Consider the following 115343-nt stretch of genomic DNA (forward strand, 5'->3'; position numbering starts at 1 on the left):
AACCCGCCAGAGAGTCATCGATCTTCACGTACAGTGCAAGCGCGAGGGTTTCGAGGTCTGTCGTCACAAACGGACCAACGAGACCCTCGCTTCATGCACACGACCACGACTTCGGACTTACTCATCTAGGACGGGATACGCGTGAAACGGCCCGCGATGTGCAGGTCGGCCTCGATCGCGGCGGCCGTGGCGCGTAGCTCGGGCAGCAGGTCGCGCACGCACTCCTCGACCGTGCGGCGGCTGCTGTGCATGGCGACGTTGAGGGCCGCGACCGCGCGGCCGGTGCCGTCGCGGACCGGTACCGCGAGGGAGCGCAGGCCTTCTTCCAGTTCCTCGTCGACGAGGGCGTAGCCCTGCTCGGCGACCTGGTCGAGGAGTGCGGTGAGCTGTGCGGGGTCGGTTGTCGTGCGCGGGGTGAGGGGCTTCAGTTCGATGGCCGGAAGGCGGTGTCCGGGCTCGCGGTCGGCGAGCAGGACCCGGCCCATCGAGGCGGCGTAGGCCGGGAATCTGGTGCCGAGGGAGATGTTGACGCTCATGATCCGCGTCGTGGCCACGCGTGCCGTGTACTGGATGTCCTCACCCACCGGGACCGCGAGAGACGCCGAGTCGTGGACTCGCCGCACAAGAGCGGCCAGATGCGGTGTGGCGATCTCGGGCAGGGTCGTGCGGGAGAGCGCGGGGTAGCCGAGGGCGAGGACCCGTGGGGTGAGTCGGAAGGTGCGCCCGGTCGAGGTGACATGGCCCAGGTGCTCCAGGGTGATGAGGGCTCGTCGGGCGGTGGCTCGGGCGAGGCCGGTCGCGTCGGCGACGGCGGTCAGCGTGAGTTCGGGGCGGTGCTCCCCGAAGGCCGTCAGCACGGTGAGGCCACGGGCCAGGGATTCGACGAACCCCGCGCCGAGTTCCTGTTTCGTGGCCGATGTCCAGTCGGCGAGGCCCGCCGCGGGCGCCCCGGCCGGGCTCCGGTCCGCAGGAGCCTGTCGAAGCACTCGCTCCATCTCCCCCGCGGCCTCCCGCACGCGTGACAGCAAGGCCTTCCGCAAGGAAGCCGCGCTGTGGCGGCTGGTGTGGCTCACCGCGCTCAGTGCGCAGGCGATCGTGCCGTCGGGGGCCCTCACCGGTACGGCGAGAGCGAGAAGACCCGGCTCGATCAGCTGGTCGTCGATGCCCACGCCCCGCTTGCCTTCGTCGGCCACGCGCTCCTCAAGGTCGGGCACCTCGTCAACTCGCGGCGGCGCCGCGGGAAAACACGTCCCGGAGGGGTCGGCCGCGCGGCGCTCGCGCCAGCGCGCCCAGGCCGAGGCGTCCCAGTCGGCGGCGAACAGCGGTCCGGGGGCGGTGCGTTCGGCGGGGAGCAGGTCGCCGATGCGGAAGACGAGGGACATCGTGCGGCGCCGGGTGGTCTGGTGGACGAAGCGGATCCCGTCGCCGTCGGGCACGGCCAGGGAGACCGACTCGTCCAGTTCCTCGGCCAGTCGCTCGGCGAGCGGGCCGAGCAGGGCGGGCAGCCGGAGGGCCGCGAGATAGGCGTTGCCCACTTCCATCAACCGGGGGGCGAGGGTGAGCCAGTGGCCGTCCACACGGACGTAACCCATGCGCGCGAAGGTCGCCGCGATCCGGTCGACGGTGGAGCGGGCCAGACCGGTGGAGCGGACCAGGTCACTCAGGGACACCCGGCCGCCCGCGTCACCGGCCTCGCGCAGCACGGCGATGCCGCGCATCAGCGGGCCGACGGCCTCGGGGGGCACCGCCGGACCAGGTGCCGAGGTCTTCTCTTCGGGCGCCCAGGTCTTCTCGTCGGGCATCGGAGTCTCCTCGGGGCAGCGGACCGGGACCTGGAAGCTTCCCGGAAGGCGTTGACACCCTTCACCGGCGAACCGCACACTCAGGTCGAGCAATAAATGAACTGTAGTTCATCTGGCGAACAAGTGGAAGCCGAGCGTTTCCTGAGACCCGCCGGCGCCCTGCGAGGAGTCCCATGGACAAAGTCAGCCCGTCCGCCGCCGAGGCGGTCGGCGACATCCCCGACCACGCCTCGATCGCCGTCGGCGGCTTCGGGCTCAGCGGCGTGCCGAACACGCTGATCGACGCGCTACTCACCCTCGGCGCCGACGGCCTGAGCATCGTCTCGAACAACTGCGGTCTGGACGGCGAAGGCCTCGGCAGGCTGCTCGCGGCCGGCCGGATCGCCCGTGTCACCGGGTCGTACATCGGCCGGAACAAGGAATTCGCCCGCCGGTATCTGGGCGGCGAGATCGAGGTCGAGCTGGTCCCCCAGGGCACGCTCGCCGAACGGCTGCGGGCCGGCGGCTGCGGGTTTCCCGCCTTCTACACGCCCGCCGGCGTCGGCACGCTCGTCGCCGACGGCGGGCTGCCCTGGCGGTACGGGCCTGACGGCGAGGTGGTGAAGGCCTCGCCCGCCAAGGAGGCCCGCGTCTTCGACGGCGAGGAGCACATCCTTGAGTACGGCATCATGACGGACTTCGCGCTGGTGCGGGCCGCCCGCGGCGACCGGCACGGCAATCTCGTCTTCCACAAGGCCGCCCGCAACTTCAACCCCCTTGCCGCGATGGCGGGTCGCGTCACCGTCGCCGAGGTGGAGGAGCTGGTCGAACCGGGCGCGCTCGATCCGGACACCGTGCACCTGCCCGGTGTCTTCGTACGGCGCGTGGTGCCGCTCAGCCCCGCCGAAGCCGCCGACAAGCGCATCGAGAAAAGGACGGTACGCGGCTGATGGTCTGGTCACGCCATGAGATGGCGGCCCGTGCGGCTGCCGAGCTGACTCCGGGGACGTACGTCAATCTCGGCATCGGACTCCCCACCCTGATCCCCGGTTTCCTGCCCGAGGACGCCGATGTGGTCCTGCATTCGGAGAACGGACTGCTCGGGGTGGGGCCCTATCCCACGGACGAGCAGGTCGACCCCGATCTCATCAACGCCGGCAAGGAGACGGTGACCCTGCTCCCCGGAGCCGCGTCGTTCGATTCCGCGCTGTCCTTCGGAATGATCCGGGGCGGCCACATCGATGTCGCCGTACTCGGCGCGATGCAGGTGTCGGCGGCCGGCGATCTGGCCAACTGGTCGGTACCCGGACGGATGATCACCGGGATGGGCGGGGCGATGGATCTGGTGCACGGGGCCCGGCGCGTGATCGTACTGACCGAGCACACCGCCAAGGACGGCTCGCCGAAGATCGTCGAGGAGTGCTCGCTGCCGCTCACCGGGCGGGCGTGTGTGGGGCGCGTCATCACGGATCTCGCGGTGCTCGACATCACGCCGGACGGGCTCGTTCTGGTCGAGACCGCCGACGGGGTCACGGCAGCCGAGGTCCGGCGGCGGACGGGTGCCCCGGTCCGCTTCAACCAGGCTTCCTTCGTGAGGAGTTGACATGCGAGACACGCGGGACGTGATGGCCCTGACCCAGGACGAGATCAGCGCGGAGATCGCCGCCGCGCGGAAGTCGACCGCGCAGGCCGTGGCGCACGGCGGCGACCCGCCGCTGCATCCCGGACGCGACTATCCGCCGTATCGCAGCAGTGCCCTGCGCCATCCGCGCCGGCCGCTGCTGCGGGTCGGTGCCGACCCGGAGGCCGCGGAGTGGCACGGTCCCGTCTTCGGGGTCACCGACATCACCGCGCTGGACGCGGATCTGACCCGGCAGCACCAGGGCGAACCGCTCGGCGAGCGGATCACCGTGACGGGGCGGGTCCTCGACCGCGCCGGGCGGCCGGTGCGCGGGCAGCTGGTGGAGATGTGGCAGGCCAACGCCTCGGGGCGGTACGCGCATCAGCTCGATCAGCACCCGGCGCCGCTGGATCCCAACTTCACCGGCGTGGGACGGTGTCTGACGGATGATCAGGGCTGCTACTCGTTCACCACGGTGAGGCCGGGCGCGTACCCCTGGCGCAATCACACCAACGCCTGGCGGCCCGCGCACATCCACTTCTCGCTGTTCGGGACGGCGTTCACGGAGCGCCTGGTGACCCAGATGTACTTCCCCGGCGACCCGCTCTTCCCGTACGACCCGATCCTTCAGTCCGTCACCGATGCCGCGGCGCGGGCCCGTCTGGTCGCGGCGTACGACCATCGGCTGTCCACTCCGGAACGGTCGTTGGGGTACCGCTGGGACATCGTGCTGGACGGGCCGGCCGCCACGCTCCCGGGCCCGGATCCCGAGGAGGACCACTGATGCCCGCGCCGACCCCCTCGCAGACGATCGGCCCGTTCTACGGGTACGCCCTGCCGTTCCCCGGCGGCGGCGAGGTCGCGCCTCCGGAGCATCCGGAGGCGATCACCGTGCACGGACACGTGTACGACGGCGCGGGCTCGCCCGTGCCGGACGCGCTGCTGGAGACCTGGCAGGCTGCGCCCGACGGGTCGCTCGCCGGACATCCCGGATCGCTTCGGCGTAACCCGGTGACCGGCGGATTCCTCGGCCGCAACGGGGTCGACTTCACGGGGTTCGCACGGGTCGCCACGGACGCGGACGGGCACTGGGGGGTGCGGACGCTGCCGCCACCGGCCGCGCTGCCCTATCTGTCGGTGTGTCTCTTCGCCCGCGGGCTCACGCACCACCTGTTCACGCGGGCCTACGTCGACGGGCGCACCCTGGACGGACGCGCCGTTGACGACGCGGTGCTGTCCGCGCTGCCCGAGCAGCGGCGGGCCACGCTCGTCGCGCGTGAGGAGGGCCCGCGCAGGTACCGGTTCGACATCCGGCTGCAAGGGCCGGGCGAGACCGTGTTCCTCGATTTCGGGTCCGGCGATGACGCGCGCTGACGAGGGGCCGCCCGCCACGCGCCGACAGCCCGCACTCACGGAGCGGGAGCTGGAGCTGTGATGCTTCACCACCGGATCGACGGTCCCGCCGACGCGCCCGTGCTGATGCTCGGACCGTCCCTGGGGACCTCCCTCGCCGTCTGGGATCGTCAAGTACCCGCGCTGGCACAGCACTTCAGGGTGGTCCGCTGGGACATCCCCGGCCACGGCGGCTCCCCTGCCGGGCTGCTGTCCGCCGGGGCGGCCGTATCCGATCTCGGGCGGCTCGTACTCGATCTGGCCGACTCCCTGGGGGCCGGCCGCATCCGGTACGCGGGGATCTCGCTCGGGGGTGCCGTGGGCAGCTGGCTGGCCGCCCAGCATCCGGAGCGGGTCGACTCGCTGGCGCTCGTCTGCTCCTCGGCGTACTTCGGCGGGCCCGACATGTGGCTGGAGCGGGCCGGGACGGTCCGCTCGAAGGGTGCCGGGCCGATTGCCGACTCCGCTCCCGAGCGCTGGTTCACGCCGGGCTTCGCGAACGGTGGACACGCCGCGGTGGCCGAACTCGCGGGCGATCAGCGCTCGGTGGACCCGGAGGCGTACGCCGTCTGCTGCGAACTGCTCGCCGCGCTCGACCTGCGGGACGAACTCGCCCGGATCACCGCCCCGACGCTCGTCGTCGCGGGCCGCGAGGACCGGGCCACGCCGCCCGCGCACGCCCGCGCCCTCGCCGACGGCATCGCGCACGCCCAACTCGTCGAGCTCCCGCGCGCCGCGCACCTGGCCCCGGTCGAGCAGCCGCGCGCCGTCCTCGACGCACTGCTCTCCCATCTGGGCTCGGCATCCGGCCTTGAGCGAGCGGGCATGCTGGTACGCCGCCAGGTGCTCGGGGACGAACATGTGGACCGTGCCATCGACCGCACGACACCATTCACCGCCCGCTTCCAGGACTTCATCACCCGCTACGCCTGGGGTGAGGTGTGGTCCGGCGGCACGCTCGACCGGCGTACCCGCAGCTGCGTCACCCTGACCGCGCTGGTCGCGGGCGGGCACCTGAGCGAGCTGGCGATGCACGTACGGGCCGCCGTACGCAACGGCCTCACCCCGGAGGAGATCGGCGACGTGCTGCTCCAGTCGGCCGTGTACTGCGGAGTGCCGGCCGCCAACTCGGCGTTCGCCGTGGCCGACAAGGTACTTCAGCAGATGACCCGTGAGACGAGGGATGAGTCCTGATGCGTACCACCGTCGGCATTGTCGGAGGCGGGCCCGCGGGGCTGCTGCTCGCCCGGCTGCTGCACAACGCGGGTGTCGGGAGCGTGGTACTGGAACGCCGCGACCGCGCGCCTACGTCGAGCGCCGTCAGCGCGCCGGAATCCTGGAACAGGCCACGGTGGACGCGCTGCGCGCCGCCGGAGCCGGGGAGCGGATGGACCACGAGGGAATCCCGCACGACGGGATCGAGCTGCGGTTCGCAGGCCGCGCCCACCGTATCGACTTCCCCGCGCTCACCGGCGGTCGACGGGTGATGGTCTACGCGCAGACCGAGGTCGTCAAGGACCTGATCGCGCTCCAACTCGCCGAGGGCGGACCGCTGTTGTTCGACGCGGACGTGCTCGAAGTCATCGGCGCGGACACCTCGCGACCGTCGATCCGATATCTGCACGAGGGCCGCGAACAGACTCTGACCTGTTCGTACGTGGTGGGGTGCGACGGTTTCCACGGGGTGGCCCGCGATGCCGTCCCCGCGTCGGTCCGGACGGACTTCGAGCGCACGTATCCCTTCTCCTGGCTGGCATCCTCGCCGAAGCGCCCCCCGTCCACGATGAGTTGATCTACGCCCACTCCCCACGTGGCTTCGCTCTCGCCAGCATGCGCTCGCCCTCGGTGAGCCGTCTCTACCTCCAGGTCCCGAACGGCACCGACACCGCCGCATGGCCGTCCGACCGGATCTGGAACGAGCTGGACGCCCGCTTCGCGATCGACGCCGACCCCGGCTGGAAGCTGGAGCGCGGGCCCGTGCTCTCCACGGCGGTCCTGCCGATGCGCAGCCATGTCACCGAACCCATGCGCTTCGGCCGGCTGTTCCTCGCGGGCGACGCCGCCCACATCGTTCCGCCGACCGGCGCGAAGGGCCTCAATCGAGGTGGCGGGGCGGGCTGTCAATGGACGCGCTCCGCATCTCACACATGAGGCGCCGGGCACAGGACTCCGCGCCGCCCCCACTCTGGACATGACTCGGACGTCGTGCTGTGATGCCAACTGCCGCCCTTTCCAACGTTGTACAGACCCTTCGTCGATGCTCGTGGACGGGAGACCCGATGACGCTCGACCGACGACACTTCCTCGGCGCCGGCGCCTTCGCGATCGGTGGTGCGGGCCTGCTGGGGCCACTGGCACCGACGGCCGCGGCCGTACCCCCGGCGCGCGGCGGCTGGTACACGCCGAACGCCGCGCCGCTCGCCCCCACCGCGTTCCAGAAGCTGCCCCTGGGCAGCGTCACCCCGCGCGGCTGGCTCACCGGTCAGCTGCGCCTGCTGCTCGACGGACTGTTCGGCCGGTACGCCGAGGTCTCGCACTATCTGCGGTTCGACGACTCCGGCTGGGTGCACCCCGAGAAGAACGGCTGGGAGGAAGTCACCTACTGGCTGCGCGGTTACGTGGACCTGGCCGCCCTCACCGGCGACCCGGCGGCCCTCGCCACCGCCCGCCGCTGGATCGACGCGATCCTCGCCACCCGGCAGCCCGACGGTTTCTTCGGCCCCACCCGGCTCCGTACGGCGTTGAACGGCGGGCCGGACTTCTGGCCGTATCTGCCGCTCCTTCAGGCGCTGCGCTCACACGAGGAGTTCACCGGCGACGAGCGCATCGTGCCGTTCACCGTCCCGTTCCTGCGCTACATGAACGCGCAGGGGCCCGGCGCCTTCAACTCCAGCTGGGTGTCCAAGCGTTGGGGCGACGGACTCGACATCGTCTTCTGGCTCTACAACCGCACCGGCGAGTCCTTCCTGCTCGACCTCGCCGACAAGATGCACAGCCACGGCGCCAACTGGGTCGACAACTTCCCCGATCTGCACAACGTCAACATCGCGCAGGGCTTCCGCGAGCCCGCCCAGTACGCGCTGCGGTCGGGCTCGGCGGAGCTGACCCGTGCCACGTACCGGAGTTACGCCGCCGTCATGGGCGGATACGGTCAGTTCCCCGGCGGCGGTTTCGCCGGCGACGAGAACTCCCGCCCCGGCTTCGACGATCCCCGGCAGGGCTTCGAGACCTGCGGCACGGTCGAGTTCATGGCCAGCCATGAACTGCTGACCCGGATCACCGGCGACCCGGTGTGGGCCGACCGGTGCGAGGAGCTGGCCTTCAATCTGCTGCCCGCCGCCACCGACCCGCAAGGAAGGGGCATCCACTACATCACCAGCGCGAACAGCGTCGAACTCGACAACACCGCCAAGAACCAGGGCCAGTTCCAGAACGGCTTCGCCATGCAGGCGTACAAGCCGGGCATCGACACGTATCGCTGCTGTCCGCACAACTACGGCATGGGCTGGCCGTACTTCACCGAGGAGCTGTGGCTGGCCACGCCCGACCGGGGGCTCGCGGCGGCGATGTACGCGCCGAGTCAGGTGCGCGCGAAGGTCGCCGACGGCACGGAGATCACCGTCACCGAGGACACCGACTACCCGTTCAAGGAGACCGTCACCCTCACCGTCACCACTCCCCGGCTGGTGCGCGGACCCCCGACTCACCGTCGCCGGGCGGCGCGTGACGGTGCGGGGCGGGCCGCGGTTCGTCAAGGTCGAGCGCGAGTGGCGCGACGGCGAACGGGTCAGTCTGCGGCTGCCGCAGCGCACCACCGTGCGGACCTGGGACGACAACCACGGCAGCGTGAGCGTGGACCACGGACCGCTGACGTACTCCCTCAAGATCGGCGAACGGTACGAACGGTTCGCGGGCACCGAGGACTTCCCGGAACTGTCGGTGCACCCCACCACCGCGTGGAACGTCGGCCTGGCGCCGGACCCGCTGCGCGGGCTGCGCTTCACCGCGGACCGCGGACCGCTCGCCGCGAACCCCTTCACCCACGAGGGATCGCCCGTCCGGATCACCACGTCGGCGCGCCGCATCGAGGAGTGGGTGGCCGACGACCAGCGTGTGGTCGCTCCCCTCCAGGACAGTCCGGCCCGCAGCACGGCGCCGCCGGAGCCGGTGACGCTGATCCCGATGGGCGCGGCCCGGCTGCGGATCACCGCCTTCCCGACCGCGTCACCCGGCGGGCGGGCCTGGACGGCGGAGCCGCCGTACCGCCGTGTACGGAACAAGCACAGCGGCAAGGTCCTCGCCGTGGACCGGATGTCGCTGGACGCGGGTGGGCGGGTCGTGCAGTTCGACAACACCGGAACGGCCGACCACGCCTGGCAGTTGGCCCCGGCAGGCGGCGGCTGGTTCCTGATCCGCAACGGCAACAGCGGGAAGATCATCGGGGCCGAGGGCAGGTCGACGGAGAACAGCGCGCGCGTCGTCCAGTTCGACGACGACGGGAGCGGCGGCCATCTCTGGCAGCTGGTGGACCGGGGCGAGGGCTGGTCGCTGATCCTCAATCGGCACAGCGGGAAGGTGCTGGGCGTGGACGGGATGTCGACGGCCAACAGCGCGCAGGTGGTCCAGTTCGAGGACAACGGCACGGACGACCATCTCTGGCAGCTGCTCTGATCCACGGGCAGGGCCCGGCCTCGTCATGACGTGAGGCCGGGCCCTGTCGTGTGCGTCTGCCGTGTGCGCCTGTCGGCGTGCTCTGCGCCGGGTCAGCGCCTGCCGCCGCGCAGTTTGCCGAACAGCCGGCGCGCCTGCTCGCGCTTCCTCGGGTCCCGCGACGCCGCGCGTGCTTGACCGATCACGCGCTGCCCCTGCGGGCTACGGGTGAAAGCCTTGATGCGGTCGATGATTCCGGCCATGCCGTCTCCTGCGCTTCGATGACACCGACGGCCCCACCGCGGGGCCTCGGACTGCGTCTACCCCTCCAACGCTCGGCGACTCCCATTACGTTCCCATTACCTCTCCTTTACCTTCGAGGGCGACGCACTGGGCGGCGCGCGGGGCAGCACGCTGCCCCGCATGCGCTCCCCCGATGGCGTCCCCGCGCGACCCCGCACAGACTGACGTGATGTCAGGGAAGCGAAGCGCCGGACTCCTCCTGTACCGGGTCACGGCCACCGGCACCGAAGTGCTCATCGGGCACATGGGCGGCCCGTTCTGGGCGGGGCGCTCGCGGGCCGCGTGGTCGATCCCCAAGGGGGAGTACGGCCCCGACGAGACACCCGAAGCCGCGGCCGACCGGGAGTTCGAGGAGGAAGTGGGGCATCCGCCGCCCGAGGGGCGCCGGGAGCCGCTGGGCGAGACCCGTCAGTCGAGCGGCAAGACGGTCACCGTATGGGCGATCGAGGCGGACTTCGATCCCGCCGTCGCCGTACCGGGCACGTTCACGATGGAGTGGCCCCGCGGGTCGGGCGTCGAGCGGGAGTTCCCGGAGCTGGACCGGCTCGACTGGGTGCCCCTGGGGGACGCTGTGGAACTGCTGGTGACGGGGCAGCGGATCTTCCTCGGGCGGCTGGCCCTGCACATAGAAGACCGTGCGGGCGACAAGGGCGGCACGGGCGCCGAGGGCGCCTTCGAGAAGTAGCGTCCGCCGCGCCGGGACTCGGGGAAGTCCATGAGAGATCCGTCCGGAAAGAGACACGCCTCCGTGCACCACAGATCGCACCTCCACGCCGCCGTCGGCGCGGTACTGCTCACCGCTTCGGCCCTGCCCGCCACCGCACACCCCGCGGCTGCGCTCGACACGGCGCCGCTGCCGCCACCCCCCGCACCACTGAGCGGGGCGCCCGGCCCACCTGCCGCCGCCGGCTCGCTCCGCACGGACGGTCCGGTCACGGCGGACGCCCTGCGGGCGAAGGTCAAGGGCTGCGTACGCGTCTCGAAGGGCCTGTACCGGAGCGACCAGGGCAGGCCCGCCGACATCCCCGTGTGCGGCAAGAAGGGCGCCGTGTACTGGAAGGGCGACCTGGACGTCGACTGCGACGGCCAGGTCACCGCCCGCTGCAACAAGCGGACGGACCCCTGGTTCCACGGGGACACGGCCTTCCACCAGTCGAACGGCAAGCCGCTGAACGCCGAGAAACTGCCGTACGTCGTGGTGCCCGCACCGAGCGAGATCTGGGACCACAGCTCGTCGGGCATCCAGGGCGGCGGTGTCGTGGCCGTCGTATACAAGGACCGGGTGGAGTACGCGGTGGTGGGCGACACCGGACCCGTCGCTCTGGTCGGGGAGGCGTCGTACGCCACCGCGCGCTCGCTCGGGATCGACCCGGATCCCTCGCGCGGCGGAGCCGCCTCGGGGGTGACGTACATCCTGTTCAAGAACTCGAAGGCCGCGCCGATCGAGAGCCGGTCCTCGGCGGTGAAGCTGGGCAGCGAGCACGCCCGGAAGTTCCTCCGGGAGAACTGACGGACCGACGGTCGTCCTCGGTACGGAGGCGAAGTCGGCGCCGCCTCCGTACCGAGAACGTTCCGAGGACGTGCCGCTAGGTCCTGTCTAGACGATCCCCTCGGAAATCTCCGACTGCTCGCGGGCGCTGCCGTACGACTGCGGGGTGCTGTACGAGCCCCGCGCCGCGTACCACCAGGCCGTGGCCAGGGCCAGCACGACGGCCAGCGCGATCACCGCGTAGTTCATGGTGTCGGTGGTGACCGGGTTCTTCTGCGGCAGACAGAAGATCACGGTGACGACCGCGACCCACACGACAGCGATCCAGCCGATCGGCTTGCTCCAGCGGCCCAGCGTCCAGGGGCCGGGCTGGAAGCGGTCGCCGGCGCGCAGCTTGAGATAGATCGGGATCGCGTAGGCGGGCGTGATGCCGATGACGTTGATCGCCGTCACGGCGCCGTACGCGGTCGGCGAGTACAGCGAGGGCACGGCCAGCAGACAGGCGAAACCGACGGACAGCCACACCGCGGGCACCGGGGTCTGGGTGCGGCTACTGACGCGCCGCCACAGGGCCGATCCGGGCAGGGCGTTGTCACGGCTGAAGGCGAACACCATGCGGCTGGCGGCGGCCACTTCCGCGTTTCCGCAGAACAATTGCGCCATGATCACGACAAGCAGAAGTGCGCTGGCGCCGTTGGTCCCCAGGACGTCGATGAAGATCTGCGCCGGTGGCACGGCCGCACCGCTCGTGGCCGCGTAGTCCTGGATGGCGAACGTCAGACCGGCGAGGAGGGCGAAGCCGGCGATCCAGGAGACCCAGATGGCGCGCACGATGCCGCGCGCGGCGGAGACGGAGGCGTTGGACGTCTCCTCGGAGAGGTGCGCCGACGCGTCGTAGCCGCAGAAGGTGTACTGGGCGAGCAGCAGACCGATCGCGGCGACGTAGAGCGGGTTCTCCCAGCCGGTCTCGTTGACGAACTGCGTGAAGACGAACTCGGGCGACTGGTGGTTCTTGGGGACGATCGCGAGAATGCCGACGATCACCGCGACACCGGTGAGGTGCCACCAGACGCTGATCGAGTTGAGCACACTGACCAGCCGGACGCCGAAGAGATTCAGCGTCGCGTGCAGCAGCAGGATGCACATGAAGATGACCATGGTCCAGCCCGGCGTGGCTTCGAATCCCCACTGGAGATTCAGGAACGCGCCGGTGAACAGGGCCGCGCCGTAGTCGATTCCGGCGATCGCGCCGAGCAGTCCGAGCAGATTCAACCAGCCGGTGTACCAGCCCCACTTGCGTCCGCCGAGGCGGTCGGCCATGTAGTAGAGGGCGCCCGACGTGGGATAGGCGCTGGTCACCTCCGCCAGAGCCATGCCTATGCAGAGCACGAAGAGGCCGACGCCCACCCAGCCCCACAACATCACGGTGGGGCCGCCGGTGATGAGCCCGAAGCCGTACAGGGTCATACATCCCGACAGGATCGAGATCACCGAGAAGCTGATGGCGAAGTTCCCGAAACCGCCCATCCGGCGGGCGAGTACCGGCTGATAGCCGAGTTCCCTCAGCCGTTCTTCTTCATCCTGCTGCGGAACTGGTTCCGACTTCGACCAGACCGGTGGGGAGACGGACATGGAAGTACCTCCGGGTACGGAGAAATCAAGGAGAAAGGGGGACGTACGGTGGGGGCCCGGCGTTTCCGGCGGGAGAGCCGATTCGCGGGCGGGGCCTAGGAATCGGGCTTCCGGTCACGGGCGGCGGCGAGACAGCGGGCGCGGGCGCGGGCGAACACCTCCTCGACTTGTCCGGTGTCGTTCGGACTTCGGGCCCGATAGGCCCACGGCAGTGGGGTGTAGTACGGCCCCAGGGCCTCGAACACCCGTGCCGCCTCGGCCAGTTGGAGCGAACCCCAGAGGGCGTGCGCCAGATAGCTGAGGTCCAGCAGCGAGGCCTCGGTGGGCACGGACCGGTCGAACCAGATGTGCAGTGCCCGCAGCGCGTCCCTGGTGGCGTCCTCGGTGACCCAGTGCAGGTCCAGCGCCTTCTTGTTTCCGCCCTCCCTGCGGTACCGCTCGACCCGCACGAAAAGCGGAAGGGCCTGTAGGGCCGACCCCTCGGGCGCGGACGAGGCCGCCCACTGGACGAAGTTGACGGCCTCCGACAGGGATCCGTCGGACCGGCGGGCGTAGACGAACTGGAGCATCCGGTGGTACGCCTCGCGGTTGCCCGGATCGCGCTTGTCGGCCTCGGCGAGCAGGGCCCACGGGCCGGGGAAGAGCATCGGCCCCGGCGGCGACAGCCGGTTCTCCTCCATCCGCTGCTTGCCGTCGAGTTGGGCGAGTGCGAGCAGACAGACCCAGGGGACGGGGTCGGCCGGCACCAGCCGCGCGGTTTCCCCGCACGCCTCCCACGCCTGCTGCCACAGGTCGTTCGTGCGCGCGTGGCCCTCGCGGTGCGCGCGCAGGGCGCGCTCCACCGTGACACGTGTCTGCATGACCACGGCCGCCGTGCTGTCCGGCTCCTCGGTCAGCCAGGTGTGCACGGTGTCCGAGCCCGCGGCTACGGTGGCGAGTACCTGCGTGCGCTGGGTCCACTGGGCCCAGCCGTGGGTGCCGGCGAGCATGTCACGCATCGACAGCCAGCGGCCGGTGCGCAATTCCTGTACGGCCGCTCGGAGTTCACTGTCGTGACCGGCTGGATGGTAGAGCGGACGAAAGCGATCGCTCACGGACCTTCCGCCCGATTCTCGCGCAACTCCGCCTCTTTCCGGTGTAGTTCACATACCAACACCTGAGAATCACACTACTCAGTGACACTCCGCTGTTACTCGGCGATCAGTGTAGGGGCCCGCACACCGAGCTTTGAACACTTTGCTGATCTCAGACAACCCCGAGTGCATCTCGTGACCTTGACGGCGCAGGCGGGCTGCACCACCCTTTCGCTCAGTGATCGGACGATCACCGCACTCCGAGCGAAACATGTGACATGCCGCCCCTTCAGCACTCCCCCGGAAGCGCCGTGGACCCGGCCGCACGGCCGGTCCTCGCCGTCGACCAAGGCACCTCGTCCACCAAGGCCCTGGTGATCTGTCCGGAACGCGGGGTGATCGGCAGCGGTTCGGCTCCGGCGCCTCCCCGCTACGGGTCCGGCGGCCTGGTCGAGGCCGACCCCGCCCTGCTGCTCTCCTCGGTCGTCGACGCGGGGCGCCAAGCGCTCGCCGCCGCCGGTGAAGGCGTCGCGGCGGTCGGCCTGGCGAACCAGGGGGAGACCGTCCTCGCCTGGGACCCGGACACCGGCGCGCCGCTCACCGACGCGGTGGTCTGGCAGGACCGGCGCGCCGCGTCCGTCTGCGCCGAACTCGCCCCGCACGCGGAGATGTTGCGGGAGCTGACGGGGCTGCCGCTGGAGCCGTACTTCGCCGCGCCGAAGATGGCGTGGATCCGCCGGAACCTGACCCGCGAAGGCGTCGTCACGACCTCCGACTCCTGGCTCGTCCACCAGCTGACCGGCGCGTTCGTCACCGACGCGGCGACGGCCGGGCGCACCCAGCTGCTGGATCTCGACACCGCCGAATGGTCCCGCGCCGCGCTCGACGTCTTCGGGATGGGCGACGAGAGGCTGCCTCAGGTCGTGGACGCGGCAGGGCAGTTCGGTGTCACGACCGCCTTCGGCGACCCGATTCCGCTGACGGGCCTGCTCGTCGACCAGCAGGCCGCGCTGCTCGCCCAGCGGGTGACCGAGCCGGGGACGGCCAAGTGCACCTACGGCACAGGGGCGTTCCTCCTCGCGCAGACCGGCGCGCGCCCGCTGCGCAGCCGGGCCGGCCTGGTCGGCTGTGTGGCCTGGCGGCTCGGCGGCCGTACCAGCTACTGCCTGGACGGGCAGGTCTACACGGCGGCTTCGGCCGTGCGATGGCTGACCGATCTCGGCGTGCTCTCCGGCGCCGACGATCTCGACCGGGTGGGCTCGTCCGTCACCGACAGCGGAGGCGTCACCTTCGTACCGTCGCTCGCCGGGCTCGCCGCACCGTGGTGGCGCGGAGAGGCGAAGGGGTCGATGACCGGGCTCAGCCTGGAGACGGGCCCCGGACATCTCGTGCGGGCGCTGTGCGAGGGCATCGCGGCGCAGGTCGTCGGGCTGGCGGACGCGGTGGCCGAGGACACCGGCACGCCCCTGGAGTCACTGCGTGTCGACGGCGGGCTGACCGGGTCGGACCTGCTGATGCAGACTCAGGCGGATCTCCTCCAACTGCCCGTGGAGATCTCCCCGTTGCCCGATGCCACCGCGCTGGGGGTGGGGGCCGTCGCCCGGCTCGGGCTCGACCCCGGCATGACGGTGGAGCGGGCCGCACCCACGTGGCGGCCGAGGAAGGTCTTCGAGCCGGGGATCGGTGCGGCCGAGGCGGCCGAGCGGCTGGGCGTCTTCCGTACGGAGGTGGCGGCGCTCGTCGCCCGTACGGCACCCGCCGAGCAGCGGCCGGCCACCGTGGGCACGGGCGCCGCGTGAGCGTCACCGTGTCCGGGCGGCTGCCGGACGAGGTGTACGACGTGGTGGTCGTCGGCGCCGGGGTCGTCGGCGCGGCGATCGCCCGCGAGCTGGCCCGCTACCCGCTGCGTACCGCCCTGGTGGAGGCGTCCGCCGACGTCGGCGACGGTACGTCGAAGGCCAACACGGCCATCCTGCACACCGGTTTCGACGCCGTGCCGGGATCGCTGGAGGCCCGGCTCGTACGTGAGGGCCGGGATCGGCTCGCCGCGTACGCCGAGGAGTGCGGCATCCCCGTCGAGCCGATCGGCGCCCTGCTCGTCGCCTGGGACGAGGAGCAGCTCGCCGCTCTCCCCGCGCTCGCCCGCAAGGCCGCGCACAACGGTTACCGGCGTACCCGGACCGTGACCGCCGCCGAACTCCGCGAACGCGAGCCGCATCTGGCACCGGGAGCACGGGGCGCGCTCGAAGTCCCCGACGAGAGCACCGTCTGCCCGTGGACGACGACGCTCGCGTACGCGACCCAGGCGGTACGAAGCGGGGTCGACCTGCATCTCAACTGCCGGGTGCGCGAGGTGACCGAGGGTTCCGCGCAGACGCGGCCCCGGACGCGGAAGCAGGCGCAAAAGCAGACGCAAAAGCAGACGCCGCATCTGCTCGCCACCACGCGCGGGCGGCTGCGCGCCCGGTGGCTGGTCAACGCGGCGGGGCTGTACGCCGACGCGTTCGACCGGCTGCTCGGCCACACCGATTTCACGGTGACGCCCCGGCGCGGTCAGCTCATCGTCTTCGACAAGGCGGCGCGCTCGTTGGTCGGTCATATCCTGCTGCCGGTGCCCACGGCGCTCGGCAAGGGAGTCCTGGTGTCGCCGACCGTGTACGGCAACGTGGTGCTCGGCCCGACCGCCGAGGACCTGGACGACAAGCACGCGACCGGTTCGACGGCCGACGGCCTGGCGTTCCTCCGTAAGAAGGGCCGGCGGATCATGCCGGAACTCCTCGAAGAGGAGGTCACCGCCGTGTACGCGGGGCTGCGCGCGGCCACCGAGCACGACGACTACGCGATCCGCTCGCACCCCGAGCAGCGGTACGTCACGGTGGGCGGGATCCGGTCGACCGGACTGACGGCGTCGATGGCGATCGCCGCCCATGTGGTGGAGCTGCTGACGGAGGCCGGCGCCGAGGTGGGGACGGCGGCGGACCTCGTACCGGTGACGATGCCGAACCTCGGTGAGGCCTTCCCCCGCCCGTATCAGCGCGCCGAACTGATCGCGGCCGATCCCGCGTACGGGGCGCTCGTGTGCCACTGCGAGCGGGTCTCACGGGGCGAGATCCGTGACGCGCTCGCCGCCGACATCCCGCCGTCGTCGCCCGAGGGGCTGCGGCGGCGCACCCGCGCGCTGGGCGGCCGGTGCCAGGGGTTCTACTGCGGGGCGGACGTGCGCGCCCTGTTCGACACGCCGGGCGCCGACGCCCCGGCCCCCGGCGCGGAGGCCGCACGGTGAACACCGAACTCTCGAAACCCGTCCACGAGCGACGGGAGCGCGCCGTCGACGTCCTCGTGATCGGCGCGGGCCCGGCCGGGCTGGCGCTGGCGTCCCGGCTGGCCGCCACCGGCGCCGCCGGCGGCCTCGCTGTCGAGGTCGTCGACCGCGAGGACGAGCCGGGCGGTGCCCCCCGGCTCTGCTCGCACTCGGGATTCGGACTGCGGGATCTGCGGCGGCCGATGACGGGCCCGGCGTACGCACGCCACTGGGCGGACGCGGCGGTCCGGGCCGGAGCGACCCTGCGTACGGGCGTCACGGTCACCGGATGGAGCGACATCGACCTCCTACAGAGGCACGCGCCCGCCGTCGACGTCACCAGCCCGGCGGGTCTGGAACGGATCACGGCGCGCGCCGTCGTCCTGGCCACCGGTGCGCGGGAACGCCCCCGCAGCGCGCGCCTGGTGCCGGGCACCAGGCCCGCCGGGGTGTTCACCACCGGCGAGTTGCAGCGGACGGTGCGTCTGCGCCACCGGCCTGTCGGGCGGCGCGCCGTCGTCGTGGGCGCCGAGCCGGTCAGTTACTCGGCCGTGCGGACGCTGCGCGAGGCCGGTGTCGACGTGGTGGCCATGGTCACGGAGCTGCCGTACCACCAGGCGTCCCCCGCCACGGCGCTCGACGCCCGGCTCCGGCACGGCGTCCCGCTGCTCGTCGCCGCGCGGGTGAGTGAACTGCTGGGCCGGGGACGCCTCTCGGGCGTGGCGCTGCGGCACCGGGACGGCCGGAGGGCGATCGTCACCTGCGACACGGTGGTGTTCACCGGCGACTGGATCCCCGACCACGACCTGGTCCGGCGGGGCGGCATCACGCTCGACCGCGGCACCCTGGGTCCGGCCGTCGACGGCTCGTTCCGCACGGACCGGCCGGGGGTCTTCGCCGTCGGCAATCTGCTGCACGCGGTCGAGCCGGCGAGTACGGCGGCGCGGGAGGGGCTGCTGGCCGCCAGGCCCGTACTGCGCCATCTGACGGACGGCACACACCCGGCCGCGTGGGTGCCGGTCCAGGTCGACGCGCCGCTGAAGTGGATCGCGCCCGGCCGGATCGACCCGGCGGACCCGCGCGTCGCGGCGGGCGGCTTCATCCTCCGTACGGAGAACCTGCTCGCCCCTTGGGCGTCACTGGTCGTGAGCGTGGGCGGGCAGGTCGTGCACCGGCAGCGGCTCGTACGGGGCGCTGTGCCGAACCGGACGCTGCGCCTGTCCGCCGACTGGACGGCGAAGGTGCGCGGCGACGGGCCCGTACGGATCTCCGTGGAGCGGTGAGCGACCCGGAAGAAGGAGCGGCCCCACCGGCAGGGGGTGGACCGGTGGGGCCGTTGGAACTCTGCGGCGGGGGAAGCCGCAGGCTCGGGTCGAGAGGCATGTGCCCCCTTGGCGCGTGACTTACTCTCCCCGCGACATCACTTCTTCTTGGGCACGAGCATCTTGATGTCCGTCAGGCTCGCGCTGCCCTCGTACACGTTCGTGTACAGGTCTCCGATGACGAAGGAGTCCGGGTAGGCGGATCCGGCGGGCCACTGGTCGGGCCAGCTCGCGCTGCCGTGGGGCGATGCTGGCGCACGCCCTTTAGTTCGTCAATACGTCTTACAAAATCGGTAAGCGCTTTCCCGGCGATCGGCTCAGAGGCCGGATCAACCACTCCCCCGCGTCCCGTCATGGGCATGTGAACAGCGGATGAGCGGATTCCACACCCCGCGAGAGGGGCCGGAGAACGTTTGCGGTTGCGAGTGATCCCTGTGCGGTGTTCGGCGCCGCACGTTGCGGCCTCGTTCATTCGCGGGTCACGCCGGGTGCCCAGCATCGGTAGGAGGCCGGCGTCTGTGACCGGCGTCCTTGCTGTCGCGACGTACGCACTCGGGGAGAGCGCACCATGTCACGCATCCGCTCCGCTGTCACCGCTGTCGACCGCCGTTCCTTCCTCGCCGCCGCCGGAGCCGTGGGCCTGTCCGCCGGTATCGGCGTGGCGGTCGGTTCGGGCGGTGGCTCCGGCAGTGCCTCGGCCGCCCCCGCGCCCACGGCACCCACCACCGCACCCACCCCCACGACCACCCCGGCCCCCACACCCACCGGCCCGTCGGCCGGCCGCACCACGCTCCACTCGCTCGCCACGCCGCGCGACGCGAGCGCCGTCTTCCGGCGACTCGGGGACGGACCCGGCTGGCGCCGGGTCGTACGGGAGCAGTTCGCTTCCGCCAAGTCGGGTCGCGAGGACCGCCGTACGGTACTCAGCTCCTTCGTCCAGCTCACCGACCTCCATGTGACGGACGTCCAGCACCCGGTACGCACCGAGTACGTGCGCAGCGAGTCGTCCGGCGCCTGGCGCCCCCACGAGGCGCTGTCGGTCGCCGGAGCCGTATCGCTCATCGAGCAGGTCAACGCGCTCGGGACCGGGCCCGCGACCGGCGCGCCGCTGACGTTCGCCATGACGACCGGCGACAACACGGACAACAACTCGCTGTGCGAACTCGACTGGTACCTCACCCTGATGAGCGGCGGGCTCGTCACCCCCAACAGCGGTGACCCGCAGGCGTACGAGGGCGTGCAGAACTCGGGCGTGCGGATGTACTGGCACCCGGAGGACGGCGCGCCCGACTCCGACAAGCGCCTGGGCTACCCCCGTATCGAGGGATTCCTCGAAGCGGCCCTGCGCCCGGTCCGCAGTCCCGGTCTGGCCCTCCCCTGGTACTCGACCGTCGGCAACCACGACAGCCTCACCAGCGGCGCCTACGCCGACCGGACCGGCTTCCTCGCCGAATTCGCCGTCGGCAGCCGCAAGCTGTACGACCTCCCGGACGCGGACGCGGCGGCGCTGCTCGCCCAGATCTCCGAGGGCGAGACCGCCCACGGCGGCGCCCTGATCTCGCTGCTGCGCCGCGAGAAGCGGCGCCTGCGGACGGTCACGGCCGACCCGCGCCGTGCGCCGTTCACCCCGCTGCAGTATCTGACGGCGCATCTGAACTCCGCGCACACCGGTGCGGGGCCGGTCGGCCACGGCTACACGTCGGCCAACCTGGCGGACGCGAGCCTCGACTACACGTTCCCCATGGGGGAGAACGTGACCGGGGTCAGCCTCGACACCACGGACCACGGCGGGCACTTCACCGGCTCCGTCGGTACGGGGCAGCTCGACTGGCTGGAGCGGATCCTCAAGGAGCACCGCGACGGATACGTGGTGCTGTTCACACACCACAACAGCTGGACGATGGGCAACAAGCGGCCCGACCCCGCCCGGCCCGGCGAGACGCGGCACGACGGGAACGAGGTCGTGGCGCTGCTGCGGCGCCACCGCTCCGCGGTGGCGTGGATCAACGGGCACAGCCACCGCAACGTGGTGCTGCCGCACGGTTCGTTCTGGGAGATCTCCACCGCCTCGCACATCGACTTCCCGCAGCTCGCGCGGGTCATCGAGATCGCGGACAACAAGGACGGCACCCTCTCGCTGTTCACCACGCTGATCGAGTCCGCGGCGCCGCGCGAGACCGACTTCACAGATCTCTCCCAGTCGGGCCTGGCGTCGCTCTACCGGGAGCTGGCGCTCAACGCGCCGGGAAGCCGGCAGGATCTGGCGGGCCTGACGGACGCGCGCAACACCGAGCTGCTACTGCGACGCTAAGAAATCACATAATCCAAGGATTATTGGTTTTCTAGCCTTTCAACCAAACCGTCAACCAGCGACACAGGCTCCGAAACAATCACTTTCGGCCCAACCCGCCACACGCCCCACACAGGCCCGGACCAGGTCGTTCCGAACACACAGTGCGATCAAAACGACACGCGGAGCGACAAAAACCGGTCATGGAACGGGCGCGACACCCCTGGCGTGAGCAAGACTCACGTCCGTTGTCCGAGACATCGACCCAGGGAGTGTTCGAAATGCGGAGCATCGCAAGGGCTGCGGCCTGTGGAGCCGTACTGGCGCTCAGCAGCCTGTCCTTCACCGGCGCGGCCGGCGCCGCCACGACGGGAGCGCCCGCCGGCGGCGCACCCATCGGAGGCGTGCCGTCCCCGGCCACCACCCCGCCCACCGGAACGGAGAGCCTGTACGCACCGTCGGCGCTGGTACTGACCGTCACTGACGGTGCCGACCGCACGACCGGCGCGGTGCGGCGCGCGGTCACGCTCAGTTGCGCCCCCACCCCGTCGGGCAGCCACCCCGACGCGGCCGGGGCCTGCTCCGAACTGAAGAAGAACGGCGCCAAGTTCGACGCCATCACCACCTCGGGCACGAGCCGCGTCTGCACGAAGGAGTGGGAGCCGGTCACGGTGACGGCCGACGGCGTGTGGGAGGGGAAGCGTGTCGAGTACGTCCACACCTTCTCCAACTCGTGTGCCATGAACGGGGGCAGAGGCATCGTCTTCACCTTCTGAGGCGCCCTGGAGCGGCCGGGAGCGGCCGAGGGCGGCCGGGGCCGGGGACTCTCCCCCGCCCCGGCCGTCCGGCGTCATGGGCTCCGGAAGTGAAGACCATGAGCGGAATCCGGTCAGGATGTCGCAATACCGGCTGTCGGATTCACCGAACTCGACTTCCTTACAACGGACTTGAGGCCTTCTCCCGACGCCTGCGCCGTCGGCCGTAACGCTGTCCCCCCAGGTCCGGAGGACGGCAGGTCACCCTGCACCTGACGGTTCGTCACTTATGACTTTCCGTACTGAGACCATTACATCTTCGCCACGTATTGTTACCTCCGTGACCGAAACAGACTCGTGGGGCAGTGGAGGAGAATCATGCGACCGTTCGCGCTGAACTACGCATTCCCGGCGGAGAACTCTCCGGTCGTCGGACCTTTCACCTACGACTCCACGCTCCAGCTGAACGTCCTGCCCGACGGACGTCCCGCGATAGCCGACCGTGCGCTGCTGCTGGCCGCGGGGTCCACGACCTCGACTGCCGGCTCCAAGACGCACTTCGACGACTGACCGCCCCGGGTACCCGATGACTGTGCTGATCCTCACCGCCGAGCAGGACGTCACCGCCGACCTGGTCGTGTCGGAGCTGCACCGGCGCGGCACACCGCTGGTGCGCTTCGACCCCGCCGATCTGCCCGGCGAGGCGTCGATGTCCGCCGAGTACGTCAGCGGCGACTTCCGCGGCCATCTGTCCGCGGGCGGGCGCCTGTTGAGCATGGACGGGCTGCGCTCGATATGGGTGCGCCGACCGGGCGCGAGCGCGGCGCACGCGCCGAACCCCTCGCCCTGGCTCACCGCCGAGTCCGCGCATGCCTTCTTCGGCATGCTGTACTCCACGACGGCCCGCTGGATGAACCATCCGCAGGCGGCGGCACAGGCGCGCCTCAAGCCCTGGCAGTTGCGGGTCGCGCACCAGAGCGGGTTCGCCGTACCGCCCACCCTCGTCACCACCTTCCCGCGCATCGCCCGGCTGTTCGCCGCCGAGCACCGGGACATCGTGGTGAAGTCGATCACCGGCCCGCCCCCCGGCGATCCCCCGGTCTCACTGCCGACCACCCGAGTGGGTCCCGGCGCCGACTTCGAATCGGTCGCCGCCGGGCCCACCCTGCTCCAGCGCTACATCTCCAAGCGGGCCGACATCCGGCTCACCTGTGTCGGGCACCAGCAGTTCGCCGCGCGGAAGGTCGCCGCCCCCGGTCAGGTGGACGGCCGGTACGGCCGGACGGGCCACCCCTGGGAGCCAGTCGAGGTGCCCGACCGCATCACCCGCGCCGTGTACAACTATCTGCGCGTCGCCCATCTCGCCTACGGGGCCTTCGACTTCGCCGAGGACACCGACGGCACCTGGTGGTTTCTCGAATGCAACCAGGGCGGCCAGTTCGGCTTCGTGGAGCTGGAGACGCGGCAGCCGATCGCCGAGGCGGTGGCCGACTGGCTGGCCGCACCGCCACCCGTCTAGACCTCTGTGCGGCGAATTGCCGCAGGCCCGGCGGGTGTCGGGGTGTCCGGCCGGTGGGAGCCGGGTTCCCCTTCGGCCGGGCCCCGTCGGCGGCTCTGGCGTTGCCGAGACGATGCGACTGCGAAGTTCCTGGTACGGCGCGGCCCTTCGGGGTCTGGTCAGCGACCCCATTGGTCGGATACCTGAGGTATTTCTCCTGATCGGAATTGGACCGCCGCGGTACAAATCCTGACCCATCCCGTTCTTCAACGGCGCATCGAATAGCCGCAGTTGGAGATCCCTTGTTTCCCATGCACGGGCTGTGCAATGGTGAACGCGCTCAGTCGGCAGCAATACCGAGAGCGCTCAACCGTTCGATTCGGCGACGGTACGGCCGCGCGGAATGAACCCTCCGGCCGTTGCTGTCCGCCGCTCTCCGCCCACGGTCGCTTTCCTGGAGGCTTCACACCGCCCAAAGGTACGCACCAATCGGGCCACCCCCCTTTCAGTCGGCCCGAAATCACTGCCGCCACCCTCGCGTCAAGGGACTGGACACCCCCCACTCAGTGCCCTGGAAGGCAGGACCTCTGTGCAGGATCCTCGTACGTCCAGAACCACCCCGCCCCCTCCGGCCGCCCGGCCGGGCCCCCGCTCCGAAGGCTCGGACGCGGATCTCGTCGCCGCGCTGAGGACCGGCGAGAGCGACGAAGAGGACCACGCCACCGCGCTGTTGCTCGCCCGGCACTGGCCGGCCCTGCTCGACTACGCCGAGATCCGCTCGCCGTCGGCGGACGCCGCGTCGATGCTCGCCACGGCTGCCTTCGGCAACGTCCTCGACACCCTGCGCCGCCCCGGCCCCGTCCCGGCCCTGCGGCCCGAATTCCTCATGGCCGCCCGGCATCTCGCCACCATCTGGGCGGCCGGAGGACAGCGGACCGACACGGTCTGGGAGCACCGGGACCGGCCGTCGGGCGCCGGCTGGGGACCCGACGGCCCGGAGCCCCCCGACAATCGGCGACTGGCCTTCCACGCCTTCCGGACAATGCCCGCAGCCGCGCGGTGCCTCCTCTGGCATACGGATGTCGAGGCGGAGCCCATATCCGTACCGGCCGGTCTGCTCGGCATTGATCCGGAAAGCGCGCTCTCCGAACGGGAACACGCGGGTGAGCTCTTCCGGTCCGGCTGTGTGCGCGCCCATATCCAACTCGCGCCGGACAAGGAATGCCGCCACTACAACCGTCTGCTCGACGTGTCACTGCTGCGCGGCGGTGCTTTGCTCCCGGACATCCAGCAGCATCTGGCGGTCTGCGCGCACTGCGCGTACGCCACCGAACAGTTCGTCCACTTCGAGGGCCGGCCGGCCGTCCTGCTCGCCGAGGCGCTCCTCGGCCCGCACGCCCGGCGCTACCTCGACACCCGGCCGGGCAGACGCGGCGGGGCGCGGGCCGCGGGCGGCGCGGGCGCGCGGCGCGGCGGACGGCACTCGCTGGGCGGACGCCCGCGGGTACTGCCCCGCGTGACCGTCCTGGGCAAGCGGGTGATGACCACACCGGGCCGACCGAGGACCGTCCTGCTCAGCGGTCTGGGCCTGGTGACGGTCGGTCTGCTCGCCGTGACGGTCTCCACCCTCACCGCCGGCGACAGCGGCGGTGAGGCGATGGGACCGGCCGCCCCTATCGGTACGGGCACCGCGACGACCTCCCCCGATCCTGGCTCGCAGGGCGTCTCCGGACCCGGCCAGAAGCCGCCGACGGGCTCGGGCGGCATCCCGCCCGGTGCGCTGCACACGGCGCTGCGCAGCGCGGACGCCGACCTCTGCCTCGACCTACGGGACACCCGGCCCACCGCCGGTTCCGAGGCGACACTGGCGATTTGCTCGTCGTCCGCGGAGACACAGCGGTGGCTGTACGAGGAGGACGGGCTGCTGCGGAACGGCGCCGACCAGGAGCTGTGCCTCAACTCCCGTACGGTCGACGGCTCCGCGGTCCTCGGAACGTGCACCGAGCCGACGGCCGAGAACGCCGCCGACGTGCGCTACGACGTGACGGTCCAGGGGCATGTGATCCCCCGGTGGGACGACTCACTGGCCGTCGTCCCGACAACTCCCGTGGCGGGTACCTCCGTCGTGGCGAAGCTGCGCGACGAGTCCACTCTCCAGAACTGGTTGACCGACACGGCACCGGACAGTCCCCGGTCCCTGCCGATCGCGGGCGGCGGTCGGGCGACGGTGCCGGCGGAGCGGGACAAGGGGCGCCACGCCGGGGGCCGTGGCTGTGGGAAGCCCGAGCGCGGGGACAACGATGTCCGCGACCGTGGCCGCCACAAGGCGAAGGGCAACCCTCACCAGGACCGCGACGGCGACGAGGACCGTGACCGGCGGGCGCGCTGCGACGACGTGCGCGTCGACGGCTGAAGGGCGCCGGGACGGGTCTTCGCCGGGACGCCCCGGAGTTCACGCGAAGCCGGTGCCGTGTGCCATCAACAGCCCCACGTCCAGCGCCGCCACGGCGACCGCCCCGACGAAGGGAGCCTTCTCCCGGCGGCGGCCGAGCAGCAGGCTCCCGACCGCGATCGCCCCGGCGGCCAGCGGGACGAGCACGGCACCGGCCCCGGCAGGACCCTGCGGGCCCAGCGTCAGCACCACCGACGCCGCGACCAGCGGAACGGGAAGCAGCAACCGGCTCCCGGTGGCGCCGAGTCGGTGCGGCAGCCCTCGTACACCGGTGGCCACGTCACCACGGATGTCGGGCAGGACATCGGCCAGGTGCGCGCCGACACCGAGCAACGCGCCGCCGGTGACGGCCCACCACGCCGGCCAGGGGCTGCCCGGCAGGCTCAGCGAGACGAGGGTCGGCAAGCCGGCGAATCCGATCGCGTACGGCAGCCAGGACAGCGGGGTGGCCTTGAGCCACAGGTTGTACGCCCAGGCTGCGGCCACCGCGATCAGATGCGCGGTGCCGGCGAGCGCGCCGCAAGCCACGGAGAGCGGCACACAGAGCGCGAGCGCCCCGAACGCCGCCCGCCAGACCGTCCTTTGGCCGATCGTGCCGACGGCGACGGGCTTGTCGCCACGGCCGTTGACGATGTCACGCCGGGCGTCGTACGCGTCGTTGCACCACCCCACGGAGAGCTGACCCGTCAGCACCGCGGCGGTGAGCAGCAGGCAACGGCCGCCGCCGTGGCCCGCGGTGACGGCGAGCGCGAGAGTGAGCGTGGTGACCGCGACCACCGGTCCCGGATGACAGGACAGCGCCAGGGCCCGTCCGGTGCTCAGCAGCCGTACGGGGCGCGGGGTTTGGGCGGTGTCCGCTCCGGCCTCGCGGGTGCTCGTTCCCAGGTTCACATCGGCGTCCACCCGCCGATCGTAGGCGCGTCGGCCTCGTTGACCTGGCAGCCGGACGGGCGACTTATGGTGTCTCATCCATTCCTACGGGTGTTGGGAGGTTTATGACATCCTCAGGCCGGAATCGATGACCCGAATCGCCGCCGTGCACGGCGTCCTCGCTCCGTACCGCCACACCCAGTCCGAGATCACCGACATGGTGGCGCACACCTGTCTGCCGGCGGGGGCCGACCGGCGCGTTCTGGACCGGGTGCACGCGGGCACGCGGGTCCGCTCGCGCCATATGGCCCTGCCGCTCGACGACTACGTCAAGATCGACGGGTTCGGCGCCGCCAACGACGTCTTCGTCGAGGTCGCCGGTGATCTGGGCGCCGAGGCGGTGCGCGGAGCGCTCCGTACGGCGGGGCTCCGGCCCGAGGACGTGGACCTGCTGCTGTTCACCTCCGTCACCGGCATCGCCGCTCCCTCCGTGGACGCCCGCCTCGTCGGGCGGTTGGGGCTGCGTCCGGATGTGAAACGCCTGCCGTCATTCGGACTGGGCTGCGTCGCGGGCGCGGCGGGTGTCGCGCGGCTCCACGACTATCTGCGGGGCTGGCCCGAGCAGGTGGCCGTGCTGCTGTCGGTCGAGCTGTGCTCGCTCACCTTCCAGCGGGACGACGCCTCGACGGCGAATCTGGTGGCGACCGGGCTGTTCGGTGACGGGGCGGCGGCGGTCGTGGCGGTGGGCGAACATTTTCCGGGGACGGCGGCGCTGCCGGTGGCCGGTCCCTCGGTCGTCGCCACGCGCAGCCGGATGTACCCGGACACCGGCCATGTCCTGGGCTGGTCCGTCACCGGCTCCGGCTTCCGGATCGTCCTCGATCCGGCGGTGCCCGACATCGTCCGCCGATTTCTCGCCGACGACGTGCGCGCCTTCCTCGCGGAGAACGGTCTGACGCCCGAGGAGATCACCGCGTGGGTCTGCCACCCCGGCGGCCCCAAGGTCCTGGAAGCGGTGAGCGAGGTGCTGGACCTGCCCGACGGCACCCTCGACATCACCTGGCGGTCCCTGTCCGAGGTGGGGAACCTGTCGTCGTCGTCGGTCCTGCACATCCTGCGCGACACCGTCGCCCGGCGCCCCCCGGAGCCGGGCAGTCCCGGCCTGATGATCGCGATGGGCCCTGGCTTCTGCTGTGAACTCGTTCTGCTTCGCTGGTGAGTTGGAGAAACACATGTGGTGGTACACGGCATTGGTGCTGGCTGTCGCCGGTGAGCGGATCGCCGAACTCGTCGTCGCCCGGCGCAACGCCCGCTGGAGCCTGGAGCGCGGCGGCAGGGAGACCGGGCGCGGGCACTACCCGGCGATGGTCGTCCTGCACACCGGTCTGCTGGCCGGCGCGCTCGCCGAAACGGCCCTGGCCGGACGGCCGTTCGCACCCGCCTTCGGCTGGACGATGGTGGGTGTCGTCGTCGCGGCCCAGGCGCTGCGCTGGTGGTGCGTCCGCACTCTGGGGCCGCGCTGGAACACGCGGGTGATCGTCGTGCCCGCTCTGCCCCTGGTGTCCGGCGGGCCCTACCGGCTGCTGCGCCATCCCAACTATGTCGCCGTCGTCGCGGAGGGACTGGCGCTTCCGCTGGTCCACGGGGCGTGGATGACGGCCGTCGTCTTCACGGGCCTCAACGCCGTCCTGCTGGCGGTCCGCGTCCGGTGCGAGAACGCGGCGCTCGGTGCCGCGCCGGCCGGGGTCCCCGCGTGATCGACGTACTGATCGCCGGTGGTGGCCCCGCCGGTCTGGCCGCCGGGATCCACGCCGCCCTCGCGGGGCTGCGGGCCGTGGTGGTGGAGCCGCGCAGCACCCCGGTGGACAAGGCGTGCGGCGAGGGCATCATGCCGGGCGGTGTGGCGGCGCTGCGCGCCCTGGGTGTCGAGGTGCCGGGACGTGACCTGCGCGGTATCCGCTACCGGGACGGTGCGCGCGGCGCCGAGGCGTGCTTCCGGCACGGTACGGGTCTGGGTGTGCGCCGTACGGAGCTGCACGCCGCGCTGCACCGGCGTGCGGACGCCCTCGGCGTGGAGACGGTCCGGGGCAAGGTCGGTGAGGTGCGGCAGGGCGCCGACCGGGTCAGCGCCGGGGGCAGGACCGCGCGCTGGCTGATCGCCGCCGACGGGCTCCACTCACCGATCCGACGTGGTCTCGGACTGGATCGGCCGGACCGCGCGCCGTCCCGCTACGGGCTGCGGCGGCACTTCCGCGTCGCGCCGTGGTCGGACTTCGTGGAGGTCCACTGGTCGCGGCACGGCGAGGCGTATGTGACACCGGTGGGGGACGATCTCGTCGGCGTGGCGGTGCTGAGCCGTGAGCGGCGGGGCTACGACGAACACCTCGCCCGATTCCCCGACTTGGCCCCTCTGCTGGACGAGCGTCCGGCGAGCGGCGTACGGGGCGCGGGCCCGCTGCGGCAGCGGGTGTGCCGGCCGCTGGCCGGTCGGGTGCTGCTCGTCGGCGACGCCGCCGGCTATGTGGACGCGTTGACCGGGGAAGGGATCGCGCTGGCGCTGTCGACGGCCGGGGCGGCGGTGCGCGCGCTGGCCGAGGGCCGGCCGAAGGCGTATCCGGCAGCCTGGTCGAAACTGACCAGGCGTCACCGTCTGCTCACGGAAGGCCTGTTGTGCGCCACGCGCAGCCCGCGCGCGGCCCGCCTGATCGTGCCCGCCGCGGCCCGGCTCCCGTCCGTCTTCACCGCGGCGGTCCACGCGCTCCAGTAGCGGCGCGGACCGTGCGACCCCGTGCGTGATCCGCTCAGCCGCCCGTGCCCGGCTGGAACCAGGTGGGCGCGTCCTCAAGTGACTGCTTGATACGGAACCGGGCGAACTCCCGCAGCTCGGGCAGCGCGTCCACGGGGAACCAGGCGACCTCCAGCGACTCGTCGTCGTTGACCCTGGCCTCCCCGCCGATCGCGCGGCAGCGCATCGTGATGTCCAGGTACTGGCACTGGTCCCCGTTGGGGTACGTGACGGGCTTCGGCAGCGCCTGGACGAGGACGACGCGCTCGGCCCTGCAGCGCACGGCGGTCTCCTCGTACACCTCGCGCTCCGCCGTCACCGCGGGCTGCTCGCCGGGCTCCGAGATCCCCCCGATGGTCGACCAGTTGCCGGTGTCGGCCCGTCTGCCCAGCAGCACGCGCCCTTCGTCGTCGAAGACGACCGCGCTGATTCCGGGCAGCAGCAGCAACTGGTGCCCGGCGGACTCACGGATCTCTCGGATGAAGTCTGGCGTTCCCATGCCATGACCCTATGCGCCGGCCCGCCGACTCCCGGCCGGTGGTCGACGGGGCGCGTCCCATGTCAGCTCGCGTCGTCGGCGGGGCTCGCGTCGGGGCGCCGGCGGGCACGTACGGCCCGTACGCCGACCCAGCCGAGACCGCCGACGGCGATGGCCACCAGCAGCGCCTCGGGCAGGGTGCCCATCCTGGTGGCGGGAGTCTGCGAGGAGCGCAGCGGCATCTCACGGACGAGGGCGTCCGGGGTGAACATCTTCGTCCGGTCGACGACCTCGCCGTCCGGCATGATCATCGCGCTGACGCCGCTGGTGACGGGGACGACGACGGCCCGGCTGTGCTCGACGGCCCGCACACGGGACATCGCCAGCTGCTGGTAGGTCATCTCGCTGCGCCCGAAGGTCGCGTTGTTGCTCGGCACGGTGATGAGCTGCGCCCCGTGCGTGACGGTGTCGCGCACCGCCCAGTCGAAGGCGGCCTCGTAGCAGGTGGCGAGACCGACCTTGGTCCCCGCCAGGTCGAACACGCCCACCTTGTCGCCGGGGCCGAAGTCGCGTCGCACCCGGTCGACGTCGGAGCTGAAGATCCGTACGAAGGAGCGCATCGGGATGTACTCGCCGAACGGCTGGACATGGCGCTTGTCGTACGTCGCGACGGGCCCGCTTCCGGGCTCCCACTTGATCAGGGAGTTGCGGAGCTTGCCGGTGTCGGGCGAGAGCACCGAGCCGATCACCGTGGGCACACCGATCGCCTTGACCGCGTCGTCGATGACGAGGCGCGCGTCGCCGTTGCGGTAGGGGTCGAGATCCGAGGAGTTCTCGGGCCACAGGACGAAGTCCGGCCGTGGTTCCTTGCCGGCCTTGACGTCGGCCGCGAGCTGCTCGGTGCGCTTGGCGTGGTTGTCGAGTACGGCGCGGCGCTGGGCGTTGAAGTCGAGCCCCAGGCGCGGCACATTTCCCTGGATCGCGGCGACGGTCGCGGTGCCGTCCTCGGCGGAGGCATCCACGAGGGGCAGCGCCGCGAGAGCGCCCGCGACGGGGACGAGCACGGACAGCGCGGCGACGGCCACGGCGGCGCGCGGCACCGGCCGCGGCGATCGCTCCGCGCGCGCGGCACGGTGAGCGCGGTGGGCCTGGACCTGGCGGACCGCCTCGTACAGGCCGAAGCCGCACAGCACGACGGCGAAGCCCAGGACCGGCGTGCCGCCCACCGCGGCGAGCGGCAGGAACATGCCGTCCGCCTGACCGAAGGCGATCTTGCCCCAGGGGAAGCCGCCGAACGGCACACGGGCACGGGTGGCCTCGCCCAGGATCCACACGGCGGCGGCGAACACCGGCCACGCGGGCAGCCGGGACACGGCGGCGATCCCCACGCCTACAGCGCCGATGAACAGCGCGGACACGGCGGCCAGCGCGACCCACGGCAGCGGGCCGACCTCTTCGCCCGTCCACTTCAGGAGCGGCAGCAGAAAGCCGAGACCGGCGAGGAATCCGAGCCCGAACCCGGCACGCGGCCGGCGGTCCCCCAGCGTCCAGCCGAGCAGCGCGAATCCGGGCAGCGCCAGCCACCACAGCGGGCGGGGCGGGAAGCTCGCGAAGAGCAGCAGTCCGGACAGTGCCGCGGCGCCGGGCCGTACGAACCGGCGCGGCCACCGCCTGCCGGCGGGCGCGGGTGCGGGCTCGGCGGAGCCGACGGGGGTGATGGTGGTGCTCACCCGGCGGAGTCTACGGTGGCGCGCCCACGGGGCGGCAGTCCGGCCTGTGTTCCCGGGCTCGGCCGGGAGTCAGCCGGCACGTCCTGGCGGGGCCACGCCTCGGCCCTGCCGATCATGGGTGTGAACCGATCTTGGGCGTGAACCGCCCGGCAGGTCAGGCCTCGGCCGAGCCGCCGATGACCGTTCTGCCGCCCGTGGCCTTGCCGAGAACCACCTTCCCGCCGGCCGCCCCGCGCAGCCGGTCGCGGATGACGCGGACCGCGGCCTCGGCGTCGTCCACCGTCACCGTGAACGTCCTGCCGTCGCCGAGGCTCAGCACCACACCCTCGCCGCGCCGTACCACCACGGCCGTCCCCTGCTCGGGCCGCCAGCGGTAGCCCCAGCCGCCCCACTGGCGGGGCGTGACGCTGGGGACGAAGTCGGCGCCGGTCACCTGTGTGAGCGGGATACGGCGGCGTGGCAGCCCGACGTGGCCACAGCGGACCTCCAGGTGCTCGTGGTCGACCTTGACCGCCACGTGCACGAAGGCGAGCGTGCCGAAGAGAATCAGGAGTCCGGCGGCGACACAGCCGACCACCGACGCGGCCAGCGCGACGACGCCGGTCTCCCAGGAGGACTGGATCGCCAGCTCGATGCCGAGCGCGAGGCAGGCGACGCCCACCACGGCGAACAGCCACTGAATGCGGTTGGTCGCTCGGCCGGTCCAGACTTCGGGGAGGGGCACTGTGCCAGGCCCCCCTCGTCGGGGGTGCTCCGTCATGGTTGCAGCGTACTCACGAACCGCGCGGGGAGCACCGCCGCGACGGTACGCGGAGCGGTGACATGTCCGGGGGTAACCCTTGACTCGCCCGTCCGGGGGACCCACCGTGACGGTCCCCACAGGGGTCCCACCGACCAGGAGCCCCGTTAGTGCGCGTGGGTGACGGCGGTGAGCAGTCGGCCCTCGGCGTAGGTGAGGGCCGCGTCGGGCAGCGTGGGGGCGCGGTGGCCCGCCAGCAGGACGGTCAGGTCGCCGGGCGCTGCGCCCGGCGGCGGCGCCGGTATGTCGCCGAGGCGGCGCAGCGCCTGCGCGGCGACGGCGTCGGCCGAGCCGTAGAGCGTCACCTCCGGCAGACCGGGCTGCCGGAGGGCCGCCCGGATGCGTTCGGCGACCAGTTCGTAATGGGTGCAGCCCAGGACGACGGTCCTTACCTCACGCGGGGTGAGGAGCGCCGCCGCCGCGATGGCGGCGGCGATGCCCGCCTCGTCGGCGTGCTCCAGCGCGTCGGCGAGACCGGGGCACGGCACCTCGGTGACGTCGACCGAGGCGGCGTGTGTACGGATGAGGTCGCGCTGGTAGGGGCTGCCCGTGGTGGCCGGGGTGGCCCAGATGGCGACAGGCCCGCCCCCGGCAGCGGCCGGCTTGATCGCGGGGACCGTGCCGATGACGGGCAGACCGGGCTCCAGCGCGGCGCGCAGCGCGGGCAGGGCGTGTACCGAGGCGGTGTTGCAGGCGACGATCAGCGCGTCGGGGCGGTGCGCGGCGGCGGCACGGGCCACCGTGAGCGCGCGCGCCGCGATGTCGTCCGGGGTGCGCGGTCCCCACGGCATGCTGCCGGGGTCGGAGGAGAGTACGAGGCCGGCGTCCGGCCGGAGCCGGCGCGTTGCGGCAGCCGCGGCGAGCAGCCCGAGACCGGAGTCCATCAGCGCGATCTTCACCCGGTCACCATAGACGACGGCCCTTGCGGTCCCGCCGTTGTGGGGCAGACTGCGGCGAATGAGCGCCATCGCCTGGATCGCCGCGGCCTCGCTGGCCGCCTGGGGCTTCCTGTTGCTGGGTCAGGGATTCTTCTGGCGTACGGATCAGCGGCTGCCGCCGCGTGAGGCCCCGCCCCGGTGGCCGTCCGTCGCCGTGGTCGTGCCCGCGCGGGACGAGGCGCGGATGCTGCCGGTGAGCCTGCCGGCGCTGCTGGCTCAGGACTATCCGGGGCGGGCGGAGATCTTCCTCGTCGACGATTCGAGCACCGACGGTACGGGCGCCCTGGCCAGGGAGTTGGCCGACCGGTTCGGCGGGCTGCCGTTGACGGTGGTCTCCGCGCCGGAGCCGGCGCCCGGCTGGACGGGGAAGCTGTGGGCGCTGCGTCATGGCATCGCACTGGCGCGGGAGGGCCGGCCCGACTATCTCCTCCTTACGGATGCCGACATCGCCCATGAGCCGGACAGTCTGCGTGAACTGGTCTCCGCCGCGCGGACGAACGGGCTCGACCTGGTCTCGCAGATGGCCCGGCTTCGGGTGTCCACCGCGTGGGAGCGGCTGATCGTGCCGGCTTTCGTCTACTTCTTCGCGCAGCTGTATCCGTTCCGCCGGGTCAACAAGCCGGGGGCTCGTACGGCGGCAGCCGCCGGCGGCTGCGTGCTGCTGCGGACGGAGACCGCCGAGCGGGCGCGGATTCCCGACTCGATCCGGCAGGCCGTGATCGACGACGTGTCGCTGGCCCGCGCGGTGCGGGACGCCGGGGGCCGGATCTGGCTGGGCCTCGCCGAGCGTGTGGACAGCGTCCGGCCGTATCCGAGGCTGACCGATCTGTGGCGAATGGTGGCGCGCTGCGCGTACGCCCAACTCCTGCACAATCCGCTGCTGTTGGCCGGCACGGTGGCCGGCCTCGCGTTGGTCTATCTGGCGCCGCCCGCCGGCGTGTACGCGGGTCTGGCGGGCGGTGACACCTCGGCCGGTCTGCTGGGTGGCGCCGCGTGGGCGGTGATGTCCGGGACGTACGTACCGGTGCTGCGGTACTACCGGCAGTCGCTCTGGCTCGCTCCCCTGCTCCCGTTCACCGCGCTGCTCTACCTGCTGATGACCGTCGACTCGGCCGTGCGGCACTACCGGGGGCGCGGTGCGGCCTGGAAGGGGCGTACGTACGCCCGTCCGCAGGCCGCACCGGAGCGTTGAGGCGCAGGGCCGACGGGGGCCGGGGCCGAGGCCGGGGCGGGCGTCACTTCCTGCCGGGCGTCCAGTTCATGCCCCAGCCGTAGGCGTAGTCGATGGTGCGCTGCGGGCTGACTCCGCGTTCCGGCACCAGGAAACGCGCTTCGCGCTGGACCAGCAGATCGGAGCCGGTATTGGTGATCAACGCGAGCGAGCAGACCGTGGAGGGAACGGTGCACTCGCCGAGCGAGAAGTCGATCGCGGCGCCGTTCTGCGGCTGGAGTGTGACCGTCGCGTCGAGATCGGCGAAGCTGCGCGCGCCTTCGTAGATCGTCACGAAGATGACGACGCGGCGCAGTTGGTGCTTGTGGTCGAGGTTGATGCTGAGATTCTCGCCGTTGGCCGAACCTCCGGTACGGTCGTCGCCGTCGAGATGGATGAACGGCGGCTGGTGAAGCGCGCCGAACGCATTGCCGAGTGCCTGGACGACGCCTTTGCGGCCGTCGGTCAGTTCGTAGAGCGCGCACAGGTCGAGGTCGAGGTCGCCGTGCATGGCGACGGCCCGGCCGAGCTTCGCGCCCCAGCCCTTGAACTGCTTGCGCACCTGCCAGCTGAGATTGACGCGCATCTCGCCGGAGTTGCCGCCCTGCTTGGACAGCGAGACGGACGGCGCGTCCTTGGTCAGCGTGACCTTGCTGAGCCGTACGGGAGTCGGGGCGGCTGCCGGCGCGGGGCGCGCGGGCGGCGCGGGCGGCGTGTAGGCCGGCGGGGCGGGGGCCGCGACGGGAGCCGGCGGCGCGGGGGTCATCGGTGCCGGGGGCGCCGTGTGCTGCGGCTCGTCGACGCTGATGCCGAAGTCCGTCGCCAGGCCTTCGAGTCCGCTGCTGTACCCCTGACCGACGGAGCGGAACTTCCAGGCGCCCTGCCGCCGGTAGAGCTCGCCGAGCACGAACGCCGTCTCGACGGTGGCGTCCTGGCTGTCGTACCGCGCGATCTCGGCGCCCGACGCCGCGTCGAGGACACGTACGTAGAGTCCCGGCACCCGGCCGAAGTTGCCGCCGTCCGCCGACGCGGCGACGACGATCCGCTCGATGTCGGCCTCCACGCGGGCCAGGTCGACGGAGAGGGTGTCGGTCACACCGCCGGGACCTGTGCCTTTTCCGTCGTACCGTACGGCGCCCGAGGCATGTGCCGGCTGGTTGTAGAAAACGAAGTCCGCGTCCGAGCGGACCTTTCCCGCCTTCAGCAGAAGGGCCGAGGCGTCGACATCCGGCGTCCCGGGCGCCGAACGCCATCCCAATTCGACACGCACACTCGGTGCCGCCACCGGAACATTGGCTCCTTTAAGCATGGACATGCTCGCCCCCATCGAGAGTCGGGTCACCGAAAGTTTTCCGTTGCGCCAAACCTAATCACTGAAGGGGTCTTCGCACCCACGAGGACCCATGAGTAACCCCTCCGGAGCTTGCCCTTTACACGATCACTGCGCCCCCGGACGACCGATTTTTCCCAAGTTCGCTCGCATTGGGGATCCGAAGTCGCCCAGAGCTCCCGAAAGAACCCACTAATCGGACTCCCCAACCGGCACATCGTGGGCTTAACTTATGTTCCATGACCTCCCCCCGCGCCACCTACGGCGGCGGTTACTACACCGCGCCGTCGTTCCCGGACACCCCGATCTACGACTCTCTGGTCGCGGAGCGGGGCACGCCTCAGATCGCCCCGATCCGAGTGCCTTCCGCCTACGACACGGGCAGCAGCTACCAGAGCAACAGCTATCTGCCGGCGCTGCCTTCGGCGCTTCCCGCTCTTCCGGCGGCTCCTTCGCAGCCCACGCCGTCCTACGGTGGCTATCAGCCCCAGCCGGCGCAGCATCCGGTGCCGCTCCAGAACGCCCCGGCGCCCTACATTCCGCAGCAGGCGCCGCCGCCTCGCGGCTATCCGGGCGCTCAGCCCCACCAGCCTCAGCAGCAACAGCAGCCGCCACGTCCCCAGCAGCAGCGCCCCGGGGCGGCGACTGGGTACGAGGCGATGCGCCCCGCCTCACCACGTCCGGCCCCCGCGCCGACGCAGTACGAGGACCCGTACAACCGGCCTTACCAGAGCCGGGGTTACTGATTGCCCCCCGTTCGGACGCACCCGCGATGACGTCGTGGTGAACGTCTTCGGGACCAGGGTTGACGCGTCGTTCGCCCACGTGCGGACGGGCGACCGGTTCGGCCGCCACCTCGGGGTGGAGGTCCGGCCAACCATCGTCACTGTCCCCTGCCCCGGCGCCCTCAACTCCCCGACGGCGCACGGCGATCACGCCGACGAGAGCCCCTATCCGACCCGTCGAACGGAGGGGTGACGTCGCTCTCCCTTCCGCCCTTTTGTGCGTAAGCCGGCCCCCACGGGGCTATACGGACAGGGGAACGGACGGAAGACGGAAGGGGTACGGCGCGATGCGAGCTGTCGTGGGGCTCCGGCGCTGGCGGCACAATCCGCTGCGAAGAAAGACGGATCTGGTGGAGGCATGGGTCGCGCTCGGCGCCCTGCTGCTGATGGTTCTGGCCGTCCCGGCGATCGGCTGGATCTCGGGTGCGCTGACCGACGACGCGTTCCGCCGGACGATCCGGGCCCAGCTCGACGACCGGCACCGCGCGGAAGCCGTCGTGGTCCGCCATGCCACGGGAACCACCCGCGTCGCCTACGACCCGGAGGCCCCGACGGAGCGCGCGGGCGGCCGACCGGTGATCGCCAAGTGGACGGCTCCGGACGGCAGTCGGCACATCGACCTCGTCCGCCCGGCCTCACCGAATCTGCGGGCCGGCGACACCTTCCCGGTCTGGACCGACGACACCGGGCGGCAGGTCAAGCCTCCCATGGACCTCGGCTCGGCCCGTACGCACGCCGTGCTGGCGGGGATCGTGGTGGCCGCGGCCGTCGCCGGTCTGATCGAGGCCGGCCGGCGGCTGGTGGTGTGGCGGCTCAACCAGGTCCGGTACGCGCGGCTCGACCTGGCCTGGGCCCAGGCCGGTCCCGACTGGGGCCGTACGGGCGCCGGCAGCTGAGCGGGTCGCCGGGCGACACTTCGCCGGGCGGCTGAAACCACGCCGGACCACGGCCGGAACCAGCGCCGGAACCGCTCTTGGGTCAACTCAGGGGTGCCGCGCGCGCTACGGTGGTGCGACCCGGTCCTCTGACGCGGCCGGGACTTCCTTGAGTCGATCCCGGAGCGGGTCCGCTCGGCACAGCACGCGCAGGCGCACGAGGTGGGGACAGAACAACACCATGGCACAGGGCACCGTCCAGGTGACGCACACCGGCACCTCGCGTTGGCGCCGCCGCACCGGCGAGTACGCCTCTCTCGCCGCGGCCCTGGAGGCCGCGAGCGACGGCGACACACTCACCGTCGCGCCGGGCACCTACCGCGAGAATCTCGTCGTCATGCGCGCCGTCACGCTGCGCGGGCCCGAGGGCTCCTCGGGCTCGGTGCGGATCGCACCGCCGGAGGGCGTACCGCTGACGGTGCGCGCCTCGGCGACCATCCACGATCTGCATGTGGAGGGCCAGGACACCACCGCGCCCGCACTGCTCGTCGAGGACGGCACCCCGGAGCTGACGGATCTGCGGATCGTCACCCGCTCCGCCGCCGGGATCGAGGTGCGCGGGGCCGCGCGTCCCACCGTCCGCCGCTGCACCGTCGACAATCCGGCCGGTGTCGGTGTCGCCGTACTCGACGGCGCCGGCGGGGTCTTCGAGGACTGCGAGGTCGTCGCGGCCGGGCAGTCGGGCGTCTCCGTGCGCGGCGGGGCGCACCCGCGGCTGGAGCGCTGCCGGATCCACCACGCGTCGGGCGGCGGCCTGACCGTCACCGGCGAGGGCAGCGGTCTGGAGGCCGTCGGCTGCGAGGTGTACGAGATCAAGGGCACCGGCGTGCAGATCGCCGCGCGCGCCGCGGCCCATCTCACCGACTCCAGCGTCCACCGCACGTCGGCCGACGGTGTCACGCTCGACACGGACGCGGTGCTGACGCTCTCGGACTGCGACATCCACGACATCCCGGAGAACGCGGTCGATCTGCGCTCGCGCTCCGTGCTGACGCTGACCCGCTCCACGGTGCGGCGCTTCGGCCGCAACGGTCTCTCGGTCTGGGACCCGGGCACCCGCGTGGACGCCAACCAGTGCGAGATACACGACAGTACGGGCGACTACCCGGCGGTCTGGGTGAGCGACGGGGCGACCGTCGTCCTCGAATCGTGCCGGGTGCACGACGTACCGGACGCGCTGTTCGTCCTCGACCGCGGTTCGCGCGCCGATGTCGTGGACAGCGACCTCTCCCAGGTGCGCAACACGGCCGTGTCGGTGAGCGACGGCGCGACGGCGCAGCTCGACGACTGCCGGATCAGGGAGGCGTCCACCGGCGCCTGGTTCCGTGACCACGGCAGCGGCGGCACGCTCAACTCCTGCACCATCGACGGCGCGCAGACCGGTGTCATCGTCACCAAGGGCGCCGATCCCACCATCGAACGCTGCACGATCACCTCGCCCGCCGAGGCCGGTTTCTATGTCTCCGCCGAGGGCCGCGGCACCTTCCACGACTGCCGGGTGACGGGCAGCGGCGGTTACGGCTTCCATGTGATGGACGGCTGCCGTACGACGCTGACGCGCTGCCGCACCGAGCGCTGCGCGCGCGGCGGTTACGAGTTCCCGGAGGGTGCCGCGGCGGGTCCCGAGGGGTCCGGGGCCGGGCCGACCGTGGAGGACTGCACGAGCGACGAGAGCGGTGTGCTGGCCGTCGTGCCGCAGCCGGCGGCCGTGCTGACGGCCACTCAGACGACCGGGCTGCTGGGCTCGGTGCCGGCCCAGGGCGTGACACCGCCGGACGCGCCGCCGGCGGAGCCGGTCCGCGATCCGGGCACGGTCCTCGGTGAACTCGACGCGCTGGTGGGCCTGGAGAGCGTCAAGCGCGAGGTCCGCGCCCTCACCAACATGATCGAGGTCGGCAGGCGCAGGAAGGAGGCCGGTCTCAAGGCCGCGTCCGCCCGCCGCCATCTGGTCTTCACCGGCTCCCCCGGCACCGGCAAGACGACGGTGGCCCGGCTGTACGGCGAGATCCTGGCCTCGCTCGGGGTGCTGGAGCGCGGACATCTCGTGGAGGTCTCCCGAGTGGATCTGGTGGGCGAGCACATCGGCTCCACCGCGATCCGTACGCAGGAGGCCTTCGACCGGGCCCGTGGCGGCGTGCTGTTCATCGACGAGGCGTACGCGCTGTCGCCGGAGGACTCGGGGCGCGACTTCGGCCGTGAGGCGATCGACACGCTGGTGAAGCTGATGGAGGACCACCGGGAGGCGGTGGTGGTGATCGTCGCCGGGTACACGGTGGAGATGGAGCGCTTCCTCGCGGTCAACCCCGGTGTGGCGTCCCGTTTCTCACGCACCATCACCTTCAGCGACTACGACGCGGACGAACTTCTGCGGATCGTGGAGCAGCAGGCGGAGGAGCACGAGTACCGGCTGGGTACGGGCACGCCCGAGGCACTGCTGAAGTACTTCGCGGTCCTGCCGAAGGGGCCGACCTTCGGCAACGGCCGTACCGCGCGCCAGACGTTCGAGTCGATGGTGGAGCAACACGCGAGCAGGGTCGCCCAGTTGGCGGAGATCAGCACGGACGACCTGACGCTGCTCTACGAGGACGACCTGCCCGAACTGCCCTGACCCCGGCCGCTTTCCAGGCTCCGCGGGTCGGTCGCGGTACCGCCGCGCTGGCCCGGCAGTGCGGGCGGCAGCCGGTCGAGGAGCGCCGCGCGTTCCGACGCGAAGGCGGGATCGGCCTGGTACGCGGAGTGGCCGAGGATCGGCTCGGGGAGCGGGTGGCGCTCCGTACGGCCGTAGGCGAGCGGGTCCTTGAGCGGCCCGTGGTCCACGGCCGGTTCGCCGCCGTCATCGGCGCCGTCGCCGCCCTCGCCGCCCAGCCGGACCGGGCCGCCGATCGGGTCGGTGGAGCGCCACAGATTGCGCCAGCAGTGCACCTCCCTGCCGAGGTCGCCGAGCGGTGCGGCGCCGAAGTAGGCGGGGAACCAGCGGCCGTACAGCCGCTCAAGCGGTGAGCCGTACGTCAGCAGCGCCACTTGGCGGCGGGTGCCCTCGCGCAGCTGCCAGACCGCAGCGGCGGCCAGCACGCTGCCTTGCGAGTGCCCGGAGATGACGAGGCGTCCGCCGGTGCGGGCGGTCCAGGAGGCCATCCGCCAGGTGAGGTCGGGTACGGCGCGTTCCGCGTAACACGGCGGCGCGAAGGGGTGCGAGGCGCGCGGCCAGAAGGTGCCGACGTCCCACAGGATGCCGATGGTCCGCCGGGCGGACGGGTCGCGGTAGGCGCGCCGGCCCCAGGTCACGAACAGTATGAAGCCGAGGCCGATCAGCCAGGAGCCGACCGCCTGCGCGGTGTCGGCGGCCGACTGGATCAGCGCGGGCTCGCCCTCGGCGGCCCGGCCCGGTACGTCCCCGCTCAGCCAGGCCCCGAGGACGGCGCCGACACCGAGCAGGAGTGTCGCGCCGGAGAGGAGTCCGACCAACCAGGGGGCGGTGTCGGTGAGTTCGGCGCGGGCGCGGGCGCCGGCGATCCGGCGGGTACGGATTGAGTCCGGTGTGACGTTCTCCTCCCGTGACCCGTACTCCGCCTCCACGAGCGGTGCGAGACGGCGGGCGGTGCGCACGGTGCGTACGACGAGGAACACGAGCGGGACCAACAGGAGCACGAGCAGGACGGGGATGACGGCCGCCTGCCAGCTCAGCAGCACCGGCGGTCCGGGGATCGAGCCCTCTCCCATGCCGGGCGTCGCGGACCCGTCGAGCCAGTCACCCACGCGCTGGGCCACGCCACCGGTCATCACCCCGGCCAGTGCGCAGGCCAGCATGGCGACGGCGGGGCCGCCGAGGCCGTACAGCGCGATCCTGGCGTGCGGGGCGCGGCGGTGCAGGACGAGTGCCGCCACCGCGAGCGCGACGACGAGGGCGCCCTGGGCGAGGATCAGTACGGGGAACACGACGGAGCCGGGAAGGGTGCCGGAGGAGGTCCAGCCGGGGCGGGACCAGGCCGCGTACACCACCGCGATGCCGAGCAGGACCAGGGAGACGGCGGGCAGCCGGCTGATGAGCGCCTTGTCGAGGGTGCCGTCGCGCCTGCGCTCGCTGCGGCCCCTGCTGCACACCACCCAGAGCACAACGAGCCCTCCGGCGACGAGAGTTGCCTGGAGGAGCCAGCCGACGCTCTCGCGGACGGCGCTCGGCGCGCCGCGGTCGTAGCGGGCGGCGGCGCCGGTGACCGCGCCCGCGACGGTGAGGAATCCGGCGGCGGTGTGCGCGGCGCGCAGCCGGGCGACGAGCCGGCGCCCGTACCAGAAGCCGGGCCTGGCGAGTGCGGGGCGGACGGACGGCGCGCGGTCGGCGGCGCCGTCGGGGGCGCCGTCGGGGGCGGTCCCGGCCGGGCCTTCGTTGGCGTCGGCGGCGTCGGTGGCGTCCGTCGCCTCCGTGAGGTCGGTCGGCGGGCGCTGGGCCTCGTAGGCGCTCCAGGTCCGGTTGGAGAGATACCAGAGGAGGCCGACCAGCGCGGCGGGTACCAGCGCGGCCAGCGCGAGGCGGCGGCCGGGCTGCGCCCACCAGCCGTCCCGTGCGGCGGACAGGAAGCCGAGCCAGGCCCGTTCGTCGGAGCAGCCCGCGGAGCCCGCGCACTGCCAGGCCACCAGGTCCAGCGCGACCTCGCAGGCGGCTGCGGTGAGCAGCACGGTGAGCGTCAGGGCGAGCAGCCGTACCAGCACCCCGTACAACCGCTGGGTCCGGGCGAGCCCGTTGGTCGCCGGGCGCATCCAGTGCGCGAGGTTGACGACCATGAAGGGAAGCAGCAGCAGCCACAGGGCGCGCGTGCCGTTGCCTGAGGTGAGGTTGGACCAGCAGTACGCCTCCGCCACCGGCCCGTCCTCGTACCGCTCGGGGTGGGCCTCCGCCTCCTCGTCGGCGGGACGCCGGTAGATGGCCGCCGTCTCGTCGCCCGTGATCCGCACCGTGTACGGATCGGCGAGCATCTCCTGCGGGGTGGCGCCGCCGACGCCGTGGACCAGCAGTTCGAGCGCGGCGCCGTCGCTCCGGCGGACGGGTGGCTCAGGGGACACGTGGGTGACTCGCTCTCAGACGGCGTCTCGCGGGCGGCGGTTCGCTCTCAGCGACTCTCCCCTTGCCGGGCCGGACCGACACCTGCGTACGGGGCCCAACGCCGTGGGAGGATGAGGGATCGATCCTGTTGATCAGCTGTGTACGGCGCCCGCGTGGACGCCGCCGTGGAAGGACGGCCCCGGTGGTGAGTGACAACCAGAACCTCCTCGCGGAACAGCGGCGGGCCCTGATCCTCGACGAGGTGCGCCGGCGCGGCGGTATCCGCGTCAACGAGCTGACGCGCAAGCTCAACGTCTCCGACATGACGGTCCGCCGGGACCTCGACGCGCTGGCCCGGCTCGGCGTCATCGAGAAGGTGCACGGCGGTGCCGTACCGGTGGTGGAGGCGAGCACCCACGAGCCCGGTTTCGAGGCCAAGTCGGAGCTTGAACTGAGCGCCAAGGAGGACATCGCGCGGACCGCCGCCGCCATGGCCGTGCCGGGCCGGGCGATCGCGCTGTCCGGTGGCACCACCACGTACGCCCTGGCGCACCATCTGGTGGACGTGCCCGATCTGACGGTGGTGACGAACTCGGTGCGGGTGGCCGACGTGTTCCACGCCGCGCAGCCCGCCGGCACGTCGGGAGGTGGGCGCGCGGGCGCGGCCACGGTGGTGCTCACGGGAGGTGTCCGTACACCGTCGGACTCGCTGGTAGGCCCGGTGGCCGATCAGGCGATCCGCTCGCTCCACTTCGACGTGCTCTTCCTGGGTGTGCACGGGATCTCCGCCGAGGCGGGTCTGTCCACGCCGAATCTGGCCGAGGCGGAGACGAACCGCCGGTTCGTGCGCTCCGCGCGGCGGGTGGTGGTCGTGGCCGACCACACCAAGTGGGGGACGGTGGGTCTGAGTTCGTTCGCGACGCTGGACCAGGTCGACACCCTGGTGACGGACGCGGGGCTGTCGGCCGAGGTGCGTGAGGAGATCATGGAGCATCTGCCCGGTCTGGTGGTCGCGGGTGAGCAGGCGTCGGCCGAGCAGTGACCGTCTTCCGTGTCGCACGCCGTACGGAGCTGCCCGCCGACGAGGCCTGGCGGCGTGTCACGGACTGGCCGGCGCACGGGCGCCGGGTGCCGTTGACAGGGATCCGCGTGGAGACGCCGGAGCCGACCGGGACCGGGACGGTGTTCGTGGCACGTACGGGACTCGGACGCGTGCGGTTCGACGACCCGATGGAGATCGTGCGTTGGGAGCCGCCCGAGGCGGGGAGGCCGGGGCGCTGCCGGATGGAGAAGCGTGGCCGCGTGATCACGGGGTGGGCCGAGATCGAGGTGACGGAGGCGGCGCCGGAGAGCGGGGGCCGTACGCTGGTGTGCTGGGCGGAGGAGTTGCGCGTCGCGTTCCTGCCGCGCTTCCTCGACGGGGTGACCGCGAGGACGGGGCGCCTCGTCTTCGGCCGCGTCGTGGACGGCCTGCTGCGAGAGGGCCGTGCCCGCCGCGGAGCGTGATCCCGGCCCTGAGTATGCTCCGGTCTGTACGGCTCCTTCCGCACAGCGCCCTACCGGCACCGCACTTCCGCACACCGCCCTTCCGTCGATCGTGCAGGGACGTGATGTTCATGACCTCTCGTCAGCTCCGTCCCGTGGAAATCGAGTTCGCCCAATCGGCGCCGGTGCGCCTGGTGTTCACGGGTGAGATGAGCGCGTCGCCGACGGCCGTGTACCGGGCGCTGGCCGAGGAGACCGAGGCATGGCCGCAGTGGTTCACGGCCGTGAGCGCGGCGCGCGCGACACCAGGCGGCCGGGAGGTCCGCCTCCGGGTGGGCGGACTGTTCACGGAGACGGTCCTTCTGGCCGAGCCCGATGCCCGCTACGCGTACCGCGTCGACACCTCGTCCGCGCCCGGACCGCGCGCTCTGCTGGAAGAGTGGCGGCTGAGTCCCACCGATACGGGCACGCACGTGAGTTGGACGTTCGCGGCCGACGGCAGCAGGCCCTTTCTCCTCTTCCTGCGGTCGTCCCGCCCGGGAATGGGGCGCACGTTCACGGTGTCCATGCGCCGGCTGGAGCGACGGCTGACGGCTTCGTCCGCCGGCTGACCCGGCGCCCCGCTCCCACCGGCTCGGCGTCGAGCGGGCTCAGTCGGGCCAGGCGCCCGTCCGCAGGAAGTGGTCGATCGTGCCGGTGTACGGCGTGATGTCGATGTCCTGCGCGGTGAGCCAGTCGTCGGAGTAGTACTTGTCGAGGTAGCGGTCGCCCGGGTCGCAGATCAGTGTCACCAGACTCCCCTTGCGGCCCTCGGCCACCATCTCGGCAACGATCTTCAGCGCGCTCCACAGCCCGGTGCCCGTCGAACCGCCCGCCCTGCGGCCGATGGTGCGCTCCAGGACGCGTACGGCGGCGATGCTCGCCGCGTCCGGCACCTTCATCATCCGGTCGATGGCTCCGGTCACGAAGCTCGGCTCCATGCGCGGTCTGCCGATGCCCTCGATCCGGGAGCCCCGGTCACTGTGCGCCTGCGGGTCGCGGTGGGTCCAGCCGTCGAAGAAGCAGGAGTTCTCCGGGTCCGGGACGCAGACCATGGTGTCGTACTGCATGTAGCGCACATAGCGGGAGATCGTCGCCGACGTGCCGCCGGTGCCGGCCGTGGCGACGATCCACGCGGGCACCGGATAGCGCTCCAACCTCAGCTGCTGGTAGATCGATTCGGCGATGTTGTTGTTGCCTCGCCAGTCGGTGGCCCGCTCGGCGTAGGTGAACTGGTCCATGTAGTGTCCGCCGGTCTCGGCGGCGAGGTTGGCCGACTCCTCGTACATCGTGCGCGGGTCGTCCACGAAGTGGCAGCGCCCGCCGTGGAGTTCGATGAGCCGGCACTTGGCGGGGCTGGTGGTGCGCGGCATGACGGCGATGAACGGGACGCCGATCAGCTTGGCGAAGTACGCCTCCGAGACCGCGGTCGAGCCGCTGGACGCCTCGATGACGGGCTTTCCGGGGCGGATCCAGCCGTTGCAGAGCCCGTACAGGAACAGCGAGCGGGCGAGGCGGTGCTTGAGGCTGCCGGTCGGGTGGGTGGACTCGTCCTTGAGATACAGGTCGATGCCCCACCGTTCGGGCAGTGGGAAGAGCAGGAGGTGGGTGTCGGCCGAGCGGTTGGCGTCGGCCTGTACCTTGCGTACGGCGTCCTTGAGCCAGGCCCGGTACGCGGGGTCGCCGCGGTCCACGTCGATGGTGTGCTGCTGCTCCGTCATGCGCGCCGTCCCTCGTCCCGCCGGTGCCCGTATCCGGCGCAACAATAAGCCCTCGACCTGGGCAAACCGTACCTTTGGGTATCCATAGCCGCGCCTTGGAGCGGGGAGTCGCCGGGCGCCCGGCAGTGGTGGTGACGTGTCGTCAGGAGCTGTCGGGGAAGTCGCTCTGGCGTCCACGCGCCGAGTTGTGCAGACTTCCCTAGAGGGAACAGCACGAAGGGGGCGGATCAGCCATGGCGGAGCCGGAGTTCAGCGCGAGCGGCGTCGAGATCGAGCGCTGGCCCCGCTCGCTCACGAAAGCGGGCCGGGTGCTCATCCAGGACGGCAGGCTGGCGCTTCTGACCAGCTACGGACGGGTCATCGACAGCGCGCCGCTGCGGGCGGTGCAGGCGGCCAAGCCGTGGTTCCGGGGTGATGACAGCACGGTGGCGACGGTCAACGGCACGCGCTACCGGCTGACCATGGGCGGGGTCGGCAGACGGCCTGAGGGCAGACTGCTGGCCGGGCGCTTCCTGGAGACCGTACGCAGAGCGGGCACGGCGAAGACCTGATACTGGGCGCCACGCCCCTGGCCCTGTCCGCCGGACAGGGCCAGGGGCGTGGCTTGCCGACCTTGCCCCCGTACCCGTGAGCCGAGGACCGCAAGTCGGGGCCGCGAGTTGCGGTCCCGCAGCACGTGGTTCACTCTGGTGTACATCACTGAGGGTGAACCGGTGGTGACGCCGCTTTTCCAGCCCCCGCCGGGCAAGAACAGCAGCGAGCCTCGCGAGTGAGCTGCTGGATGTGATCCATGCCTTCTTCCGGACCTCAATCGGGGAGTCGCAGCCGTGATCAGCCAGCCAAGCAGGCAGTGCACAGTGCAGCTCCAGGCCCTGCCGTCGCGGATCCGCCAGGTCCGCAGAATCGTTTCTGCGCAATTGCGCTACTGGCAACTCGACCCACTCATCGACCAAGCGGCGCTCGGCGTGACCGAGCTGCTGACCAACGTCCACCGGCACGCTCAGCCGGACAAGACGTGCACCGTCGACATCAAACTCCTTCTCGACCGGCTCACGGTCGCGGTCCATGACCACGACCCGCGCCTGCCGACCGTCAAGGAGGCCGATCCGCTCGACATGTGCGGGCGCGGCCTCGCCCTGATCCAGGCCGTCAGCGAGAGCTGGGGCGTGCGCCCGGAAGGTGACGCGGGAAAGGTCATCTGGTTCACGCTGCCCGCCCCGTCGACCGCCGCTCCGCCCCGCCACCGGCTGTACGGCGCGATGACGGACGGACCCTTCTCGCTCGGACCTCTCACACACGGCTCCTTCGCCGACGGTCCCGTCGGGGGCATCCTGGCCGTGGCCGGGGAGCGCGAACACACCGCCGCCCGGTCAGCCGTCGTCGGCTGACCGGGCGGGGGGGGCGCCACACCCGGACCGTCAGCGCGTCTACTCGGTGGCGATGGCGCGCAGCACATCCAGGCGCGCAGCCCTGCGCGCGGGCCGCCACCCCGCGATCGCGCCGGCCGCCAGCCCGACCACGCCGATGAGCACCAGCTGCACCGGCGGCACGGCGAAGGCGAAGGCCGTGTCTCCCACGCTCTCGGACGCCTTGACGCCGACCCAGCCGAGCAGCCCGCCGAGCACCAGTCCGCCCGCCGTACCGAAGGCCGCCACCAGTACGGACTCCCAGCGGACCATGGACCGCAGCTGCGCCCTGGTCTGGCCGACCGCGCGCAACAGGCCCAGTTCCCTGGTGCGTTCGTGCACGGCGAGGGTGAGGGTGTTGGCGATGCCCAGCAGTGCGATGACCACCGCGAGCCCGAGCAGCGCGTAGATCAGCGTGAGCATCATGTCGATGGCACCGGCGGAGGTTCGCGCGTACTCGTCGCGCGTCTGGACGTCCGGATCGCCGTACGCCGCCGCCGTCTTCTCCACGGCGGCCGTCGCCTCCGCGGCCGGGACGCCGTCCTTGAACGTGACGGAGACAAGGGTGTCGGCGTCCTGGGTACGGTACGGGGCCCAGGCCTCGCGCGTGATGACGTAGTCGCCCGCGAGTTCGGCCTGTTCGTAGACCGCCTTGACCGTGAAGGTCTCCTTCGTGCCGTCGGTGAAGGTGAGTTGTGCCGTGCTGCCCCTCCGCAGATCCCGGTCGTCGGCCTGCGACCGCGACACCGCGATGTCCTGGTCGCCGAATCCGCCGAACGAGCCGTCCACGGAACCGAGTTCGAAGCCCTCGGCGAGCGCGGGCGGGTCGGTGACGGTCAGCTGACGGCCGGCGCCGTCGACCTCGGCCACTCCCCTGCCGAGCCCCACCGCCGAGCCCACTTCGGGGAGTTCGGCCAGGGCGGGCGCGAGCCGGGGGCTCAGCCCGCTGCCCCCGCCGCCGAACGCCGGCACGCTCACCGCCAGGTCGCCGGCGAAGGACCGGGACACCGTCTGGTCCATGGTGGCCTTCAGCGAGGCGCCGAAGACGGTGAACAGGGAGACCACGGCGACACCGATCATCAGCGCGGTGGCGGTCGCCGCCGTGCGCTTGGGGCTGCGCAGCGCGTTGCGCTTGGCCAGGGCGCCCGAGACGCCGCGCAGCCGGTCCAGCGGCCCGCCCAGGAGCCGTACGGCGTAGGAGGAGGCCACCGGGCCGAGCACCACGAAGGCGACGAGGGCGAGAACGGCTCCCGTACCGGCCAGCGGGAGGGACGGTGCGGCGAAGACACCGAGCAGGATCGCGCCGATCCCGGCCAGCCCCACCACCGTACCGACGACGCCTCTGATCCCGGACGCGGCCGAGTCGTCCACGGCTGTCTCGCGCAGCGCGGCCAGCGGCGCGGTGCGCCCGGCCCGTACGGCGGGCAGGAGCGCCGAGCCGAGACAGACGACCACACCGACGGCGAGCGGCAGCAGCATCGAGAGCGGGCTGATCACCAACGCCCCCTCGGGGAACGGGAATCCGATCACCGGGAAGAGGGCCTGGAGGCCCGCGGCGATGCCGATACCGCCGACCTGTCCCCCGGCCGACGCCACGAGCGCGACGACGCTCGCCTCGGCGAGCGTGCCGCCCACGACCTGGCGCCGGGAGGCACCGAGGGCCCGCAACAGCGCGTTCTCGCGGGTGCGTTGGGCGACCACGATGGCGAAGGTGTTGTGGATGGAGAAGGTCGCGACGAGCAGCACGATGCCGGAGAAGACGAGCAGCAGTGTGGTGAACAGGCTGAGGAACTGACCGGAGATCATTTCCTGGTTCTCGTCGGCGGACTCCTGTCCGGTGATCGCCTCCACACCGGACGGCAGGACCGTGCTGAGGGAGTCCACCAGTTCCCGCTGGCCGGTGCCGGGACCGGCGCGCACCTGGATGCTCGCCGCCTCGCCGGGCTCGGGCGTGAGGTACTTCTCCGCGTCGGCCCTGGTCATTCCGGTGTACGTGACCTGGGCCATGCCGTCCTCACCGCCGAAGGTCGCCAGACCGACGACGGTCACCCGCACCGGGTCGGGCGTGCGCAGCACGGTGGTGTCGCCGATCGCCAGCTTGCCGGCCTCGGCCGCACCGCGGTTGAGCACGACCTCGCCGCTCTTCTCCGGCAGCCGGCCGTCGGCGAGCCGGTAGGGGTTGAGCTGGGCGTCGTCGATCCAGTTGCCGGCGACGGTGGGCGGGCCCTGGCCGCCGACGGGTTTGCCGTCGGAGCCGACGAGTTGTCCCGCGCCCTCGATCTTGGGCGCGACGGCGGCGACGCCGGGAACCCGTTCGATCGTCTCGATCAGGTCGGTGCCGACCGGCTCACGGGTGCCGAGCGCGTCGCCGGGCACGGTCACGACGTCGGCGCTGCGGACGACGGCGTCGGTGCCGCCCGCCGCGTCGCCGAACATGGTGTCGAAGCTGCCGCGCAGGGTGTCGCCCATGACGAGGGTGCCCGTCAGGAGGGCCACGCCGAGCAGGACGGCGGTGAAGGTCCCCGCGAAGCGGCGCTTGTGGGCACGGAGCGAGGCGACGCTGATACGCAACGAGGCACGCGTCCCGCTCATGGCCGCACCCCCCGGCCGGCCTGTCCGCCGGGCGTGACGCGGTCGCGGTTGTCCCTGTCGGCGCTGTCGGCGCTGTCGGCGTCGAAGGCTTTCAACCGGTCGAGCACCCGCTCCGCCGTCGGGTCCGGCATCCGGTCCACGAGCCGTCCGTCGGCGAGGAACACGACCTCGTCGGCGTGCGCGGCGGCGACCGGGTCGTGGGTGACCATCACGACCGTGCGGTTCGTACGGCGCACGGTGCTGCCCAGCAGCCGCAGGACCTCCTCGCCGGAGCGGGAGTCGAGATTGCCCGTCGGCTCGTCGGCGAAGACGACGTCGGGGCTGCCCGCGAAGGCGCGGGCGACCGCGACGCGCTGCTGCTGGCCGCCGGACAGCTCGCTGGGGCGGTGGTGGAGACGGTCGCGCAGACCGACGACGTCGACGAGGGCATCGAACCACTCGTCGTCGCGCTCGGCACCCGCGAGGTCCATCGGGAGGGTGATGTTCTCGGCGACGGTGAGGGTCGGAACGAGGTTGAAGGCCTGGAAGACGAAGCCGACGCGCTCGCGGCGCAGCAGCGTGAGTCCGCGGTCGTCCAGTGTGCTCAAGTCGGTGTCGCCGATCAGCGCCGAGCCGGAGGTGAGGGTGTCGAGTCCGGCCGCGCAGTGCAGCAGTGTGGACTTGCCGGAGCCCGAGGGCCCCATGATCGCGGTGAAGCGGCCGACCGGGAAGCCGACGCTCACCCCGTCCAGGGCCCTCACCTCCGTGTCGCCCCTGCCGTAGACCTTCACGGCGTCGACGACACGGGCGGCGTCCGTGGTGACGGTGGTTTTGGTGGAGGTGGTCGCCGTGGAGGTGGCCGCCGTGGGGGTGATCACGCCGGACCGCCCTTGCCCGTACGGCCGAACTGCTCGTCCAGGACGGAGAGTCGGCGCCAGTACTCGTCCTCGTCGATCTCACCGGAGGCGAAACGCCGCCCCAGCATCGCGATCGGCGACTGCGCGTCGTGCGTGTCCCGTACGTCTCGCGCGTCCCGTACGTCGCGCCCGAAGCCGCCGGGCTGCCACGGGGGTCCGCCCCGGCGTCCGCGCCAGACGGTGCGGCGCAGGAGGGTGATGCCGCCGACGATCACGGCTGCCCAGATCAGCGGGAACAGCAGGATCCACGGGCCGGGTCCGCCATTGTTCGCAAGGGTGTTCATCCTGATCAACTCCTCGGTTCGCGACTTCCGCGACTTCTGTCGCTTTCGAGAGTCACGCCGGGAGGGGGTCCGAGTCGTCGTACGGTCAGCGGCAGTGCGGGTACCTCACGGGGAGTACGCGGGCCGCGCACGGCTCCTCCCACGGAGGGCCGCGCGGGTGGCTCAGCCGTCGTCGCGGTCCTTGAGCCGGCGGAACACCCGGCCCTCGTGGGCGAGGCGGCCCACCAGCGCCCCGCCGTACACGACGAATCCGACGCCGACGAGCCAGGACTGCAGGACCAGGACGGTCCCGAACGGGCCGTAGGTGACGGCGCTGGAGGCGATCAGCGGCGAGAAGACGAGCTGCGAGAAGCCGCGCAGGCCGAGCAGGCCGAGGGTGGTGGCCACGGCGCCCGGCACCAGCGCGTTCCAGCGGACCCGTCCGCCGAGCAGCATGCGCTGGGCGAGCCAGAAGAACAGGAACGTGCCGGTGATGTCCAGCAGGACGACCACCAGGGGCCCGAGGACGGGGTCGTCGGGGCTTGGGGTGTTGGTGAAGCCGAGCAGCGCGAGGACCAGCAGCGCGAGGAAGACGACATGGCGCCACATGGTGTGCCAGCGCGCGGTGGGCAGGTCCCAGACCTTCTCGTAGCCGGTCTGGACGGCGGAGCCGAAGGTCAGTCCGAAGACGGCGAGCGCGGCGAGACCGAAGGCGGTGGTGCGCTGGAGCGCCTTGGCCGGCACACCGAACAGCCGCTCCACCTGCGCCTGGGAGTCGTGGGTGACGCCGATGGCCTGGCCGAGCCAGCGCGCGAAGCCCTGGCCGCTGTTGGCTTCGGCCGCCGCGACCAGGACGAGGACCGGGACGAGGGTGAGGAATCCGAGCGCCGCGAAACCCATGGCCCGGTGCATCAGCTCCATCTCGCGCCCGCGCGTCCAGGCGAGCCCGACCGGCGATTCGCGCAGCCACCGGTCGAGGCGCCGGAACCAGCGCGGCGGGGGCGGCGTGGGCTCGGCGCCGGACGGCTCGGTCCCGGACGGCATCTCGGTCATACGGGGTGACCTACCCTCGATGGTGCGGTGACCCGTCCGCAGTGCGTCCGGTCGGGTGGCGGTCGGCCCGGTCCACCGGATCCGACGCCGGAGGGGGCTGCCGGGTACGGCCCCGGCGAGAGGTCGGCCTTGGTCCCGGCGCGGGTCAGGTCAGTGCGGCCAGAGGGTCGTCCAGGACCGGCTGCCAGGCGAGTTCGGCGGCGCCGACGAGACTGTTGTGATCGAGCGTGCACGCGAGGATCGGCACGCTTCCGCTGCGCCCCCACAGACTACGGTCGGCGACGACGGCGCGCAGCCGGGCGGGGTCCGCGTCGAGCAGTTCGCGGTGCAGGCCGCCGAGGATGACGCGGTCCGGGTTGAGGATGTTCACCAGTCCGGCGAGCCCCTGGCCCAGCCGGTCGATCAGCTCCTCGGCCGCCGCCCGTACGGACCGGTCGGCGTACTCCGTACGGAGCAGGTCGCGCGACTGCTGGAGCAGCGACCCCTCGGGGCCGGGGTCCCGGCCGGCCGCGTCGAGGAACGCCAGCGGGTCGGTCTCGACGTCCAGACAGCCCCGGCTGCCGCAATGGCAGGGCCTGCCCTCGGGGTTGACGGTCAGATGGCCGACTTCGAGCGCGAGCCCCGAACTGCCCGTGTGCAGACGGCCGTCCACGACGAGCGCGCCGCCGACGCCGCGATGTCCCGTGGCGACGCAGAGGAGTTGGGCGGCGCCCCGGCCCGCGCCGTGCCGGTGTTCGGCGAGGGCCGCCAGGTTGACGTCGTTGCCGGCGAAGGCGGGGCCCTCGATGCCGGCGGCGCGTACCTGTGCGACGAAGAGGTCGCGTACGGGGGCGCCCGCAGGCCAGGCGAGGTGCAGCGGGTTGAGCGCGGTGCCCTCCGGTTCGGCGACCGCCGACGGGACGGCGAGACCGGCGCCGACGCAGCGCCGCCCGCTCTCGCGCAGCAGCGCGGCGCCTTCGGCGACGACCGCGCCGAGGACCTGGGCGGGGTCGGAGGAGACGGCGACGCAGCCGGGGGCCGTGGCGACCGTACGGCCGCCGAGGGCGACCAGTGCGGCGCGGAATCCGTCGGCGTGGACCTGAGCCGCGAGGACCACCGGGCCGGTGTCGTCCAAGGAGAGGCGGTGCGAGGGGCGGCCCTGGGAACCGGCGGCGGCGCCGGGACGGGAGTCGACCTGGATCAGTCCGAGCGCTTCCAGTTCGGCGGCGACGGCGCCCGCCGTCGCGCGGGTGACGCCCAGTTCCGTGGTGAGCACGGCGCGGGTGGGCGCGCGGCCGGTGTGAACCAGTTCCAGTGCCGGGCCGAGCGCGCTGCGGCCTCTCTCCAGTCGAGTTCTGGTCGTCGTTGCCTTGTCGGCCCTGCCGTTCATGGAGGTGAGTCTCCCATGATCCCGGCGGTTCACCGCCGCATTGTACGGATCGGTCCGGAGCCCCTATCCTTCTTTTGTGCCGAACCTAAACAAACTCCGGGCGGCCATATCGGGGGGTCACGGCGGAGATCCCGCCACCGATGCCGCGATGTCCCGCCTCACCCGCCTCCGTATCACTCTGACCGTGTTCTTCGCCCTGGACGGCTTCCTCTTCGCCGGCTGGGTGGTCCGTATCCCCGCCATCAAGCAGCAGACCGGCTCGTCGGCGAGCGACCTCGGGCTGGCCCTCCTCGGGGTCTCCGCCGGGGCCGTGGTCACGATGATGTTCACGGGGCGGATGTGCGCGCGGTTCGGCAGCCATCCGGTGACCGTGGTCAGTTCGCTGCTGCTGGCGCTGAGCATCGCCCTGCCCGCGCGGACGCACTCGGCGCTGACGCTCGGCCTGGTCCTGCTCGTCTTCGGTGCCGCGTACGGCTCGCTCAACGTCTCGATGAACAGCGCGGCCGTCGATCTCGTCGCCGCGCTGCGTCGTCCCGTGATGTCCAGCTTCCACGCCGCGTTCAGCCTGGGAGGCATGGCGGGCGCGGGACTTGGCGGTCTGGTGGCCGGCAGCCTCTCCGCGTCGGCGCACCTTCTCGCCCTCACCGGCGTCGGTCTGCTCGTCACGGCGCTGGCCGGCCCCTCGCTGCTGCGCCACCAGGTGCCCACGGCCCACAGCCCCCGCCCGGCCGCCGACGCCGATGCCGCGGCGAAGGACGAGAGGACTCCTCGGCGGCCGACCCGGCGTACGCGCCGGCTGGTCGTCCTCTTCGGTGTGATCGCGCTGTGCACCGCGTACGGGGAAGGCGCCCTCGCCGACTGGGGCGCCCTGCATCTCGCCCAGGACCTCGACGCCGGCGCCGGGCTCGCCGCCGCCGGGTACTCGCTGTTCGCCCTCGCCATGACGGTGGGACGGCTGTCCGGTACGGCCCTGCTCGAACGGCTCGGCCAGACGCGCACGTTGGTCGCCGGCGGCGTGCTCGCCGCGCTCGGCATGCTGCTCGGCGCCCTCGCGCCGACGACCTGGCTCGCGCTCGCCGGCTTCGCCGTCACCGGACTCGGCCTGGCCAACATCTTCCCCGTGGCCGTGGCGCGGGCGGGCGCGCTGGCGGGCCCGAGCGGCGTCGCCGCCGCGTCGACGCTGGGGTACGGCGGCATGCTGCTGGGACCGCCCGCGATCGGCTTCCTCGCCGACTGGTTCTCCTTGCCCGTCGCGCTGACCACCGTCGCCCTGCTGGCCGCCGCTGCCGCCCTCATCGCGTACTCGGCGCGCGACGTCTCGGCGCCCGAACCGGCCCCCTCGGACGTCCCGGCCGGTCACGTGCGGGCAGGCGTACCGCCGGAGGTAACGGCGGACGCCCCGGCCCGCGCGGCGCACCAGGAGGGATGAGTAGCCGTACTCAGGCACAGCAGTTCGGCCCGTCCCACGATGGAGGCACCCAACCGATACGGGAGAACGCACCATGAAGTCAGGACGGCTGAACGCACTGGTCCGGCTCGGCCGGGGCCCCGCCCGGCTCGTCTACGGAAACCGGGCCTCGCAGATCTACCTCGCCCTGGTCGCCGCGGCGGCGGTCTTCGTCACCGTGGACACGCTGTTCGTGCACCAGGACGACGCGTCGCTCGCGGGGGTGTGGCTGTTCTTCCTCGCCGCGCCCACCGTCTTCCTCTTCTTCGTCGGCGGATCGCTGGTCGGCGATTCCTTCGCCTCGTCGTCCGGGTTCGGCTATGTGGCGCTCATCGCCTCCGTACTCATCCAGGCGGCGGCCATCGGGGCGTTCGTCCGGGTGCTGGGCGACCGGGCCGGTGACGCCCGTACCCCTCGCGAGGCCTGACGGATCGTCAGCCGAGCCAGCCCGGTCGCACCAGCCCCGACTCATAGGCCCTGACGACCAGTTGGGCCCGGTCACGGGCGCCGAGCTTCACCATCGTGCGGCTCACATGCGTCTTGGCGGTGAGCGGGCTGACGACCAGCCTGCGGGCGATCTCCTCGTTGGAGAGCCCGATCCCGACGAGAGCCATCACCTCCCGCTCCCGCTCGGTGAGTTCGTCGAGACCGCCGGAGGCCGTCGGTGCCTTGGAGCGCGAGGCGAACTCCGCGATCAGCCGTCGCGTCACGCCGGGCGACAGCAGCGCGTCACCGTCCACCACCGCCCTGACGGCGCGCAGCAGTTCCTCCGGCTCGGTGTCCTTGACGAGGAAGCCGGATGCGCCGGAGCGCAGCGCCTCGAAGACGTACTCGTCCAGCTCGAAGGTGGTGAGCATGACCACCTTCACCCCGTCCAGGCCACCGTCCCCGGTGATCCTGCGGGTGGCGTCGAGCCCGTCCATCACCGGCATCCGGATATCCATCAGGACGACGTCCGGGGCGAGTTCGCGTACCTTGCGCAGCGCCTCATCGCCGTCGGCGGCCTCCCCGGCGACCTCGATGTCCGGCTGGGCGTCGAGCAGGGCACGGAAGCCCGCCCGTACCAGTGACTGGTCGTCGGCGAGCAGGACACGGATCACGGTGTCTCCTTGGGCTTCAGGGGAAGGGAGGCCCGTACGCGAAAGCCCCCGTCCGGGCGTGGCCCCGCCTCGATGGTGCCACCGAGGGCGGCTGCGCGTTCCCGCATGCCGACCAGTCCGTTGCCGCTGCCGCCCGCCTCGTCGCCGGTGGCGGGTCCGGCGTCGTCGATGCGCAGGGTGAGTACGTCGGCTCCGTAGCCGAGCTGGACATGCGCGGTACGGGAGCCGGAGTGCCGCACCACGTTGGTCAGGGCTTCCTGGACGATCCGGAAGGCGGCGAGATCGGCGCCGGGCGACAGGGCCACGCGCTCGCCCTCGTCCTCCAGCTCGACGCTCAGGCCCGCCCCCGCCGCCTGCTCGACCAGCTCGGGGAGCCGGTCGAGTCCCGGCGCCGGCGCACGAGGGGCGTCGCCGGAGGTCCTGAGCGTGTCGAGGACCTGCCGTACCTCGCCCAGCGCCTCCTTGCTCGCGGCCTTGATGGTGGTGAGCGCGGTACGGGCCTGCTCCGGGTCGGAGTCGAGGAGCGCGAGCCCCACGCCCGCCTGGACGTTGATGACCGAGATGGAGTGGGCGAGCACGTCGTGGAGTTCGCGCGCGATACGCAGCCGCTCCTCGTCGGCGCGGCGCGCCTCGGCGGCGGCGCGCTCCGCCCGGTCGTGGATCCACTGCTCGCGGCGCACCCTGGCCAGTTCGGAGATGAGGAGAACGGCCACCACCCAGGCGGCGACACCCACTTCGGGCCCCCAGGCCGCGCCGGCGTCGCCGCTCGGCGGCAGGTACGGGTAGAGCAGATGGCCGACGAGCAGATGGCCGACCCACAGCAGACCGATCGCCCACCAGGCCGCCGTGCGGTGTCCGGAGACGATCGCGGCGAAGCAGGCGACCGCGACGGTGAGGAAGATCGGGCCGTAGGGATAGCCCGCGCCGAGGTAGAGCAGGGCCGACAGGGCGACGCCGAAGACGCAGAAGACCGGGTACCGATGGCGCAGCAGGAGCAGCGCGGGGCCGGCGATCAGCAGGACGCGGGCGAACGCGTCGAGCGGTTCCCGGTCCGGCTGGCCCTTCGCGGCGAAGCCCGTACCGACCATGACGAAGACGGCGAGCAGCACGCTGGTGAACCAGGGCAACCGCCACAGCGTGCCGCGGCCGTCCGGGCCGTCGCCGGTTCCGTAACCGCCAGGCAGCGGCCCGCCCCCGAGCCAGGGGGGACCGAATCCGACGCGCCTGATCCGCTCTTCCATACCCGTCACGCTAGACCGGCCGACGGGTGCCGGGCGTCCGCCGGGCGGGGCGACCTGGCCTACTCCTGGTGGAGTACGGAGTGACGCCGCGGGCTCAAGCGGTCAGTGCTCGGGGTGGTCAGGTACTCAGGCCCACGTCGTGGGCGAGGTGTGTCGTCGCGTGCGCGAAGAGTCCGTCGCGGGCCTCGACCACCCGGTTGAACTGGCCGAAGAGTTCGAACGAGATCAGGCCGTAGAGCTGCGCCCAGGCCGCGACGATGGCGACGCCGGTGCCCGGCGGCAGTCCGGGGGCGAACTCGTCGACCAGCCGCCGGTCCTCCTCCCGCAGGTTCGCGGCCGGTGCCGGCGGGGTGAGGACACCGTCCTCGTGGGCGTCGCGGAGTACGGAGATGAGGGTGAGGGCCACGCGGGCGGCGGGTCCGGTGGTGGACATCGGCGCGGTGTAGTCCGGTACGGGCGAGCCGTGGATGAGGGCGTACTCGTGCGGGTTGGCGAGGGCCCAGGCCCGTACCCGCGCGCAGATCGCGACCCAGCGGGTCACATGGTCCGCCGCCCCGCCGTCACCGGAGGGCCCTTCCGCGAGCGCGCTCTCCGCCGCCTCGCCGACCGCGTCGAACGCGTCGATGATGAGAGCGGTCAGCAGATCGTCCCGGCTGGGGAAGTAGCGGTAGAGCGCGGACGAGACCATGCCGAGTTCGCGGGCGACGGCGCGCAGCGACAGCTTGACCGCGCCCTCCTCGGCCAGGCGTCTGCGGGCCTCGTCCTTGATCGCCGCGGTGACCTCGACACGGGCGCGTTCCCTCGCTCCACGGATGGTCGTCATGGGGACAGGGTGACATGCGAGAGAGCGCCGTTCAAATAAGAGAGCAGTGCTCTTGATTTCCCGTATCCCATCGAGGCAGACTGCTCACAAGTAAGAGCACCGCTCTCGCAATCACCTCTGGAGCACACCATGTCGCAGCCGCCCACGACCCCGGAGTCCCAGTCGCAGTCGCAGCCGTACTACGTCAAACCGGGCAAGGGTGACGCCCGGTTCAACAGCGTCATCGCGGCTCTGGCCCGGCGCGGTGTGAGCTTCTTCGGCTCGGCGGAGCTCGCTGTGAAGGGCCGCAAGAGCGGACGGACGCAGCGCATCCCCGTCAACCCCTTCACCTTCGAGGGCAATCAGTATCTGATCTCGGCGCGCGGCCACTCCCACTGGACGCTCAACATGAGGGCGGCCGGGGGCGGCGAACTGCGCGTGGGCCGCCGGGTGCGGGCCTTCACCGCCGTGGAGGTCCCGGACGCGGAGAAGGTCGCCCTGCTGCGCGGCTATCTGCGGCGCTGGGGCTGGGAGGTCTCCGGATACTTCGGCGGGGTCACCGCCAAGTCCTCCGACGAGGAGATCCTGGCGGCGGCCCCCGACCACCCTGTCTTCCGGATCAGCACGGACTCCTGAACGGCTCCGGACCCACCGGAATCAGGTGGTGACCGCGCCGTCCTTCGGGTCCTTGTCCCGGTCGTCGTCGTCCCGTGCCGACTCCCGCCCCTGGTCCCGCGCGTCCTTGTCCGCGTCCTGCGCGGCGCCCGCCCGCTGCCTGTCGAGCACGTCCAGCGCGCGCCGGGCCAGCGGATGTGTCCGTACGAGACCACCCAGGGACGTCACCCCGCGCGTGATGTCGGCGAACGCCTTCCAGGCGGGCCGGAATCCGGTGATCGCCGCGTGCAGCATCCCCGGCCGACGTTCGAAGACCGAGAGCATCCGGCGGCCGACGCTCATCTCCACACCGAGACCCGCCTTGATCGCGAAGGCGTAGTTCAGCGCCTGGCGGCGGGCGTCCACCGCGTCGTGCGCCTCCGCGATCCGTACCGCCCACTCCCCCGCGAGCCGGCCGGACCGCAGCGCGAAGGAGATGCCTTCCCTGGTCCACGGCTCCAGCAGCCCCGCCGCGTCGCCGCACACCAACACCCGGCCGCGCGAGAGCGGCGAGTCGTCGCTGCGGCAGCGCGTCAGATGGCCCGACGAGAGCGCGGGCTCGAACCCGGCCAGCCCCTGCTTGGCGACGAAGTCCTCCAGATAGCGCTTCGTCGCGGCGCCGTCACCGCGCGCCGAGATGACACCGACGGTGAGCGTGTCGCCCTTGGGGAACACCCAGCCGTAACTCCCCGGCAGCGGGCCCCAGTCGATGAGCACCCGGCCCGCCCAGTCCTCGGCGACCGTGGGCGGCACCGGGATCTCCAGCTCAAGACCCAGATCCACCTGGTCGAGCTTCACCCCGACGTGCGCGCCTATCCGGCCCGCGCTGCCGTCGGCGCCGACCACCGCGCGCGCCAGGACCGTCTCGCCGTCGGCGAGGACCACGGCGACCGTACGGCGGTCGGGCACGGCCGGGCCGTGCTGCTGGACGCGTGACACCGAGGCGCCCGTGCGGAGCACGGCGCCCGCCTTCTGGGCGTGCTCCACCAGACTCGCGTCGAACTCGGGCCTGTTGATGAGCCCGAAGAGCATGCGCCGGGAGCGGCGGGTCCGGGCCAGCCGGCCGTTCATCGAGAAGGTGACCGCGTGCACCCGGTCGCGCAGGGGCAGTTCGAAGCCCGGGGGCAGTGCGTCGCGCGAGGGGCCGATGATGCCCCCTCCGCAGGTCTTGTAGCGGGGCAACTCCGCCTTCTCCAGCAGGAGCACCCGCCGGCCCGCGACAGCCGCCGCGTAGGCCGCGGACGCTCCCGCCGGACCCGCGCCGACCACGACGACATCCCACACCGACCGGTCGTCACCCGCCGGACCGGCCTGCGGACCATTCTCGGGCGCGCTTCCAGATTCACTTCCGGCGTCTGCGTTCTCGCTGCTCACGATGTGCTTCTGCTCCTGATCCGACCGGTGGCCCTTGCTGTCGCACGGCATCCTACGGCGCCTTCGGGGCCGGTCCGTTGTGGGAGGATCGGCCCTGTCTTCGACACACACACAAACACACAACGTCGCACCCGCCTGGAGCGTGCCCATGTCCGTCGGTCCGATCGCCGAAACCGTCGCTTCGCTGATGCCGCGCGCACGGGCGGAACTCGCCGAGCTGGTTGCCTTCCGGTCGGTGGCGGATCCCGCGGTGTTCCCCCGGAGCGAGTGCGAGGCCGCCGCCGCGTGGGTGGCGGACGCCCTGCGCACCGAGGGTTTCAGGGATGTCGCGGCGCTCGACACCCCGGACGGCACCCAGTCCGTCTACGGCTATCTGCCCGGCCCCGAAGATGCCCCGACCGTGCTGCTGTACGCGCACTACGACGTGCAGCCGCCGCTCGACGAGAGCGCGTGGCTCACTCCCCCGTTCGAGCTGACCGAGCGCGACGGCCGCTGGTACGGGCGCGGGGCCGCCGACTGCAAGGGCGGCTTCGTGATGCATCTGCTCGCGCTGCGCGCCCTCAAGGCGGCGGGCGGTGTGCCGGTGGGCGTCAAGGTGATCGTGGAGGGCTCGGAGGAGCAGGGCACCGGCGGTCTGGAGCGGTACGCGGAGGAGCACCCGGAGCTGCTGGCCGCCGACACGATCGTCATCGGCGACTCCGGCAACTTCCGGGTGGGGCTGCCGACCGTCACGGCGACGCTGCGCGGCATGACCATGCTGCGCGTCCAGCTCGACACCCTCGAAGGCAACCTGCACTCGGGCCAGTTCGGCGGCGCGGCACCGGACGCCCTCGCGGCGCTGATCCATCTGCTGGCCTCGCTGCGGGCGGACGACGGTTCGACGACGGTGGACGGTCTGGCCGCCGACGCCCACTGGGACGGGCTCGCCTATCCCGAGGCCGACTTCGTCAAGGACGCCAAGGTGCTGGACGGTGTCGGGCTGATCGGCCGGGGCAGTGTCGCCGACCGGATCTGGGCCCGGCCCGCTGTCACCGTGATCGGCATCGACTGCCCGCCCGTCGTGGGCGCGACGCCGTCCCTCCAGGCGAGCGCCCGCGCGCAGATCAGTCTGCGGGTGCCGCCGGGCCAGGACGCCGCCGAGGCGACGAAGCTGCTGATCGCGCACATCGAGGCGCACACCCCGTGGGGTGCGCGGGTCGCGGTCGAACAGGTGGGGCAGGGGCAGCCGTTCCGGGCCGACACCGCCAGCCCGGCGTACGCCTCGATGGCCGAGGCGATGCGCGTCGCCTATCCGGGCGAGGAGATGCAGACCGTCGGCATGGGCGGCTCCATCCCGCTCTGCAACACACTGGCCGCGCTGTACCCGGACGCGGAGATCCTGCTGATAGGGCTCAGTGAGCCGGAGGCGCAGATCCACGCGGTCAACGAGAGTGTGTCACCGCAGGAGTTGGAGCGGCTGTCGGTGGCCGAGGCGCACTTCCTGGTCAACTACGCGCGGTCGAAGCGGAGCTGAGGCGGTCCGGAGTTCCGGCGGACGGACCGGCGGGACGGATCCGAAGGATCCGACGGTCTGACGCGGGAGTCCGGGTACGGGTTCACTCCGCACGTTCTGCGGACAGCGGAAATCGCCGTCAGCGAAGTGGCGCACGCGACCGTTCCGGACTGCATACATTCGACACATGGATCTCGTTGCGATCAGTCCCCGGCTGCATATGCTCCGTTTCCCCATCGGTCAGGCGTACTTGTGGCAGGACGAGAACGAGCTGACTCTCGTCGACTCCGGTCATGTCTACGCGGGACCGGACATCGAGTACGCGATCCGCGATCTGGGACTGGCCCCCGGCAGTCTGCGCCGTATCGTCCTCACCCACTGCCACCGCGACCATGTGGGCGCGGCACAGGAGCTCGCGGGGCGCTACGGCGCCGAGGTGATGGCGCACCGGCTCGACGCACCGATCATCCGCGGCGAGTGGCCCGTGCCCGACCCGCTGCTCCTCGACTGGGAGATCCCGCTGTACGAGCACGGGCTGACCGTGCCGCCCGCGCCGCCCACGCGGGTGGACCGTGAACTGGAGGACGGCGACGAGCTGCCCTTCGGCGACGGCGCGCGTGTGGTGCACGTGCCGGGGCACACGTACGGATCCATCGCCGTTCATCTGCCGTACCACGGCGTGCTGTTCACGGGTGACGCCGTGGCCGCCGCCGAACGCCGGGTGATGCTCGGCGTGTTCAACGTCAACCGCGAGAGCGCCAAGCGGTCCATGATCCGGCTGGCCGCGCTGGGTCCCTCGACGGTCTGTTTCGGTCATGGCGATCCGCTCGTCACCGACGCCACCACGGACGCCGCGTCCGTGCTGCGCGTGTCAGCCGACCGGGACACCGGCCTCCAGATTGAGCACGGTCCGCCGCTCCCGGGCGCGTAGCGCCCAGCGCAGCCGCTCGAAGCGGGCGGGCGGCAGCAGTGACACCGCCTCGTCCTCGGTGACGAAACGCCAGCCGCGCAGTTCCGAGCCGGGCAGCAGCAGCCGCTCGGCGTCCTGGACCGGCAGCCGGCCGCCGTCGAAGAGCAGCCGCAGACCGCCGAAGCCGGGCGGTCTCGGCGGCTCCCAGTCGACCACCAGCAGACTGGGCACGTGGTCGAGTTGGATCCCGATCTCCTCGGTGACCTCGCGCATCCCGGCACGGGCCGGCGCCTCGCCGCGTTCGACCACCCCGCCGGGGAACTCCCAGCCCGGCTTGTAGGTGGGGTCGACGAGCAGCACCCGGTCCCGCTCGTCGAAGAGGAGCACACCCGCCGCGACGGTCTCCGCCGTCGGCTCGGGTGTCTGCACGATCTCGCAGAGCCCCGCCGTCCCCGCGTGGACGGCCTCGGCGACGACCGCCGCGCACTGCGCCGGAGTGAGCCCTCCGGCGTCGACGACCAGGGCGTCGGTCATGAGCCAGCCGAGCGCGGCGCCGTAGGGCTCGATGTGTTCGTACGCCCACTGCCGGGCGCGCTCGGTCCTCGCCGGGTCGTCGTGGCCCGCGGCGCCACCGGCACGACCCGCTATTCGCCCGCGCAAAATCGTTTCGTCCAGCGCCAGCAGCACATGCCGGACGGGAATGCGACGGGATGCCAGACCGCCGAAGATCTCGTCCCGGTACTCCTGCCGCAGCAGCGTCATCGGGACGACGAGCACCCCGCCCACGTCGGCGAGCAGCGCGGCGGCCGTGTCCACGACCAGCCTGCGCCAGATGGGCAGGTCCTGAAAGTCGCTCACCTCGGCGAGTCTCTTCGGCGGCAGCAACTCCCGCAGCCCCGAGCCGATCAGTCCGGGGTCGTACAGAGTGCTGTTCGGGATCATGTCGATCAGCTCGCGCGCCGTACTGGTCTTGCCCGCTCCGAACGCACCGTTGATCCAGACGATCACGGTTCCCCCTCTTCCGTAGCCCCATGTGGATTGCCCGCAACACCCGGCACGGGAAACACGTGGCCGATTCCGGCTGCCCCCTCGACACTCTGATGTTGCCGGTCCGTGGCCGGTTCGCCACCTCTTACGGAGGCGGCGGCGTGTCCTGGGCAGTCACGGTCAGCCCTTGCTGGATCCGAGGGTGAGGCCGGCGATGAAGTGCCGCTGGAGCAGCAGGAAGACGATGACGGTCGGCAGGGCGACGATGATCGAGCCCGCCGCCAGCAGGTTGTAGTCGGTGAAGAACTGCCCGCGCAGATTGTTGAGCGCCGAGGTCACCGGCAGCTTGTCCCCGTCGGAGATGAAGACCAGCGCCCAGAGGAAGTCGTTGTACATCCAGGTGAACTGGAGTGTGCCGAGGGCCGCCAGAGCCGGCCGGCACAGCGGCAGGGTGATCCGCCAGTACTGCGCCCAGACGCCCGCGCCGTCCACGATCGCCGCCTCCAGGATCTCGATCGGCAGCGTGCGCATGAAGTTGGCCAGGACGAAGACGCAGAAGCCCATCTGGAAGCCGACCTGGACGGCGACAACGGCCCAGTACGAGTCGTACAGGGTCATCGAGTCGGACATCCAGTACGGCAGCGGGACGCGGTTGAACAGTACGTACAGCGGCGTGATGATCACCTGCTGCGGCAGCAGATTGCCCGCCGTGAACAGCATCAGCAGCACGATCGATCCGCGCATGCGCAGGCGCGCCACGGCGAATGCGACGAACGAGGCGAGAAAGAGCGCGAGCAGCACTCCGGGGACAGCGATGAGCAGGGTGTTGACGAAGTACTTCGTCATCCCGGAATCGGTGAAGGCCTGCCGGTAGTAGTCGAAGGACAGCGTGTCGGGCAGCGAGAAGTAGCCGTGCTCGGCCGTCTCGTCGTACGGCCTGAGCGAGGCGTACACGGCCAGCAGCAGCGGCGCGAGGAAGCCGAGCGAGACGGCCATCAGGAAGGCGTGCACACCGAGCCGGCCGGGGGTGGGGCGGCGCCCGTTCATCGGTTCTTCTCCCCTCGGATCTCCTGCACCAGATACGTCACGACGAAGCCCATGGATACCACCAGCAGGACCACGGCGATCGCCGATCCGAAGCCGATCCGGCTCGCCTCTCCGATGATGTTGTCCGTGACGAGGACCGAGAGCAGTTCGAGGCCGTTTCTGCCCTTGTTGACGGCGTAGACGATGTCGAAGGCGCGCAGGCCCTCGATCACCGTGATCACCCCGACGATGACGTTGACCGGTCGCAGGGTGGGGAAGACGACTTGGAAGAATGTCTGAGTCTCGCTCGCCCCGTCGATCGCCGCCGCCTCCTTGAGAGAGGCGTCGACGGCCTTGAGGCCGGCCAGGTAGAGGATCATCACATAGCCGGTGTGCCGCCAGGCGGCGGCCAGCAGCACCATCCAGATGTTGAGGTCCGGATCGCCGAGCCAGTCGGTGGGGCTCTCGGTGTCGCCGAGGATCGCGTTGAGCGCCCCCTGGTCGCGGGAGAAGACGAGCTGGGCGATGAAGCCGACGACGGCGAGCGACAGCACGACCGGCAGATAGATCGTCGACTGGTAGAAACGGCTGAAGCGCACACCGCGGTCGATGAGTACGGCGAGCAGCAGCCCGAACGGGGTGGCGACGAGACCGAGGAAGCCCAGCCACATCAGATTGTGCTGGACGGCGGGCCAGAACTGCGGGTAGTTGGTGAACAGGTTCTCGTAGTTCTCCGTGCCGACCCACTCGATGTCGCTGATGCCGTCCCAGCCGGTGAAGGACAGCACGATCGAGGCGACGGTGGGGCCCCACACGATGACGAGATCGAGCAGGAGGGGCACACCCAGCAGCACGCACAGGACGGCGCGGTCGCGGGCGGAGAACCGCCGCGGGCCGCGCCGCCGGGTGCGACGCGTCGTGAGGAACGCCACGGATCAGCTGCCGGCGTCGGAGGCGAAGAGGGTCTTCTTCTGCCGCTCGATCCCGTTGACCAGCCCGTCCACGTCGTCCGGCTCGTTGATGAAGCTCTGGATGGCCTGGATCATCACCGTGGAGGCGAAGTCGGGACGGGTGTCGCGGTCCATGAACTGCGATATCTGCTTGGATCCCGCGATCAGTTCCACCGCTTTCTTCTGGAGCGGTGAGTACTTGGAGACGTCGGCGTCCTCGCTGACCGCGACGTTGTTGGGATCTCCGGCGAGATAGACGTCCTCGGCCCTGCCGGTGGCGAGCCAGGACAGCAGGTCCCTGGCGCTCTCCATGGTCCGGTCGTTCTTCAGGCTCTTGGAGTTCTTCGCGAGCAGGAATCCGTCGATGGGTGCCTCGACCGCGTCCTGACCGTGCTCCGGGTTGATCTCGGGGAAGGGGAAGAAGTCGATGTCATCCTGCTCGTCCTCGGCGAACTGCTGGCCGGGGTGCGGGAGTCCGAAGACGGCCATCCCGCTCTCGCCCTTCTGGAGGCTGGACGCGGCCTCCTGCCAGGTACGGCCGTTGGCGCCCTGCTGGCTGTACGGGAGGATGCCGCGCCAGGTGTCGAAGACGTCCCTGACCCGCTTGTCGGTCCAGGTCTCCTCGCCCGCCATCAGCGACTTGTGGAACTCGTAGCCGTTGCTGCGCATGTTGATGTAGTCGAAGGTGCCCATCGCGGGCCAGCCGTCCTTGTCGCCGAACGCGATCGGGGTCAGCTTGTCCTTCCGCATCCGCTTGGCGAGTGCCAGGTACTCGTCGAGGGTGCGCGGGGCCTCGTAGCCGTACTTCTCGAAGACGCTCTTCCGGTGGAAGACCGCCCACGGATAGTAGTAGTACGGCGTGAGGTACTGCTTGTCGTCGGAGCCGGTCGACTGGGCCTTGAGCGCGGCGGAGAAGCCGGTGTAGTCGCCCCACAGGTCGCTGATGTCGTGCAGCAGCCCCTTCTCGGCGAAGAACTGCATCCGGTAGCCGGCGAACCACATGAAGACGTCGTCGGGCTTGCTCTGCAGATAGCGGCTGATGTTCTCCTGGAAGCTGTTGTGGTCAACGGTGTTGACGTCGATCGTCCGCTTCTCCTTGGACTGCTTCTCGTACGCCGCGAAGGCTTGGGCGAACGCCTTCTTGGGGACCGGGTCCGAGGCGTTCGAGCCCATCGTGACGGTCTTTCCGTCACCGCCGGGGCCACCGCCGCACGCGGCGAGCAGCGACGGCAATGCGATCGCACCCGCCCCGGCCGCCGCACCGCGCAGAAGATTTCGCCGGGAGATCCGGTGTCCGGCCAGACTCGCCGGTACCACCGAACCGTTGAACGGAGACTGAGACATGTCCCCCTCCTCAGGGGTGCGACCCAACACAACCGAACGCGAGGGTTGGATCTCACTCCCCCGGAAGGGACTCGTCAAGGGTTCTGACGGGATACCGATCAACCGTTATCGGGTCTCATCCAACAGAGCCGAACACTCTCTACCACAAACGCGCGCAATGACACAACAGTGAAGTGGGGCACGCCGAGGGCGATTTGACTGCCTGTCATATCCCTTTCGGCCAGGTCGTGTTACGCCCCGTCACTGGCCGGTCGGAGCGGTCATCGCCGCGTCGATCTTGGCCTCGGCGGCAGGCCCGCGCCCGAGCACGGCAGCCGCCGCCGCGCCCACCAGACCCGCGTTCGTACCGGTCAACGCCGGTGCCACGGTGAGGTTCCGGACGAACGAGAGCGTCGCGTACTCACGCAGCGCGCGGCGCAGCGGCAGGAAGAGCACATCGCCCGCGTTCGCCACTCCCCCGCCGACGACCGCGATGCCGATCTCCACGAGCGTGGCCGTCGCGGCGATGCCCGCGGCCAGCGCCTGAGCGGCGCGCTCGAAGGAGGCGATCGCGACCGCGTCGCCGGTGCGGGCCGCCGCGGCGACGGCCGCCGCCGAGGTGTCACCGTCAGGGCCGGGCCGCCAGCCGCCCTCCAGGGCGCGGCGGGCGATGTTGGGGCCGCTGGCGATGCGCTCGACACAGCCGCGCCCGCCGCACGGGCAGAGGTCGCCGTCGAGGTCCACGCTGATGTGGCCGATATGGCCGGCGTTTCCCGACGGACCAGGGTGGATCTTGCCGCCGAGCACCAGGCCGCCGCCGACGCCGGTGGAGACCACCATGCACAGCGCGTTGTCGTAGCCGCGGGCCGCGCCCTGCCAGTGTTCGGCCGCCGTGATGGCGACGCCATCGCCCACGAGCGTCACCGGCAGCCCGCCGGTGGCCCGCTGGACCCGCTCCACCAGCGGGAAGCCGCGCCAGCCTGGAACGTTCACCGGGCTGACGGTGCCGGCCACCGCGTCGACGGGGCCCGCGCTGCCGATGCCGACAGCCGTCGCACGCGGCCACAGCGGCGACGCGCCGATCTCGTCCAGCACCTCCGTCACCGCGCGCATCACCGACTCGCCGTCCTCGGTCGCCGGGGTCGGCCGGCGGGCCCGTACCAGGATCGTCCCGTCACCGTCCACCAACGCTGCGGCGATCTTGGTGCCGCCGATGTCGAGAGCGGCTACGAGGTCGGTATGCATCAGTGTCGGATCTCCAGTGGACGAGAGGGTCGCCGCGGGCGGGGGCGGCGCGGACGCGCCATGGGACCTGCGGGTTCGTGGAACAGTCTCCATTCATCTGACAACGTTGTCCAGGCCTATGCTCAACGCCACACGCCTCGCCCGACAACCGAACGACGACAGGACAGCGCACAGTGGCCGACACCGCCCGTCACCCCGAGCCCCGCTACGGTAATCGGCCCACCATGAAAGACGTGGCAGCGCGTGCCGGTGTGGGGCTCAAGACGGTGTCCCGTGTGGTCAACGCGGAGCCGGGTGTCACGCCCGACACCGAACGGCGCGTCCAGGAGGCCATCGACGCGCTGGGCTTCCGCCGCAACGACTCGGCGCGGGTGCTCCGCAAGGGCCGTACCGCCAGCATCGGCCTGGTGCTCGAAGATCTCGCCGACCCGTTCTACGGCCCGCTGAACCGCGCGGTCGAAGAGGTCGCGCGCGCCCACGGCGCGCTGCTGATCAACGGGTCGAGCGCCGAGGACCCGGACCGCGAGCAGGAGTTGGTGCTCGCGCTGTGCGCGCGCCGGGTGGACGGCCTCATCATCATTCCCGCGGGGCACGACCACCGGTATCTGGAGCCGGAGATCAAGGCCGGAGTCGCGACGGTCTTCGTGGACCGCCCCGCCGGGCAGATCGACGCGGACGCCGTGCTCTCCGACAGCTTCGGGGGCGCGCGTGCCGGCACCGCCCATCTGGTCGCGCACGGCCACCGGCGGATCGGCTTCATCGGTGACCAGCCCCGGATCCATACGGCGGTGGAGCGCCTCGGCGGCTACCGCGCCGCGATGGCGGAGGCCGGTCTGCCGGTGGAGGACGCGTGGGTGTCGCTGGGCACGACCGTGCCCGAGCGGGTCCACGAGGCCGTCGTCACGATGCTGCGCGCCCCCGAGCCGGTCACGGCCATCTTCACCGGCAACAACCGGGTGACCGTGACGGTCGTACGGGCACTGGCCGCGCACGAGAGGCCCGTCGCCCTCGTCGGCTTCGACGACATCGAGCTGGCCGACCTGCTGGACCCCGGGGTCACGGTCATCGCGCAGGACGCCGCCACCCTGGGGCGCACGGCGGCGGAGCGGCTGTTCCGCCGACTGGACGGGGCGGCCGACGCGCCCAGCCAGGTGGTGCTGCCCACCAGGCTGATCGCGCGCGGCTCGGGCGAACTGCCGCCGCCGGCGGACCGGTAGGCCGGGCACCGGCCCGACCGGGCTACGGCGCCGAGACCGTGAGGGCCGCGCGGCGCGGGGCCGCGAAGCCCTCCAGGTCGGCGCGGATGAGACCGGTGAGCCGGGTGACCTCGGCGGTGTCCAGGGCTCCGCAGTCCAGTCCGCGCAGCAGATAGCCGCTGAGTGCCTTGGCGGTGGCGGGCTCGTCCATGACGTCGCCGCCGGCCTTCGCCACGTACGCGGCGAGTCGGGCGGCGGCGGCCTCCAGGCCCTCGCGGTAGAAGGCGTAGACGGCCGCGTAGCGCGTGGGCAGATGGCCGGGGTGCATGTCCCAGCCCTGGTAGTAGGCGCGCGCGAGCGCGCGGCGGGTGAGCCCGTGGTGGAGTCGCCATGCCTCGTGGACCTGGCTGGTGGGGCCGACCGGCAGGACATTGGTCGAGCCGTCACAGACCCGTACGCCGGTGCCGGCGGCGGCGACCTGCATGACGGCCTTGGCGTGGTCGGCGGCCGGGTGGTCGCTGGACTGGTACGCGGCGCTGACCCCGACGCAGGCGCTGTAGTCGAAGGTGCCGTAGTGCAGGCCGGTGGCGCGGCCGTCCGCCGCGACGATCATCCGCGCCACGGCGGCGGTGCCGTCCGCGGCGAGGATGGACTGGCTGGTCTCGATCTGGATCTCGAAGCCGATCCGGCCGGGCGCCAGGCCGCGCGCCTTCTCGAACTCCGAGACCAGCCGCACCATCGCGGTGACCTGTTCGGGATAGGTGACCTTCGGCAGGGTGAGGACGAGCCCTTCGGGGAGCCCGCCGGCCTCCATGAGTCCGCTGAGGAAGATGTCGAGGGTGCGGATGGCCCGGTCCCGTACGGGGGCCTCCAGGCACTTCATCCGGATGCCCATGTACGGGGCGGCGGTGCCGTCGCCGTACGCCTCGTGGACCAGACGCGCGGCGCGCGCGGCGGCGATGTCCTCCTCCTCGTCGGAGTGCGCTCCGTAGCCGTCCTCGAAGTCGATCCGCAGATCCTCCACGGGCTCGCGCTCCAGCTTGGCCCGCACCCGCTCGTACACGGGACCGGCCAGTTCGCCGGAGAGGCCGAGGACACGCGCCAAGGAGGCGGCGTCGGGGGCGTGTTCGTCGAGGGCGGCGAGAGCCTGGTCGCCCCAGGAACGGACGGTGCCCGCGTGGAAGTCGTCCGCCGGGACGTAGACGGTGTGGACGGGCTGGCGGGTGCCGGGGTCTCCGGGATAGCGGCGGGCGAGTTCCGCGTCGACCGGTTCGAGTGAGGCGCCGATGCTCGTCGCGACCGCGTCCGCGAGGCTCGTCGTCACCTTCTCCTGCTGACCCTGACCCATTCCCAGCCTCCATTTTCCGCAATATGGAATTCATCATCCGCATAGTGAAGTTAGCTGTCTGATCCACGCTGCGTCAATGGTCGCCCGGAGCGGGCCGGGAAGCGAGTACGCAGCACGAAGGGGCCGCGCGGCGTGACGCGCCGCGCGGCCCCTTCGCATGCTGCCCGGCTCAGCCCTTGCGTGCCTTGATGGCCTCGGTGAGCTGGGGGACGACCTGGAAGAGGTCGCCGACGACGCCGTAGTCGACGAGGTCGAAGATGGGCGCCTCGGCGTCCTTGTTGACCGCGACGATCGTCTTCGAGGTCTGCATGCCCGCCCGGTGCTGGATCGCGCCCGAGATGCCGGAGGCGATGTACAGCTGCGGGGAGACCGACTTGCCGGTCTGGCCGACCTGGTTGGAGTGCGGGTACCAGCCCGCGTCCACGGCGGCGCGCGAGGCGCCCACGGCCGCGCCGAGGGAGTCGGCGAGCGCCTCGATGATCGCGAAGTTCTCGGCGCCGTTGACGCCGCGCCCGCCCGAGACGACGATCGCGGCCTCGGTCAGCTCCGGCCTGCCGGTGGACTCGCGCGGGGTGCGCGCGACGACCTTGGTGCCGGTGGCGGCCTCGCCGAAGGTCACCGCCAGCTCCTCGACGCTCTCCGCGACGGCGGCCGGCTCGACCGGGGCCGAGTTGGGCTTCACCGTGATCACCGGAGTGCCCTTGGTGATACGGGAGTTGGTGGTGTACGCGGCGGCGAACACCGACTGCGTCGCCACCGGGCCCTTGTCGTCGGCCGTCAGGTCGATCGCGTCGGTGATCAGACCCGAGCCGATGCGCACCGCGAGGCGGCCGGCGATCTCCTTGCCCTCGGCGGACGAGGGGACGAGCACGGCGACCGGGGACACGCTGTCGTATGCGGCCTGGAGCGCGTCGACCTTCGGGACGACGAGGTAGTCGGCGAACTCGGGGGCGTCTGCGGTCAGCACCTTCACCGCGCCGTGCTCCGCCAGCGTGGCGGCGGTGGCGGCGGCGCCCGCGCCGAGCGCGACGGCGACCGGGTCACCGAGACGGCGGGCCAGCGTCAGCAGCTCCAGGGTGGGCTTGCGGACGGCGCCGTCCACATGATCGACATAGACGAGGACTTCAGCCATGGGTTGTGTTCTCCTGCGGATGCGTGTGCGTGAAGGAACCGGGACCGGCTACGGGGGCGGTGTGCCGCACCCGTCAGATGAACTTCTGGCTCACGAGGTACTCGGCCAGCTGGTCGCCGCCCTTGCCCTCGTCGTTGACGATCGTGCCCGCCGTACGGGCCGGGCGCTCCGTGGCCGAGTCGACCGCCGTCCACGCGCCTTCGAGGCCGACGTCCCCGGCCTCGATGTCCAGGTCCCCGAGGTCCAGGGACTCCACCGGCTTCTTCTTCGCCGCCATGATCCCCTTGAACGAGGGGTAGCGGGCCTCGCCCGACTGGTCCGTCACCGACACCACGGCGGGCAGGGAGGCTTCCAGCTGCTCGGTCGCCGCGTCGCCGTCGCGGCGGCCCTTGACGGTGCCGCCCTCGACGGACACCTCGGACAGCAGCGTCACCTGCGGTACGCCCAGGCGCTCGGCGAGCATCGCGGGCAGGACGCCCATCGTGCCGTCCGTGGAGGCCATGCCGCAGACCACCAGGTCGTAGCCGGTCTTCTCGACGGCCTTCGCGAGGACCAGCGAGGTGCCGAGCGCGTCCGTGCCGTGCAGATCGTCGTCCTCGACATGGACCGCCTTGTCCGCACCCATCGACAGCGCCTTGCGCAGGGCGTCCTTCGCGTCCTCGGGGCCGACGGTCAGGACGGTGACCTCCGCGTCGCCGTCGCCGTCGTGGTCGGAGGCGATCTGGAGCGCCTGCTCGACCGCGTACTCGTCCAGCTCCGACAGCAGACCGTCCACATCGTCCCGGTCCAGCGTCAGGTCATCGGCGAAATGCCGGTCGCCCGAGGCGTCGGGCACGTACTTCACACAGACAACGATCCTCAAGCTCACGCCGGCTCTCCTACTGCATCGTCATTTCTGGGCTGCCTTGTTGTTCGCAGCATAGGCGCCTGACGGGGTGTTTTCCGGTCAGGTCGACCCGCACACCGACCATAATATTACTCGCCAGTACATCCACCTCATGCCCCCTGAGCAAGCGCTTGTAACTGTGACCTTCCCAACGCCGCTTCCCAACGCCGCACCGGCCCGCGGCCAGGAGACTCTCAGTCGTCGGGCGTCGCGGCGGAGACGGCCGCACCCAGCGCGGCGATCACGTCCGCCTTACGGGGAGCCCCGGCCGCCCGGCGCACGATCCGGCCGCCCGCGTCGAGGACAAGCACCGTGGGCGTCCTGAGGATGCCGAGGTCGCGCACCAACTCCAGGCGGTCCTCGGCGTCCAGCTCCACATGGGCGACGCCGCCGACCATCGCGGCGACCTCGGCGAGCGTGCGCCTGGTGGCGCGGCAGGGCTGGCAGAACGCGCTGGAGAACTGGACGAGCGTGGCGCGCTCCCCCAACTCCGCGCCCAACTCGGCGGCGCCGAGCCGCCTTTCCCGCTCACTCCCGCGCACCGTCGGTCCCGTCGTCGTCATCCCCCGTGCAGCGTTCGTACGGCCCCGAAGTATTCCGCGGTCCCGCCGGGCCGCCCGGCGCGATGCCGGTCCAGGAGCGCGACGATCGCGACGGCTCGGCCGCTGAGCTGCGGCAAACGCCCTGATCACCCGGTAATGACGTGATGAGAATCTCGCTCCGCGCCGTCGGGAGGACTGGCCACACGCCCTCGTTTGGGGCACGATCTGCCCAATGCCGAAAACCTACGGCTGCGTAGCTTCCGTCGGGAGAACCCTCCCCGGGAACAGAAGGGTCTCCTCCAGATGGCAGAGCTCGTCTACCGGCCGGTCGTCGGCGCCGCCCGCACGATGTTCAGGGCGCTGGACCTCAAGATCGAGACTCAGGGCTCCGAGAACATTCCGCGTACCGGCGGTGCCGTGCTCGTCAGCAACCACATCAGCTATCTGGACTTCATCTTCACCGGGCTCACCGCGCTCCCCCAGAAGCGTCTCGTCCGCTTCATGGCGAAGGACTCCGTCTTCCGGCACAAGGTGTCGGGGCCGCTGATGCGCGGCATGAAGCACATCCCGGTCGACCGCAAACAGGGCGAGAGCGCCTACGCGCACGCGCTCGACTCGCTGCGCTCCGGCGAGATCGTCGGTGTGTTCCCCGAGGCGACCATCTCGCAGTCCTTCACGCTCAAGTCCTTCAAGTCCGGCGCGGCGCGCCTGGCGCAGGAGGCCGGTGTGCCGCTGATCCCGATGGCGCTGTGGGGCACCCAGCGGATCTGGACCAAGGGCCGCCCGCGCAACTTCCGGCGCAGCCACATCCCGGTGACGATGCGGGTCGGCGAGCCGCTGGAGGCGCCCACCGACCAGTACGCGGGGGCCATCACCCGGCGGCTGCGCGAGAGGGTGCAGGAGCTGCTCGAAGCCGCCCAACGCGCCTATCCGGTACGGCCCAAGGACGCGAGCGACACCTGGTGGGTACCGGCGCACCTGGGCGGTACGGCTCCGACACCGGCCGAGGTCCGCGAAGCCGGCTGAGCCTCGCGGCCCCTGCGCACGGCGCCACGGAAACGTCACTGCGGGGCCAGGCGCGCGGTGCCGCCGGGGCCGGTCCGCCGGGCGTCAGCCCGCGGGGTGCACGGTGATTCGCGCGCCGGGGCTCAACTTCTCCAGCCCCTCGGCGAGTTCGGCACCCGCGGCGTCGAGTTCGGCGCGGGTCATCGGGGCCAGGCTCTCCAGCAGGAAGATGGCGTTCACCGACTCCTCCGTGAGCCGGGTGCGCACGCCCTGGCGCCAGTTCCAGCGCCGGCAGGTGACACCTTCGTCGTCGCGCCACACGACTTCGCCCGCGTCTGGGTGCTCGATCACCGTCTCACCGCCCGCGGCCGTGTGGAACGGCTCGTCGCCGGTGGCCCGTACGAGCCGCATGGGGCCCGCGATGTGGTCGGTGTCCTCGCCGCCGACGGGGATCAGATGGGCCACGCTGATCGCGTTGTAGAGGTCGACGAGCAGATTGATCCGGGGCAGACCGCCATCGGCGAGCGCGCGTCTGGCCAGCGCCTCGGCGGAGTTGCGGGTGCGGGACGGCTTGCTGCCGAAGGCCGTGTACGCCGCGCGCCAGGCGGCCATGTGCGGGTCCTCGTGCGGGGCGCGCCCGTCGAGGCGGGCGGCGAGCCGCCGGGCCGCGTCGTCCAGCAGGGCCGAACTCGCCTCGCTGCTGGGGCCGTTGACCAGCCCGTGGGCCTCGACGGCGAGCGGGGTGAAGCCGGGGACGAGGGAGTGCACCTCATCCGACACGGTGAACGTCAGGGTCATCGTCTGCCTTGCCTCGGAACGTACGAAAAGCGGTGCATCACAGCACACCTGGAGGTCTACTGTAATGCACCGCCGCAGCCAGTCCGCCGGAGCGAGGCCCGGTCGCTGGTTACCTGGCCATCTCCTCCTTGAGCGCCTGGACGAACGCGTCGACGTCGTCCTCCGAGGTGTCGAAGGCGCACATCCAGCGCACGTCGCCGGCCGACTCGTCCCAGAAGTAGAAGCGGAACCGCTGCTGAAGGCGCACGCTCACGTCGTGCGGCAGCCGGGCGAACACGGCGTTGGCCTGGACAGGGTGCAGGATCTCGACGCCGTCGACCGTGCGCACACCGTCGGCGAGCCGCTGCGCCATGGCGTTGCTGTGCCGGGCGTTGCGCAGCCACAGGTCGCCGGCCAGCAGCGCCTCCAACTGCACGGAGACGAACCGCGTCTTGGAGCTGAGCTGCATCGAGAGCTTGCGCAGCCGCTTCATCGCGCGGACGGCGTCGGGGTCGATGACGACGACGGCCTCGCCGAAGATCGCGCCGTTCTTCGTGGCGCCGTAACTCAGCACGTCCACACCGACGGTGTTGGTGAAGGTCCGCATCGGTACGTCGAGGGAGGCGGCGGCGTTGGATATCCGGGCCCCGTCGAGATGGACCTTCATGCCCCGCTCATGGGCGTGCTCGCACAGCGCGCGGATCTCGTCCGGGGTGTAGACGGTGCCCAGTTCGGTGTTCTGGGTGATCGACACGACCTGCGGCATGGCGCGGTGCTCGTCCTCGTAACCCCAGGCCTGCCGGTCGACCAGCTCCGGGGTGAGTTTGCCGTCCGGGGTCGGCACGGCCAGCAGTTTGAGCCCGCCGACCCGCTCGGGCGCCCCGCCCTCGTCCACGTTGATGTGCGCGCTCTCGGCGCAGATCACCGCGCCCCAGCGGTCGGTCATCGCCTGGAGCGCGACAACGTTCGCCCCGGTGCCGTTGAAGACCGGGAAGGCCTGCGCGGTGGGGCCGAAGTGGCTGTGCATGACGCGCTGGAGATGGTCGGTGTACTCGTCCTCGCCGTACGCGATCTGGTGGCCGCCGTTGGCGACCGCGAGCGCGGCCAGCACCTCGGGGTGGGCGCCCGCGTAGTTGTCGCTGGCGAAGCCGCGGACGCCGGGGTCGTGGTGCGTACGCGCGGCGGTCGTACGGGACCTCATGACTTGGGGGTCAGCCACAGACGGCTTCCGTTCACTTCACCGGCGGGCCGGTCCCAGACTCCCGCGATGGCCTCCGCCAGCTCTCCGGTGTCCGTGAAGCCCGCGAACTTCGCATTCGGGCGCTCGGCGCGCATCGCGTCGTGCACCAGTGCCTTGACGACCAGGATCGTAGCCGCCGCGCTCGGGCCCTCGTCGCCCCCGGCCTTGCGGAAGTCGTCGCCCAGCGCGAGCGTCCAGGCCTCGGCCGCGGCCTTGGCCGCCGCGTAGGCGGCGTTGCCGGCCGTGGGCTTGCTCGCACCGGCGGCGCTGACCAGCACATAGCGACCGCGGTCGCTGCGCAGCAGGCTGTCGTGGAAGGCGAGGGAGGTGTGCTGGGCGGTGCGGATCAGCAGCTTCTCCAGCAGGTCCCAGTCGGCGAGATCGGTGTCGGCGAAGGTCTTGCCGCCGCGCCAGCCGCCCACCAGGTGGACGAGACCGTCCACCCGGCCCGCGTCCTTCTCGGTCCTGGCCGCCCACGCGCGGGTGGCCTCCGGGTCGAGGAGGTCGACGGTGTCACCCGTGACGGTGGCGCCACTGTGCGCGCGGCGGGTGGCGTCGACGGCCTCGGCCAGGCTCGCCGCGTCCGCGTCGGCGCCGACGACCCTCGCGCCCGCCGAGGCCAGGCGCAGCAGGGTGGCGCGTCCAGCGGGGCCGCCCGCTCCGGCGACCGCGACGACGGCGCCGTCCAGCGCGCCTCCCGCTCCGGTGCTTGTGCTCATGGTCGTCTTCTCCGTCATCCCGGTGTTCACCGTGTCCGAACCGTCGTCGCTCACGCCTGCGCCGTGATGCCCCGAGTGGAGGCGATCACGGTCTTGAGCTTCTTGCCCAGTGCCTCGTAGAACATGCTGAGCGGAAACTCGTCCGGAAGCACGTCGTCGACCAGCTTGCGCGGGGGCAGATCCAGGTCGAGGGCGTCCGGGCCCTTGGCCCAGCGGGATCCGGGGTGGGGGGCCAGATAGGTGGAGACGAGGTCGTAGGCGGCGAACCAGTGGACCAGCTTCGGACGGTCGATGCCCGCCCGGTAGAGGCTCTCGATCTCGCCGAGCAGCCGCTGGGTGACCTCCGGGGCCCTGTCCCAGTCGATACGCAGGGTGTTGTCCGTCCAGCGCACCACGTCGTGCTTGTGGAGGTACGAGAAGAGCAGCTGGCCGCCGAGGCCGTCGTAGTTGCGCTCGCGTGCGCCGGTGACGGGGAAGCGGAACATCCGGTCGAAGAGGACCGCGTACTGCACGTCGCGGCCCTGCGCGACGCCGTCCGCCTGGAGCCGCACGGCCTCCCGGAAGGCGGTGAGGTCGCAGCGCAGCTCCTCCAGGCCGTACATCCAGAACGGCTGCCGCTGCTTGATCATGAAGGGGTCGAACGGCAGGTCGCCATGGCTGTGGGTGCGGTCGTGGATCATGTCCCAGAGCACGAAGGCCTGCTGGCAGCGGTCCTGGTCGCCGACCATCTCGCGGATGTCGTCGGGGAGTTCGACGCCGAGGATGTCGACGGCGGCCTCGGTGACCCGGCGGAATCGGGCCGCCTCGCGGTCGCAGAAGATGCCGCCCCAGCTGAATCGCTCGGGGGCCTGCCGGACGGCGATCGTCTCGGGGAAGAGGACCGCGGAGTTGGTGTCGTACCCCGCGGTGAAGTCCTCGAAGGTGATGCCGCAGAAGAGCGGGTTGTCGTAGCGGGTGCGCTCCAGCTCGGCGAGCCATTCGGGCCAGACCATGCGCAGGACGACCGCTTCGAGATTGCGGTCCGGGTTGCCGTTCTGCGTGTACATGGGGAAGACGACCAGGTGCTGGAGCCGGTCCACGCGGTCGGCCGCGGGCTGGAAGGCGAGCAGCGAGTCCAGGAAGTCGGGTACGCCGAAGGCGCTGTCGGCCCATTTACGGAGGTCCGAGACGAGCGCCGCATGGTAGGCGGCGTCGTGCGGCAGCAGGGGCGACAGCTGCTCGACGGCGGCGGTCACGCGGTCGAGCGTGACCTCGGCGAGGGTGCGCGCGGGCGCGTCGTCGGCGTCGAAATCTATGGAACCGTCCTTCGACTGCCAGGGGCGGATCTCCTCGACGGCGCTCTTCAGCTCCGTCCAGGCGGGGTGTTCGATCACCCGCTGCTCGCCGGCCGTGTGCTCTCCGGGTCGGTCCTGCACAAGAATCTGCGACATGTCACGTCCTCCACGGGAGAAGCTGGCGTCAAAGCACCGTATCGGTCTTCGATTCTCCCGTACAAGGTCGGGCAAGACAAATTATCCTGCCACGCTTCAGGTTTACGGGCGATTTTCCTGCCGTACGCGCCATGGACAACAGGCACCGGCCCGTACGTGTACGAGACGGGCCCAGACAGGCACGGTGGCCGCTAGGCTGCCGCCGTGCCGCGTGGGGCACCAGCGCCGCGCGGGAGCCGCCGACGACGGAAGCGAGTCAGCCTTGACTTTCCTCACCATCGGTCATCGTGGAGTGATGGGTGTCGAACCCGAGAACACCCTGCGCTCCTTCCTGCACGCCGAGCGAGCCGGTATGGACGCCATCGAGCTCGATCTTCATCTGAGCAAGGACGGCGCCCTCGTCGTCATGCACGACGCCGAGCTGGACCGTACGACGGACGGCACGGGCCCGATCGCCGACCGGACGCTCGCCGAGCTGCGGGAGCTGGACGCGGGAGCGGGCGAGCGGGTGCCGGTCTTCGAGGAGGTCCTGGACGCGGTGGGCTCACCGCTCCAGGCGGAGATCAAGGATGTGGCGGCGGCACGCGCGCTGGCCGAGGTCATGCACCGGCGCAAGCTCGTCGGGCGGGTGGAGGTGTCCTCGTTCCACGACGAGGCGGTCGCCGAGATCTCCGCCCTGGTGCCCGGCGTACGGACGGTGCTGATCGCCAGCCGCTGGGACGGCGACATCGTGGACCGGGCCGTCGCGGTGCGCGCGGACTCGCTCGCGCTGAACATCCGGCGCCTGACGCTGGAGGTGGTGGAGCGCGCGCACGCGGCGGGGCTCGGGGTCATCGGGTGGGTGGTGAACACCCCGGACCAGTTGCGGCTGGTGCGGGCGCTCGGCCTGGAAGGCGCGACCACCGACTTCCCGGAGATCCGCCGCACCGGCCGCTTCACGGCCTGACGCCCGGCGGACACGCTCAGCCCAGCGGCTTGACCAGCAGCTCGAACGCCAGGTCGTCGCGCTGCGGGATGCCGAAGCGCTCGTCGCCGTACGGGAACGGGGTCAGCTGTCCCGTACGGCGGTAGCCGCGGCGCTCGTACCAGGCGATCAGGTCCTCGCGCTGGACGATCACGGTCATGTGCATCTCACCGACACCCCAGTCCACGAGGGCACGGCGCTCCGCCTCGGCGATGATGCGCTTGCCGAGACCACCGCCCTGCGCCCCCGGATCGACGGCGAACATACCGAAGTACGCTGCGGGGCCCCGGTGTTCCAGCTGGCAGCAGGCGATCAGCTCACCGTCCGCCTCGACCATCAGGAGCCGGCTGCCCGCTGCCTCGATCACGTCGAGCACACCCTGCTCGTCGGTGCGCCGGCCCTCCAGCAGATCGGCCTCGGAGGTCCAGGACGCGCGGGCGCTCTCGCCGCGGTAGGCGGACTCGATGAGGGCGACGAGCGGCTTGACGTCCTCTGTGGTGGCGTCCCGGTAGGTGAGCTGACCGGGCGCGGGACGCGGGGTGGTGTCCATGGTGCGCGTTCTCCGATTCTCCGCCGCGGACGGGCGGCGCGCCCGAGCCTAACCCCACTTCCCGGCGGCGCGGATCGGCGGGGCGCGAGGAGCCGTGTCCCTGGTCGTCATGCCTCTCTCCCTGCGCTCACCTCGGCACCGTCCGCCTCGGCACCCACGTCGGCACCCGCGTCGCCGCCCGCGTCGAGCGGGGCTCTGCGGTGTTTCGGTGTGAAGCCCAGCAGCCGCGCACAGGCCGAGGTGTCGAACAGCGAGGCGTGGCCGGTCAGTTCGGTGAAGTACGGCACGCCCGGATGGTGTTCTTCGAGGAGTTGGGCCGTCGGCACGGGCGACGACGTGTCGTCCGCGGCGACGTTGAGCACATGACAGCCCGTCAGTTCGGCGTGGAGCGCGTACCGGACGGCCCTGGCGGCGTCCCTGGTGTCGAGCCACCTGCCGTGCTCGACGTCTTGCCCGGTACGGTCGTGGCACACGACGGCGCACTGTCCCCGCACGAGACCTCCGGTCACGGGGTCGGCTTCGACGGGACAGCGGCGCGCGGGCATCCGGTGCCCGAGCCACTGGAACACGACCGCTGGGCCCTGCTGCGCAACACCGACGGGAGCGTGCAACGACCATGACAACCACCGCATCGGGCCCACCGCCCGCCCCCGGCTTCCGTCCGACCCCCGGCTCCCGCCGCGCGCTGGTCGTCCGCGGCGGCTGGGAGGGCCACGAGCCCGTGAAGACGACGGATCTTTTCCTGCCCTTCCTCCAGGAGAAGGGTTACGCGGTCGAGACGGCCGACACCCTGGACGTCTACACCGACGCCACCCTCCTCGCCGCCACCGACCTGGTCGTCCAGTGCTGGACCATGGGTGAGATCAGCGACGAGCAGTGCGCGGGACTCGCCGCGGCGGTACGCGCCGGCACGGGTCTGGCGGGCTGGCACGGCGGCATCGTCGACTCCTTCCGCGGCAGCGTGGGCTACCAACTCCTCACCGGCGGCCAGTTCCTGATGCATCCGCCGGGATTCTCCGACCACACCGTGCGGATCCCGCCGGAGGCGGCGGACCATCCGGTCGTCGCCGGTCTGACCGACTTCGACGTACACACCGAGCGCTACTGGACTGCCACCGATCCGCTGATCGACGTCCTGGCGACCATCGAGTTCGAGGCGGACGAGAACCGGTCCCGGCCGGTCACGATGCCCGCCGTATGGACCAGGAGCTGGGGCGCCGGCCGCGTCTTCGTCTCCACCGTCGGCCACAAGCCGGACGACTTCGACGTGCCCGAGGTGCGGGCGCTGACCGAGAGGGGGCTGCTGTGGGCGAGCCGTTGAGGATCGGCATGGTCGGCGCGGGCAAGATCAGCGGCGCGTATCTGAAGACGTTCGAACGGCTCGACGCCGTCCGGCTCACCGCCGTGACGGACCTCGACGCGGGCCGCGCCGAGGCCGTCGCCGCACAGGTGCCGGGCGTCGCCGTCGCCGGCTCGGTCGCCGAGTTGACCGGGCGTCCCGACGTCGACGCCGTACTGAATCTGACGGTGCCCGCCGTACACGCCGAGGTGGCGCGCGCCGCGCTCGACGCGGGCAAGCATGTGTACGGCGAGAAGCCGCTGGCCATGACCCGCGAGGAGGCCGACTCCCTGCTCGCGACGGCGTCGGACCGGGGGCTGCGGGTCGGCTGCGCCCCCGACACCGTGCTGGGTACGGGCGTGCAGACCGCGCGCGGGGCTGTGGACGACGGCCTGATCGGCACCCCGGTGGCCGCCACCGCGTTCATGACCACGCCCGGACACGAACGCTGGCACCCCGACCCCGAGTTCTACTACCGCCCCGGCGGCGGGCCGCTGCTCGACATGGGCCCGTACTACCTCTCCGCGCTCGTCCATCTGCTCGGGCCCGTCGGCCGGGTCACCGCAGCCGCGTCCCGGTCGCGTCCCGAGCGGACCATCGGCAGCGGACCACGCGCCGGTGAGCGCTTCGACACCGAGGTGGAGACCCATGTCACGGGCCTTCTGGAGCATGCGGGCGGGGCGCTGACGACGCTGGTCATGAGCTTCGACATCCACGCGGCGCGGCTGCCGCGTATCGAAGTGCACGGCACCGAGGGCTCGTTGTCGGTGCCCGACCCCAACGGCTTCGACGGGCCGGTGGAGTTGCACCGGGCGGGCGGCGAGTGGGAACGGCTGCCGGTGTCGGGCGGCTACCGGGACGCGGGGCGCGGCACCGGTCTCGCCGATCTGGCGACCTCGCTCACCGAGGACCGGCCGCACCGGGCTTCGGGCGAACTCGCCCGCCATGTCCTGGACGTGATGCTGACTCTGCTCGACGCGGCGCGCGAGGGTGTCTGGCTGCCGGTGCGCAGCGATTGCGCGAGGCCGGAGGCCGTACGGCCGTAAAGGCTGTCTCGTCGCAAAGCAACCGCGTTCGGACGGCCGCCACAAGGCCCATGCGGAAGCTTTGTCCGGACCAATCGAAAAGACGTGTCAGGCTAATTTCTTTACGTTTTCCGATTCCAGTGGAATGCGAAAAGCACGCACTTTCCCCGTCCTTGATCGCGGACCGTGTCCCCCCGGTGCGCTCCCCCCGTGTCTCCCTGCGCTCGCGTGCGCCTCGAACGACAAGGGCATTTCTCCGTTGACACCGTTTGTGTGGACATCTTTGGAGCATGGCGAGGGGGAGGTGCGCGGTGCACGGACCGGCGGCTGCCGGCTGGCTGGTCGTGGCGCTCTGCGCGGCGGCCGGGACGTACTGCCTGCCGCGGCTGCGCGGCGCGCCGGGCGCGGGGCGCGGTACGGCGGGCGGCGAGGCCCTGATGGGATTCGGGATGGCGGTGATGGCCGTGCCCGCGGCGGTGTTCGCACCGCCGCACTGGGTCTGGCTCATGTACGCGGCGGTGTTCGGGGTCGCCGCGCTGCGCGCGCTGGGCCCGGCCCTCAGGACGTCGCACCATCTGCACCATCTCGTGGGCATGCTGGCCATGGTCTACATGTCGGTGGCGATGGCCCTGCTGCCGGGCGCGGCTCACGGCGCGCACCACACAGGCGGTGCGAGCGGTGCCGGCGCCGCGGGTGGCACACCGCTGGCCACGGGTGTGCTGCTGATCTATTACGCGGGGTACGTGCTGTGGACGGGCGCGCGACTGCTCCCGTTGCAGAGCGTGACCGCGCCGGAGGAGGCCGGTGGCTCGGGGATCGCGGGCACCGGCCGGACGGCCGGAGGGAGCGCGGGCACCGCCGCCGGAACGGTGACGGAAGTGACGGTGACGGACGTGGTGACGGACGTGGTGACGGACGTCGGCGTCCGGAAGGACGGCTCCGAGGTGGCGCTCGCCTGCCGGCTCTCCATGGGCATCGCGATGCTGGCGATGCTGCTCACGCTCTGACGCACGACACCTGTACGCGACCGTGTCCTGCGTCACTTGCCGCCCGCGGCCGACCACGTGAGCGCCACCGCACTCATAAACTGGCGACCATGATGGTCTCCCTCGCGCTGCTGACGCTGGCCGCGCTGGCCGCCGTGGTCGCCCCCCGGCTGCTGGCCCGCGCCGAATGGCCCGAGCGTGAGCCCGTGGTGGCCCTCTGGGTCTGGCAGTGCGTGGTGGCGGCCGTCCTGCTGTGCTTCGCGCTCGCCATGACCTTCAGCGCGGCGGCGGCCTGGCTCGCCGTACGGGGACATGTCTTCGCCCCGGCCCCGAGCCGGGTCGTCGAGGCGTACGCGCTGGGCGCCCACCGCCCCTGGTCGGCGGTGCTCGCCGTGATCCTGGCGGCCGGCGGACTGTGGACGGGCGCGATGCTCACGCGGGAGATCCACCGGGCACACACGCGCCGCAAGCAGCGCCGCAGCGAACTGCTCGTCCGCTCACCCCTGTTGCCCGGCGAGGAGTCCGGCGGCGGCCCGCTGGTCGTCCTGGAGGGCGAGCGTCCCGGCGCCTGGTGGCTGCCGGGCGCCGCACCGCAGCTCGTCATCACCACGGCCGCCCTGCGGCGGCTCAAGGGCCGTCAGCTCGACGCCGTACTGGCCCATGAGCAGGGCCACGCCCGCGCCCGGCACGACTGGCTGCTGCACTGCTCGTCGGCGCTCGCCAACGGTTTCCCGCAGGTGCCGGTCTTCGCGGCGTTCCAGGCCGAGATGCACCGCCTGGTCGAGCTGGCCGCCGACGATGTCGCCTCGCGCCGTTTCGGCCGGCTCACGATCGCGCTCGCCCTGGTCGAACTGAACGAGGACCGTGGGGTGTTCGGCCCCTGCCCGACCCCCGACGCCGAACTGCCGCGCCGGGTCGACCGGTTGCTGACGCCGCTCCCCCGGCTCACGGCGGGCCGCCGGCTGCGCCTGACGGCGGCGGCGGCGCTGGTGCCTGCCGTTCCGCTGATGGTGGCATTCATCCCGGCGCTACGCACGCTGGGTTAGGTCCTGTCCGCCGGACAGGACGTCGGGGTGTCTTGCCTCGCGGGGGCCTTCGTCCGGTCGCGGGCCCTCGTCGTTAGAGTTCAAGGCATGCGCTCCCCCGCGGTCCCCCCGTCCCCGTCGGCGGCCTCGCCGGCACCGCCCACGCCGCCGGGAGCCCTGACACCGGCCCGCGTCGGCGCGGCGCTGGGCGTGGCCTCCGTGGTCCTGCTGGCGCTCGTCGCCGCCAAGTGGGGTCCGCTGTTCTCCCTGGACCGGACCATCTCTGTCGATCTGCACCGGCAGGCGGTGGCCGATCCGGGTCTCACCCACGCGAACCGGATTCTCACCGACTGGGTGTGGGACCCCTGGACGATGCGCCTCCTGACGGCCGTCGCCTTCGTCGTCCTCTGGTTCCGCGGCTCGCGTCTGCTCGCCTGCTGGGTCGCCCTGACGAGTCTGGTGGGCGCCCTCATCTCGCAAGGTGTGAAGGCCGCCGTCGGGCGTCCCCGCCCCAGTTGGCCCGACCCCGTCGACTCGGCGCACTACGCGGCGTTCCCCTCGGGCCACGCGATGATCACCACCGTCACCGTCGGGCTGCTCCTGTGGCTGCTGCGGCGGCACGGTCCGAGCGGCCGGCTGTGGCGTGTCGCGCTGGTGGTGGGGGTGGTGTCGGTGATCGGCTCCGGGTTCAATCGCGTCTGGCTGGGGGTGCACTGGAGTTCGGACGTGGTGGGCGGCTGGCTGTTCGGGGCGTGTCTCGTGGCCCTGTCCGTCGCCACGTACGAAGGACGGGCCTTGTCCCGGTGGCGGTGACCCGGCAAGGATCGGGTCCATGAAGATCAAGGGTGTGCTTTTCGACTTCTCGGGGACTCTGTTCCGCATCGAATCGGCAGGTTCCTGGCTCCGGGCGGTGCTCGACGAGTTGAGCGTTCCCGTACCCCCCGACGAGGTCCGGCGGTACGCGGTGCAGCTCGCCGTCGCGGGGGCCCTGCCCGGCGGACCGACGCCACAGCAGCTGCCGCCGGATCTGGCCGGGCTGTGGGCCACACGTGACGAGAGCGCCGAGCGGCACCGCGCCGCGTACACGGGACTCGCCCGGCAGGTCGCGCTCCCCGACCCCCGGCTGTACGACGCGCTGTACGAGCGCCACCGGACGCCGGACGCCTGGCGGCCGTACGCCGACACGGCGGAGGTGCTCGGCACCCTGAAGCGCGAGGGCATCGGCGTCGGTGTCATCAGCAACATCGGCTGGGACCTGCGTCCGGTCTTCCGGGCGCACGGCCTGGACGACCTCGTGGACGCCTATGTGCTGTCGTACGAGCACGGCGTCCAGAAACCTGACGCGCGGCTGTTCCGCGCGGCCTGTGAGGCCATCGGACAGGATCCGCACGACGTGCTGATGGTCGGGGACGACCGGGAGGCGGACGGCGGCGCTGCCGAACTGGGCTGCGCCGTGCACTTCGTGGACCATCTGCCGGTGGAGGAACGTCCCGCCGGTCTGCGCCCCGTTCTCACCCTCACGCGCTGAGCGGTCGCCCTCCGTCCAGGATCCGCCGGCGCGGCGGACGTTGACCTCACGCGTGGTTGACGTTGGCCGTTACGTCTCGCGGCGGCGGCTCCTGGTGGGGATCGGGGGTGGCCGGGGTGTGTGGGAGCGGTCGAGGCGGATGGCCGAAGTTGGTCACTTGACCGGGCCATGCCATCCCGTCACGATGTGCGCGAACAATCAGGTCCTGTCCGGTGAACAGGACTTGGCCGCCGCCACACACCTGGCGCGGCTGAACCCCCCACACCACTCCCCACCCTGGAGCCAACATGCGACTTCGCATACGCGAGAGCAGATCGAAGGCCGCCACTCTCGCGGTCATACTGGCGCTCGCCGTGGCCGTCCCGTTCACGGCCGAGGCAGCGCCCCCGTCCCCGGCCCCGGCGTCGAAGAGCGCGCCCGTACCGGGAGCCGCCGACGACGAGCGGATCCGGCAGTACGAGATCCCCGGTGCCGCCGGTGTCGCGGCCCGTACCGCGCTCGCCGCCACCGGCGTGTCGGTGGACGAGGCGGGCGAGCGCTCGACCGTCGTCAGCGCCACCGACGCCCAGGCGGAGCGGCTGCGCGCACTCGGCCACCGGCTCGACCTGTTGCCGGCGCCGCCCGCGAGGACGAACGGCAAGGCCGCCGAGCCGTTCGACTTCCCCTCGGCCGACTCGCGTTATCACAACTACGCCGAGATGAACGCCGAGATCAACCAGCGGATCGCCGCCCACCCGAACCTGATCAGCAAGCGCGTCATCGGCAAGAGTTACGAAGGCCGGGACATCATCGCGGTCAAGATCAGCGACAACGTGGCGACGGACGAGAACGAGCCCGAGGTGCTTTTCACGCACCACCAGCACGCCCGCGAGCACCTCACCGTCGAGATGGCGCTGTATCTGATCCGCGAGCTGGGTGACACCTACGGCACCGATTCACGGGTCACCAACGCAGTTAACAACCGCGAGATCTGGATCGTCCCGGACGTCAACCCGGACGGCGGCGAGTACGACATCGCCACCGGCTCCTACCGCAGCTGGCGCAAGAACCGGCAGCCCAACTCCGGTTCCTCGGCCATCGGTACGGACCTCAACCGCAACTGGGCCTTCCAGTGGGGCTGCTGCGGCGGCTCCTCCACCAGCCCGAGCTCCGACACGTACCGCGGTGCGCGGGCCGAGTCGGCGCCGGAGGTCAAGGTGGTCGCGGACTTCGCGCGCAGCCGGGTCGTCGGCGGCGAGCAGCAGCTCAAGGCGGCGATCGACTTCCACACATACAGCGAGCTGGTGCTGTGGCCGTACGGCTACACCTACTCCGACACGGCTCCCGGCATGACGCTCGACGACCGCAACGCCTTCGCCGCAGTCGGCGGGAAGATGGGCGCGAGCAACGGCTACACCGCGGAGCAGGCGAGCGACCTCTACATCACCGACGGGTCGATCGACGACTGGCTGTGGGGCGACCAGAAGATCTTCGCGTACACCTTCGAGATGTATCCGGGCAGCGCCGGCGGTGGCGGCTTCTACCCGCCCGACGAGGTCATCGAGCGCGAGACGAGCCGCAACCGCGACGCGGTCCTGCAACTGCTGGAGAACGCGGACTGCATGTACCGGTCCATCGGCAAGGAGTCGCAGTACTGCGCGGCCTGAGGGGCAACTGAGGGGACGGCCGCGGCCCGCGGATGGGCCGCGGCCGTCGCCCGTCCACCGCGGGGCCCACCGTGCCCTCTCAGAAATCCAGTGTGATCCGGTAGGCACCGAGCCAGTTGTTGAGGTCGAGGACGAGTTCACTTCCGTTACGCAGATCGGATCCGGACGCCTCGCCGGTCAGCCGGTCGGCGGCGGACAGATCGAGGAGAGGCCGGACCGGGGCTTGCGGGTCGGCGAGCAGTTCCTTCATCTCCTGGCGCAGGGAGTCGGTGTAGCGCGAGTCCTGCGTGGAGGGGTACGGACTCTTGACGCGGCGGGAGATGGAGGCGGGCAGGATGTCGCCGGCCGCCGCTCGCAGCAGTGACTTCTCGCGGCCGTCGAAGGTCTTCATGGCCCACGGCGCGTTGAAGACGTACTGGACGAGCCGGTGGTCGCAGAAAGGTACGCGGACCTCCAGCCCGGTGGCCATGCTGGCCCGGTCCTTGCGGTCCAGGGCGATCTGCAGGCACCGGGTCAGATGCAGATGGCTGATCTCCCGCATCCGCCGCTCGGTGCCGGTCTCGCCGCGCAGGGCGGGTACTTGAGCCAGTGCTTCGCGGTACCGGGCCTCCTGGTATCCGGGAAGGTCGATCGCCCGGAGCAGCGAGGGCGCGAGCAGGCTCTGGCGCTCGTCGAGAGCGGCGCGCAGGGCGTGGAGCCACGGGAAAGTGTCGGCGTGGACCGTCTTCTCGTCGTGGAACCAGTGGTAGCCGCCGAACACCTCGTCGGCGCACTCACCGGACAGCGCCACCGTCGACTGTTCGCGAACGGCCTTGAACAGCAGATACAGCGAGGTGTCCATGTCGCCGAAGCCGAAGGGCAGGTCACGCGCCGTCAGGACGCGCTCCCTGTTCGCCGGGTCCAGCAACTGCGCGGTGTCGAGGGTGATGTCGCGATGGTCGGATCCCACGTGCGCGGCCAGTTCGCGGGCGTACGGCTGGTCCCGGGTGGCCCGTAGCTCGTCGGGCTGAAAGTCTTCCGCCTGGCCCGCGAACTCCAAGGCGAAGGAGCGCACCGGCCCATGGCCGCCCGCCGCCGACGCCCTGGCGACGAGCGCGGTGATCACCGAGGAGTCCAGACCGCCGGAGAGCAGGGTGCACAGGGGGACATCCGCGACGAGTTGGCGGTCGATGATGTCCTCCAGCAGTTCGCGTACCCGCGCGACCGTCGTGGGGAGATCGTCGGTGTGCTCGTACGACTCCAGGCCCCAGTAGCGGCGTTCGGTGCTGCCCGTACGCCGCACCCGCAGTGTGTGGCCGGGGCGAAGCTCGCGCATGCCGCGGTAGACGGCGTGACCCGGAGTCTTGGTCAGGGCCAGGAGTTCGGCCATACCGTCCGCGTCCACCACCGCGGCGACCCGCGGGTGAGCCAGGATCGCCTTGGGTTCGGAGCCGAAGATGACGCCGTCGCCGGTCGGGTAGTAGTAGAGCGGTTTGATACCCAGACGGTCACGTACCAGAAGCAGTTCCTGCCGGCGCCCGTCCCACAGAGCGAAGGCGTACATGCCGTTCAGCCGCCGTGTGAACTCCTCGCCCCACTGGAGGTAGGCGCGCAGGGCCACCTCCGTGTCGCTGTCGGTGCGGAAGGAGTGTCCCAGCGCGGCCAGTTCGGCCCGTAGTTCTCGGTGGTTGTAGATCTCGCCGCTGTAGGTGGTGACGAGCAGCGTGTTCCCGTCGCTGTCCACGGACATGGGCTGGACGCCACCGGCGATGTCGGTCACCGCCAGTCGGCGGTGACCGAGAGCGGCGTGGGTGTCCAGCCATACCCCCTCGTCATCGGGCCCCCGGCAGGCCATGGTCTCGGTCATCGCCGCCACGGTGCCGCGTTCGCGGCTCAGGTCGCGGTCGTAGGAGATCCATCCGGTGATTCCGCACATGAGGTTGCTCCCCCTCGCTTGAGGGCTGCGTGCAGGGCGAAGCGGCAAGCGCCACTGTCCTGTGTGGCCGCCCGGTCGTGAGCACATCGACCATGGAGTGCTCAGCTCAGGCGATTGTCCCCCCGTCCATCCCGGCGGCGGGGAGCACACGCGGACAGCCGGCACCCGGAACCTGATCGCGACCGCGGTGTGCGAGCCGACGGCCGTGAGCCACCCGCCGCGCGTTCAACATCTGCACGCCTGGGGGCAGTTTGGCGTGTTAGAAGTTGTTGTCTTTTCGATCTTGAGCGGTGTCTGTCGAACGGGGGTCTCGATCGGGTGGTCGCGGGGAGTTCGGCGCATACGAGCAGGGCCTCCTGAACAGCTCGTTGGTGTCTAAGAGGGCGTTTGATCTAGGTGGATTGCCCTTTATCTCCTAGTAAGTTCCTCGCCAGGTGGGTGTCGTCTCGTCCGTTATGCGCTTGGTGAGGTTGTCGATCGAGGCGACGTGGATCATGGCCTCGGAGCTGGTGGGCAGGGTCTCGTAGTCTCGGGCGAGGCGCCAGTGCAGCATGATCCAACCAATACTTCGTTCGACAACCCAGCGCCTTTTGACAACGTGGAAGGCGCGAACTCCTGGGTTTCTGTTGACGACTTCGACGTCGATTCCGAATTTGGGGCCGTGCTCGATGACGGCGTTCTTGAAGCCGGTGTCGACCCAGCTCTTGGATATGGTCGGGTAGGTCTTCTTGGCCTGGCCGAGGAGCTGGATTCCGACGGCGTTCTCGGACAGGCTCGCGGTGGTGACAGTCACGGCGAGGATGAGTCCGATCGTGCCGGCGAGGATGCCCCGTTTCCTGCCGACGATCTTCTTGGCGGCGTCGGTTCCTTGGCTGGTCAGGGGCACGTTGGTGGAGGTCTTCACGCTCTGGGCGTCGATCACGGAAGCGGTCGGTTCGGGCTTGCGTCCTTCTTTCACGCGGGCCAGCCGGTCAGGTCGTAGTTGAGCTGGGTGAGGATTCCCTCGTCGCGCCAGGCGGCGTAGTAGGCATAGACAGTGCCGTGGTTGGGGAAGTCGTGCGGGAGGTATTTCCAGGGGATTCCGGTGCGGTTGATGTAGAGGAGTGCGTTGAATACGTCGCGCAGGTCGATCTTGGCCGGCTGCCCGGTGGGCCTGCGGTCGAGCCGGGCCTTTCTCCAGGCCGTCAACGTCGGCTCGATTAAGGCCCATCGGGCGTCGGACAGGTCGCTGGGTACGGCTTCCGCTGGCTCAACGCCGTAGCGTGATCATGGATGCGGGCGGACGGTGCCGTTCCGCTGCTGCTGCTGGGCGTTTCTGCCCGATCTTCAAGCTAGACGGACTTCGCGCACGAAAGCCGGAGCAAACGGGCGGCCAAGTTCGCTGGTCGATGAGCGCGAGGGTGCACGTATGGGGCAAACATCTCAAGCCTGACAGCCATGAAAGTTACTTACCGCCATAGAGCATCTCTAAATGCCCTCCCAGACGGGTGTTGGATCGAGGCTGTCACCATCCGTCCGGGTACCAACGCATTGGCCGTCGGCGTTGCCTGCGGCGGTGAAATCGACGTCCGGACGCAGCGGATCTACCACAGCGCAGGCTCGCGCACTGTTGCCTGCGGACACTGATCTTCGGTGCCGTCGGCTCTGCCGATGCTCTCAGACATGAACAGCGGGTCGACGATGCGGGCGATCACGACTACCTTGCCCTGCCCGTACCCTCAGGCAGGTAGGGACAGTAAGGGTGTCCCGACTGCGCCGCCTCGCTGATCATGTCGCCGAGACGATCCCTCACGGCTTGCAGTTCGGCCATCTGCCGGTCGACACGGTCACGCTCGGCCGCCAGGAGGTCGAGCAGGTCCGGAGTCGCCTTGCGCGCGTCGGCACACGGCAGCACCTCGCGGATGGCTCGGCTGGACAGTCCGGCGGCGTAGAACTGCTGGATGAGCCTGACCCGTTGCACAGTGCCATCGGCGTACTGCCGCTGCCCGCCGGGAGTGCGGGTCGAGTCGAGCAGTTGCTGCTCCTCGTAGTAGCGCAGCATCCGGGTGCTCACCCCTGCCTCGGCTGCCACTTCTCCGATCCGCACCAGGCCTCCTCTTTCGGGCTTCCTACCGGACTTGCACTTCACACCGGTGTCAAGTTCTAGCCTAGCGAACGCCCGGCACCAGCCGGCATCCCCGAAGCCTTGCGTCCCAAAGGAACATTGCCGTGAGCACTGTGTTGTCCATTGCCGACCGCAACCGCGAACTGGTTCGCGCCATCTACGAAATCGCCGACCGCGGCGCTTTGGATGAACTCGGCTCGTACTTCTCTGAGGGCTACACCGTCAGCCAGCCCGACGGATCCCCGGTGCCCGGTGAGTGGAGCGGGTCCGAGGCCGATGCGGCATTGGGGAAGCTGTTCAAGATCTGCGGCATCCAGAAGGTCACCGTCCGCGAGATCCTCGCCGACGGCCCCCACCGCGTGGTCGGCCTGGTCGATGCCGAGGGTGTGGCCCAGGACGGATCGGCCTGGACCACACCGGTCGCCGAAGTGTTCTGGATCGAGGACGGCAAGATCACCAACGTGCGCCCCTTCTACTGGGATCTCGTTGAGCTTCGCCGAGCAGCCGGCATCGTCTGAACCGTTGTCCGCGCCGGATCATGGAGCACACGGCGTCGGACGGTGTCAGGTGTCGGCCTCGCCGTCGTAGCGAACACGGGCCGTTCCGATGGTGTCGGCGTGATCGTCGGCCCACGCGGCGAGGGCGTACACGACACGCTCCAGATCCTCGCCGACCTCGGTGAGTGCGTACTCGACGGCCGGGGGCGTCGAAGGGAAGACCGTGCGCGACACGATGCCGTCCCGTTCCAGCGTCCTGAGGGTGGAAGTCAGCTGCCGCTGCGTGATGCCGGTTACGTCGCGCCGCGATTCGTTGAACCGACGAGGCCGCTGCCCGAGCGAGCAAATGATGGCCACGCTCCACTTGTCGCCGATCCGGGCCAGGATGCCGCGCACGAGCGCCACCTGCTCGTCATCACTCCAGTGCTCCGGAACGGGCTGCCCCAAAGCGGTTTCCGGGGAGTGGGGGGCGTGGCCTTCTTGCCGGGACCTTGCTGCCGCGTATCCGATTCGCCAGTCACGAAAGTAGTATCTCTCATATACCTACATGCTGACTGGGTACCTGACCGTGGGTTCGCAGCCCCGTTCGTGCACAGCTGGACAGACCTGATGGGAGCGGTATGAAGGCAATCGTGGTCACGGAATTCGGTGGTCCGGAGACTTTGCGGTTGATGGAAGTCCCGGATCCGCATGCGGGCCCCGGCCAGATCCGCGTGCGCGTGCATGCCGCAACGGTGAACCCGTCCGACGCCGTGGTCCGCAGGGGAGAAGCGGCGGCACTGTTCGACGGCCGTCTCGTCCCGCCGTTCCGGCCCGGAAACGAGGCCGCAGGCGTGGTCGACGAGATCGGGCCCGCCACCGAAACCGATCTGAAGATCGGCGACCGAGTGATGGCGTTCGTCGTGCCGTACATGCCTTCCGGGGGCGCCTACGCACAGCATCTCGTCCTGGACCCGCGGCAGGTCGCCCTCGCGCCGGTCGGCAGCAGCCACGCCGAAGCCGCCACCATCCCGTGCAACGGGCTGACCGTACAGCAAGCCATGGATCTCCTCTCGCCGACGGCCGGGGACTGGATGGCCGTCATCGGCGCCGCCGGAGCAGTGGGCGGGTACACCATTCAGCTGGCCAAGGCCGCCGGCCTGCGCGTGGTGGCCGACACGGCTCCCGCCGACGAGGGGCTGGTCCGGTCCCTGGGAGCCGATCGCATCGTCGCCCGCGGACCGGGCGTGGCCGACCGCATCCTCGAAGCCGTTCCCGGCGGCGTCGACAGCCTCATGGACTGGGCGCTCCTGGGACGAGAAATCCTTCCGGCTGTCCGCCCGGGCGGACAGCTCGTGATGGGCCGCAGGGCCGACATGCCAGGCGTCGCCCCCTTGGGCGAACACCCGGACATCACCCTCCACGAGGTCTACGTGCCGGTATACGTCTACGAGCAGGGCAAGCTCGACGCCCTCCGCACGCACGCCGAGAGGGGAGAGCTCACGATGAGGATCGCTGCGGAATATCCCGCCGCCCAGGCTCCCGAAGCACACCGCCGCCTGGAAGCGGGCGGCGTCCGCGGTCGTCTTGTTCTCATCTTCTGACCAGCACGGAGGGCGCTCCGGCGAAGAAGTTCCCCCGCCCGGTGCGCGCCCGAGCCTGACGTCGCGGCCACACTCCGGACACCCGGACACAGCGCTCCTGGTCCTACTCGGCGGCGCCACTGGTCAAGCCGAAGTGACCGAGTCAGCCCCCGTTGGCGAGCTGGGTCGCCAGGAAGGCGACCGATGTCTCGATCAGCGCGGGTACGTCCGCTGATCCGAGGAAGATGTGATCGGCGCCGTCGACAAGGAGCAGTTCCGACATCAAGCCGGCCTTCGTCAGGGCGTCGTGCAGGACTTCGGTGTGCGTGGCGGGTACGACGTTGTCCCGCGTGCCGTGGATCAGTAGGAACGGCGGCGCGTCGGCGATGACGTAGGTGATGGGGCTCGCGGCCTGCTTGGCTTCACGAGCGTGGCTTCCGAGAAACGTACCGACGATGTCGAACTGGGCCGACGACCTGGCCGGCGGTGAGCACCGGGGGGTCCTCGTCGCCGGCGGCGGGGGTGGAGAGGCTGCACACGGCGGCGGCCAGCGGCTCGCCGGCCAGGGCGACCAGCTGACCCAGAACCCCGTCCGGGCATCCGACGAGCGCCGGGGAGCCGACCGCCGCGACGGGCTGTACGCCCGGCTTCCACGGAAGACGCAGCGCGAGGTCCCCCGGCCACAGGCCGCCGGCCAGCAGGCGGGCGTCGCTGCTCAGGTCGAACACGGTCTCAGCTGTGGCCGGGGAGTCGAGCAGGAGCAGCGGCGGCTTGGTATACCGGGGCGCTGCTTGGCACGGAAGACCGCGCTCGTGGCGGCGGGGTCGGCGGCGCGGGCACACAGCATGTACCAGCGGGGCGTGGGCACGGCGACCATCTGCCCGGCGGCCAGGAGCCGGGCCGCGTCGGGGAGTTGGGCGGGGGTGAGGACGTCCACTGTGTTCTCCCCTCTCACACGGTTCCGGGGCGGGCGAGCGCGGCGAGCGCCGGGTACTCCAGCCACGGGTCCGACAGAGCGCGGAGGGCGAGGTCGGGGTGCTGGGCGTGGCTGACGCGGAAGTACGCCATCACCCCTGGGCGTGCGGCTGAGGTTGAGGCCGACCCGGTGCGGGACGAGGTGGTGCATCACGACTACGTCGCCGGGCTCGGCGGTGAGGGCGGTGCCGTCCTGGGCGTTAATGTCGTCGGGGGTCTGGGCCGGCTGCCCCAGGACCCAGTCCGTGGCGAAGTAGTCGGCCATCCGGTGGTGCCGCCGGGCACGTAGTGCAGAGCGCCGGCGTCCGTTCACCGGCTGCTGCACGCCGTCCGGCAGCCGGATCTGGATCTGCACCCGGGTGACCGGGGCGGGCGTCGCGGGCCGCAGCAGGTCTCCGGCCAGCTCCGCCAGGTCGCTTCGCTGGTAGAGGGCGAGGAGGTCGGGGTGTTCTTCCAGCTCGGGGGCGAAGCTGCGTTCGGTGTAGGCGGTCGCTCGTAGTCGCTCCACGTCTCGGATCGGGGCATAGTGGATCTCCTTCCGGAAGGACGGGACAGGGCCGGGGCGGGAAGGTGGGGGCCGCCCCGGCGAAGAGGGAGGAGCGGGTCAGATCACGCCAAGCCTTGAGGGACGTCGATCAGGCCAGTAATCGGATCACATGGCCTGCCGCCGCAGCGTCGAGAGGGACACGCTCTGACCGGATGGCGGCAGCCCCCCCGACATCGTCATAGACATCACCAGGTCATCCTGGCGTGGTCATCGGCGTGGTGAAGCGGGTGGGTGCGCCGTCCAGGGCGCGGTCGAAGGTGCGTACGTGCTTGGGCTCCGGCATCAGGGCCAGGCGGGCCACTGGCCGTAGCTCGGTCCCCGGCGCCGGCCGCAGCCGCCAGCGGCCGGCGATGGTGCTCAGTGCCAGCACGGCCTGTGTCATTCCGAAGACATCACCGATGCATTTGCGGGGCCCCGTGCTGAACGGGACGTACGCTCCGCGTGGCTGCCGTGCCTGCGAAGTGGTCCAGCGGTGCGGGTCGAACCGGTCGGCGTCGGCGTACAACTCCTCGCTGCGGTGTATGAGGTACGGGCTGCACACCACGACGTCCCCCGGCACGAGACGGTGGCCCGCGAGTTGGGCCGGGGCCGTGACCGAACGGGTGAGCAGCCAGGCGGGCGGGTACAGGCGCAATGTCTCCTGGATGATTCCGTCGCACAGGGGCAGACGGGGTATGTCTTCCAGGGTGGCGGTCCGCCCCGCGAGCACCGAGTCCACCTCCTCGTGCAGTTCGCGTTCGATGTCGGGATGTGCCGCGAGCAGATGGAGCGTCCAGCTCAGCAGTGTGGCGGTTGTCTCGGTGCCGGCCAGGAAGACAGTAACCACCTGGTCCCATATCTGCAGGTCGCTCAGCCCATTGCCGTCGTCGTCTCGGGCGGCGAGCAGGATCGACAGGACGTCGTCGTGGTCGACGCCGTCGGCGCGGTAGTCCATGATGACGCGCTGGAGAATATCCCGGAGGTTCTTGTTGACCGCCCGCGAGCGGAGGTTGGCGGGAGTGGGCATTTTCTCCAGGAAGCGCGGCATGAGCATGCGCCGGAACTGACTGTCCACGAGGTACTGCAAACCTTCGTGGATCGTGGCGATGTCCGACTCACTGAAGTCGCCCGCGATAAGCGTCTTGACCAGTGTTCCCGATGTGATCGCGTTCATCTCGGTGGGCAGGTCGATCTCCTCGCCGTGCTGCCACTTGCCCACCACGGCTCCGGCCGCCTCGGCCATCACTTGCGCGTATCCGTCGAAACGCTCGTGGTGGAAGGCTGGTTGGACAAGACGGCGGATCTTGCGGTGGCGGCTGTGCGGGCAGGTGGTCAGGCCGTCGCCGAGGAGTTCCTGCAACTGGTCCCATAGAAGGCCTGTCTTGTCGTACGTCCTGTCGTCACGCAGGACTTGGTGCATCAGGTCCGCGTTGCACAGGACGTAGGCGCGCTGTGGCCCGATCCTGATCTGTACCAGATCACCGTGGGAGGGAAGCTCTCGCAGGAAGTTCAGCGGGTCCTTGCGGAGCCGCAGTGCGTGTCCGAGTATCGGAAGCGCACCCGGGGCGACCCCGGTCGTCATGGTGTTCGGCATGGAAGTCTCCTTCAAGAAGGGGAAGGAAGGGCGCGGGAAGGAACGGGCGGGCTCAGATGCGTCCGGCCTCCGACGGGTCGCAGACGACCAGGCCGCCGCGGAACTCCCCCTGGAAAAAGGTGCCGTGGTAGCGCGGGGTGATCTTCATGTACTCCAGATTTCCGGACATGATCCACTCAAGGCGACGGCAGGTCTCCCGCACGACGGGCGAGGCACCGTCGGCGAACCACGCGTCGCGCAGCTCCAGGTACCCCCGCTCGGTTTCGTAGATCATCTCCACCAGTCGGTCCACGGCTTCCTGCCAGCTCAGTCCGTGGCCGTGCACCAGCATCGGGATGGCCTGTACGAGTGCCGTGACCCGGTCCGCGTTGCGGATGTACTCCATGCGGAACGAGTAGGCGTCGTTGACCAGGCAGGTGTGAGTGTGCGCCAGGCGCTTCAGCTCCGCGAAACGGGGATCGTCGAGTTCGTCGTCGGTGAGGTGGCCGGTGCGGTTCAGCGCGGGGAGAGCCGCGATGTAGAACAGCCCGTAGGTCCGTAGCCGGACCTCAAGGTATGCCTCCAGATCGAGAGCGGCCCCGCCCCCCGTCTCGGCACCGATCCGGAACTCTGTGATGATCCCGTCGGCCAGGGCGTGCAGACCGGCCATGAAATCGTTACCCACCCGGGCCGACATCCGTCCGCGCAGTTGGGCGAAGGGACGCAGGATTTCCTTCGCTTCCGCCGGGAAACCGGCGGCCAGTACCGCGGCGACCGGGTCCTGTCCGGCGGCAGCACTGCGGGCGATCAGTCCGGCGCCGTCGAGGAGCGTGTGCCATGCGGGTCGCCAGCTGTCCTTCCCGGCGGGTCCGTGCTCATCGCGTCCCCGCTCGACCGCGTCGTGGAATACCGTCAGTGCGCTGGTGATCTTGCTCCAGAGGGTCAGGTCCGCGTAGCTGACGTCGGGGAACACCATGGACTGCCACAGACTGTGCACACTGCGGCGGGCGTGCCCCAGCCAGAAATCGTCGACTTGGTCGTAATGGGCGAATACCCGCTCTGTCCAGTCGGCGACCTCGCGTTCGACCCGCTCATAGTGCGGGTTGACCTCGATCGGGAACGCGCAGGTGACGTCGGGCAGCACGAAGGAGATCACGGGGGCTGACACGGTGCTCATGTCGGTATTTCCTTCCGGGGTGCGGACCGTGCGGATCACAGTCCGAAACGGCGGACACGCAGGGCGAACTCGTCGATCGCACGGGCGAATGAGGCTTTGCTGAAATCCGGCCAGTGCTGCTCACAGAAGACGAGTTCCGCCTGGGCGGTCTGCCAGGGCATGAAGCCCGACAGGCGCTTCTCGCCGGAGGTGCGGATGACGAGGTCGATGTCCGGCTGATCCGCCGTGTACAGATACCGGGCGAGGCGGTCCTCGGTGATGTCCCGGCCGGCGCGGCCAACGTCCGCGTCACCGACGCGGGACACGCACTCCGCCAGGAGCCTGCGCAATGCGCTGATGATCTCCAATCGCCCGTCATAGGCGAGGGCGATGTTCGCCCGGCCGCCCACGGCGTGCGCCGTGCTGTCCACAAGAGCCTGCAACTCGTCCCGCTGCCGTGCGGGGAGCAGATGAAGCTCGCCGATCAGGCGCAGACGCCAATGTCCTTGGGCGACGACCGGGCGTAGTCCAGCGAGGACGGCGTCCAGCAGCGGAGCGATCTGCGGACCGGGTCTGCTCAGGTTGTCGGCCGACATGGCCCAGGCGCTCACGTACGGGATCCCGGCCTCATGGCACCAGGTGAGCAACTCTCCGAATCTCGTGGCCCCTCGGTGATAGGCCGTCAGAAGTGAGACACCGTTGGCCTTCGCCCACCGACGGTTACCGTCGAGGATGACGCCCAGGTGATGAAGATCGCTTCGGGAAGAGAGCACAGGATCGGCTGCGTCCGTCGTCACTGGAAAACTCATAGCCCCTCCTCGTGTCAGCAATTGTCTTTGCGTCTGCGATGTGGAGCCCGCGGAACGGCGATCGCCTCCTTCGACTCCGCGGGAGCGGACCTGGCGGCGCATCAGCCTCCAGGAGGGCGGCGCCCGTCGGCCGCCTGCCTCACGGCTATCGTGGATCACCAAGCTTTCGACCCGATGGTCGTCACGCTTGCACCCTTGCCGGAATCCTGCCGAAGGCTTGCTCGCGCCCGTTGACGATGCCGCAGCTGTGCGGCTTGTCGTCCCCGCGCCAGCGGGCCGATTGCCGCTCGATCCGGTCGGCTTCGACGCCGGTCCGGTCGGCGTCGTTCTGCGCACTGCGTGGTGACACGAGCGACAAGGCCTCTTCCCGCGGCTGATCCCGGCGGCCTTGTCCAGGGCGTCGACAACAAGTTCGGCGCGGTGGTTGGTCGGCCATCGAGCACTCGATCAAAGTCGCCCAATCACGGAAACATGCCCCACCTTGCGACACCTTTTACCAGATCCCCCTGCAGCCAATTTGATCATATTTGAGGGATTCCCCCCACCCGCCGGACAAGAGATTGCCCCCTTACCGGGACTTTCCATTGAGGCACAAACGGGGTCGACAAGAATCCATCAAGGGAGAGCGCCAGCATGTCGCAAGGTGCGTCGCGCAGGATTTTCGAAGCGGAGAAGTGCGGAGTCAGCACCCTTCACCGCATGAAAGTAAAATCTACTCAAACCGTCCTGGAAGGCGATATGCCAGTTGCTTTACTTTTCGCCGGTCAGGGGTCACAATTCCGGGGAATGGGCGAGGCCGTATTCGGCCACTATCCCGGCCTGACGCAGCTCGCCTGCGACCTTCTGGGGTACGACCTTGCCGCGCTCTGCCGGGACGATCCGAACGGCGTACTCGCGCGGACCGAATACACGCAGCCGGCACTCTACGTCGTCAACGCCCTGCACACGTTCGAGCGTGAGCACCGGGAAGAGCGCCGCGCCGACTACAGCCTCGGGCACAGCCTTGGCGAGTACAACGCCCTGCTTACCGCCGGAGTGTTCGACTTCGAGACGGGCCTGAGGCTGGTCAAGAAGCGGGGCGAACTCATGGCCGCGGCTGCGGGCGGCGGCATGTCCGCGGTGTTGGACACACCGGCCGACCGCCTCCTCGACATCTTCCGGCAGGACGGGGTCGACGGGGTCGACCTGGCGTGCCTCAACACCGGCACCCAGATTGTCATCTCGGGCCCGGACAGCGTCCTGAGCGCCGCGCACGATGCGCTCTCGCGGCGAGGCGTTCGCTTCGCCCGGCTGCGCGTCGGCGGGCCGTTCCACTCGCGGTACATGAATTCGGCGCGCATCGAGTTCGAGAAATTCCTGAAGAAGTTCACACTAAGGGATCCGCACACGCCACTGATCGCCAACGCGACTGGACTTCCTTACGAGAAGGGTGAAGTCGCCTCGACCCTCGCTGCTCAGTTCGTCCGACCCGTGCGCTGGGCCGACAGCGTCTGTTATCTGCTCGACCGCGTACCGTTCCTGGAATTCGAGGAAATAGGCGGCCGGTCCCTCCTCGCCATGGTGAAAGAGATTAGGTCGTCCATTCCTGCCATCGGCTCTCACGAGATTGGGAACGAAGAATATGGAGCAAACCGAGCAGATCCGCAGGTTCATCGAGGAGCATTTCCTGATTGAATTCGGTGTGGATGTGACGCCACAGTCCGATCTTTTCAAGGCCGGCGTCATCGATTCTTTCGGCTATGTCCAGCTCATGGAATTTCTTGAGAGAGAATTTTCACTCAAGCTCACGGGAGAGGAAATCCTGCTGAACGTCCTCGTCTCGCTGGAGGCGATCGACGCCTTCGTCTCCCGGCAGATGGTGGTCCGCCTCCCGGAGCAGGAGGGCTGTGCTCCGTGTGCGGACTAGCGGGATTCTTGGCTCCTGCGCTGGAGGCGGGCGCCGAATGTCAGGTCATCACGTCCATGCTGTCGCTCATCCGCCACCGAGGTCCGGACGAGGCGGGCTACTGCGTGGACGACGGTGCCGCGCTCGGCGCGGTCCGGCTGTCGATCGTCGATCCCGCCTCTGGTGCGCAGCCGATGACCGATCCGACAAACCGCCATTGGATCTGTTTCAACGGTGAGTTGTACAACCACGTCGAGTTGCGTCAGGAGCTGCGGGCGCTCGGTCGTACGTTTCGCACGCATTCCGACACCGAAGTCGTCCTGCGGGCCTGGATTGAATGGGGACCCCGATGCCTCACACGTTTCAACGGAGCCTTCTCCTTCGTGATCCGGGATGCCCTGACCGGCGATCTCCACCTGGCACGTGATCGTTACGGAAAGCGGCCCCTCTTCTACATCGACCGACCTGGCGAGTTCCTGTTCGCATCGGAGATGAAGGCATTCCAGGCGTTCCCTGGATTCCGGTTCGAGCTCGCCCCGAGGGAACTCGCTTCGATTTTCTCGGTGTGGACCCCGCTGCCGGACCGTACGCCGTTCAAGGTCATTCGGCAGCTGGCTCCTGGCCATGTGCTCACCCTGCGCGGGGAGCATCGGCAACTGCGTGCCTACGAGCAACTTCGGCTGAACGCAGCGCCTTTCACCGGCTCCGCCGCCGAGGCGCAGGATCTCGTACACGAGACTCTGCGCCGCAGCGTCGAGTTGCGTCTGCGCAGCGACGTCGAGGTGGGGGTCTATCTGAGCGGCGGTCTCGACTCGTCCATCGTGACGGGGCTGGCTGCCGATCTGTCGCCGCACGAGCTGCGCACCTTCTCGGTGGAGTTCGAGGAGCGTGACTTCGACGAGTCCGGGAGTCAGCGTGCTGTCGTCGAGCACTTCGGCACACGTCACACCTCCATCGTCGTCTCCGGCGCCGACATCGCGGACAACTTCCCGGCGGCCGTACGCCACGCGGAAGTCCCCGCGTTCCGCACTGCGTTCGTCCCGATGTATCTGCTCTCGCGCCAGGTACGTGAGGAGGGTGTCAAGACCGTACTGAGCGGGGAAGGGGCCGACGAGGCGTTTCTCGGCTACTCGCTCTTCCGTGAGACGCTGCTGCGGGTCAACTGGAACGACCTGTCCGACGGGGAACGGCGCGACAGGATCGCCCTCCTCCACCCGGAGCTCGCCCACTTCAGCCCGGCTCACAGGTCCCATCTCACGGGGTTGTTCGGCCAGTTCGCCACGGAGCGCCTGCCTGGTCTGTTCTCGCACGAGCTGCGCTATCAGAACGGCCGCTTCGCCGCTCGGCTGCTCCAGGACGCCGCCGAGCCCTTCGCCGACCTCATGACGCTCGTACGCGACACTGCCGGGTACGCCGCGCTGTCCCCGACGCAGAAGGCACAGTGGCTCGAATTCAAGACGCTACTCGTCGGCTATCTCCTGTCCACACAGGGCGAGCGCATGAGCCTGGCCCACGGGGTCGAGAACCGCTGTCCGTTCCTCGACCCAGACGTGGTCCGTGCCGCCGCCTCGGTAAACCTGCGCTTCAACGACGGGTTCGAGGAGAAGGCGATCCTCAAGAGGGCGTTCCACGGAGAGCTGCCCGAGTCGGTCCTCGCCCGGCGCAAGCAGCCCTACCGGGCGCCGGGCAGTGCAGTGTTCAAGGAACACCGGCCCGACTATCTCGACCTGGTGCTGTCCCGCGCCGAGCTGGCGAAGATCGACGGAATCAACCCCGTCTTCGCGGAGCGTCTGGCCACCAAGGTCATGACCACGCCAGTCGCCGAGATCAGTACGAAGGAGGACCAGGCGTTCGTCCTCCTGCTGACGACCGCCGTCCTCAACCAGCAGTTCGTCGCGAACCGGGAGGCATACATGGGCACGCCGTCGGACGCGGTCCTCAAACTGAGGAGGACCGTCGACCACCGTCGGACCGCCTTGACCACCGGAGGTGGCCGATGAGCCGGCCCCAGCCGGCCGGCACGACGGACGAGATCGCGGTCATCGGTCTCGCGCTGCGCTTTCCGGGCGCCGAGACACTGGAGGAATTCCTGGGACACCTCATCGAGGGGCGCTCGCTCATCTCCGAGGTTCCGGCCGAACGATGGTCGAAGGAACGCTACTTCGGCGATCCGCGGCGCGGGGAGGAGAAGACCAACAGCATCTGGGGCGGTTTCGTCGCGGACGCGGACCGCTTCGACGCCGCGTTCTTCAACATCTCGCCGCGCGAGGCGGAGACCATGGACCCGCAGCAGCGGTTCGCCCTCGAACTCGCCTGGGGGGCGGTCGAGGACGCGGGATACCGCGCGAGCGAGCTTGCGGGGACGAGAACCGGCGTCTTCATGGGGGTGTGCCACGCGGACTACGCGGAGCTGATGGAGCACGACGGGGCCAGGACCGACGCCTACTTCCCGACAGGGACCGCGTACTCGATAATTTCCAACCGGGTCTCCTACTTCCTGGATCTGCACGGCCCCAGCATCACCAACGACACCGCGTGCTCCAGCTCGCTCGTCTCCGTATACGAGGCGGTCGGGGCCCTCCGAAACGGCGACTGCGACCTCGCCCTGGCCGGCGGAGTCAACCTGTGCTGGTCGCCGAAGCACTTCGTCGCCTTCAGCCAGGCGAGCATGCTGTCGCGCACTGGCCGGAGCCGGGCCTTCGACCAGGGCGCCGACGGATACGTACGGGGTGAGGGCGGAGCCGTCCTGCTACTCAAGCCGTTGTCTCGGGCGCTCGCGGACCGCGATCCCGTGTACGCCGTCATCAAGGGAATCGCCACCAACCACGGTGGCCGTACGAACTCGCTCACCGTCACAAACCCCACCGCGCAAGCGGAACTCGTCGAACGGCTCTACGCCCGGACCGGCATCCGCCCGGAGACGGTGTCGTACATCGAGGCCCACGGTCCCGGCACGCCCCTCGGCGATCCGATTGAGATCGTCGCGCTCAAGCAGGCGTTCCGCAACCTCCATGCCGCGCAGGGGACCGAGCCCGAGGAGGGAACCACCGGCGTCGGATCGGTCAAGACCAACATCGGGCATCTCGAAGGAGCGGCGGGCGTCGCCGGCATGGTGAAGGTGATCGCCGGCCTCGCCGGCCGGGTGCTCCCCGCCACAGTCGGCTTCACCGAACAGAACAGGATGATCCGGCTCGACGGCAGCCCCTTCACCATCGTCCGCGACACCCGCCGCTGGGCCGCGCCCGCGGCAGGACCCGCCGGGGCTGCCGTACCGCGCCGCGCCGGCGTCAGCTCGTTCGGGTTCGGCGGGACCAACGCCCATGTGGTACTGGAGGAACACCTCGACGACGCCCTCGGGAGGGAGCGGTCCGGAGACCGGGCGCCCGGACACAAGGCATACGGACCGTCGCGAACCGCGGGCGAGGGGCCGTACGTCGTACCGCTGTCGGCCCGGACACAGGAGCGGTTGCGGGAGGCCGCCCGGCGGCTGGCCGCGTGCGTGAGAGAGCCCGAGCCTGGTGACGCGGCGGCCGAGGCGCTGCGCCCGCGACGGCTCGCCGACATCGCCTTCACCCTTCAGACGGGCCGCGAGGCCATGGCCGCGCGCGTCGCGTTCGTGGTCGCGGACCGGCAGCAACTCCTCTCCCTGCTCGGGGAGTTCGCGGACGGAACGCTCGCCGATCAGGGCGTGCACGCTCGGGCCGATGCCGCCGCCGCACTCCTGGAGGACGCCGGGCGCTGGGCCGAGGGCGGGGACGCGGACTGGGCCATGGTCCGTGCCCTCGGCGGATACCAGGACGCGCGACGGGTACGGCTGCCCGCCTACCCGTTCGCGAGGGAACGGCACTGGTACCGGTTGGCCCGGCCGACCGCGCCGGGCACGGCTGGTGGCGGCGCCGACTCGGCCGCCGAACGGTCGTCAGCCGCCGTGGCGCAGGACCGGACGGATACCGCGCCGCTCCACCCGTTGCCCCACCGGGACACCTCCGATCCGACCGCCTCGCACTTCAGCACAGCCTTCACGGGTGCCGAGTCCTTCCTCGCCGCACACCAGGTGCGCGGCGAGGCGGTGCTGCCCGCCGCCGCCCAACTTGAGATGGTCCGCTCCGCCGTGGCCGAGGTGACCGGGCGCGACAGCGGGGCCGCGTCGGTGATGCGGCTGCTCGACACCGTCTGGATGCGACCGCTCACCGTGCCACACGGCATGTCGCTCGATGTGCACGTGGAGTTGAGCACACGGGAAGACGGCGCGATCGGCTTCGAGGTACGGACCGGACCGGCCGAGGAGGCGGACGACGAGAAGGCGGCCGGCTCCGGGGCCACGGTTCACAGCCGTGGCACCGCACTAACCGTCCTGTCCGAGGTACCTGGCATGCTGGACTTGGACGCACTGCGCGCCGCGTGCCCGACGCCGCTCGACCCCGCGGACGCCTACGCCGACTTCCACGACCAGGGTCTGGAGTACGGGCCCGCGATGCGTGGCCTCGCCGAAATCCGGCTGGGCGGCGGCGAGTTGCTGGCACACCTGGTGCACCCCGGAAACCGCGAGCCGGAAACGTCCGTTGCCCTGTCCCCGGCCATCCTCGACGCCGCTCTCCAGGCGTCAGTGGTGCTCCTGGCGCGGGAGACGGACGAGCCGGTCACGGGACCGACGATGCCGTTCGCCCTGGAGCAGCTCGACGTCCACGGCCCCTGCGCGGCCGAGAGCTGGGCCTGGGTCCGGTACAGCGGCCAACCGGGCGGCGCCCGTGGTGCGGTCACTGCCCTTGACATCGATATCTGCGACGCCCGGGGAACCGTCAGTGTCCGGCTACGCGGGCTCGTCCAACGTATCGCCGCGCCCGTGGGAGTGTCCGAGCGCGTGGCGTCGCATGTCGTCACCGCGTCGACGCGCTGGACCGACGCGCCACTCACCGTGCCGGAAGCGGACAACGACGACGCGGACCGCCGGGACTCGCGCGACCAGGGCACGGACAGCCGCAGCGCGCACGGTTGGGACGGGCAAGCAGCGATCGTGCACGGTTTCCTGGCAGGCCCGGCCACCCAGTACGTCTCCGGTGTCGCGGCCCTCACCGGCTTCCACGTCACCGCTGTGCCCGGCGTCGCCCCCGACCTCGTGGCCGACGGGGTCGACGCGGTCCTGACCCTCGTCCTGGGCCGGGTTCAGAACGTCCTCAGTTCGAAACCGAGAGAACCGGTCCGCTTCATCGTTCTGGTCGACGCCAAGGTCCCGCGCCATTTCCACGCCCCGCTCGTCGGTCTTTTCAGGACGGCGGCTCTGGAGAATCCGCTCGTCTCCGGTCGTGTCGTGCGGGTGGCCGGGCTCGACGGCGCGTCCACCGAACAAATCGCCGGGTTCCTGCGCCAGGAGGCCGCCGACCCGTCCGCCGAAGCCGAACTCCGTCACCGGGCCGATGGCACCCGCCAGGCGTACCGCCCGGTCCCGCTCGACCTGGGGACGGGTCCACGAATCCCACCGCTGAAGGACAGCGGTGTCTACTGGCTGACGGGCGGGCTCGGCGGGCTCGGCCGGCACGTCGCCCGCTACTTCGCGCGCCGCGCGAACGTCACCGTCGTACTGAGCGGGCGCACCGCGCGGAACGACGCGAGCGACGCCGCGCTGGAGGAGCTGTGGGAGGCAGGAGTCGACGCGCACTACCTCCGCGCCGATGTCAGCGACGCCGTGGACGTGGAGCACGCCGTACGGGCCATCGAGGAGCGACACGGATCGCTCGACGGAATCGTGCATGCCGCGGGGGCTCTTCAAGACGCCTACCTCCTGCACAAGGACGTCACCGAACTGCCCGCGGTACTGGACCCCAAGGTCCGCGGCGTGCTCCATCTCGACGCCGCTTCTCGCGACCTCTCACTCGACTTCTTCGCGGTCTTCTCCTCCGTCGCCGGGGTGTACGGAAATCCCGGCCAGGCCGACTACGCGGCGGCGAACTCGTTCCTGGACGCTTTCGCGCACCACCGGCAGGCGCTCGTCGATGTCGGTGAACGGGCCGGTCGCACCGTCGCGGTGAGCTGGCCGCTGTGGGCTGACGGCGGGATGACGGCGGACGAGGGCACCGTGGCGTCGATGCGGCGGCGACGGGGCTGGGAGCCGCTCCCGACGGAGGAGGGGCTTCGTGTCCTCGGGCGGGTGCTGCTCGACGGGCCGGAGCACGTCGTCGTCGGGTACGGTGCCGAGGTGTCGCCCGTACCCGAGCGGCACGGGCAACGGACCGGTCGCCACACCGTAGCCGCCACGACTGCCCGGACCGTCCCGACCGCGGCGGACCTCTCGGGCACGCTCACCGAGGACGACCTCGCGGCACGAGCGACGGAATTTCTGACGAACTTGGTGGCCGAGGTGCTGCGCCACGATCCCGCGAGCCTGGAACCGGAAAGCCCCCTTGTCGACTACGGCATCGACTCGCTCTCCATCCTGGAGACGAACTACCGTCTCGAAGAACGCTTCGGGCCGTTGCCGAAAACGCTCTTCTTCGAATACCTGAGCATCGCGGGCGTAGTCGGTTACTTGGTGGAGGAACACCGGGCGACTGTCCTGACGCTCTTCGAGGAGGACGAGGACGAGAACAACGGCACGGGCGCGGGCGTGGGAACATCCGCGGCTGCGGACACTTCTGCGACCGAGACCGAGACCGTGGACTCCCGTCCTCCGCGCACTCGCGACGACTACCACGACATCGCGATCATCGGCGTGTCCGGGCGCTATCCCGGAGCCGATACCCTCGACGAACTCTGGTCGCTCCTCGAAGCGGGCCGCGACATGTTCGAGGAGGTGCCCCGCGACCGCTGGGACCACGACGCGATCTACAGCACGGAGCGCGGCGCCCCAGGAAAAAGCGTGATTCGTACGGGCACGTTCCTGCGCGACATCGAGGCCTTCGACCCGCTGTATTTCCGCATCTCCAAGCGCGACGCGGAGCGTATGTCCCCCGAGGTCCGCCTCTTCCTCCAAGCGGGCGTCGAGGCGCTGGAGGACGCGGGGTATTCGCGCGAGACCATCCAGCGGCAGTACAACGGCGATGTCGGCGTGCTCGTCGGCACCATGAGCAATCATTACGGCCTCTACGGCTTCCAGAACAGTCTGACCCGAGGCGCCCCGGCCACGGGAAGCTACCTGGCGGCGATCCCCAACATGCTGTCGTACTTCTACGGGTTCACCGGGCCGTCGATCTTCCTGGACACCATGTGCTCAGGCTCCTCGACCTGCGTCCATCAGGCCGTACAGATGCTGCGGGCGCGCGAATGCGGGATGGTCGTCGTCGGCGGCGTCAACCTGATGCTGCACCCGTACAACCTGATCACGTCCTCGCAGGAGCACTTCACCACTGCCGCCTCCGACGTCATCCGGAGCTTCGGTCGCGGTGCCGACGGGACGATTCTGGGCGAGGGCGTCGGTTCCCTGGTACTGAAGCCACTCGTCGAGGCCGAGCGCGACGGCGACCGGATCTACGCCGTGATCAAGGGAACGGGGCTGTCCAACGCGGGCGCGCGCAACGGGTTCACGGTGCCGAGCCCCCGGATGCAGGCACGCGCCATCGAGAAGGCGATCGACGACGCGGGAATCGACCCGCGGACCATCAGCTACCTGGAGGGACACGGTTCGGGGACGGCGCTCGGGGACCCCATCGAGGTCAAGGCGCTGACCACTGCCTTCCGGGCACACACATCCGACACCCAGTTCTGTGCACTGGGATCGGTGAAGTCGAACCTCGGGCACCTGCTGCACGCGGCGGGCATGGCCGCGTTCGCCAAGGTGATCCTCCAGATCCAGAAACGCACGCTGGCGCCCTCGTTGCACAGCGCCGAGCTGAGCCCGGACATCCACTTCGCGGACACCCCCTTCCGTGTCCAGCGCGAACTGGCGCCCTGGAAACCGGCGTCCACCACGCACGACGGGCACGAGACCGTCCACCCGCTGCGCGCCGGCATCACCTCCGTCGGAGCCGGAGGAATGAACTCCCACATCATCGTCGAGGAGTACGCCGGGACGTCCACGGGGCAACCGCCCCAGGAGCGCCCTCGGGACGCCGGCGGGGATAGGCGGCAGGAACTGTTCGTCGTCTCCGCGATGACCGACGCCGCACTCGCCACCAGCCTCGTCCGGCTGCGTGACCGGCTGTCGCACGCGGCCGAGTCGGAGCTGCCGTCCCTCGCGTACACGCTCCGCGTCGGCAAGAACGAACTCCCGCGCCGCTGGGCCTTCCTGGCGAAGGACGCTCTCACAGCCGTCGGGGCGATCGACCGGTACCTCGCCGGCGACCGGGACCCGGAGGTCCCCCTCGCTGGGGACCGTGACCCGGAAACCGCCCTCGCCGCCCAAGGGGCCGACGTCGCCCTCGCCCGTGAACTCGCCATCGCCTGGACCGCCGGACGGACCGTCGACTGGACGCCGCTCGACGGACCGCGCCCACCCCGACGGGTCTCACTGCCGGCCTATCCCTTCGAACGCGTCCGTTGCTGGGTGGAACCGGAGCCGGGCGCACCGTCCGTCACCGCGCCTCTCGCACTACGAGAGAGGGTCCACCCGTTGCTTGGCCGCAACGAGTCCGATGTCGACGGACTGCGCTACGGCCTGGACCTTCGCGTTGACGACCTCCTGGACTACGCGTTCCGGCACGACAGGGTGCCCGCCGTCGTCCCGACGTACGCCGTCGAGTCGGCGCTCGCCGTGGCCAAGGTCTCGGGCTTCGCCAACCCGGCCCTGATCCGCGACCTGCGGCTGTCGGGTCCGGTCGGCGGGCCGGACCAGGAGCGACTGATCACGGAACTCGCGGTCACACGCGGCCTGAAGACAGCCGACGGGACCGTGGTGCGCGTGGACGGGGCGGGGACGCGCAGGACCGTGGCGGAATTCCAGGTGTTTCCCGGCGACAGTGGGGCAGCGGTGCGCGAGCCGCTCCTCGCGGACGGCGACCGTACACTGCGCCGCACGGCACTGCACGTCCTCGACCGGGCGCGGGTACGGTCGGAACTGGCCGAGGGCCTGCTCGACTACGACCCGCTGTACTGCGGAGTGGACAGCGCCTACCGGTTGCCCGCCGATCGGCTCGTACTGTCTGTCACCACTCCGCGACTCCGCCACGACCACACGGCGCGCGACCTGTTCCTCGCGCCGCACGTCCTCGCTGCGGTCGCCCAGGCCATCCAGCTCGCCGCGAAGTGGTCAGGCACAACGGGGTGGGAGCGGCATGTGCCGTACGCGATCGAGGAGACACGCTTCTTCCCGGGCGCCGACCGCGTCGCATACGTGCTTCTCGATCCGAAGGAGGCGAGCATCCGTCTGGTGGACGGGGAGGGCGTAGTCGTCGCCGAACTCACCGGAGTGCGGTGCGGTGAGCCGGGCGCCACTCTTCCGGCGCCGGCTCAAGCCCGGTCCCCACGGTCCGGCCCCGGGCCGGCCGAGGAACACACAGCCGAGAGTGGAGCCGACGCCCATGACGATGCCGCCGCAGCCTTCGTGGTTGACGCATTGCGGAACATGGCGGCCGGCATCCTCAAGTTCGCGCCCGACGAACTCGATGTCCGCACGGGGTTCGACGCCTTCGGCTTCGACTCGATCTCGCTCGTCACGTTCTCGAAGCTCGTCGGGGAGGCATTCGGCATCGACCTGACCCCCGCGGTGTTCTTCGAGGCTACGACGCTCGACGCTCTGGCGCGGTATCTCCTCGACGAGTTCGGGGAACCGGTTCGCGCCGCGCACCGCTCCTCCCCGCCCGCCGAGCCCGAGTCCGCTCTCACGGCACGCCAGGGGGCGCTCGTCGGCAGCCGTACGACCACCGTGCCCGCGCGGAACGCCGCCCGCAGGGCGACCGCGCCGGGCCCGACGCCCATCGCCGTCATAGGCGCGGCCGGCCGGTTCCCCGGCTCCCCCGATCTCGACACGTACTGGTCCCGCCTGGTCGAAGGCAGCGATCTCGTCACCGAGTTCCCCATCCACCGCTACGACGCGAGGTACGCGCGGATCGTGGCCGAGGCCGAGTTCCCCCGTCACGCGGGCGTCTTGGACAATGTCGACGCGTTCGACGCGGGCTTCTTCGGGATCCATCCCCGGGAGGCCGAGCTGATGGACCCGCAGCACCGCCTCGCCCTGGAGACGGTGTGGCACGCGCTGGAGGACAGCGGATACACACGGGCCGCCCTCCCCCGCGACACCGGCGTGTTCTTCGGCGTATCAGGCACCGACTACACGACGCTGCTCACCGCCTGCGGTGTGGCGCCCGACGCGTTCACCTCGACGGGCAACGCCCACTCGATGCTCGCCAACCGGATCTCGTACGTCCTCGACATCCGCGGGCCGAGCCAGCCGGTCGACACGGCCTGCTCCAGTTCGCTGGTCGCCGTGCACCGTGCGATGGAGGCCATCCGTTCGGGCGCCTGTGAGGTCGCGATCGCCGGCGGGGTCAACCTTCTGCTGAGCGTCGACACATTCGTGAGCGCGCACCGGTCCGGCATGCTGAGTCCGGACGGGCGGTGCAAGACGTTCGCGCGGGACGCCGACGGTTACGTACGGGGCGAGGGCGTCGGCGCCCTCCTGCTCAAGCCGCTCTCCGCCGCCGAACGGGACGGCGACGCGATCCTGGGCGTGCTCATCGGGAGCGCCGAGAACCACGGCGGCCGGGCCAACTCTCTCACCGCGCCCAACGCCAACGCTCAGGCGGAGCTGGTCGCGGCGGCGATGGCAGGCATTGAGCCGGACACGATCGGCTACATCGAGACCCACGGCACCGGAACCGCGCTCGGTGATCCCGTCGAAGTGCGGGCGCTGCGGTCCGCGTACCAGCGGCTCGGTGCGGGCGGGCGGGGCAACGTGGGGCTGGGTTCGGTGAAGCCGAACATCGGGCATCTGGAAGCCGCGGCAGGCATCGCGGGTCTCCTGAAAGTGCTTCTCGCCATGAAGCACGGGACCTTTCCGGCGACCAGGAACTGCCAGGAACTCAACCCGTATCTTCCGCTCACCGACGGCCCGTTCCGCATCGTGCGCCAGAACGAGCCGTGGCAGCGGCTCACCGGACATGAAGGGGTCCTCCTGCCCCGGCGGGCGGGGGTGAGCAGCTTTGGGTTCGGCGGCGCCAACTGCCATGTGGTCGTGGAGGAGTACCGGACCGACCACGCCCCGGGCGACACGGTCCCCCTGGCCGCCGGGCACAGTCCCGCCGCCGAGCATGACTCGGTCGTCGTACCGCTGTCCGCCCGCACCGGTGAGCGGCTCTGGGAAACCACGCGCGATCTCCTCGCCCATCTGGAGGAGCGCGGCCCGGAGTCGGTTCCCCTCCGTTCCCTCGCCTGGACCCTGCAAACGGGTCGGGAGGCGATGGCGGAGCGCGTCGGCTGGGTGGTCTCCTCGCACCACGAACTCATGAGCCGGCTTGAGGAATTCGTGGGCGGAGGAGGAAGTGATGGCCGTGGCGGTGCGCGCGCCGAGCGGGGCGGATCTGTCCCGGCGGGTCCTGCGCACCGGCTGCTCGCCACGTGGACCGAAGGCGCCGACGTCGACTGGCGCACGCTGTACGGGACGCACGCACCTCGGCGCCTGCACCTGCCGACCTACCCCTTCGCGCGCGAGCGGTACTGGGTCCCCGGCGCCGAACCGGATCGGGAGACCCCTGCTACAGCGCCGGAATCCGCAGCGCCAGCGGTCGGCACGGCGCTGCTCGTACCGCGCTGGATACCTCGACCCGCGCCGACGGGACGAGATGAGCACAACGCCACCCGCCGGGTCGTGATCCTGGTCGGCGAGCTTGCCGTTGGCCGGGCGACCGTCGAGCCTCGGGTTCCCGGCGCTCGCTGCTTCGCCGTCGAGATCGGCGGAGAACGGCTGGAGACCCGGTTCTGGGACTTGTCGCGACAGGTCTTCGAGATCGTGCGAGATCTCGTGGCCGATCCGTCCGCCGACACGACACGAGTCCACGTCGTGGTTCCGGCGAGTGGCGACGACGCGGTCAATACGGCCCTCGCGGGCCTGGCGCGCACCGCCGAGCTCGAAGCACCCCACCTCACCGTTCAGGTCATCGGCATCGACGGCGGTGACATGACGGCCGAGACGGTCACCTCGCTGATCACGCGGGAGGCCAGTGCCACGAACGAGGGCCTTGTCCTCCACCGGGACGGCGTACGGCTGGTACCTGCCTGGACCGAAGCGCCGCCCGTGCGGCCAGGAGTCCAGGACGTGCCCTGGAGGGCCGGAGGGGTCTATCTGATCACGGGCGGTGCGAGCGGCATCGGGGCAGCGGTCGCCCGCCGGATCGCCCGCGACGTGGCAGGCCCTGTTCTGGTGCTCGCCGGGCGGTCGCCGCTCGACCCCGGTACTGACTCGCTGCTGGAAGAGCTGCGCGCGGCCGGTGCCGTCGCCCACTACGCCCGCGCGGACGTCTCACGGTGGCAGGAAGCACGCCACCTCGTCGAGGCCGTCCGCGCACGGGAGGGCGGGCTGCAAGGGATCGTCCACTGCGCCGGGGTGCTCCACGACGCCGCGCTCACCCGGAAGACGGCACGGGAATGGGGAGACGTCCTCGCGCCGAAGACGAGCGGTGTGGTGAATCTCGACCGGGCCGTCGGTGAGGCACCGCTCGACTTCCTGATCCTCTCCTCCTCGGGGGCCGCTCTGACGGGCAATCCCGGCCAGGCGGACTACGCCACCGCGAACGCCTTCCTCGACGCTTTCGCCACTCTGCGCGACACACGCGTGGCGGCGGGCCGCCGCTCGGGGCGCACGCTGTCGGTGGCCTGGCCGCTGTGGCGCGAGGGCGGCATGACCGTCGACGACGCGGTACGTGCCCGGCTCTGGCGGAACAGGGGCCTGTCGCCCATGGAGACAGCGGACGGCCTCACCGCACTCGTCCAGGCATGGAGGCTCGGCGAGGAACGGGTATGGGTTCACCACGGCGACCTCACCCGCGTGCCGGTGACTCCCCAAGTCCCCGCGCGGCAAGTGCCGAGCCTCCGAGTTCCCAGCCCGGACATGACGGCCACGGTGCCCGCGATCTCGCCGTCACGCGAGCGCGAAGCGCTCCGCCAACTGCTGGATCTCTTCTCCCGCGTCACCGGGCTCGCCCCCGATTCCGTCGACGCCGACGCACAACTCACCGCAGCGGGACTCGACTCGATCACGGTCGTACAGCTGAACCGCGAACTGGCGCGCACGTACAGCGGCATCTCGCGGACGTTGTTCCACGAGTTCCCGACCCTGCGCGCGGTCGCCCTCCACCTCGCGGCGCAACACCCCTCGACCGAGCCCGTGCGGGAGACCGCTCCGCCTCGGCCCGAAAGCAGGCCCGCCGTCCGGCCCGCGCCGGAAGCGAGCCCGCGCGAGCCGATCGCGATCATCGGGATGAGCGGCCGCTACCCGTGCGCCGCAGACCTCCACGCGTTCTGGGAGAACCTGAGCAGTGGGCGGGACTGCATCCGCGAGGTCCCGGCCGACCGATGGCCGCTGGACGGCTTCTACGAACCCGACCGCGCCACCGCGATCGCGACGGGCCGCAGCTACAGCAAGTGGGGTGGCTTTCTGGACGACTTCGCCGGGTTCGACCCCCTCTTTTTCCGGATCGCGCCCCGCGACGCCTACGAGATGGACCCGCAGGAACGCCTCTTCCTCCAGGCGTCTTGGCAGGTACTCGAAGACGCCGGCTACACCCGCGAGGAAATCGCCCGGCGTCACGGCCGGAAGGTGGGCGTCTTCGCCGGCGTCACAAAGTCCGGCCACGCCCGGCATGCCCCGCGGCGCCTGCCGTCGGGCGAGGCGGTTCATCCCGGTCTCTCCTTCGCCTCGCTCAGCGCCCGCACCTCGTACGTCCTCGACCTGCACGGACCGAGCATGACGATCGACACCATGTGCTCGGCGTCCCTCACCGCGATCCACGAGGCGTGCGAACACCTCCACCAGGGTTCCTGCGAGGCCGCCATCGCAGGCGGGGTGAACCTGTATCTGCATCCGCACGACTACGTGGAACTATCCCGGTCGAACATGCTGGCAGCCGGTTCCGAGTGCCGGAGCTTCGGCAGCGGCGGCGACGGTTTCGTACCGGGGGAAGGCGTCGGAGCCGTACTGCTGAAGCCGCTTTCGCATGCCCTGGCGGACGGCGACCGCGTGCTCGCGGTGATCCGCGGCACAAGCGTCAACCATGGTGGCCACTCGCACGGCTACACCGTGCCCAACCCGGTCGCCCAGGCCGAGTTGGTCCGCGACGCACTGTCCCGGGCCGGCGTCTCGGCACGGGACGTCAGTTACGTCGAGGCTCACGGCACAGGCACGGAACTGGGGGATCCGATCGAGGTCGCGGGCCTCACCCGCGCCTTCGAACAGGACACGACGGACCGACAGTTCTGCGCGATCGGCTCGGTGAAGTCCGCCATCGGACATTTGGAGGCTGCCGCGGGCATTGCCGGACTCACCAAGGTGGTCCTCCAGATGCAGCACGGGCACCTCGTCCCGAGCCTGCATGCCGCCGAACCGAACCCGGGCATCCCCTTCGAGAGGACACCCTTCTACGTGCAGCACGACCTCACCCCCTGGCGCGCGGACCGCCTCCGCATCGCGTCGCTCTCGTCGTTCGGCGCGGGTGGCTCCAACGCCCACGCCGTCATCGAAGAGTTCCCGGAGCATGCGACACCCCGACAAGGGGCCGCCGGGCGGACGTCCGCCGACACCGGCTCCCAGCAGGTGGTGGTCCTCTCGGCCCGCAGCACCGGGCAACTCCGCGACCAGGCAGCGCGCCTGGCCGCCCACCTCGACCGCGAGGGCGACCGTATCCCCTTGTCCGGCCTCGCCTTCACCCTGCAGACTGGTCGCGAGGCGATGACGGAGCGCCTGGCCCTCGTCGTCTCGTCCGTCTCCCAACTGCGCGACGCCCTGGGCTCGTACGTGGACCAGGACACCGCCGCACCGGGCGTCCACCGAGGAGCCGCAGGGCGGACGTCCGGGGTGCTCGCGGGGATCGTCACCGACAACGAACCGCGTGAGATCCTGGTCGAGCGGTGGGCCGCAGAGCGGAATCTCGATGGGCTCGCCGCTCTGTGGTGCGAGGGCATCGCGCCCGACTGGCACACGCTGCACGGACGTGACGGCGCCGCCCCGCCGCAACGGATCTCCCTGCCGGCCTATGCGTTCGCCACCGACCGCTACTGGATCGGCGACCTCGCCCCGTACCATCCCCCCGC

General features: G+C 70.8%; 96 protein-coding genes and 3 pseudogenes (1 of these 99 running past the window's edge). 52 read left to right on the forward strand and 47 right to left on the reverse strand.

Annotated features, from left to right (window positions below):
- Nucleotides 1–125: 125 nt before the first annotated feature.
- Nucleotides 126–1802, reverse strand: coding sequence for an IclR family transcriptional regulator C-terminal domain-containing protein (locus tag ACIBLA_RS14085; protein WP_399198678.1), 1677 nt, complete (start codon nt 1800–1802; stop codon nt 126–128).
- A gap of 173 nt (nt 1803–1975) precedes the next feature.
- On the opposite strand from ACIBLA_RS14085, the gene ACIBLA_RS14090 reads away from it, so the two are divergent.
- The 8 genes and pseudogenes from ACIBLA_RS14090 to ACIBLA_RS14125 all read left to right on the forward strand — a co-directional run bounded on the left by ACIBLA_RS14090 (nt 1976) and on the right by ACIBLA_RS14125 (nt 9465).
- Nucleotides 1976–2731: a CoA transferase subunit A gene (locus tag ACIBLA_RS14090; protein ID WP_399198679.1), complete on the forward strand. Its 756-nt coding sequence runs from the start codon at nt 1976–1978 to the stop codon at nt 2729–2731.
- Entirely contained in the window at nt 2731–3384 is a 654-nt protein-coding gene (locus ACIBLA_RS14095) for a CoA transferase subunit B (protein WP_363244484.1), read from the forward strand. Before ACIBLA_RS14090 ends, ACIBLA_RS14095 begins: the two co-directional genes overlap by 1 nt.
- Nucleotide 3385: 1 nt before the next feature.
- On the forward strand, nt 3386–4186 hold the full coding sequence (gene pcaH, locus ACIBLA_RS14100) for a protocatechuate 3,4-dioxygenase subunit beta (RefSeq protein WP_399198680.1): 801 nt from the start codon (nt 3386–3388) through the stop codon (nt 4184–4186).
- Nucleotides 4186–4776, forward strand: a complete 591-nt coding sequence (gene pcaG, locus ACIBLA_RS14105) for a protocatechuate 3,4-dioxygenase subunit alpha (protein WP_399198681.1) — start codon at nt 4186–4188, stop codon at nt 4774–4776. The genes pcaH and pcaG overlap by 1 nt, the downstream gene beginning before the upstream one ends.
- A gap of 60 nt (nt 4777–4836) precedes the next feature.
- Nucleotides 4837–5988, forward strand: coding sequence for a 3-oxoadipate enol-lactonase (gene pcaD / locus ACIBLA_RS14110; RefSeq protein WP_399198682.1), 1152 nt, complete (start codon nt 4837–4839; stop codon nt 5986–5988).
- The gene (locus ACIBLA_RS14115) at nt 5988–6281 is read left to right on the forward strand and encodes an FAD-dependent monooxygenase (RefSeq protein WP_363244481.1); all 294 of its coding nucleotides are present in this window, start codon (nt 5988–5990) and stop codon (nt 6279–6281) included. The genes pcaD and ACIBLA_RS14115 overlap by 1 nt, the downstream gene beginning before the upstream one ends.
- Nucleotides 6170–6945 (forward strand): annotated as a pseudogene (locus ACIBLA_RS14120) (FAD-dependent monooxygenase); the annotation flags it as partial. The gene ACIBLA_RS14115 and the pseudogene ACIBLA_RS14120, both read left to right, overlap by 112 nt.
- Nucleotides 6946–7073: 128 nt before the next feature.
- Nucleotides 7074–9465 (forward strand): annotated as a pseudogene (locus ACIBLA_RS14125) (beta-L-arabinofuranosidase domain-containing protein).
- A gap of 92 nt (nt 9466–9557) precedes the next feature.
- Here ACIBLA_RS14125 and ACIBLA_RS14130 read toward each other — a convergent pair.
- Complete coding sequence (locus ACIBLA_RS14130) at nt 9558–9707, reverse strand: hypothetical protein (protein ID WP_363244479.1); 150 nt, start codon at nt 9705–9707, stop codon at nt 9558–9560.
- Between the two features lie 209 nt (nt 9708–9916).
- Between ACIBLA_RS14130 and ACIBLA_RS14135 the strand changes: the two genes are divergently transcribed.
- Nucleotides 9917–10432, forward strand: coding sequence for an NUDIX domain-containing protein (locus ACIBLA_RS14135; RefSeq protein WP_363244478.1), 516 nt, complete (start codon nt 9917–9919; stop codon nt 10430–10432).
- Between the two features lie 63 nt (nt 10433–10495).
- Nucleotides 10496–11257, forward strand: a complete 762-nt coding sequence (locus tag ACIBLA_RS14140; protein ID WP_363244477.1) for a glycoside hydrolase family 75 protein — start codon at nt 10496–10498, stop codon at nt 11255–11257.
- Between the two features lie 87 nt (nt 11258–11344).
- Here the strand turns inward: ACIBLA_RS14140 and ACIBLA_RS14145 are convergent, their stop codons facing one another.
- Together ACIBLA_RS14145 and ACIBLA_RS14150 are read right to left on the reverse strand one after the other, a co-directional pair.
- A complete protein-coding gene (locus tag ACIBLA_RS14145) occupies nt 11345–12868 on the reverse strand; it encodes an amino acid permease (RefSeq protein ID WP_363244476.1) in 1524 nt (507 codons plus the stop codon).
- A 95-nt stretch (nt 12869–12963) separates the two neighbouring features.
- Complete coding sequence (locus ACIBLA_RS14150) at nt 12964–13890, reverse strand: hypothetical protein (RefSeq protein WP_363244527.1); 927 nt, start codon at nt 13888–13890, stop codon at nt 12964–12966.
- A gap of 329 nt (nt 13891–14219) precedes the next feature.
- On the opposite strand from ACIBLA_RS14150, the gene ACIBLA_RS14155 reads away from it, so the two are divergent.
- The 8 genes from ACIBLA_RS14155 (at nt 14220) to ACIBLA_RS14190 (ending at nt 25520) form a co-directional block, all read left to right on the forward strand.
- Nucleotides 14220–15740 (forward strand): FGGY family carbohydrate kinase, encoded by a 1521-nt coding sequence (locus tag ACIBLA_RS14155; RefSeq protein WP_399198683.1) that lies wholly within the window; start codon nt 14220–14222, stop codon nt 15738–15740.
- The gene (locus ACIBLA_RS14160; protein WP_399198684.1) at nt 15737–17224 is read left to right on the forward strand and encodes an NAD(P)/FAD-dependent oxidoreductase; all 1488 of its coding nucleotides are present in this window, start codon (nt 15737–15739) and stop codon (nt 17222–17224) included. The genes ACIBLA_RS14155 and ACIBLA_RS14160 overlap by 4 nt, the downstream gene beginning before the upstream one ends.
- Complete coding sequence (locus ACIBLA_RS14165; RefSeq protein WP_363244473.1) at nt 17221–18525, forward strand: FAD-dependent oxidoreductase; 1305 nt, start codon at nt 17221–17223, stop codon at nt 18523–18525. The genes ACIBLA_RS14160 and ACIBLA_RS14165 overlap by 4 nt, the downstream gene beginning before the upstream one ends.
- A 607-nt stretch (nt 18526–19132) precedes the next feature.
- A complete protein-coding gene (locus ACIBLA_RS14170; RefSeq protein ID WP_363244472.1) occupies nt 19133–20875 on the forward strand; it encodes a TIGR03767 family metallophosphoesterase in 1743 nt (580 codons plus the stop codon).
- A 260-nt stretch (nt 20876–21135) separates the two neighbouring features.
- The gene (locus ACIBLA_RS14175; protein ID WP_363244471.1) at nt 21136–21630 is read left to right on the forward strand and encodes a subtilase-type protease inhibitor; all 495 of its coding nucleotides are present in this window, start codon (nt 21136–21138) and stop codon (nt 21628–21630) included.
- 357 nt (nt 21631–21987) lie between these two features.
- The gene (gene tgmA, locus ACIBLA_RS14180) at nt 21988–22179 is read left to right on the forward strand and encodes a putative ATP-grasp-modified RiPP (RefSeq protein WP_147875692.1); all 192 of its coding nucleotides are present in this window, start codon (nt 21988–21990) and stop codon (nt 22177–22179) included.
- Between the two features lie 16 nt (nt 22180–22195).
- Complete coding sequence (tgmB, locus tag ACIBLA_RS14185) at nt 22196–23128, forward strand: ATP-grasp ribosomal peptide maturase (RefSeq protein ID WP_363244470.1); 933 nt, start codon at nt 22196–22198, stop codon at nt 23126–23128.
- 568 nt (nt 23129–23696) lie between these two features.
- Nucleotides 23697–25520, forward strand: coding sequence for an RICIN domain-containing protein (locus ACIBLA_RS14190; protein WP_363244469.1), 1824 nt, complete (start codon nt 23697–23699; stop codon nt 25518–25520).
- A 39-nt stretch (nt 25521–25559) separates the two neighbouring features.
- On the opposite strand, the gene ACIBLA_RS14195 is transcribed toward ACIBLA_RS14190, so the two are convergent.
- Nucleotides 25560–26462 carry a UbiA family prenyltransferase gene (locus ACIBLA_RS14195; protein WP_399198685.1) on the reverse strand — a complete coding sequence of 301 codons (903 nt, stop codon included), beginning with the start codon at nt 26460–26462 and terminating at the stop codon, nt 25560–25562.
- 115 nt (nt 26463–26577) lie between these two features.
- On the opposite strand from ACIBLA_RS14195, the gene ACIBLA_RS14200 reads away from it, so the two are divergent.
- From ACIBLA_RS14200 to ACIBLA_RS14210, 3 genes are read left to right on the forward strand one after another with little or no spacing between them, the layout of a single operon-like run.
- Entirely contained in the window at nt 26578–27648 is a 1071-nt protein-coding gene (locus ACIBLA_RS14200) for a 3-oxoacyl-[acyl-carrier-protein] synthase III C-terminal domain-containing protein (RefSeq protein WP_363244468.1), read from the forward strand.
- Nucleotides 27649–27661: 13 nt separating this feature from the next.
- The gene (locus ACIBLA_RS14205; RefSeq protein WP_363244467.1) at nt 27662–28186 is read left to right on the forward strand and encodes an isoprenylcysteine carboxylmethyltransferase family protein; all 525 of its coding nucleotides are present in this window, start codon (nt 27662–27664) and stop codon (nt 28184–28186) included.
- Complete coding sequence (locus ACIBLA_RS14210; protein WP_363244466.1) at nt 28183–29196, forward strand: NAD(P)/FAD-dependent oxidoreductase; 1014 nt, start codon at nt 28183–28185, stop codon at nt 29194–29196. The genes ACIBLA_RS14205 and ACIBLA_RS14210 overlap by 4 nt, the downstream gene beginning before the upstream one ends.
- Nucleotides 29197–29230: 34 nt before the next feature.
- On the opposite strand, the gene ACIBLA_RS14215 is transcribed toward ACIBLA_RS14210, so the two are convergent.
- From ACIBLA_RS14215 to ACIBLA_RS14230, 4 genes are all read right to left on the reverse strand, one after another.
- Nucleotides 29231–29713, reverse strand: a complete 483-nt coding sequence (locus ACIBLA_RS14215; protein WP_363244465.1) for an NUDIX domain-containing protein — start codon at nt 29711–29713, stop codon at nt 29231–29233.
- A gap of 62 nt (nt 29714–29775) precedes the next feature.
- Nucleotides 29776–31422, reverse strand: coding sequence for an apolipoprotein N-acyltransferase (gene lnt, locus ACIBLA_RS14220; RefSeq protein ID WP_363244464.1), 1647 nt, complete (start codon nt 31420–31422; stop codon nt 29776–29778).
- Between the two features lie 154 nt (nt 31423–31576).
- A complete protein-coding gene (locus ACIBLA_RS14225) occupies nt 31577–32182 on the reverse strand; it encodes a hypothetical protein (RefSeq protein WP_363244463.1) in 606 nt (201 codons plus the stop codon).
- A gap of 146 nt (nt 32183–32328) precedes the next feature.
- The gene (locus ACIBLA_RS14230; protein ID WP_363244462.1) at nt 32329–33120 is read right to left on the reverse strand and encodes an aspartate/glutamate racemase family protein; all 792 of its coding nucleotides are present in this window, start codon (nt 33118–33120) and stop codon (nt 32329–32331) included.
- Nucleotides 33121–33178: 58 nt separating this feature from the next.
- Here ACIBLA_RS14230 and ACIBLA_RS14235 point away from each other — a divergent pair, with 58 nt between their 5' ends.
- A complete protein-coding gene (locus ACIBLA_RS14235; RefSeq protein ID WP_399198686.1) occupies nt 33179–34351 on the forward strand; it encodes a glycosyltransferase in 1173 nt (390 codons plus the stop codon).
- A gap of 43 nt (nt 34352–34394) precedes the next feature.
- Here the strand turns inward: ACIBLA_RS14235 and ACIBLA_RS14240 are convergent, their stop codons facing one another.
- On the reverse strand, nt 34395–35684 hold the full coding sequence (locus ACIBLA_RS14240) for a TerD family protein (protein ID WP_363244460.1): 1290 nt from the start codon (nt 35682–35684) through the stop codon (nt 34395–34397).
- A gap of 254 nt (nt 35685–35938) precedes the next feature.
- On the opposite strand from ACIBLA_RS14240, the gene ACIBLA_RS14245 reads away from it, so the two are divergent.
- The 3 genes from ACIBLA_RS14245 (at nt 35939) to ACIBLA_RS14255 (ending at nt 40027) form a co-directional block, all read left to right on the forward strand.
- Complete coding sequence (locus ACIBLA_RS14245; RefSeq protein ID WP_363244459.1) at nt 35939–36445, forward strand: DUF6643 family protein; 507 nt, start codon at nt 35939–35941, stop codon at nt 36443–36445.
- Between the two features lie 326 nt (nt 36446–36771).
- Nucleotides 36772–37380, forward strand: coding sequence for a hypothetical protein (locus tag ACIBLA_RS14250; protein WP_363244458.1), 609 nt, complete (start codon nt 36772–36774; stop codon nt 37378–37380).
- 220 nt (nt 37381–37600) lie between these two features.
- Nucleotides 37601–40027 carry a right-handed parallel beta-helix repeat-containing protein gene (locus ACIBLA_RS14255; protein ID WP_399198687.1) on the forward strand — a complete coding sequence of 809 codons (2427 nt, stop codon included), beginning with the start codon at nt 37601–37603 and terminating at the stop codon, nt 40025–40027.
- Here ACIBLA_RS14255 and ACIBLA_RS14260 read toward each other — a convergent pair.
- Nucleotides 39997–42477, reverse strand: coding sequence for a hypothetical protein (locus tag ACIBLA_RS14260; RefSeq protein WP_399198688.1), 2481 nt, complete (start codon nt 42475–42477; stop codon nt 39997–39999). The two genes, ACIBLA_RS14255 and ACIBLA_RS14260, sit on opposite strands and share 31 nt — an antisense overlap.
- Before the next feature lie 185 nt (nt 42478–42662).
- On the opposite strand from ACIBLA_RS14260, the gene ACIBLA_RS14265 reads away from it, so the two are divergent.
- The 3 genes from ACIBLA_RS14265 (at nt 42663) to ACIBLA_RS14275 (ending at nt 44553) form a co-directional block, all read left to right on the forward strand.
- Nucleotides 42663–43499, forward strand: a complete 837-nt coding sequence (locus ACIBLA_RS14265; protein WP_363244455.1) for a DeoR/GlpR family DNA-binding transcription regulator — start codon at nt 42663–42665, stop codon at nt 43497–43499.
- Nucleotides 43496–43963: an SRPBCC family protein gene (locus tag ACIBLA_RS14270; protein ID WP_363244454.1), complete on the forward strand. Its 468-nt coding sequence runs from the start codon at nt 43496–43498 to the stop codon at nt 43961–43963. The genes ACIBLA_RS14265 and ACIBLA_RS14270 overlap by 4 nt, the downstream gene beginning before the upstream one ends.
- 110 nt (nt 43964–44073) lie before the next feature.
- The gene (locus ACIBLA_RS14275) at nt 44074–44553 is read left to right on the forward strand and encodes an SRPBCC family protein (RefSeq protein ID WP_363244453.1); all 480 of its coding nucleotides are present in this window, start codon (nt 44074–44076) and stop codon (nt 44551–44553) included.
- Between the two features lie 39 nt (nt 44554–44592).
- Here the strand turns inward: ACIBLA_RS14275 and ACIBLA_RS14280 are convergent, their stop codons facing one another.
- On the reverse strand, nt 44593–45702 hold the full coding sequence (locus ACIBLA_RS14280; RefSeq protein WP_399198689.1) for a PLP-dependent cysteine synthase family protein: 1110 nt from the start codon (nt 45700–45702) through the stop codon (nt 44593–44595).
- Between the two features lie 233 nt (nt 45703–45935).
- Between ACIBLA_RS14280 and ACIBLA_RS14285 the strand changes: the two genes are divergently transcribed.
- Nucleotides 45936–46253, forward strand: coding sequence for a hypothetical protein (locus tag ACIBLA_RS14285; protein ID WP_363244451.1), 318 nt, complete (start codon nt 45936–45938; stop codon nt 46251–46253).
- A 276-nt stretch (nt 46254–46529) separates the two neighbouring features.
- Nucleotides 46530–47090: an ATP-binding protein gene (locus ACIBLA_RS14290; RefSeq protein ID WP_399198690.1), complete on the forward strand. Its 561-nt coding sequence runs from the start codon at nt 46530–46532 to the stop codon at nt 47088–47090.
- 39 nt (nt 47091–47129) lie between these two features.
- On the opposite strand, the gene ACIBLA_RS14295 is transcribed toward ACIBLA_RS14290, so the two are convergent.
- The 5 genes from ACIBLA_RS14295 to ACIBLA_RS14315 form a co-directional block, all read right to left on the reverse strand.
- Nucleotides 47130–49700, reverse strand: coding sequence for an ABC transporter permease (locus tag ACIBLA_RS14295; RefSeq protein WP_399198691.1), 2571 nt, complete (start codon nt 49698–49700; stop codon nt 47130–47132).
- A complete protein-coding gene (locus ACIBLA_RS14300) occupies nt 49697–50557 on the reverse strand; it encodes an ABC transporter ATP-binding protein (protein ID WP_399198693.1) in 861 nt (286 codons plus the stop codon). Before ACIBLA_RS14300 ends, ACIBLA_RS14295 begins: the two co-directional genes overlap by 4 nt.
- Entirely contained in the window at nt 50554–50880 is a 327-nt protein-coding gene (locus tag ACIBLA_RS14305; protein WP_399198694.1) for an SHOCT domain-containing protein, read from the reverse strand. The genes ACIBLA_RS14300 and ACIBLA_RS14305 overlap by 4 nt, the downstream gene beginning before the upstream one ends.
- Nucleotides 50881–51042: 162 nt before the next feature.
- Complete coding sequence (locus ACIBLA_RS14310; protein WP_399198847.1) at nt 51043–51903, reverse strand: YhjD/YihY/BrkB family envelope integrity protein; 861 nt, start codon at nt 51901–51903, stop codon at nt 51043–51045.
- A 154-nt stretch (nt 51904–52057) separates the two neighbouring features.
- Nucleotides 52058–53281, reverse strand: coding sequence for an ROK family protein (locus ACIBLA_RS14315; protein ID WP_363245479.1), 1224 nt, complete (start codon nt 53279–53281; stop codon nt 52058–52060).
- Between the two features lie 76 nt (nt 53282–53357).
- Here ACIBLA_RS14315 and ACIBLA_RS14320 point away from each other — a divergent pair, with 76 nt between their 5' ends.
- Both ACIBLA_RS14320 and ACIBLA_RS14325 read left to right on the forward strand, forming a co-directional pair.
- Nucleotides 53358–54710 carry an MFS transporter gene (locus ACIBLA_RS14320; RefSeq protein WP_399198695.1) on the forward strand — a complete coding sequence of 451 codons (1353 nt, stop codon included), beginning with the start codon at nt 53358–53360 and terminating at the stop codon, nt 54708–54710.
- A 73-nt stretch (nt 54711–54783) separates the two neighbouring features.
- Nucleotides 54784–55155 carry an SCO4225 family membrane protein gene (locus tag ACIBLA_RS14325; protein WP_399198696.1) on the forward strand — a complete coding sequence of 124 codons (372 nt, stop codon included), beginning with the start codon at nt 54784–54786 and terminating at the stop codon, nt 55153–55155.
- Between the two features lie 7 nt (nt 55156–55162).
- Here the strand turns inward: ACIBLA_RS14325 and ACIBLA_RS14330 are convergent, their stop codons facing one another.
- The 3 genes from ACIBLA_RS14330 to ACIBLA_RS14340 all read right to left on the reverse strand — a co-directional run bounded on the left by ACIBLA_RS14330 (nt 55163) and on the right by ACIBLA_RS14340 (nt 57892).
- The gene (locus ACIBLA_RS14330) at nt 55163–55828 is read right to left on the reverse strand and encodes a response regulator transcription factor (RefSeq protein ID WP_363245476.1); all 666 of its coding nucleotides are present in this window, start codon (nt 55826–55828) and stop codon (nt 55163–55165) included.
- Nucleotides 55825–57069 (reverse strand): sensor histidine kinase, encoded by a 1245-nt coding sequence (locus ACIBLA_RS14335; RefSeq protein ID WP_399198697.1) that lies wholly within the window; start codon nt 57067–57069, stop codon nt 55825–55827. The genes ACIBLA_RS14330 and ACIBLA_RS14335 overlap by 4 nt, the downstream gene beginning before the upstream one ends.
- A gap of 118 nt (nt 57070–57187) precedes the next feature.
- Nucleotides 57188–57892, reverse strand: a complete 705-nt coding sequence (locus ACIBLA_RS14340; protein WP_363245474.1) for a TetR/AcrR family transcriptional regulator — start codon at nt 57890–57892, stop codon at nt 57188–57190.
- Nucleotides 57893–58021: 129 nt separating this feature from the next.
- On the opposite strand from ACIBLA_RS14340, the gene ACIBLA_RS14345 reads away from it, so the two are divergent.
- Nucleotides 58022–58507, forward strand: coding sequence for a nitroreductase family deazaflavin-dependent oxidoreductase (locus ACIBLA_RS14345; RefSeq protein WP_363245473.1), 486 nt, complete (start codon nt 58022–58024; stop codon nt 58505–58507).
- A gap of 21 nt (nt 58508–58528) precedes the next feature.
- Here ACIBLA_RS14345 and ACIBLA_RS14350 read toward each other — a convergent pair whose 3' ends face one another.
- The gene (locus tag ACIBLA_RS14350) at nt 58529–59899 is read right to left on the reverse strand and encodes a geranylgeranyl reductase family protein (RefSeq protein ID WP_399198699.1); all 1371 of its coding nucleotides are present in this window, start codon (nt 59897–59899) and stop codon (nt 58529–58531) included.
- A 148-nt stretch (nt 59900–60047) separates the two neighbouring features.
- Here ACIBLA_RS14350 and ACIBLA_RS14355 point away from each other — a divergent pair, with 148 nt between their 5' ends.
- Both ACIBLA_RS14355 and ACIBLA_RS14360 read left to right on the forward strand, forming a co-directional pair.
- On the forward strand, nt 60048–61412 hold the full coding sequence (locus ACIBLA_RS14355; protein WP_399198700.1) for a dipeptidase: 1365 nt from the start codon (nt 60048–60050) through the stop codon (nt 61410–61412).
- Between the two features lie 166 nt (nt 61413–61578).
- The gene (locus ACIBLA_RS14360) at nt 61579–62322 is read left to right on the forward strand and encodes an MBL fold metallo-hydrolase (protein ID WP_363245470.1); all 744 of its coding nucleotides are present in this window, start codon (nt 61579–61581) and stop codon (nt 62320–62322) included.
- Here ACIBLA_RS14360 and ACIBLA_RS14365 read toward each other — a convergent pair.
- The 5 genes from ACIBLA_RS14365 to ACIBLA_RS14385 all read right to left on the reverse strand — a co-directional run bounded on the left by ACIBLA_RS14365 (nt 62263) and on the right by ACIBLA_RS14385 (nt 67832).
- On the reverse strand, nt 62263–63309 hold the full coding sequence (locus ACIBLA_RS14365; protein ID WP_363245469.1) for an NUDIX hydrolase: 1047 nt from the start codon (nt 63307–63309) through the stop codon (nt 62263–62265). The two genes, ACIBLA_RS14360 and ACIBLA_RS14365, sit on opposite strands and share 60 nt — an antisense overlap.
- Before the next feature lie 159 nt (nt 63310–63468).
- Nucleotides 63469–64335 (reverse strand): carbohydrate ABC transporter permease, encoded by an 867-nt coding sequence (locus tag ACIBLA_RS14370; protein WP_399198702.1) that lies wholly within the window; start codon nt 64333–64335, stop codon nt 63469–63471.
- The gene (locus ACIBLA_RS14375) at nt 64332–65246 is read right to left on the reverse strand and encodes a carbohydrate ABC transporter permease (protein WP_399198703.1); all 915 of its coding nucleotides are present in this window, start codon (nt 65244–65246) and stop codon (nt 64332–64334) included. Before ACIBLA_RS14375 ends, ACIBLA_RS14370 begins: the two co-directional genes overlap by 4 nt.
- A gap of 3 nt (nt 65247–65249) precedes the next feature.
- Nucleotides 65250–66608 carry an ABC transporter substrate-binding protein gene (locus ACIBLA_RS14380; protein ID WP_399198704.1) on the reverse strand — a complete coding sequence of 453 codons (1359 nt, stop codon included), beginning with the start codon at nt 66606–66608 and terminating at the stop codon, nt 65250–65252.
- Nucleotides 66609–66848: 240 nt separating this feature from the next.
- Nucleotides 66849–67832 carry an ROK family protein gene (locus ACIBLA_RS14385; protein WP_399198705.1) on the reverse strand — a complete coding sequence of 328 codons (984 nt, stop codon included), beginning with the start codon at nt 67830–67832 and terminating at the stop codon, nt 66849–66851.
- A gap of 173 nt (nt 67833–68005) precedes the next feature.
- Here ACIBLA_RS14385 and ACIBLA_RS14390 point away from each other — a divergent pair, with 173 nt between their 5' ends.
- Nucleotides 68006–69049 (forward strand): LacI family DNA-binding transcriptional regulator, encoded by a 1044-nt coding sequence (locus ACIBLA_RS14390; protein ID WP_363245464.1) that lies wholly within the window; start codon nt 68006–68008, stop codon nt 69047–69049.
- A gap of 22 nt (nt 69050–69071) precedes the next feature.
- Here the strand turns inward: ACIBLA_RS14390 and ACIBLA_RS14395 are convergent, their stop codons facing one another.
- The 4 genes from ACIBLA_RS14395 to ACIBLA_RS14410 all read right to left on the reverse strand — a co-directional run bounded on the left by ACIBLA_RS14395 (nt 69072) and on the right by ACIBLA_RS14410 (nt 72957).
- The gene (locus ACIBLA_RS14395) at nt 69072–70376 is read right to left on the reverse strand and encodes a DUF6986 family protein (RefSeq protein WP_399198706.1); all 1305 of its coding nucleotides are present in this window, start codon (nt 70374–70376) and stop codon (nt 69072–69074) included.
- Between the two features lie 169 nt (nt 70377–70545).
- The gene (locus tag ACIBLA_RS14400) at nt 70546–71508 is read right to left on the reverse strand and encodes an electron transfer flavoprotein subunit alpha/FixB family protein (protein ID WP_363245462.1); all 963 of its coding nucleotides are present in this window, start codon (nt 71506–71508) and stop codon (nt 70546–70548) included.
- A 73-nt stretch (nt 71509–71581) separates the two neighbouring features.
- Entirely contained in the window at nt 71582–72376 is a 795-nt protein-coding gene (locus ACIBLA_RS14405; RefSeq protein WP_399198707.1) for an electron transfer flavoprotein subunit beta/FixA family protein, read from the reverse strand.
- A gap of 212 nt (nt 72377–72588) precedes the next feature.
- Entirely contained in the window at nt 72589–72957 is a 369-nt protein-coding gene (locus ACIBLA_RS14410; protein WP_399198708.1) for a TlpA family protein disulfide reductase, read from the reverse strand.
- A 282-nt stretch (nt 72958–73239) separates the two neighbouring features.
- On the opposite strand from ACIBLA_RS14410, the gene ACIBLA_RS14415 reads away from it, so the two are divergent.
- Nucleotides 73240–73962, forward strand: coding sequence for a lysophospholipid acyltransferase family protein (locus ACIBLA_RS14415; RefSeq protein ID WP_363245459.1), 723 nt, complete (start codon nt 73240–73242; stop codon nt 73960–73962).
- A gap of 84 nt (nt 73963–74046) precedes the next feature.
- On the opposite strand, the gene ACIBLA_RS14420 is transcribed toward ACIBLA_RS14415, so the two are convergent.
- From ACIBLA_RS14420 to ACIBLA_RS14435, 4 genes are all read right to left on the reverse strand, one after another.
- Nucleotides 74047–74739, reverse strand: a complete 693-nt coding sequence (locus tag ACIBLA_RS14420; RefSeq protein ID WP_399198709.1) for a B3/4 domain-containing protein — start codon at nt 74737–74739, stop codon at nt 74047–74049.
- A gap of 109 nt (nt 74740–74848) precedes the next feature.
- A complete protein-coding gene (locus tag ACIBLA_RS14425) occupies nt 74849–75919 on the reverse strand; it encodes a threonine aldolase family protein (protein ID WP_399198710.1) in 1071 nt (356 codons plus the stop codon).
- Entirely contained in the window at nt 75916–76677 is a 762-nt protein-coding gene (locus tag ACIBLA_RS14430) for an SDR family NAD(P)-dependent oxidoreductase (protein ID WP_399198711.1), read from the reverse strand. The genes ACIBLA_RS14425 and ACIBLA_RS14430 overlap by 4 nt, the downstream gene beginning before the upstream one ends.
- A 50-nt stretch (nt 76678–76727) precedes the next feature.
- Nucleotides 76728–78107: a DUF6421 family protein gene (locus tag ACIBLA_RS14435; RefSeq protein ID WP_399198712.1), complete on the reverse strand. Its 1380-nt coding sequence runs from the start codon at nt 78105–78107 to the stop codon at nt 76728–76730.
- Nucleotides 78108–78369: 262 nt separating this feature from the next.
- Between ACIBLA_RS14435 and ACIBLA_RS14440 the strand changes: the two genes are divergently transcribed.
- The gene (locus ACIBLA_RS14440) at nt 78370–79053 is read left to right on the forward strand and encodes a glycerophosphodiester phosphodiesterase family protein (protein WP_363245454.1); all 684 of its coding nucleotides are present in this window, start codon (nt 78370–78372) and stop codon (nt 79051–79053) included.
- A gap of 16 nt (nt 79054–79069) precedes the next feature.
- Here ACIBLA_RS14440 and ACIBLA_RS14445 read toward each other — a convergent pair whose 3' ends face one another.
- Together ACIBLA_RS14445 and ACIBLA_RS14450 are read right to left on the reverse strand one after the other, a co-directional pair.
- Nucleotides 79070–79621: a GNAT family N-acetyltransferase gene (locus ACIBLA_RS14445; RefSeq protein WP_399198713.1), complete on the reverse strand. Its 552-nt coding sequence runs from the start codon at nt 79619–79621 to the stop codon at nt 79070–79072.
- A gap of 107 nt (nt 79622–79728) precedes the next feature.
- Nucleotides 79729–80094: a hypothetical protein gene (locus tag ACIBLA_RS14450; RefSeq protein WP_363245452.1), complete on the reverse strand. Its 366-nt coding sequence runs from the start codon at nt 80092–80094 to the stop codon at nt 79729–79731.
- On the opposite strand from ACIBLA_RS14450, the gene ACIBLA_RS14455 reads away from it, so the two are divergent.
- The 8 genes from ACIBLA_RS14455 to ACIBLA_RS14490 all read left to right on the forward strand — a co-directional run bounded on the left by ACIBLA_RS14455 (nt 80086) and on the right by ACIBLA_RS14490 (nt 87170).
- Nucleotides 80086–80241 (forward strand): hypothetical protein, encoded by a 156-nt coding sequence (locus ACIBLA_RS14455; RefSeq protein ID WP_399198714.1) that lies wholly within the window; start codon nt 80086–80088, stop codon nt 80239–80241. The two genes, ACIBLA_RS14450 and ACIBLA_RS14455, sit on opposite strands and share 9 nt — an antisense overlap.
- Nucleotides 80238–80942: a ThuA domain-containing protein gene (locus ACIBLA_RS14460; RefSeq protein WP_363245450.1), complete on the forward strand. Its 705-nt coding sequence runs from the start codon at nt 80238–80240 to the stop codon at nt 80940–80942. The genes ACIBLA_RS14455 and ACIBLA_RS14460 overlap by 4 nt, the downstream gene beginning before the upstream one ends.
- On the forward strand, nt 80927–82006 hold the full coding sequence (locus tag ACIBLA_RS14465; protein WP_399198715.1) for a Gfo/Idh/MocA family protein: 1080 nt from the start codon (nt 80927–80929) through the stop codon (nt 82004–82006). Before ACIBLA_RS14460 ends, ACIBLA_RS14465 begins: the two co-directional genes overlap by 16 nt.
- Before the next feature lie 269 nt (nt 82007–82275).
- On the forward strand, nt 82276–82992 hold the full coding sequence (locus tag ACIBLA_RS14470) for a DUF5134 domain-containing protein (protein WP_399198716.1): 717 nt from the start codon (nt 82276–82278) through the stop codon (nt 82990–82992).
- A gap of 89 nt (nt 82993–83081) precedes the next feature.
- Nucleotides 83082–84017 carry a M56 family metallopeptidase gene (locus ACIBLA_RS14475; RefSeq protein ID WP_399198717.1) on the forward strand — a complete coding sequence of 312 codons (936 nt, stop codon included), beginning with the start codon at nt 83082–83084 and terminating at the stop codon, nt 84015–84017.
- An 87-nt stretch (nt 84018–84104) separates the two neighbouring features.
- Entirely contained in the window at nt 84105–84809 is a 705-nt protein-coding gene (locus tag ACIBLA_RS14480) for a phosphatase PAP2 family protein (RefSeq protein WP_399198718.1), read from the forward strand.
- Between the two features lie 19 nt (nt 84810–84828).
- Complete coding sequence (locus ACIBLA_RS14485) at nt 84829–85524, forward strand: HAD-IA family hydrolase (protein ID WP_363245444.1); 696 nt, start codon at nt 84829–84831, stop codon at nt 85522–85524.
- A gap of 287 nt (nt 85525–85811) precedes the next feature.
- Nucleotides 85812–87170 carry a M14 family metallopeptidase gene (locus ACIBLA_RS14490; RefSeq protein ID WP_399198719.1) on the forward strand — a complete coding sequence of 453 codons (1359 nt, stop codon included), beginning with the start codon at nt 85812–85814 and terminating at the stop codon, nt 87168–87170.
- Between the two features lie 79 nt (nt 87171–87249).
- On the opposite strand, the gene asnB (ACIBLA_RS14495) is transcribed toward ACIBLA_RS14490, so the two are convergent.
- From asnB (ACIBLA_RS14495) to ACIBLA_RS14505, 3 genes and pseudogenes are all read right to left on the reverse strand, one after another.
- Nucleotides 87250–89085 (reverse strand): asparagine synthase (glutamine-hydrolyzing), encoded by a 1836-nt coding sequence (gene asnB, locus ACIBLA_RS14495; RefSeq protein WP_399198720.1) that lies wholly within the window; start codon nt 89083–89085, stop codon nt 87250–87252.
- A 415-nt stretch (nt 89086–89500) separates the two neighbouring features.
- Nucleotides 89501–90338: pseudogene (locus ACIBLA_RS14500) on the reverse strand (IS5 family transposase).
- A gap of 443 nt (nt 90339–90781) precedes the next feature.
- Nucleotides 90782–91171 (reverse strand): MerR family transcriptional regulator, encoded by a 390-nt coding sequence (locus ACIBLA_RS14505; protein ID WP_399198721.1) that lies wholly within the window; start codon nt 91169–91171, stop codon nt 90782–90784.
- 122 nt (nt 91172–91293) lie between these two features.
- Between ACIBLA_RS14505 and ACIBLA_RS14510 the strand changes: the two genes are divergently transcribed.
- Nucleotides 91294–91707: a nuclear transport factor 2 family protein gene (locus ACIBLA_RS14510; RefSeq protein ID WP_399198722.1), complete on the forward strand. Its 414-nt coding sequence runs from the start codon at nt 91294–91296 to the stop codon at nt 91705–91707.
- 45 nt (nt 91708–91752) lie between these two features.
- Here the strand turns inward: ACIBLA_RS14510 and ACIBLA_RS14515 are convergent, their stop codons facing one another.
- Nucleotides 91753–92133 carry a winged helix-turn-helix transcriptional regulator gene (locus ACIBLA_RS14515; RefSeq protein WP_399198723.1) on the reverse strand — a complete coding sequence of 127 codons (381 nt, stop codon included), beginning with the start codon at nt 92131–92133 and terminating at the stop codon, nt 91753–91755.
- Between the two features lie 173 nt (nt 92134–92306).
- Between ACIBLA_RS14515 and ACIBLA_RS14520 the strand changes: the two genes are divergently transcribed.
- Complete coding sequence (locus tag ACIBLA_RS14520) at nt 92307–93269, forward strand: NADP-dependent oxidoreductase (RefSeq protein ID WP_399198724.1); 963 nt, start codon at nt 92307–92309, stop codon at nt 93267–93269.
- Nucleotides 93270–93411: 142 nt separating this feature from the next.
- Here ACIBLA_RS14520 and ACIBLA_RS14525 read toward each other — a convergent pair whose 3' ends face one another.
- From ACIBLA_RS14525 to ACIBLA_RS14555, 7 genes are all read right to left on the reverse strand, one after another.
- Complete coding sequence (locus tag ACIBLA_RS14525) at nt 93412–93705, reverse strand: alpha/beta hydrolase family protein (RefSeq protein ID WP_399198848.1); 294 nt, start codon at nt 93703–93705, stop codon at nt 93412–93414.
- The gene (locus ACIBLA_RS14530; protein WP_399198725.1) at nt 93671–93976 is read right to left on the reverse strand and encodes a hypothetical protein; all 306 of its coding nucleotides are present in this window, start codon (nt 93974–93976) and stop codon (nt 93671–93673) included. Before ACIBLA_RS14530 ends, ACIBLA_RS14525 begins: the two co-directional genes overlap by 35 nt.
- On the reverse strand, nt 93964–94731 hold the full coding sequence (locus ACIBLA_RS14535; RefSeq protein ID WP_399198726.1) for a hypothetical protein: 768 nt from the start codon (nt 94729–94731) through the stop codon (nt 93964–93966). Before ACIBLA_RS14535 ends, ACIBLA_RS14530 begins: the two co-directional genes overlap by 13 nt.
- A 232-nt stretch (nt 94732–94963) precedes the next feature.
- Nucleotides 94964–96343 carry a cytochrome P450 gene (locus tag ACIBLA_RS14540; protein WP_399198727.1) on the reverse strand — a complete coding sequence of 460 codons (1380 nt, stop codon included), beginning with the start codon at nt 96341–96343 and terminating at the stop codon, nt 94964–94966.
- A gap of 52 nt (nt 96344–96395) precedes the next feature.
- A complete protein-coding gene (locus ACIBLA_RS14545) occupies nt 96396–97499 on the reverse strand; it encodes a hypothetical protein (protein WP_399198728.1) in 1104 nt (367 codons plus the stop codon).
- 35 nt (nt 97500–97534) lie between these two features.
- The gene (gene uppS, locus ACIBLA_RS14550; RefSeq protein WP_399198729.1) at nt 97535–98389 is read right to left on the reverse strand and encodes a polyprenyl diphosphate synthase; all 855 of its coding nucleotides are present in this window, start codon (nt 98387–98389) and stop codon (nt 97535–97537) included.
- Between the two features lie 79 nt (nt 98390–98468).
- Nucleotides 98469–98645: a hypothetical protein gene (locus ACIBLA_RS14555; protein ID WP_399198730.1), complete on the reverse strand. Its 177-nt coding sequence runs from the start codon at nt 98643–98645 to the stop codon at nt 98469–98471.
- Between the two features lie 275 nt (nt 98646–98920).
- On the opposite strand from ACIBLA_RS14555, the gene ACIBLA_RS14560 reads away from it, so the two are divergent.
- The 4 genes in view from ACIBLA_RS14560 to ACIBLA_RS14575 are tightly spaced (each overlapping or abutting the next) and all read left to right on the forward strand, a layout consistent with a single transcriptional unit that may run on beyond the window.
- Complete coding sequence (locus tag ACIBLA_RS14560; protein ID WP_399198731.1) at nt 98921–99961, forward strand: ACP S-malonyltransferase; 1041 nt, start codon at nt 98921–98923, stop codon at nt 99959–99961.
- Complete coding sequence (locus tag ACIBLA_RS14565) at nt 99909–100193, forward strand: acyl carrier protein (RefSeq protein WP_399198733.1); 285 nt, start codon at nt 99909–99911, stop codon at nt 100191–100193. The genes ACIBLA_RS14560 and ACIBLA_RS14565 overlap by 53 nt, the downstream gene beginning before the upstream one ends.
- Complete coding sequence (asnB, locus tag ACIBLA_RS14570; RefSeq protein ID WP_399198734.1) at nt 100181–102172, forward strand: asparagine synthase (glutamine-hydrolyzing); 1992 nt, start codon at nt 100181–100183, stop codon at nt 102170–102172. Before ACIBLA_RS14565 ends, asnB (ACIBLA_RS14570) begins: the two co-directional genes overlap by 13 nt.
- A protein-coding gene (locus tag ACIBLA_RS14575; RefSeq protein ID WP_399198735.1) for an SDR family NAD(P)-dependent oxidoreductase crosses the window boundary here: on the forward strand, nt 102169–115343 show its 5' portion. It continues 6982 nt past the right edge of the window; the window shows 13175 of its 20157 coding nt (coding positions 1–13175); the start codon lies at nt 102169–102171; its stop codon lies beyond the right edge, outside the window. The genes asnB (ACIBLA_RS14570) and ACIBLA_RS14575 overlap by 4 nt, the downstream gene beginning before the upstream one ends.

Source organism: Streptomyces sp. NPDC050433, assembly GCF_044458565.1.
Lineage (GTDB): Bacteria > Actinomycetota > Actinomycetes > Streptomycetales > Streptomycetaceae > Streptomyces.

Coding starts and splice junctions, on each gene's coding strand:
- ACIBLA_RS14085 (WP_399198678.1), bottom strand. CDS start 1,802: ATGCCCGACGAGAAGACCTGGGCGCCCGAAGAGAAGACCTCGGCACCT.
- ACIBLA_RS14090 (WP_399198679.1), top strand. CDS start 1,976: ATGGACAAAGTCAGCCCGTCCGCCGCCGAGGCGGTCGGCGACATCCCC.
- ACIBLA_RS14095 (WP_363244484.1), top strand. CDS start 2,731: ATGGTCTGGTCACGCCATGAGATGGCGGCCCGTGCGGCTGCCGAGCTG.
- pcaH (WP_399198680.1), top strand. CDS start 3,386: ATGCGAGACACGCGGGACGTGATGGCCCTGACCCAGGACGAGATCAGC.
- pcaG (WP_399198681.1), top strand. CDS start 4,186: ATGCCCGCGCCGACCCCCTCGCAGACGATCGGCCCGTTCTACGGGTAC.
- pcaD (WP_399198682.1), top strand. CDS start 4,837: ATGCTTCACCACCGGATCGACGGTCCCGCCGACGCGCCCGTGCTGATG.
- ACIBLA_RS14115 (WP_363244481.1), top strand. CDS start 5,988: ATGCGTACCACCGTCGGCATTGTCGGAGGCGGGCCCGCGGGGCTGCTG.
- ACIBLA_RS14130 (WP_363244479.1), bottom strand. CDS start 9,707: ATGGCCGGAATCATCGACCGCATCAAGGCTTTCACCCGTAGCCCGCAG.
- ACIBLA_RS14135 (WP_363244478.1), top strand. CDS start 9,917: ATGTCAGGGAAGCGAAGCGCCGGACTCCTCCTGTACCGGGTCACGGCC.
- ACIBLA_RS14145 (WP_363244476.1), bottom strand. CDS start 12,868: ATGTCCGTCTCCCCACCGGTCTGGTCGAAGTCGGAACCAGTTCCGCAG.
- ACIBLA_RS14155 (WP_399198683.1), top strand. CDS start 14,220: ATGCCGCCCCTTCAGCACTCCCCCGGAAGCGCCGTGGACCCGGCCGCA.
- ACIBLA_RS14170 (WP_363244472.1), top strand. CDS start 19,133: ATGTCACGCATCCGCTCCGCTGTCACCGCTGTCGACCGCCGTTCCTTC.
- ACIBLA_RS14175 (WP_363244471.1), top strand. CDS start 21,136: ATGCGGAGCATCGCAAGGGCTGCGGCCTGTGGAGCCGTACTGGCGCTC.
- tgmA (WP_147875692.1), top strand. CDS start 21,988: ATGCGACCGTTCGCGCTGAACTACGCATTCCCGGCGGAGAACTCTCCG.
- tgmB (WP_363244470.1), top strand. CDS start 22,196: ATGACTGTGCTGATCCTCACCGCCGAGCAGGACGTCACCGCCGACCTG.
- ACIBLA_RS14200 (WP_363244468.1), top strand. CDS start 26,578: ATGACCCGAATCGCCGCCGTGCACGGCGTCCTCGCTCCGTACCGCCAC.
- ACIBLA_RS14205 (WP_363244467.1), top strand. CDS start 27,662: ATGTGGTGGTACACGGCATTGGTGCTGGCTGTCGCCGGTGAGCGGATC.
- ACIBLA_RS14215 (WP_363244465.1), bottom strand. CDS start 29,713: ATGGGAACGCCAGACTTCATCCGAGAGATCCGTGAGTCCGCCGGGCAC.
- ACIBLA_RS14225 (WP_363244463.1), bottom strand. CDS start 32,182: ATGACGGAGCACCCCCGACGAGGGGGGCCTGGCACAGTGCCCCTCCCC.
- ACIBLA_RS14235 (WP_399198686.1), top strand. CDS start 33,179: ATGAGCGCCATCGCCTGGATCGCCGCGGCCTCGCTGGCCGCCTGGGGC.
- ACIBLA_RS14240 (WP_363244460.1), bottom strand. CDS start 35,684: ATGTCCATGCTTAAAGGAGCCAATGTTCCGGTGGCGGCACCGAGTGTG.
- ACIBLA_RS14245 (WP_363244459.1), top strand. CDS start 35,939: ATGACCTCCCCCCGCGCCACCTACGGCGGCGGTTACTACACCGCGCCG.
- ACIBLA_RS14250 (WP_363244458.1), top strand. CDS start 36,772: ATGCGAGCTGTCGTGGGGCTCCGGCGCTGGCGGCACAATCCGCTGCGA.
- ACIBLA_RS14255 (WP_399198687.1), top strand. CDS start 37,601: ATGGCACAGGGCACCGTCCAGGTGACGCACACCGGCACCTCGCGTTGG.
- ACIBLA_RS14275 (WP_363244453.1), top strand. CDS start 44,074: ATGACCTCTCGTCAGCTCCGTCCCGTGGAAATCGAGTTCGCCCAATCG.
- ACIBLA_RS14280 (WP_399198689.1), bottom strand. CDS start 45,702: ATGACGGAGCAGCAGCACACCATCGACGTGGACCGCGGCGACCCCGCG.
- ACIBLA_RS14285 (WP_363244451.1), top strand. CDS start 45,936: ATGGCGGAGCCGGAGTTCAGCGCGAGCGGCGTCGAGATCGAGCGCTGG.
- ACIBLA_RS14295 (WP_399198691.1), bottom strand. CDS start 49,700: ATGAGCGGGACGCGTGCCTCGTTGCGTATCAGCGTCGCCTCGCTCCGT.
- ACIBLA_RS14305 (WP_399198694.1), bottom strand. CDS start 50,880: ATGAACACCCTTGCGAACAATGGCGGACCCGGCCCGTGGATCCTGCTG.
- ACIBLA_RS14310 (WP_399198847.1), bottom strand. CDS start 51,903: ATGCCGTCCGGGACCGAGCCGTCCGGCGCCGAGCCCACGCCGCCCCCG.
- ACIBLA_RS14315 (WP_363245479.1), bottom strand. CDS start 53,281: ATGAACGGCAGGGCCGACAAGGCAACGACGACCAGAACTCGACTGGAG.
- ACIBLA_RS14325 (WP_399198696.1), top strand. CDS start 54,784: ATGAAGTCAGGACGGCTGAACGCACTGGTCCGGCTCGGCCGGGGCCCC.
- ACIBLA_RS14335 (WP_399198697.1), bottom strand. CDS start 57,069: ATGGAAGAGCGGATCAGGCGCGTCGGATTCGGTCCCCCCTGGCTCGGG.
- ACIBLA_RS14340 (WP_363245474.1), bottom strand. CDS start 57,892: ATGACGACCATCCGTGGAGCGAGGGAACGCGCCCGTGTCGAGGTCACC.
- ACIBLA_RS14345 (WP_363245473.1), top strand. CDS start 58,022: ATGTCGCAGCCGCCCACGACCCCGGAGTCCCAGTCGCAGTCGCAGCCG.
- ACIBLA_RS14355 (WP_399198700.1), top strand. CDS start 60,048: ATGTCCGTCGGTCCGATCGCCGAAACCGTCGCTTCGCTGATGCCGCGC.
- ACIBLA_RS14360 (WP_363245470.1), top strand. CDS start 61,579: ATGGATCTCGTTGCGATCAGTCCCCGGCTGCATATGCTCCGTTTCCCC.
- ACIBLA_RS14370 (WP_399198702.1), bottom strand. CDS start 64,335: ATGAACGGGCGCCGCCCCACCCCCGGCCGGCTCGGTGTGCACGCCTTC.
- ACIBLA_RS14380 (WP_399198704.1), bottom strand. CDS start 66,608: ATGTCTCAGTCTCCGTTCAACGGTTCGGTGGTACCGGCGAGTCTGGCC.
- ACIBLA_RS14385 (WP_399198705.1), bottom strand. CDS start 67,832: ATGCATACCGACCTCGTAGCCGCTCTCGACATCGGCGGCACCAAGATC.
- ACIBLA_RS14395 (WP_399198706.1), bottom strand. CDS start 70,376: ATGGGTCAGGGTCAGCAGGAGAAGGTGACGACGAGCCTCGCGGACGCG.
- ACIBLA_RS14400 (WP_363245462.1), bottom strand. CDS start 71,508: ATGGCTGAAGTCCTCGTCTATGTCGATCATGTGGACGGCGCCGTCCGC.
- ACIBLA_RS14410 (WP_399198708.1), bottom strand. CDS start 72,957: ATGACGACGACGGGACCGACGGTGCGCGGGAGTGAGCGGGAAAGGCGG.
- ACIBLA_RS14415 (WP_363245459.1), top strand. CDS start 73,240: ATGGCAGAGCTCGTCTACCGGCCGGTCGTCGGCGCCGCCCGCACGATG.
- ACIBLA_RS14420 (WP_399198709.1), bottom strand. CDS start 74,739: ATGACCCTGACGTTCACCGTGTCGGATGAGGTGCACTCCCTCGTCCCC.
- ACIBLA_RS14425 (WP_399198710.1), bottom strand. CDS start 75,919: ATGAGGTCCCGTACGACCGCCGCGCGTACGCACCACGACCCCGGCGTC.
- ACIBLA_RS14430 (WP_399198711.1), bottom strand. CDS start 76,677: ATGAGCACAAGCACCGGAGCGGGAGGCGCGCTGGACGGCGCCGTCGTC.
- ACIBLA_RS14435 (WP_399198712.1), bottom strand. CDS start 78,107: ATGTCGCAGATTCTTGTGCAGGACCGACCCGGAGAGCACACGGCCGGC.
- ACIBLA_RS14445 (WP_399198713.1), bottom strand. CDS start 79,621: ATGGACACCACCCCGCGTCCCGCGCCCGGTCAGCTCACCTACCGGGAC.
- ACIBLA_RS14460 (WP_363245450.1), top strand. CDS start 80,238: ATGACAACCACCGCATCGGGCCCACCGCCCGCCCCCGGCTTCCGTCCG.
- ACIBLA_RS14470 (WP_399198716.1), top strand. CDS start 82,276: ATGGCGAGGGGGAGGTGCGCGGTGCACGGACCGGCGGCTGCCGGCTGG.
- ACIBLA_RS14475 (WP_399198717.1), top strand. CDS start 83,082: ATGATGGTCTCCCTCGCGCTGCTGACGCTGGCCGCGCTGGCCGCCGTG.
- ACIBLA_RS14480 (WP_399198718.1), top strand. CDS start 84,105: ATGCGCTCCCCCGCGGTCCCCCCGTCCCCGTCGGCGGCCTCGCCGGCA.
- ACIBLA_RS14485 (WP_363245444.1), top strand. CDS start 84,829: ATGAAGATCAAGGGTGTGCTTTTCGACTTCTCGGGGACTCTGTTCCGC.
- ACIBLA_RS14490 (WP_399198719.1), top strand. CDS start 85,812: ATGCGACTTCGCATACGCGAGAGCAGATCGAAGGCCGCCACTCTCGCG.
- asnB (WP_399198720.1), bottom strand. CDS start 89,085: ATGTGCGGAATCACCGGATGGATCTCCTACGACCGCGACCTGAGCCGC.
- ACIBLA_RS14520 (WP_399198724.1), top strand. CDS start 92,307: ATGAAGGCAATCGTGGTCACGGAATTCGGTGGTCCGGAGACTTTGCGG.
- ACIBLA_RS14540 (WP_399198727.1), bottom strand. CDS start 96,343: ATGCCGAACACCATGACGACCGGGGTCGCCCCGGGTGCGCTTCCGATA.
- ACIBLA_RS14545 (WP_399198728.1), bottom strand. CDS start 97,499: ATGAGCACCGTGTCAGCCCCCGTGATCTCCTTCGTGCTGCCCGACGTC.
- uppS (WP_399198729.1), bottom strand. CDS start 98,389: ATGCGCCGCCAGGTCCGCTCCCGCGGAGTCGAAGGAGGCGATCGCCGT.
- ACIBLA_RS14560 (WP_399198731.1), top strand. CDS start 98,921: ATGTCGCAAGGTGCGTCGCGCAGGATTTTCGAAGCGGAGAAGTGCGGA.
- ACIBLA_RS14565 (WP_399198733.1), top strand. CDS start 99,909: ATGGAGCAAACCGAGCAGATCCGCAGGTTCATCGAGGAGCATTTCCTG.